Below are 93,196 nucleotides of genomic sequence, written 5' to 3' on the forward strand. Positions count from 1 at the left end.
CCCGTCCGGCGTCGGCGCGCCGGCGCCGCCGCCCGGCGGGGCCGGAGGGCGGTCCCGCCCGGCGCGGGGGCGGGACACCGTGCCCGGCGCCGAGGCGAAGCGCGTGTCGAGCGTGTCGTCCGTGCGCGTCGGGCCCGGGCCCGTGTCCGGCGCGGAGTCGTCGTAGAGCCTGCTCCACCAGTCGTCCTCGGCGGTCGGCCTGCCCGGCCTCTCCCCCTGCTCGCTCATGCCCTTATTGTCCACCGCAAGAGGCGGGTGAAACCGGGCCATCCAGGGATTCCCACCCGTGAAGGTGGTCCGCCGGGCGGCCCAACCCCCCACGGGAAGGCCGCCCGGCGGACCGTCGCGGTCGGCGCACGGCGTATGCGCCGACCACGAGCTGGGTGACGGAGTTGCCCTTGGCGTCCGTCGGTTCGGTTTTCGTCCACGAGGCGTCGCTCGGTGGCCGCCTCGGTCCACGTGTCGCCGCTGTCGTACGAGTACGACAGCTTCGCGCCGGTCGGTTCACCGGGCTCGTAGCCCGCGTGACCCGTGGCGCTCAGAGCGGTGCGCAGGTCGTCGCTCGCCGCGACCGTCTTGAGGCCGTCCTCCGGGAGGCGGTACCCCGGGAAGAGCAGCGGGATTCCTTGCGAGTACGCGCTCTCGTCCAGGCGGGAGCGGAACTTCCAGGTCGTCAGCAGCTGGGTCGAGCGCTTCCGGACCGCGGCGGGCTGCCCGATCTTCGCTTGGTTGAGCGACAGTTCGTACAGCGCGTCGTCCGACGGGACCTCGAAGACCCCGAACGGAAAACCAGTCTGCCCTATCTCTTCCCCGTCGCGCATCAGTCGCAGGTTGCCGATGTGACCGAACGAGCCCGCCACGGCGGCGTGTTCGCTGTCCCCCACAGCGCGGGGGATGATGGGCGCGGCGGGTTTGCGCCGTGGCCGTTTTCCGCCACGGAGGCGAGGAAGTGCACGTCCGGGGAGGGGCATCGTGCTGGGAGCGATAGGGCTCGACGAGAGACAGGAGACGGCCTACCGCGCGCTCGTCGCGCTCGGAGCGGCGGAGATCACCGATCTCGCACACCGTCTCGCACTGCCGGAGACGGAGACGGAGCGCACGCTGCGGCGGCTGGAGCAGCAGGGCCTCGCGGCCCAGTCCTCCGCTCGCACCGGGCGCTGGGTGGCGGCTCCGCCGGGCGTCGCGCTCGGAGCGCTCCTGACCCAGCAACGGCACGAGCTGGAGCAGGCGGAGCTGGCGGCGGCGCTGCTGGCGGAGGAGTACCGCGCGGAGTCGCAAGAGCCCGCCGTGCACGACCTGGTGGAGGTGGTGACGGGCGCGAGGGCTGTCACGCACCGTTTCGTCCAGTTGCAGCTGGGCGCGGCCGAGGAGGTCTGCGCGCTGGTCACGGGACGGCCGGTCGCGGTCAGCGGCATGGACAACGAGGCGGAGGAGAAGGCGGCGACGCGCGGGGTGGCGTACCGGGTGGTCGTCGAACGCGAGGTGCTGACGATGCCGGACGGCATCACGGAGCTGACCGCCGCCCTCGGCCGCGACGAGCGGGTCCGGGTGGTGGACCGGGTGCCGACCGAGCTCGTGGTCGCGGACCGTTCGCTCGCGATGGTGCCGCTGACCGGGCGCGGCGCGGAGCCGGCGGCGCTGGTCGTCCACGCCAGCGGCCTGCTGGAGTCGCTGACGGGCCTGTTCGAGGCGGTGTGGCGCGACGCGGTGCCGCTGCGGCTGGGCTCCGGGGACTGTTCGGTGACCGAGACCGCCGCCGGGGGACCGGATGCCACGGATCTGGAGATCCTGTCGCTGCTGCTTGCCGGGATGACGGACGCGAGCGTGGCCAAGCAGCTCGACGTGGGGCTGCGGACGGTGCAGCGCCGGGTCAAGGGCCTGATGGAACTCACCGGCGTCACCACCCGCCTGCAGCTCGGATGGCATGCCTATGCGAAGGGGTGGGTGGCTCGCGACCTGCGGGGACGCCCCTGATCCTGCACTGTGGTCGCATGGGCATGTGGCAGCTGCTGATGGTCGGCGGTGTGATGCTGCTGGGTCTTCTGGGCGTGCTGCTGCCGGGAGTGCCCGGGCGGTGGCTGGTGTGGGCCGCGGTCCTGTGGTGGGCGATGCACGAGGCGTCGGGCCCCGCGTGGGCGCTGCTGGTGGGCGCGACCGTGGTCCTGCTGATCAACCAGGTCGTCGTCTGGCTGCTGCCGCCGCGCAGGCTGAAGGGGGCGGCCATCACCCGCCGGGCGGCCCTCTACGCGGGTGTGGGGGCCCTGGTGGGCTTCGTGGTGGTGCCCGTCGTCGGGGCGGTGCCGGGGTTCATCGGCGGGATCTACGTCTGCGAGCGCCGGCGCCTGGGCGGCCACGGCCAGGCGAAGGCGTCGACGCGGTCGGCGATGCGCGCGGCCGGCACCAGCATGCTGGTGGAGCTGTTCGGCTGCCTGCTGGTCGTGGGCGCGTGGGTGGCCGTCGTGCTGGGCGGCTGACGCCGGTGCCGTGCCCCCGGGGGCTTGCCCGGAGCACGGCACCGGTGGGGACTCAGCGCAGGTTGCCGCGCTTGGCGGCCATGGCCGCCTTGCCCTGAGCGCCCTTCAGTTTCCAGTCGCGCAGCATCTCGGCCCGCAGCCGTGCGTCCGTCTTCGCCACGATGCGCCGGTTCTCGCGGAGCAGCTTGCGGTAACTGTCGAGCCTGCGCTCCGGCAGCGTGCCGTTCTCGATCGCGGCGAGCACCGCGCAGCCCGGCTCCGCGCCGTGGGCGCAGTCGTGGAACCGGCACTGCTCCGCCAGCTCCTCGATCTCGGAGAAGACCTGCCCGACCCCGGTCTCCGCGTCCCACAGCCCTACCCCGCGTACGCCCGGGGTGTCGATGAGGACTCCCCCGCCCGGCAGGACGAGGAGGTTGCGGGTCGTCGTGGTGTGCCGGCCCTTGCCGTCGACGTCACGTGTGGCCCGCACGTCCATGACGTCCTCGCCGAGCAGGGCGTTGGCGAGCGTGGACTTGCCGGCTCCGGAGACGCCCAGCAGCACGCTGGTGCCGCCGGAGACGATCGCGCGGAACACGTCGACGCCTTCCCCGGTGGTGGAGCTGACGGGCAGCACCTGCACTCCCGGCGCCGTGGTCTCGACGTCCTGCACGAGGTAGGACAGCGTGGTGACGTCGGGCACCAGGTCGGCCTTGGTGAGGACGACGAGGGGCTGCGCACCGCTCTCCCACGCGAGCGCGAGGAAGCGCTCGATCCGTCCGAGGTCGAGCTCGACGGCGAGCGACACGCAGATGACGGCGTGGTCGACGTTGGCGGCGAGGACCTGTCCCTCGGACCGCTCCGACGACGTGGACCGGACGAGCGCGGTACGGCGCTCCAGCACGTGGCGCGCGTACCGGGGATCGCCGTCCGTGTCGACGGCGACCCAGTCGCCCGTGCACACGACGCGCATCGGATCGCGCGGTGTCACGAACTCGGTGTCGGCCCGGACGGGGCCCACGGGGGTGACCACGTCGCACTGGCCGCGGTCGACGCGTACGACGCGGCCGGGCAGCAGCCCGCGCTCTCCGTACGGAGTGAACTCCCGCGCCCATCCGTCGTCCCAGCCGTAGGCGGCGAGGGGGTGTGCGGATGCGGCGGAGGCAGAAGAGAGATTCAAGGGGAACCCTTCACAAGGGTGGCCCCGGCAGGCGCGCGTCGGCGCCAAGGCGCATGGCGCGCCAGAGGAAGGTGAGGTCAGCCGGAGACCACGGAGGTGGGAGAAATGGTCTTCTGGATGCGGGCAGCGCCCGTCGCCATGACAGCCATCGGTCACACCTCCTGGTCGTACTCGGCTCGGAGCAGCGGCGGAAGGACCGCCGGCGCAGCAACGAACTCACCCTAACGGGAGGGCGGATCGCCGCGCCACGCATTTTCCGCGCCGGGCGGCCGGTGCCCGGACGGGGCCGTTCGGGGTGCCGGGGGTTCGCCGCGCCTCGGCGATCAGCGTGGCCCGGCGCGCCGGGGCCCCGCGGCCGACGGTCGCTCTCAGCCGCCGTCCGGTGGCCTGCGGGTGCGGGTCCACTCCGTCAGCTGGTCCGCCGTCCATGTGTTGATCACCCGCTCCGGCGGCACGCCGCACTCCTCGGCGCGGGAGCAGCCGATGATCTGCCAGTCCAGCTGGCCGGGTGCGTGGGCGTCGGTGTCGATCGCGAACACGGCCCCGGCGTCGAGGGCGCGGCGTAGCAGCCGCAGGGGCGGATCGCGTCGTTCCGGGCGGCTGTTGATCTCGACGGCGGTGCCGTGCTCGGCGCAGGCGGCGAAGACGCGGTCGGCGTCGAACTGCGACTCGGGCCGCGTGCCGCGCCCGCCGGTGACGAGGCGTCCGGTGCAGTGGCCGAGCACGTCGGTGAGGGGGTTCTCGATCGCGCGGAGCATGCGGCGGGTCATGGCCGGGGCGTCCATGCGGAGTTTGGAGTGTACGGAGGCGACGACGAGGTGGAGGCGGTCGAGGAGTTCGGGATCCTGGTCGAGCGTGCCGTCGGGGAGGATGTCGCATTCGATGCCGGTGAGCAGCCGGAAGGGTTTCCACTGCTCGTTGAGGCGCTCGATCAGGTCGAGTTGGGCGAGCAGCCGTTCGGCGCTCAGTCCGCGCGCGACCTTGAGGGTCGGCGAGTGGTCGGTGAGGACGGCCCATTCGTGGCCGAGTTCCGCCGCTGCGCGGCCCATCTCCTCGATGGGGCTGCCGCCGTCGGACCAGTCGGAGTGCAAATGGCAGTCGCCGCGCAGTGCGGCGCGCAGCCCGGCGCCGCCGTCGGCGAGCGGCGCGGCCGCCTCCTCCTCCAGGCGGCGCAGGTAGGCGGGGGTCCCGCCCGTCAGCGCCTCCTCGACGACCTGGGCCGTCTTCGGCCCGACACCCTTGATCCCGACCAGCGTCCCGGCCGCCGCCCGCCGGGCGATCTCGTCGCGGTCGAGCTCCGCGAGGGCCGCGGCGGCGGTGCGGAAGGCCCGTACGCGGTAGGTCTCGGCGCGCGTGCGCTCCAGCAGATAGGCGACTCGGTCCAGCGCTTCGACCGGTTCCATGGCACCTCCCAGGTCCCCTGCCCAGTGAACCCCGGCGCCCCGGAACAGTCCAACGGTGAACGATGAAGGCGTGAACTCACTTGCTCCTTTCAATCAACGATTCAAAGATCGATTCACCTTAAATTTTCTTGATCAACGACCGGGAACGTCTTTCTTCGGCCGTTTCAGTCCGCTACTGAACCGCTGCTCAGTGCGGCAACGGTGGTCACAACCTGCCCATGACGGGTCACAAAGGGTGACCGGTTCCGGTCGTGGCGCAAGCGATCTCGCCGGAGGTGAGCAAGACTCCGCTCCGGCTTCCCCGTCCGATTTCCGGAACCGCCAACCGATTTCCGAAACCACCACTCCAGGGAGTGTTCGACATGCGGTACATCGCCAAGAGTCTCGTGCTCGCCACCACGGCGCTCGGGATCGCCGTCGCGCCCGGCACGGGCAGCGCCGGCGCGGCGCAGACCGGCGCGCAGAGCCTGTACGCGCCCTCCGCGCTGGTGCTCACCGTGACCGCCGGCGACGACGCCCTGAACGGCAGCGTGCTGCGCGCGGTCACCCTCACCTGCACGCCCAGGGCAGGCGGCACCCACCCGGCCGCCGGCAAGGCCTGCGCCGAACTGCGCGCCGAAGGAGCCCGGTTCGAGTCGGTCGTCGCCGCGGACAGCGGCGTCATGTGCACGAAGCAGTGGGACCCGGTGACGGTCACCGCGGACGGCGTGTGGAACGGCAGGCGGATCGCCTTCACGCACACCTTCGCCAACAGCTGCTTCAAGGAAGGAGCCGACGGCGTCGTCTTCGGCTTCTGAGCCCGTACGACGGCGGGGCGGCCACGGCGCGTGCGCGCCGTGGCCGCCCCCTCGTTCACCGCTGTCCGCCGGTCGTGCGGTGCCTCCTGCCCAGCAGTTCTGCGAGCCCCCGGCGGGTCGCCGCCACGACCACCCTGTCCTCGGGGCGCAGCACATAGCCGGGGTGCAGGTCCCAGACGAGTCCCGCGGCGCCGTCCTCGCCCGAGCGGCGGGCGGTGGCCAGATCGGCGCGCCGGTCGCCGGGAGCCGTGGCGTCCAGCGCGATCACGCGCCAGCGGCCCGGCCGGAACGCCTCGGCCACCGTCATCCCTTCGAGCCGCGACTGGCCGGCGACCTCCAGGGCGGCGAACAGCAGCACCTTGCGCTCGACCGGGATCGCCCCGAGGATCTGACGCCCCATCATCGCTCCGGCGAAGGCCGGGGCGGCCAGGGTGGAGACGCTGCGGCTGCGGGTGAGCGCGCCCGGGTGGGCCGAGCGCAGGCTGCGGTAGACGGCGCCGGCGAACTCGTCGTCGTAGATCCGCAGGGCGACCCGCAGATCGGGTCTGGCGGAGCGTGCGTACAGGGCGGCTTCGAGGTTCGTCGTGTCGACGCTGGTGAGGGCGAGCAGGGCGTGCGCCCGATGGATCTTCGCAGCCTCCAGCACGCCCTCCTGGGTCACGTCGCCCAGCACGGTCGGCACCCGCAGGCGCCGCACCAGCGGGATGCCGCGCGCCTCGGGATCCTCCTCGACGCAGACCACGGGGATGCCGAGCTCTCTGAGCTGCATCAGCACCCTGCTGCCGATCTTCCCGAGGCCGAGCAGCACCACATGTCCCGACAGCCCGCGCGGCGGGCGGCGCAGTGCGGAGGCGGTACGGAACGTGCCGAGGGCCTCGAGCGCCGCCGCGACCGTGAGCGGGAGGAGCAGCAGTCCGGCGAAGCCGGTGAGGAGTTGGAGGACCTGGCGGTCGGGGTCCGCTCCGTGGGCGGGGTCGCCCATGCCGAACAGGTCGAGCAGGATGAGGTACATCGCATGCAGCGGATGGTCGCCGGTGGTGAGCCACGTGGCGACGCCGAGGCCGACGACGGCCGCGCCGAGCCCGGCGAGGGACCAGCGCAGCCGCCGCGAGAAGAGTTGTCCCAGTGGTGCGCCCCGGCCCGAGAAGGGCCCGGGTGCGCGGCCGGGCGCGGTGTGCGAGATGGCCTCCAGGACGACGGTGCCGCGCCCCGTGGCCTCCGCGACGCTCCGGTCGTCGGGGAGCAGCCGCGGACCGTCCTGGCCGCTGCGGTCCGAACCCTCCTCGCCCGCCGGGTCGTTGGTGGTCGACGACAGCAGCGCGAGGGTGCACAGCCCGGGGTCGGCGACCTCGCCCCGGGCGGGCGGCGTGCGTTCGACGGCCCGCAGCAGCAGGCCGTCGGCCCGTACCACCTTGCTCGTCCCGGCGATCGCGGTCGCGGCCAGCGCCGGTGCGGCGGTGTCCGCGTCCGACAGGACGGTCGTGGAGGCGTCCAGCTTCTCGGGGTCGATCCCCGGGTCGGCCAACGCGGCGGCCTGGTCGAGGAGTTGTTCGAGGTGCTGGCCGAGTTTGCGGTTGTAGAGGCGGATCACCAGCCGCAGACGCGGGTTGAGGCGGCGGGCGGCGAGCGCGGCCCGGATGTTGGTCTCGTCGTCGTCGTGGACGAGCGCGAGGGCCGCGGCGTCGCCCACCCCGGCCTCCAGCAGCACGTCCTCGTCCAGCTGCGGGGTCTCCAGGACCCGTGGTAGGTCGGGCGGCGGGGTGTCGCCGGGCGCGACGGGCGGGGCGACCGCGCGGGTCATGGCGGCCGACACCCGCCCGAACAGCGCGGAGGCCCTCGCCCTGCCCGGCGACGACGGTTCGGAACCTCTCGGCGCTCCCGCCGCGGGCACGACGAGTGTGACCCGTTCCCGGTAGACCTCGCGCAGTTCGGCGGCGAGCCGGTGCGCCAGCGTGTCGTCGCCACACACGATCATGTGGCCCGGCGTGACGGGCAGTTGCGTCTGCTGCGGGAAGGTGGAGGTCACACCCCATAGAGTGCCGTGCGCGTCCGGGCGGTTGCGCCGGGGGGCGGGTCAGCGGGTCTCCAGCGCCTTCGCCACCGCCGCGAAGTAGTCCGCGTGGGCGCGTGCGCTGCAGGGGAGTTCGGGGTTCCACGGCACGACGCGGGAGCGTGCCGTGGCGGCCCACCGGCCGCCGGGCCCGGCCAGGCGGTGCATCGGCACGGCATTGGCGCGCACGTCCACCAGGACGACGTCGGGCTCCAGTCGCTCCACCGCCGTCCAGTCGGTGGTGGACCAGCTGACGCCGGGACCGGGGCCGGGCTCGGCCATGCGCACCCCGTGACCGGTCAGGGCCCGCAGGTCGGGCCACGCGGTGGGCCGGGCCAGGTGCACGGTGTCGTCGCCGGCGGGTGACAGGGCGAGGACGCGGACCTCGGGCGCCCGGGCCGCCGCGGCGCTCAACCGTGTTCGCGCGCCGGTCAGTCCGGCCGCCGCCGTCGCGTCCTCGCCGGCGCCGAGCGAGGCGGCCAGTGCTTCGAACCGCTCCCGCGTCCCGTCGAGCAGGCGCCCCTGCCCGACGTCCAGGACGACGAGGGGAACGCGCTCCTCGAGGTGCTTGGCCGCGTCGGGGTCGAGCGCGTAGACGTGGTCGGAGCCGTACGCCACCGCCACCACCAGGTCCGGAGCGGAGCGCAGGAGGTCGTCGGCTCTCAGTCCGGGGCCCGGGCCGAGGTACTCGGCGGTCCCTGTCGGCAGGGCTCCGGCCTTGGCCGGATCGGCGTCGGCACCGTCGTGGGCGGAGCCGAAGACGCTCGCCGGCCGTAAGCCGTGGTCGTACAGCGTGGCCCCCGCCTGTATGTAGGCGGTGATCCGCTCCGGTGTGCGCGGCGCGGTGGCCAGGCGGCCGCGGTCGTCCAGGAACTGCCATCCGTCGTCGTACGCCATTGCGCCTCCACTCGGTCATCGGCACGTGCGTCGCCGATTCCCTGCCCCGGCGGGGCACTCCGTACGCGCCGGGCCGCCCTTCAGCGGACGGTCGGCTCGGGGCCGGCCGCCCGGAAAACGAACACCGCCGTCTCGGCGTCGTCCAACTCGCGGGCGTGCGCCGCGTATGCGCCTCGGCCTCGGGTCCCGGCGGCCGACTCGGCGCTCTCCCCAGCCTCGGCCTCGAAGCGGCAGCCACCGGGCGTCCGATTCGTTCAAGACCGCAGTGTCCCCGCCGCCCTACGGTGACGACATGACTCCACGACTCGACGCCATCGGCCTCGTCGTCTCCGACATGGCCGCCTCCCTCGCCTTCTACCGCCGCCTCGGCCTCACCGTCCCCGCCGACGCGGACCTTGCCCCGCACGTGGAGGCGAGCCTGCCCAGCGGGCTGCGGGTGCTGTGGGACACCGAGGAGACCGTCCGCTCCTTCGATCACGGCTGGACCCGCCCGTCCGGTGGCGATCGCATCGGGCTCTGTTTCCGGTGCGACAGCCCGGCCGAGGTCGACGCCGTCTACGACGAGCTGGTGTCCGCCGGCCACCGGGGCCACCTCGAGCCGTGGGACGCGGTGTGGGGGCAGCGTTACGCGGTGGTGCTCGACCCGGACGGCATGGGCGTCTCCCTCTTCGCCGACGCCGCGTAGGAGCTGAGGGTGGTCCCGGCCAGGGCCCGCATCTCCCGGGCCAGGCCCTCTCTTTCGGATCAGGCCGGATCAGTGAGCAGGTTCCGGGGCGTGCGATCGCAAGGCGGAGGAGGGAGACATGGCGGAGCCATGGCGACCGACGACAACGCGGCGAGCGTGCGTGCCGGGGCACGCGAGCCCGGCAAGATCCGAAAGAGAGGGCCCAGGTGCGCCTGGTCGGCGCAGTCCGCCGCAAGCGCCGCATCTCGGGGAGCACCGGATGCACCGGGCCGTCGTGCCCGTGCACGGTCCTGGTCCAGACGACGGCGCCGTCCAGGCGTGAGGGCCGTTCCCGGTACATACGACCGAGGACAGGACGGGTCCGGCGGTCAGGCGTGGCCGTCCTGTCCGTCGTCGCGGGTGTGGTCCCTGCCGTTGTCGCGGCCGCTGTCCCTGCCGGTGTGCAGGCGGGACTTCACGTCGTCCGGCGGAAGGAACCTCGACCAGCGCTCGGGGAACTCGGACGGCATGTCGCCGCCGTCCTCGTCCCCGTCCTCGTCGTCCGCGTACGCATGGGCCGCCCTCGCCCGCGCGAGCAGCTCGGCCGCCTCCGCGGCGCGGGCGCGCTCGTTGGCGGCGCGGGCCGCGGCCGTGGCGACCGAGGGCCAGACGCGATCGATGGCGGCGTTGACGGCGGCGCCGACGAGGACGGCGAAGGCGGAGACACCTATCCACAGCAGAAAGGCGATGGGCGCCGCGAGCGAGCCGTAGATCGTGGGGCCCTCGACGGTGCTGGTCAGGTAGATACGGAGCAGGAAGCTGCCGAGCACCCACATCCCGAGCGCCACGAGCGCTCCCGGCACGTCCTCCACCCAGGGCGACCGCACGGGCACGGACACGTGGTACAGGGTAGTGAGGAACGCGATCGACAGAAGGATCACCACCGGCCAGTAGAGGATCTCCACCACTTCGGTGCCCCACGGCATCAGCTCCACCACCCGGTCCGGGCCGACGACGGCGAGAGGCAGCACCACCGCGCCGATCAGCAGGGCGATGATGTAGAGCAGGAACGCCAGGAGCCTCGTCGCGACGATGCCCCGGTGCCCGTCCAGCCCGTACATGACGGTGATGGTGTCGATGAAGACGTTGACCGCGCGGGACCCCGACCAGAGGGCGATGGCGAAACCGATGGAGATGAGGTCGGGCCTGCCGCCGTGCGTGACGTCCTCCAGCAGGGGTTTGGCGATGTCGTTGACGCCCCGGTCGGAGAGCACGGTGCCGACGGCGGTGAGGATGTTCTCCTCGATCGAGGCGACGGTGGTGGTGTTGGTCCAGTTGTCGATGTAGCCGAGCAGGCCCAGAAGGCCGAGCATCAGCGGTGGTACCGACAGCAGCGTGAAGAACGCCGCCTCGGCGGCCAGGCCCAGGATCCGGTACTCGATGCAGGAATTGACGGTGTCCTTCAGCAGCAGCCATGCCATCTTTCGCTTGGAGACGTTGCGGTAGAGGACTCGGGCTCGGTGGAGCCGCCCATGGGGCCGCTCGGGTGTTTCATTTGCTGCCTGCACCTCCTTACCGTATCGGCATGGCAGACAGCACCCACACAGTGACCAACCAGGCTCCGCCCCTGGTGGGGTACGACGTCTACAGCGCCGACCGTGCTCTCACGGAAGCGGTCGACCGGCATGTGGCCCCCGAGCTCCGGGACGAGGTGCGCGAGGAGCTGTCCGCACTCGGGCAGACGGCGGGCTCGGCACAGGCACAGGAATGGGGGACCCAGGCCAACGAGAACCCGCCGAAGCTGCGCACCCACGACCGGTACGGGAACCGGATCGACGAGGTCGAGTTCCATCCGGCCTGGCACCGGCTGCTCGGGCACGCCGTCTCGGCGGGCCTGGTCAACGCCTGGAACCGGCCGGCCGGGCACGTGCGCCGGGCCGCCGGATTCCTGGTGTGGACCCAGGCCGAGGCGGGGAACGGCTGCCCCCTGTCGATGACGCACGCCTCGGTGCCCGCCCTGCGGACGGATCCGGCGCTCGCCGCGGTGTGGGAGCCGCGGCTGACGTCGACGGTGTACGAGGAGGGTCTGCGCCCGGCGGCCGAGAAGGCGGGTTCGCTGTTCGGGATGGGCATGACCGAGAAGCAGGGCGGCAGCGACGTGCGCGCGAACACGACGCGCGCCGAGCCGCTGGCCGCCGACGGCGAGTACGTGCTGACCGGTCACAAGTGGTTCTGCTCCGCGCCGATGAGCGACGGTTTCCTGGTCCTGGCGCAGGCGGCTGGGGGCACCTCCGGGGGAGGGCTGACCTGCTTCCTGGTGCCCCGGGTGCTGGAGGACGGGACGCGCAACGTCTTCAGGATCCAGCGGCTCAAGGACAAGCTCGGCAACCGGTCCAACGCGTCCAGCGAGGTGGAGTTCGACGGGACGTGGGGCAGGCGGGTCGGCGACGAGGGCCGCGGGGTGCGCACCATCATCGAGATGGTGGCCGCGACCCGGCTCGACTGCGTCCTCGGCTCTGCCGCCCTGATGCGGCAGGCAGTGGCGCAGGCCGTGCACCACGCGACGTACCGCAGCGCCTTCGGCGGGCTGCTCGTCGACAAGCCGCTGATGCGCAACGTGCTGGCCGATCTGGCGCTCGAGTCGGAGGCGGCGACGACGCTGGGACTGCGGCTGGCCGCGGCGTACGACGCGGACACCGAGGAGGAGCGGGCGTTCCTGCGGCTCGCGGTGCCCGCGGCCAAGTACTGGGTGACCAAGCGGTGCACTCCGGTCGCGGCCGAGGCCCTGGAGTGCCTGGGCGGCAACGGCTACGTGGAGGAGTCGGGCATGCCCCGGCTGCTGCGCGAGTCGCCGCTCAACTCGATCTGGGAGGGCTCGGGCAACGTCCAGGCCCTGGACGTGCTGCGCGCGTTGCAGAGGGAGCCGCAGGCGCTGAACGCCTTCCTGAAGGAGGTCGGCACGGCACGGGGCGCGGACCACCGGCTGGACGCGGCGATCAAGGATCTGCTGACGGAGCTCGCCGACCTGGACGGCATCGAGGCGCGGGCGCGGCGGCTCGTCGAGCGCATGGCGCTGGTGCTGCAGGGATCGCTGCTGGTGCGCTGGGCGCCCCCGGAGGTGGCCGACGCGTTCTGCGCCTCGCGGCTGGGCGGTGACTGGGGGGCGGCGTTCGGGACGCTGCCGCACTCGCTGGACCTGGCCTCGGTGGTGGAGCGGGCGCGCGCCTCGGTGTGACGTCGAACGGGCGCGGGCCGTGGTGCGACGGCCCGCGCCCGTGACGTTTGTCGGGTGGTGCTGCGCCGACACGGCACCACCCGCACCGGCGGACCGGTGTTGCGTCACCTTCGTACATGCGCACGCCCGTTCGCGACGGTTGCAAAGGGTTGCATCCTTGTGTGGCATATGGCGGCGCACTGTGCCCGAAGCGAGGCAGGATGGCCGGGCACGCCCCCGCCACCCCCCGTTCCGGACGCTGGCGTCATCGAGGAGGACCCAGTGCACAACACATCGCTCGACCTGGCGAGGCTCTCGGCCATGGACACCGCCGAGGCCCTCCGGCTGCTGAAGGGCGTACGGGACGCGGCGCTCTCCGGGCGCCGGCCGCAGGTGGGCCCGCGCACGGACATCGACGAGTCGTGGCAGCGGATGCTGCGCGGCGGGGTGGACCCGGACAGGGACCGCAGGGCCGGGTTGCTGCCGCTGGAGGAGATCGAACGCCGCAGGCTGTCCTCGCCGCTGCTGGAGGTGCTGCCGGTGCTCCGCGAGGGTCTCGTGTCCATCGCGGAGGCGGCGCAGCACATCATGGTCGTCGCGGACGCGGAGGGCCGGCTGCTGTGGCGGGAGGGCAGCGCGCCCGTGCTGCGCAAGGGCGACGGGCACGGCTTCGTCCTGGGCGCGGACTGGTCCGAGGGTCTGGTCGGCACGAACGGCGTCGGCACCGCCCTCGTGACCCGCCGCCCCCTCCAGGTGCATTCGGCCGAGCACTTCGTCGCCACCCACCACACCTGGACCTGCGCGGGGGCCCCGGTCACCGATCCGCGCGACGGGAAACTGATCGGCGTCGTCGACATCAGCGGACCGCTGTCCACGATGCATCCGGCAACGCTCGCCCTCGTAACCTCGGTCACCAAGCTCGCCGAGGCCGAGTTGCGCAACCGCCACCACGAGGCGCTGGACCGCCTGCGCAGTGCGGCGGCGCCGCTGCTGGGCCGGATCGGCGGCCGGGCGCTGGCGGTGGACGGCAACGGCTGGCCCGCCGCGGTGATCGGAATGGCTCCGCCGGGCAGGCTGGCGCTGCCGAAGGCGGTGCGCGCCGGGCGGCTATGGCTGCCGTCGCTGGGGATGTGTTCGGTGGAACCGCTGCCCAGCGGCTGGCTGGTGCGGGTGGACGAGAACGACGCCGGGCCGGTGGCTCCGGGCCGGGTGGTGCTGGATCTGAGCAGGCCCCGGCGGCCCTCGGTACGAGTGTCGGGCGGCTCCGGAAGCTGGACGTACGAGCTCAGTCCCCGCCATGCCGAGCTGCTTTACCTGCTGGCGCTGCACCGGGACGGGCGCAGCGCGGCGCAGCTGGCGGAGGACCTCTTCGGGGACCGGACGCGGACGGTGACGGTGCGGGCGGAGATGTCGCGACTGCGGCGCCATCTCGCCCAGGTGCTGGCGCACCGCCCGTACCGGTTCACCGAGGAACTGGAGGTGGAGGTGGTGGCGCCGGACCGGCCCGGCGACCTGCTGCCGCACTCGACGGCTCCTGCGGTCCGGCGGGCCCGGGCGGCCTGACCGGCGCTTGGCCGGAACCCGCCGTCGTGATTGTCTGGCGCGCATGAGCATCACTGTGACCACCTGGTCCCTGGAGCAGACGTCGCCCGCCGACCAGCGGCCGGCGTCGGTGCCCGACGCAGACATACGGATCGTCCGGGCCGAGGTCCCCTCGCCCGAGTTCAGCCGTTTCCTCTACACGGCCGTCGGCGGGGACATCCACTGGACGGACCGCCTGGGCATGACCTACGCCGACTGGCAGGAATGGCTGGAGCGTCCGGGCGTCGAGACGTGGGTGGCGTACGACAAGGGGACGCCGGCCGGCTACGTCGAGCTCCAGGCCCAGGACGAGGGCGCGGTGGAGATCGTCTACTTCGGACTGGTCCCGGCCTTCCGGGGCCGGCGGATCGGCGGGCACCTGTTGTCGTACGGCGTCGCCCGGGCCTGGGACCTGGCCGACCGCTGGCCGGGGCTCGCGCAGACCAAGCGGGTGTGGCTGCACACCTGCTCCAAGGACGGCCCGCACGCGATGGACAACTATCTGCGCCGCGGCTTCACGGTCTTCGACACCAAGGTCGAGGAGGAGGAAGGGGACCCGGCGGCGCCCCCCGGCCCATGGCCCGGCGCGGGCATCTGAGAGGGCCCTGCTCTCCTGACCGTCCCCAAGCGGAGCCGACCGGGACCCGGCGCCGAGCGCGGTGCGCCCGGGTGCCGGCTCGGGGTCCGAGCGCCCCACGCGCCCGGACCGGCCCTGGGCAAACCGTCGGCCGCAGGTCCGCCGGCAACGGCTCCCCGGCCATCGGCCCGGAAGCCGCCGCGCAGTGACCCATGACACACTGTCTCGCGATGCGGGACAGTGTTGTCCACATTTTGGATAGCGGTGGACTGAGTCCAAAGTCCCATGACACGCTTCCGTCATGTCTAGCACTGGAATTGCCTTGGTGAGTCGGCGGCACGTCGACCTCGGCCGCATGTCCAGCGCCATCTGTCCGGCCTGCTGACAGCCCAGCACAGCCGCGCTTTCCCCCTGCTTGACCCCGCCCTGCGCACTGTCGCGCCCTCGCCGCGAGTGTGCAGCTCAGAGCCGCCCTCCTGCAGTCTCGAAGGACATACCGCCATGGCCGCCACCCCTGAAAAGCCCGTCTCCGCCACGTCTCGACGCAAAACCGGACGCCACCGCGGCGAGGGCCAGTGGGCCATGGGCCACCACACGCCGCTCAACGGCAACGAGCAGACCAAGAAGGACGACGACGGTCTCAATGTGCGGACACGCATTGAGACGATCTACGCCCACCGCGGCTTCGACTCCATCGACGGCGCCGACCTGCGCGGACGTATGCGCTGGTGGGGCCTGTACACCCAGCGCAAGCCCGGGATCGACGGCGGCAAGACGGCGATCCTGGAGCCGGAGGAGCTGGACGACGAGTTCTTCATGCTGCGGGTGCGCATCGACGGTGGCCGGCTGACCACCGAGCAGCTGCGCGTCATCGGCGAGATCTCGCAGGAGTTCGCGCGCGGCACCGCCGACCTCACCGACCGGCAGAACGTCCAGTACCACTGGATCCGCATCGAGGACGTCCCCGAGATCTGGCGCCGCCTCGAGGCCGTCGGCCTGTCGACGACCGAGGCGTGCGGCGACACCCCGCGGACGATCCTCGGTTCCCCGGTGGCCGGCATCGCCGAGGACGAGATCGTCGACGGCAGCCCGGCCATCGACGAGATCCACCGCCGGTTCATCGGCAACAAGGACTTCTCCAACCTGCCGCGCAAGTTCAAGACCGCGATCTCCGGCTCCCCGCTGCTGGACGTGGCGCACGAGATCAACGACGTCGCCTTCGTCGGAGTGAACCACCCCGAGCACGGTCCGGGCTTCGACCTGTGGGTGGGCGGCGGCCTGTCCACCAACCCGAAGCTGGGTGTGCGCCTCGGTGCCTGGGTTCCCCTGGACGAGGTCCCTGACGCCTGGGAAGGCGTCATCTCGATCTTCCGGGACTACGGCTACCGCCGCCTGCGCAACCGCGCCCGCCTGAAGTTCCTCGTCGCCGACTGGGGTGCCGAGAAGTTCCGTCAGGTGCTCGAGGACGAGTACCTGAAGCGCAAGCTGGTCGACGGCCCCGCTCCCGAGCAGCCGGTCGAGCACTGGCGCGACCACGTCGGCGTCCACCGACAGCAGGACGGCCGGTTCTACGTCGGCTTCGCCCCGCGGGTGGGCCGCGTCGACGGCACCACCCTCACCAAGATCGCCGATCTGGCGGCGGCGCACGGCTCCGGCCGGCTGCGCACCACCGTCGAGCAGAAGATGATCGTGCTCGACGTCGCCGAGGACCAGGTCGACTCGCTGGTCTCCGGCCTCGAAGCACTGGACCTCCAGGTCAAGCCGTCGCCGTTCCGGCGGGGCACCATGGCCTGCACCGGCATCGAGTTCTGCAAGCTGGCGATCGTCGAGACGAAGGGCCGCGGCTCCGCGCTCATCGACGAACTGGAGCGGCGCCTGCCCGAGTTCGACGAGCCCCTCACGATCAACATCAACGGCTGCCCCAACGCCTGCGCGCGTATCCAGGTCGCGGACATCGGTCTCAAGGGCCAGCTGGTCCTCGACGACGAGGGCAACCAGGTCGAGGGCTACCAGGTGCACCTGGGCGGCGCGCTGGGTCTGGAGCCCGCCTTCGGCCGCAAGGTGCGCGGCCTGAAGGTCACCTCCGCCGAGCTTCCCGACTACGTGGAGCGGGTCCTCAAGCGCTTCGAGGCGGAGCGCGAGGACGGCGAGCGCTTCGCCACGTGGGCGGCGCGCGCGAGCGAGGAGGCGTTGTCGTGAGCGAGCGCGCCGCCCCCTTCTACTGCCCCTACTGCGGGGACGAGGACCTTCGGCCGAGTGAAGCCGTCGAAGGCAGCCACGGCGCCTGGGAATGCGCGGCGTGCAATCGGGCCTTCCAGCTGAAGTTCCTCGGGCTTCTGTCCCGCGGACTTCAGCTCAACGACGGTGGAGGGGAAACGATATGACGACGATTCAGTCCGATCAGGACCTCAAGTCGCTGGCCGAGCAGGCGGGCCGCGACCTGGAGGACGCCTCGGCGCTCGACATCCTGAAGTGGGCCGCCGACACCTTCGGCAAGCGCTTCTGCGTCACCTCCTCCATGGAGGACGCGGTCGTCGCCCACCTCGCCTCGCGCGTCTTCCCCGGTGTGGACGTCGTCTTCCTCGACACCGGCTACCACTTCGAGGAGACGATCGGCACGCGGGACGCCGTGGACGCCGTGATGGACGTCAACGTCATCACGCTCACCCCGCGCCGGACCGTGGCCGAGCAGGACGCCGAGTACGGCCCGAGGCTGCACGACCGCGACCCCGACCTGTGCTGCGCCCTGCGCAAGGTCAAGCCTCTCGAAGAGGGCCTGACCGATTACGCCGCATGGGCCACCGGCCTGCGCCGCGACGAGTCCCCGACCCGGGCGAACACCCCGGTCGTCGGGTGGGACGAGAAGCGGCAGAAGGTCAAGATCTCGCCGATCGCCCGCTGGACCCAGGACGACGTGGACGCCTACGTCGCCGAGCACGGAGTCCTGACGAACCCCCTGCTCATGGACGGATACACGTCCGTCGGCTGCGCACCCTGCACCCGCCGGGTGCTGGAGGGCGAGGACGCGCGCGCCGGCCGCTGGGCCGGGCGGGGCAAGACGGAATGCGGGCTGCACGGCTGATGACGAACACTCAGAAGGACCAGGAGAACGACGTGACCGGAGCCACCATCTGGCTCACGGGTCTGCCGAGCGCCGGCAAGACCACCATCGCGTACGAGCTCGCGGGCAGGCTGCGCGAGGAAGGTCACCGGGTCGAGCTGCTCGACGGCGACGAGATCCGCGAGTTCCTCTCGGCGGGCCTCGGCTTCAGCCGCGAGGACCGGCACACCAACGTGCAGCGGATCGGCTTCGTCGCCGAACTGCTCGCGTCCAACGGTGTGAAGGTGCTGGTCCCGGTCATCGCCCCGTACGCCGACAGCCGCGAGTCCGTGCGCAAGCGCCACCAGCAGGAGGGCACCGCGTACGTCGAGGTTCATGTGGCCACTCCGGTGGAGGTGTGCTCGGTGCGTGACGTGAAGGGGCTGTACGCCAGGCAGGCGGCCGGCGAGATCAGCGGGCTGACGGGGGTCGACGACCCGTACGAGGAGCCCGAGTCGCCCGATCTGCGGATCGAGTCCCAGAACCAGACCGTGCAGGAGTCCGCCGCGGCGGTCCACGCGCTGCTGACCGAAAGGGGTCTCCTGTGACCACGAGTGTCAACGTCGTGAGCGAGGCTGCAGACAATTCCGGGGGCGCCAGCCCGTACGCCCTCTCCCACCTGGACGCGCTCGAGTCCGAGGCGGTGCACATCTTCCGCGAGGTGGCGGGCGAGTTCGAGCGGCCGGTGATCCTGTTCTCCGGCGGCAAGGACTCCATCGTCATGCTGCACCTCGCGCTGAAGGCCTTCCGGCCCGCCGCGATCCCCTTCACGCTGCTGCACGTGGACACCGGGCACAACTTCCCGGAGGTCATCGAGTACCGCGACCGCACGGTCGAGGAGCACGGCCTGCGCCTCCATGTCGCGTCCGTGCAGGAGTACATCGACGCGGGCAAGCTGCGCGAGCGCCCCGACGGCACGCGCAACCCGCTGCAGACCGTTCCGCTGACCGAGGCCATCCAGCAGCACCGCTTCGACGCGGTGTTCGGCGGCGGCCGCCGCGACGAGGAGAAGGCCCGCGCCAAGGAGCGGGTGTTCAGCCTCCGCGACGAGTTCTCGCAGTGGGACCCGCGCCGGCAGCGCCCCGAGCTGTGGCAGCTCTACAACGGCCGCCACGCCCCGGGCGAGCACGTCCGCGTCTTCCCGCTCTCCAACTGGACCGAGCTGGACGTGTGGCAGTACATCCAGCGCGAGGGGATCGAGCTGCCGGAGATCTACTTCGCCCACGAGCGCGAGGTGTTCAAGCGTGCCGGCATGTGGCTGACAGCGGGCGAGTGGGGCGGCCCGAAGGAGTCGGAGAGGGTCGAGAAGCGGCTCATCCGCTACCGCACCGTCGGCGACATGTCCTGCACCGGTGCCGTCGACTCCGACGCCACCACGCTGGACGCCGTGATCGCCGAGATCGCCGCCTCCCGCCTCACCGAGCGGGGCGCGACCCGCGCCGACGACAAGCTGTCCGAGGCCGCGATGGAAGACCGCAAGCGCGAAGGGTACTTCTAGACATGACCAGCACCACCGAGCAGCTGGCCGAGCAGCTTTCGGCCACCACCCTGCTGCGCTTCGCCACCGCCGGGTCCGTCGACGACGGCAAGTCCACGCTGGTGGGCCGGCTGCTGCACGACTCCAAGTCAGTCCTCGCCGACCAGCTGGAGGCCGTCGAGCACGCCTCCCGCAACCGCGGCCAGGAGGCGCCGGACCTCGCACTGCTCACCGACGGTCTGCGGGCCGAGCGCGAGCAGGGCATCACGATCGACGTGGCGTACCGCTACTTCGCCACCGCGCGCCGCCGGTTCATCCTCGCCGACACGCCGGGCCACGTGCAGTACACGCGCAACATGGTGACCGGCGCGTCCACGGCCGAACTCACGGTGATCCTGGTCGACGCCCGCAACGGAGTCGTCGAGCAGACCCGCCGCCACGCCGCCATCGCCGCGCTGCTGCGCGTTCCGCACGTGGTCCTCGCCGTCAACAAGATGGACCTCGTCGACTACGCGGAGTCCGTGTTCGCCGCGATCGCCGAGGAGTTCACGGCGTACGCGACCGAGCTGGGCGTCCCGGAGGTCACCGCGATCCCGATCTCGGCGCTGACCGGGGACAACGTCGTGGACCCGTCCGCGAACATGGACTGGTACGGCGGCCCGACCGTGCTGGAGCACCTGGAGACGGTGCCGGTCAGCCACGACCTGAGCCACTGCCACGCCCGGCTGCCCGTGCAGTACGTGATCCGGCCGCAGACCGCCGAGCACCCGGACTACCGGGGCTACGCGGGCCAGATCGCGGCCGGCACCTTCCGGGTCGGCGAGGAGGTCACCGTGCTGCCCTCGGGCCGTACCTCGCGCGTCTCCGGCATCGACCTGCTGGGCAAGCCGGTCGACGTGGCCTGGACGACCCAGTCGGTGACCCTCCTGCTGGAGGACGACATCGACGTCTCGCGCGGCGACCTGATCGTGCCGAGCAAGGACGCGCCCCCGACCACCCAGGACGTCGAGGCGACCGTCTGCCACGTCGCCGACCAGTCGCTGACCGTCGGCCACCGTGTGCTGCTCAAGCACGGCACCCGCACCGTCAAGGCGATCGTCAAGGACATCCCGTCCCGGCTGACGCTCGACGACCTCTCCCTGCACCCGCACCCGGGTCAGCTGGTCGCCAACGACATCGGGCGCGTCAAGATCCGTACGGCCGAGCCGCTGCCGCTCGACTCGTACGCGGACTCCCGCCGCACCGGCGCGTTCATCCTGATCGACCCGGCCGACGGCACCACGCTCACCGCGGGCATGGTCGGCGAGTCGTTCGCCTCGCCGGAGCCCGTCCGGGACACGGCAGACGACGACGGCTGGGACTTCTGACATGACCGACGCCTTCGGGACCTTCGCCAAGGAGGGCGGCCGCGTCGGCAGCGGCGCCCTCGGCGCGGGCACGGGCGGGGTGGCGCGATGTGTGCGATGACGTACGCGCACCGCTCGCGCGCCCGCACCGCCCGCACCCAGCACCGACGAAGACCGCCGACGACCCGGCCGCGTCCCACCTGAACCGACGCGCCGACCGGGCCAACGAGAGGACAGCCTCCCGTGCCAGCCACCCGCACCACAGCCCGCCGCAGCCTCGCCGCCGCGGCCGCCCTGCCGCTCCTCGCCATCGCCCTCACCGCCTGCGGCTACGGCTCCCAGGCCAAGGACGACAAGGTCGCTCCCGCCGCCAAGGGAGAGAAGATCGACGGTCTGGACACCGTCAAGGTCGGGTACTTCCCGAACCTGACGCACGCGACCGCCCTGGTCGGCGACCAGGAGGGCATCATCCAGAAGGAGCTCGGCGGCACGCAGCTGTCGACGACGACCTTCAACGCGGGTCCGTCCGAGATCGAGGCGCTCAACGCCGGCTCCATCGACATCGGCTTCATCGGCCCCTCGCCCGCGGTCAACGGCTTCGTGAAGTCCCAGGGCAGGAGCCTGCGGATCGTCGGCGGCTCGGCCTCCGGCGGCGTCAAGCTGGTCGTGAACCCGAAGAAGATCAAGACCCTGGACGACGTCAAGGGCAAGAGGATCGCCACCCCGCAGCACGGCAACACCCAGGACGTGGCGTTCCTCAACTGGATCTCCGAGAAGGGCTGGAAGGTCGATCCGGAGAGCGGAAAGGGCGATGTCTCCGTGGTCCGCACGGAGAACAAGGTCACGCCGAACGCCTATCTGTCCGGCTCCATCGACGGCGCGTGGGTGCCGGAGCCGACCGCGTCGAAGCTGGTCAGCGACGGGGCGAAGGTGCTGCTCGACGAGTCGACGCTGTGGCCCGACAAGGAGTTCGTCATCACGAACGTGATCGTGTCGCAGAAGTTTCTCGCGAAGCACCCGGACGTCGTCGAGGCCGTCCTGCGCGGCACGGTGAAGACCAACGAGTGGATCAACGCCAACCCGGACAAGGCGAAGGCCTCCGCCAACGCCAAGCTCCAGGAGCTCACCGGCAAGGCGCTGCCGCCGAAGGTGATCGACCCCGCGTGGCCGTCGATCCGGTTCACCGACGACCCGCTGGCCGCGACGCTCGACGCGCAGGCCGGCCACGCGGTGAAGGCCGGTCTGCTGGAGCAGCCCGACCTCGCCGGCATCTACGACCTGCGGCCGCTGAACAAGGTCCTTCAGGCCGAGGGCAAGCCCGCGGTCGCCGACGCCGGGCTCGGCGTCAAGTAACCACCGCAACCAGCCGAGTTCCCAGGAGGTGACGACCATGGCCACTGCCATCGCCAAGGCCGACAACCGCGTGCGCACCGAGTACGCGGCCCGGATCGGGCATGTCTCCAAGTCCTTCGCCGGACCAGCCGGCACCCAGCTCGTCCTGGACGACATCACGCTCGATGTCGCTCCCGGCGAGTTCGTCACCCTCCTGGGTGCCTCGGGCTGCGGCAAGTCGACGCTGCTCAACCTGGTAGCGGGGCTCGACCGGCCGACGGCGGGGTCCATCGAGACCCCCGGCGGCCGGCCCGCCCTGATGTTCCAGGAGCATGCGCTGTTCCCGTGGCTGAGCGCGGGCAAGAACATCGAACTGGCGCTGCGCCTGCGCGGCGTGCCGAAGCCGCGGCGCCGCCCGGAGGCGGAGCGGTTGCTGGAGCTGGTGCGGCTCGGCGGCGCGTACGGCAAGCGGGTGCACGAACTGTCGGGCGGTATGCGGCAGCGGGTCGCGATGGCCCGCGCGCTGGCTCAGGACAGCCAGCTGCTGCTGATGGACGAGCCGTTCGCGGCGCTGGACGCCATCACGCGCGACGTACTGCACGACGAGCTGACCCGCATCTGGCGGGAGACGAACGTGTCGGTGCTGTTCGTGACGCACAACGTCCGCGAGGCGGTGCGGCTCGCGCAGCGCGTGGTGCTGCTGTCCTCGCGGCCGGGGCGTATCGCCCGTGAGTGGACCGTGGACATCGATCAGCCGCGACGCATCGAGGACTCCGCGGTGGCGGAGCTGTCCGTCGAGATCACCGAAGAACTGCGTGGGGAGATCCGCCGACATGGCCAGCACTGACACGACCGCGAAGGCCACGGTCAAGAACGACGACCTCGCGGGGCTGGAGGCCGGTCTCGACGCGCTGGACGCGGTGCAGGTCAGCCGTACGCCGGTGCGGGAGGTGCTGCTGCGGAAGGTGTTGCCGCCGCTGACCGCCGTCGCCCTGGTGCTCGTGGTGTGGCAGCTGCTGGTCTGGGCGGAGGTCACGGAGGCCTACAAGCTGCCCGCACCGTCCGCGGTCTGGGACAGCGTGTCCGAGATGTGGCTGCAGGGCACGCTGCTCGAGGTCGTCTGGACCAGCGTGTCCCGCGGTCTGCTGGGCTTCCTGATGGCACTGGCGATCGGAACGCCGCTCGGCCTGCTGGTCGCCCGGGTGAAGTTCGTCCGCGCCGCGATCGGGCCGATCCTGTCCGGGCTGCAGTCGCTGCCGTCGGTGGCCTGGGTGCCGCCCGCCGTGATCTGGCTGGGTCTGAACGACTCGATGATGTTCGCCGTGATCCTGCTGGGCGCGGTCCCCTCGATCGCCAACGGCCTGGTGTCGGGCGTGGACCAGGTGCCGCCGCTGTTCCTGCGGGCGGGCCGCACGCTCGGCGCGACCGGGCTGAAGGGCACCTGGCACATCGTGATGCCGGCGGCGCTGCCCGGTTACGTGGCGGGCCTGAAGCAGGGCTGGGCGTTCTCGTGGCGGTCGCTGATGGCCGCGGAGATCATCGCGTCCTCCCCCGATCTGGGCCTGGGCCTCGGTCAGTTGCTGGAGAACGGGCGCAACAACGCCGACATGGCCGGCGTGTTCCTCGCCATCCTCCTGATCCTGATCGTCGGTATCGCGATCGACCTGCTCATCTTCAGTCCGCTGGAGCGGTGGGTGCTGCGCAGCCGCGGTCTCCTCGTCAGGAGCTGAGTCCACGATGCACAGCCCCGCCCTCCCGTCGCCCGCCCCCAGCCTTGCGAGGCCGTCCGGGGGTCCCCCCCTCGCGCCCGTCCTTTTGGTGATCGCCCACGGCAGCCGCGACCCGCGCCACGCCGCGACGGTGCACTCCCTCGTCCGGCGCGTGCGATCGACGCGGCCGGGGCTGCGCGTCGAGGTCGGCTTCCTGGACTTCAATCTGCCGTCGGTGACGGGCGTGCTGGAGCGCCTGGCCGCCGAGGACGCCCGTGAGGTGGTGGCGCTGCCGCTGCTGCTGACGCGTGCCTTCCACGCGAAGGCCGACATCCCCACCGTCCTGCGCGAGGCTCCCGCGTCGCTGCGCATACGGCAGGCCGAGGTGCTCGGTCCCTCGCCGCTGCTGCTGTCCGCCGTCCACCGGCGGCTGTACGAGGCGGGGCTCGGCCCTGCCGACAAGAGCTCGACCGGCCTGGTGCTGGCGTCGGCGGGCTCCACGGACCCGGAGGCGATCGCAGTGATCGACCAGACAGCGCGGGAGCTGCGGCACACCGGTTGGTGCGCCGTGCGACCTGCGTTCGCCTCCGCTGTATCTGCCGGCGGCTTCCCCCGTACCGAGGACGCCGTGCGCGAGCTGCGCGCCCTCGGCGTGCGCCGGGTGGCTGTCGCGCCGTACGTGATCGCCCCCGGGCGTCTGCCGGACCGCATCGCGAAGGGCGCGCGGGACGCGGACGTGCTGGCCGATGTGCTGGGCCCCGGGCCGGAGCTGGCCCGTCTGCTGCTGACCCGATACGACGAGGCGCGGGCGCAGCAGCGGGCACTGGCGTTCACCGCGTAGCGGTCACGCGGTGACGGGCGCGGTCCAGCGGGGGTCGCGGCCCGTCGCCGCCAGGGCCCGTTCGAACGCCGTCGCCGACATGTCGGCCGGGACGGGATCGGCGAATCCGCCGTACTGCCGGTAGACCTCGGCGTGGGCTTCGACGACACCAAGGACGAATGCGCCCGCCGCCTGGGAGACGCGGTACTCCTGCCCGGTGGCGCGGGCGAGATCCCAGCCGTGCACGGCCAGTTCCTTGGTGATCAGCGAGGCGATCTCGCCGGCCGGCATGCTCGTGAAGCCGAGGTCCACCTCGCCCTGCCACACCGCCGGGTCCGACCATGCGGCGAGGGCGCGGTCCAGCTGCTCGGCGTATGTCAGAGGCCAGTCGGCGTCCGCCGTGAAGTCGCGGCGGGTGAGCTCGTCGGGCAACTGCTTACGCAGGGCGCGGTGTTCGAGCCCGTGGGACGTGTAGAGCACGAGGTGGCCGACGAGCGTCCTGACGTCCCAGTCGGTGCACGGCGTCGGCCCGGTGAGCCCGCTCGCGCCGGCGCCCCGGGCGACACGTGCGGCCTCGGCGGCGCATTCCGACAGGTACGGGTACACGGTGTCCTTGTCCATGCCCGCATCCTGCGCCGCGCCCGGTGGTCGGGTCTTGAACAAACGCGACAGCGCCGCGGTCAGTCGAAGACGAGGCTGCCGGTACGGGCGCGCTTGAGTTCGAAGAGGCCGGGGTGGCCCGCGAGCACCCGGAAGCTGTCGAAGAGCGCGACGGCCTCCTCACCCCGCGGAATCGAGTTGAGGACCGGGCCGAACCAGACGGTGCCGTCGATGTGCAGAGTGGGCGTGCCCACGTACCCGCCGGCGGCGGGGTCCTTGCCGGTGTCGTGGCCGGCGCGCACCTCGTCGTCGTACGACGGGTCGTGCGCGGCCTCGGCCAGTGCGGCGGGCAGGCCCAGCTCGGCCAGGGACTCGGCGACGACCGCGTCGAAGTCCTCGTTCCGGTCCCGGTGGATCCGGGTGCCGAGTGCGGTGTAGAGGTCGCGCAGCACGCCGTCCCCGTGCTGCCGGGCGGCGGCCGCGAGGACGCGTGACGGGCCGACGGAGCGGTCCACGAGATCGCGGTACCCGTCGGGCAGTTCGTTGCCGATGTTGTGCAGGTACAGGCTCATCAGACGGAAGCGGAGGTCGAGAGCGCGCTCTCGCTCGACCTCGAGGATCCAACGGGAGGTGATCCAGGCGAAGGGGCAGACCGGATCGAAGTAGAAGTCCACGACGGTCTTCTCGGAGCCGGTCGGGCGGCCGGTGTGCTGCGCGGTGTCCATGCCGTCGACACTAGCCAGGGAATGGCACTCCCCTACGGGCCATTCACCATCTGTTCCCGTGGGCCATTCCGGCGGGGGGCCGCGGCTCACTGCGCCCCGAGGGTCGACGGGGGTCCGGTCTCCGCGAAGCGTGTGCCCTGGTGGAAGTAGAGCAGCCAGTCGCCGCCGGTCAGCCGCCAGATCGAGCTGCGGTGGGCGCGATGGCCGCCCGACTCGGTGTCGAAGGTCAGGTGCACGACGCCGGCCGCGAGCTGCACACCTCTCATGCGGGAGGTGGTGATCGGCCGGGGCAAGGGCGCGTCCCGTGCCCGCAGCGCGGACAGGATCGACTCGCGGTCCCAGAGCCGGCCCGAGGTGCCGAACTCCTCGTAGTCGGGGTGGAGGAGCCGCGCGAGCAGGTCGGGGCTGGACCGCACCACCGGGTCGAGCAGCCGGAACTCCGCCTCCATCGCGGCGTTCACGGCATCGGTCGCGGGTTCAGTCACGGGTCATCTCCACCAGCTTGACGACGGTGTTCCAGTTGCGGCTGGTCGCTACGACGCCCTTGAACAGGCTCGGTCTGCCCAGCACTTCGGCGAGTTTGGAGCGGCCGAGGCCCTCCGGCGTGTACAGGTACATCGCCCGGTCGCCGAGCCGGAACTCCTCCGGCAGAAGGGCCGCGGCGTCGACGGACGCCAGCCGCTCGGGCGGGAGCCGCTCGGAGAGGAAGGTCACGTGCAGCTGCCTGCCCTGGAGCGTGTGAGCGGGGAAGGGGCAGGCGTCGGCGACCGCGCGCAGGTACGCACCGCCGCGCACCAGCGTGTCGACCCGGAAGCCGAAGGTCTGCTCGACGGCTTCCTCGATCCCGGCGGCGAGCGTCCGCTCGTCGCCCGCCGCGCTGCTGAAGACCGCGTTGCCGCTCTGCAGGTAGGTGGCGATGTCGCGGTGCCCCAACTCGCCGAGCAGCGCCCGGAGTTCGGGCATGGGGACCTTCTTCTTGCCGCCCACGTTGATTCCGCGCAGCAGGGCCGCATACCTCTTCGTCATGGCCAAACGATAAGGCGGCCGCCGCGCCCCGTGGGGGAGGGCACGGGGGCCGCCGGCTCGGCGGCACACGCGCCGCAGGGGTGCCGCCGGGCTGCGGCGGAAAGCCGGCCCGGACGACACCCCCAGGGGCCCTCCTCCGCGTCAGGTGCGAGCGGAGGAAGCGCCCTCGGTCACTCGACGACCTTCAGCAGCTTGTTCGGCGTGCCGGAGGACGGGTTGGTGATCTTGTCGGGCGTGGCACCGTCGGTGAGCGCCTTGGCGACGTCCGCCGGGGTGGCGTCCTGGTGTCCGGCGAGGTAGACCGCGGCGGCGCCGACGACGTGCGGGGTCGCCATCGACGTGCCGGAGATGGTCTTGGTGCCCTCGTCGCTGTCGTTCCAGGCGGACGTGATGTCCGAGCCCGGCGCGTAGATGTCCACGATCTCGCCGAAGTTGGAGAAGTCCGACTGGGCGTCCTCCTTCGTGGACGAGGCGACCGTGATGGCCTCCTGGACGCGGGCCGGGGAGCCCTGGCCCGCGTCGCTGGACTCGTTGCCCGCCGCGACGCCGAAGGTGACACCGGCGGTGATCGCCTTGCGGACGGCCTCGTCCAGTGCCTCGTCGGCGCCGCCGCCGAGGCTCATGTTGGCGACGGAGGGACCCTGGTGGTTCTGGGTGACCCAGTCGATGCCGGCGACGACCTGCTCCGTGGTGCCGGAGCCGTTGTCGTCGAGGACGCGGACGGCGACGATCTTCGCCTTCTTGGCGACACCGTGCGCGGCACCGGCTATGGTCCCGGCGACGTGCGTGCCGTGTCCGTTGCCGTCGTCGGCGCTGTCGTCGTTGTCGACGGCGTCGAAGCCGTGCGTGGCGCGGCCCTCGAAGTCCTTGTGCGAGATGCGGACTCCGGTGTCGATCACGTACGCGGTGACGCCTTCGCCGGCGGTGTCCGGGTAGGTGTACTTGCTGTCACCGGCGGTGTCGGCCTGGTCGACGCGGTCCAGGCCCCAGGACGGCGGGTTCTGCTGGTCCGCGTTGATCGTGAACTTCTTGTTCTGCACGACCTTGGCGACGGCCGGGTCGGCGGCGAGGCGCTTGGCCTCGGTCTCCGAAAGGCCGCTGGCCGAGAAGCCGTTGATGGCGGAGCTGTAGTTGCGCTTCAGCGTGCCGCCGTACTCCTTGGCCAGCTCCTTCTTGTCGGCCTTCTGGTCGAGCATCACGATGTAGCTGCCCGCGACGGCGCCTTCGGCGTTCGCGCCGTAGATCTTGCCCTCGGCGGGCGCCGCGGCGCCGGCGAAGGACGTGCCGAGAAGCGTGACTCCGGCTGCTGCCGCGACGGCCGTGATGGCCGCGGTGAGCTTCATCCGGTGGGATCGCTTGTGAGTTGCCATGAAGAGGGGTCTCCTCGTCATCATTTGTGGGGGGATTGGCCCGCGGCCGTAAAAAATCCGGGGGCTGGTTCGAAACCCTGACCGATTGACGCGCGCAGATCAAGACCTTCATGTACCTGTGACTTACTCAACAAGGTTTCGTAATAAGAAATCGGCCAGGGCCTCCCAAGTCGGACCCCTGCCTCAATCCCCGGTAGATGTAAGGGACTTCGATGCTCCATGTCGGGGATGTGCCCCCTTCTGAAGGAGGAGGGTTTTGCCGGTCGCCCTCGTCGGCCGGCAGGACGAGACGACCTGATTGCGCCCTTAGCTTCGAAGCGGACACGGCGGCGGACTGCACCGCCGGCGGCGAACGACGCACAAGGGGGCGTAAGGGTCATGGGGAGAGCTGGAGGCGGACCGCGCGGGATCGCCGCGCGGGCCGGCGGCTGGAGTGCTCGGCACCGCTGGGCCGCCGTGGGAATCTGGGTGCTGTTCGTCCTGCTGGCCATGGTCGCGGGGTCGGCCACCGGCCGGACCGAACTCAAGGACAGTGAGCAGCTGTCGGGCGAGACGACGCAGGCGGCGCGCATCTCCGAGGAGGCCGGCATCGCCGAGCCCGCGGGCGAGACCGTGCTCGTCCAGTCGCGGAACGGATCGGTCAAGGCGACGGACCCGGCCTTCCGCGCCGCCGTTGACGACGTGATGAAGTCGGTCGACGGCACCCGTGAAGTCACCGCCGTGACCTCGCCGTACGACACCGGAAGCGTCTCGAAGGACGGGCGCAGCGCGCTCGTCCAGTTCGACGTGCGCGGCGACCCCGACACCGCGAGCGAGCGGATCGACCCCGTCCTCGACGCCGTCGCCGGCGTGCAGGAACGCCACCAGGAGCTGCGGATCGAGGAGATCGGCGGCGCCAGTACGAACAAGACGTTCGACGAAGCGTTCGGCGACGACTTCCAGCGGGCCGAGTTCTCCGCGGTGCCGGTCGCGCTCGGCATCCTGCTCATCGCCTTCGGCGCCCTGGTCGCGGCACTTGTGCCGGTGCTGCTGGCCATCACGGCGATCATGGCGACGATGGGCCTGATGGGCGTCGTGAGCCAGGTGATGCCGATGAGCGACACGGCGAACTCCGTGATGCTGCTGGTCGGTCTCGCGGTCGGCGTCGACTACTGCCTGTTCTACCTGCGGCGCGAACGCGAGGAGCGGGCTGCGGGCCGTGACGGCCGCACCGCGATCCTGATCGCGGCGGCGACCAGCGGCCGTGCCGTGGTGGTCTCGGGCGTGACCGTGTGCGTCGCGATGGCCGGCATGCTCTTCACCGGGATCGGCGAGTTCGAGTCGATGGGCCTGGCGTCGCTGATCGTGGTGGCGGTCGCGATGGTGGGGTCCGTGACCGTGCTGCCCGCGCTGCTGTCCCTGCTCGGCGAGCGGGTGGAGAAGGGCCGCGTGCCGTTCCTGCGCCGCCTGAAGCGGGACGCGAGGGGAGACGGCGGCAGCCGGGTGTGGACGGCGGTGCTCGGCGGGGTGCTCCGCCGCCCGCTGGTCTCGTTCCTGGTCGCGGCGGGTGCGCTGGTCGCGGTCGCGCTGCCCGCGGTCGGGATGAAGACGCAGAACTTCACCCTGGACCAGGAGTTCGGCGACTCCGTGCCGATCGTGGCGACGTACGAGCGGATCAACGAGGCCTTCCCCGGCGGGGCGGACCCGGCGGAGGTCGTCGTCAAGGCCGACGACATCGATTCCGCACCGGTGCGGCGCGCGATCGCCGACTTCCGGGCGCAGGCGGTGAGTTCGGGCGCGTCCCAGGGCCCGGTCGAGGTCGTCACGCACAAGGAGCAGAACATCGCGTTCGTCTACGTCCCCCTGGTGGGCGGCTCCGACCAGGACCGGGCCGAGAAGAGCCTGGAACTGCTGCGCGACACGGTGCGTCCCGCCACCCTGGGCGAGGTCGACGGGCTCGAGGCTCCCATCAGCGGTCAGGTCGCGGGCTCGAAGGACTTCAACGACCAGCTGACGGGCGCGGTGGCGCCGGTGTTCGGGTTCGTGGTGGTGTTCGCCTTCGTGCTGATGCTGCTGTCGTTCCGGTCGCTGACGATCGCGGTCACCTCGATCGTCCTCAACCTGCTGTCGGTGGGCGCGGCGTACGGCATCCTGACGGCCGTGTTCCAGCACGGCTGGGGCGCCTCACTGGTCGGAGCGGAGGGCGTGGGCGCGATCATCGCGTGGCTGCCGCTGTTCCTGTTCGTGATCCTGTTCGGGCTGTCGATGGACTACCACGTGTTCGTCGTCTCCCGTATCCGCGAGGCGAAGCTCCAGGGCCGGGGGACGCGTGAGGCGATCACGCACGGCGTGGTGACGACGGCGGGCGTGGTGACGAGCGCGGCGGTCATCATGGTGGCGGTGTTCGCGATCTTCGGAACGCTGTCGATGCAGTCGATGAAGCAGATGGGTGTGGGCCTCGCGGCGGCGGTGCTGATCGACGCGACGATCATCCGCGGCGTGCTGCTGCCGGCCGTGATGGCGCTGCTGGGCGACCGCAACTGGTACTTCCCGAAGTGGCTCCACTGGCTCCCGGACCTCACCCACGACGAGCCCGCCGCCATCGACTCGCCCGCACCGGGAAGGCGCGAGCCGGAACGGGTGGGCGCGTAGCGGGACGAGGAGTTCCCCGCTCTCCCCTGTCTTCCGCGTGCCGGGCTGCCGTTCGGCAGCCCGGCACGCTGCTGGGAGAGGGCCCCTTCTCAGCCCACCAGCTCCGCCTCGATCAGGTCCGCCGCCCTTCGCGTGCCGCCTTCCTGCGCCATCTCCTCCCGGATCCGCGCCAGGCGCTCCCCCACCTCCGGGTCGGACACCAGTGACAGCACCGCCTCCCGCAGGTCGTGCGCCGTCGCCTCCTCCGTCGAAAGGCGGCGCGCCACCCCCAGCCCGACCAGCATGTCCGCGTTGCCGAACTGGTCCACCGCCTGCGGGACCGCGACCATCGGCGTCCCGGTGGCCAGGCCCTCCTGGCTGCCGCCCGCGCCCGCGTGGGTGACGAACGCGTCCGCCTGACGCAGCACGGACAGCTGCGGCACCCAGCTGTGGACCTCCACGTTCGACGGCAGCTCGCCGAGCTCCGCCACGTCGACGTACCGGCCGATCTGCAGCACCAGGTGCCAGCCGGGCAGGTCTCCGAAGGCCTTGACGCATGCGCGGTAGAAGGCCGGCTGCTTGGTGAACGTCGAGCCCAGCGACACCAGCACCACCTTCTCCGCGTCCGCCGGCCGCTGCCACTCCCCCTGGTCCCGGCGGTCCCCCTGGCACGCGCCGACGAAGGAGTACACGGCCTCGTCGACCCGGTCGGCGTTCGGCTGGAGGGAACGCGGGATCAGGACGACACTGCGGCGCGGCCGGCCGACGAACCGGTCCGGATGCGTCGTGATCCCGTTCTCCGCGAGCCACGCCTCGAAGTGCGCGTAGTACGCCTTGCCGCGCTCCGACGCCCGCAGCTGTGCGGTCATGGGCTCGGCGACCTCCTCCTCGTACCCCTCCCAGGCGACCAGGTTGGGCGAGAGGGAGACCGCGGGGACGCCCCATCGGTGGGCGAGCACGATCGCCGGGTACGAGGTGATGTCGTGGATGACGAGATCGGGCTCGTCACCGCCGAACGCCTCCGCGAGCTGCGGCAGCGCCTGGATCGCGTCGTTCAGGAACGGCTCGATGTTGTCGATGAGTTCGGTGCCCCAGGCCTCGGGCTCCTCCTGCGTCGGCAGCGTCGACGTGTAGACGACGGGCTCGGCACCGGTGGCCGCGACCTTGTCCGCGAAGGAGGCGGGGATCGCGTAACTGACGCGGTGTCCCCGGGCCACGAGCTCCCGGATCACTTCGAGGCTCGGGTTCACGTGCCCGGGGGCCGCGATGGAGAACATGGCGATATGGGCACGGTCTGGTGTCGTCATGGCCCCACCGTAACGAGACGAGACGTCTCGTGCAACCTGGTGCGGACACCCGGGCTCACAGGTGCCGCACCAGCACCTCGTCCGCCTCGCCGGGAGCCATGGGCGCCCGGCACGTGGCGCCGGACCGGCGCCGCCGGCGGGGGCCCGGCACCGTGTCAGCGCTGATACCGGGCCAGCACCAGATTGCCGTCCTCGACCAGCCGTTCGCGCAGCTCGTCGGCGTCGATCGCTCCGCTGTAGTACTCCTGGTACGCCGGGGTCGCGACCTTGTCCTTCCACTCCGGATACCCGCGCACCGACTGCGCCGGGGCCGACCGGAGATGCCGGGCCAGCTCGGCTCCCGTGGCCCAGCCGTCCTCGTCCGTGTGCAGGGCCGGGTCGTCGAGCGCCTCGGTCCCCGTCGGCAGCATCCAGTCGCCCTGGGCCAGCCGCACCATGTTCCGCGGCTGGAGCATGAAGTCGATGAACCGCGCCGCCTCCTTCTTGTACGGGCTGTCCTCGGCGACCGACAAGGTCTGCGGGCTCACGCCCTGCGCCGGCCCGCCTGGCCCGGCGGGCGCGGGAAGCACCGTCCACTCGAATCCCTCGGGTGCCTGCTGGACGATCTGCTGCCGGTAGGAGAACCCGAGCGGAACCATGGCGTACTTGCCGCCGAAGAGGCCGGGCAGGGTGTCCGAACCGCCCGTGCCGAGCGTGCTGCGCGAGGCGCTCCTGTCGACGTTGACCTGGTCGTGGACGGTCCGCGGGACCACCGCGTCCCCCTCGGTGAACCGGACGGTGACCTTGCCGTCGTCCCCGCGGTGGAACAGCTGCCCGCCCGCGGACAGGCCGAGGTTGAGCGTCACGGACACCGGCTCCTTGAGCGGCCAGGCTATGCCGTACTTCCCCTCCCCCATGTGCTCGGTCAGGTCCTTCGTCACCTGCCGGAACTCCTCCCAGCTCCACGGTCGGCCGGCCGTGGGGACGCGGACGCCGGATGCGTCCAGGAGCTTCTTGTTGGCGATGAGGACGCGGGGCTCCTGGAGGAACGGCACGCCGTAGACGCCGTCGCCGAAGGTGGTCGTCCGCCAGCTCTGCCGCGGGATGTCGGCCTTGAGGCGCTCGGGCAGCAGATCGGTCAGGTCGGCGAGGTAGCCGCCGTACGCGAAGTCCGCGAGGTCGTCGGAGGCGTCGTGGATGATGTCCGGCGCCTCGCCGCCCTCGAACGAGGTGAGCAACTGGTCGTGCACGCTGTCCCAGCTGCCCTGGACGTACTCGACCTGGATGTCGGGGTGGACCTCGTTCCACTCCTTCACCAGTTCCTTGTTGGCGTCGACGGACTCCTTCTGCCACGCCAGGGACTGGAAACGGAGCCTGATCTTTCCGTCGGCGCGGTCTTTGTCCCCGCCGCAGCCGGTGAGCAGCAGGGCGAGGGCGGTGACGGCCGCGGGCAACAGTCGTGCACGCATCAGTTCTTCACCGCCCCGGCCAGCATGCCGCCTGTGATCCGCTTCTGAATGATCGCGAAGATGACGAGCGAGGGGAGCGTCGCGAGGAACGCGGCCGCCGCGAGCGGCCCGAGGTCGGCGGCACCCTCCGCGCCGAGGAAGTGTGTGAGGACGACCGGCAAGGTCTGCTTCTCCGGGGTCTTGAGCAGGACGAGCGCGAAGAAGAACTCGTTCCACGCGGTGATGAACGCGAAGAGCGCGGTGGCGACGATCCCGGGCGCGAGCAGCGGGGCGGTCACCGAGACCAGCGTCCGCAGCCGGCCGGCGCCGTCCACGGCCGCGGCCTCCTCCAACTCGGCCGGCACGGCCCGCACATAGCCGACGAGCATCCACAGCGCGAACGGCAGCGACCAGACGACATAGACCGTGATCAGTCCGAAGAGGGTGTTGATCAGATGCAGGTTCTTCAGGATCAGGAACAGCGGGATGATCACCAGGACGAACGGGAATGCCTGGCTGACCACGACCCATCCGGTGGCCGCGGTGGTCAGCCTGCCGCGGTGGCGGGCCATCACGTACGCCATGGGGGTCGCGATGACGACGGCGGTCAGGGCGGCGGCGACGGCCGCGAGCAGACTGTTGCCCGCCGCCTGGAGCAGCGGCTGTTCGTCGAAGGCCTGGCGGAAGTTGTCGAGGGTCGGCTGCTCGGGAATCCAGGTGGGGTGCAGGGAGCCCAGTTCCCGCGCCGGCTTGAACGCGGTGGAGACCAGCCACAGGAACGGGAAGGCGAGGAAGACCAGATAGCAGACCAGTGCGACGTACTGCCCGGCACGTCCGGCCCTGCCGGCACGCAGCGCGCTCATTTCTCGTCGCCTCCCTTGAGCCGTCCCACGAGGTAGCAGGCGAGCATCACCGAGATGACGGCGACCATGACGCAGCCCATGGCGGCCGCATAGCCGAACTGGCCGTAGCGGAAGGCCTCTTCGTAGGCGAAGAGCATGGGCAGCCGGGTCCGTCCGCCCGGTCCTCCGTTGGTCAGCACGTACACCAGGGCGAATGCGTTGAAGTTCCAGATGAGGTTGAGCGCCGTGATGGCGAGCGCGACAGGTCGTAAGGCGGGCCAGGTGACGGTGCGGAATCGGCGCCAGGCGCCCGCTCCGTCCAGGGCGGCCGCCTCGTGGAGCTCGTGCGGGGTGTTCTGCAGCCCGGCGAGCAGCGCCACCGTGGTCTGCGGCATGCCTGCCCACACGCCGACGACGATCACGGCGGGCAGCGCGGTGGCGAGGCCGGTCAGCCAGTCGCGTCCGTCGCCGAGGCCCAGGTCGCGGATGGTCTCGTTGAGGATGCCGGCGTCGGGGTTGTAGGCAAGCCGCCACATGATGCCGACGACGACCTCGGGCATGGCCCAGGGGACGATCGCGAGCGCGCGGGCGAGCCAGCGAAGGCGCAGCCGCTGGTCGAGCAGCAGGGCGAGACCGAGGGCGAGGAGGAACTGCGGGACGGTCACGCCGACCGCCCACAGCAGACCGATGCGGAACGACTCCCAGAACAGGGTGTCGCGCAACAGGTCCCGGAAGTTGAGTGTCCCGATCCACTGGGTGGGCTCGGTGCGGCCCGCCTGGGAGTCGGTGAGGGCCAGCGCGATGCCGTAGAGCAGCGGGCCGACGCTCAGTACGAGGATGGGGATCAGCGCGGGCAGGACGAGGAACCAGGCGCCTAAGACCGGTTTCCTCCCGGACCGCGCCGTTGCGGTCGCCGATGTCACGTATTCGACTCCTTCGGGCGGCCCGGCCCTGACCGGGTCCTGATCCGCCGCCCCGGCGGCCCCGTCATCGTGCTGACGGGTCGTCGGTTCGTCAAGGCAACCTGCACGGATGCGAGACTTTGCCCGATACACGACAGGGCACTGTGCTGGGAGAGACCGATGGACGAGACACGGGCACGCGACGTACTGGCGGCGGCCGGTCTTGTGGCCGCCGCCCGTGACGCCGCTCTGCTGGCGCTCGGCGAGAACGCGGTCTTCGCGGCGGGCGACATCGTGGTCAAGGTCGGCCGGGACGCCGAGCTTCTGCCGCGTGCCGAGCGGGAACTGGCGGTGGCGGCCTGGCTGACCGACGCGGGAGTCCCCGCGGTGCGCGCCGCGGAGCCGGAGGCCCGGCTCGTCGACGGCCACCCGGTGACGCTCTGGCACCGGCTGCCCGATGCCGTGCGCCCGGCGGAACCGGTCGATCTGGCACACCTGCTGGTCCGCGTCCATGCGCTCGGTTCTCCTTCCTTCGCGCTGCCCCGCCGCGATCTGCTGGGCGGGGTCGAACGGTGGCTGCGGCTGGCCGGCGACGCGATCGACGCCGCCGACGCCGCGTATCTGCGCGAGCGCCGTGACGGCTTCGCCGAAGCGGCGGCCTCGCTGACGCCGCATCTGCCGCCCGGCCCCATCCACGGCGACGCGCTGCCCCGCAACGTCCATGTGGGCCCGGACGGCCCGGTGCTGGTCGACCTGGAGACGGTCTCCTCCGACCTGCGCGAGCACGACCTCGTGGTCATGGCGCTGTCCCGCGACCGCTACGGCCTCGACCCGGCCGCCTACGACGCGTTCACAGCCGCCTACGGCTGGGACGTGCGCGAGTGGGACGGCTGCGCAGTCCTGCGCGGTACGCGCGAGACGGCGAGCTGTGCGTGGGTGGCCCAGCACGCCCCGACGAACCCCAAGGCGCTCGCCGAGTTCCGCCGCCGGGTGGCCTCACTGCGCGACAACGACCTCGAGGTGCGCTGGTACCCCTTCTGACCCGGGCGATCGCCGCCACGGGGTGCCGTGCTCCCCAAGCACATGAACGCCTTCGACGCGGGGCCGGCTGCCACCCGGACCGTCTTTGGCACAGCGGTGGCATCCGTCGCCTCCCGCCGGGCAGGCCCCGCGCTCAGGCCCCCGCCACCGGGGCGAGCGCGCGCAGCGGCCAGGAGGCGTCGACCACCGCCTCCGGGCTGCCCTTGCGGCGCAGGAAGCTCTGGAAGTCGGCCGCCCACTGCGCGTACCAGCTCACCTGGCGCTCGTGCAGCAGGCCGGGGTCGAGGCGCGCCACCGACGGATGACGCTCGGCTATCGCCCGGGCGACGAGGACCGCGGCGAGCGCGTCCGCGTCCGCCCGGTGGGCACGGTCGAGGACGACGCCGTACTCGGTGCAGACCGCCTCGAGGTTGCGCTTGCCCTTGCGGTAGCGGTCGACGGCGCGGTCGATCGTGTACGGGTCGATGACCGGGCCTATAGGGCGCCCGTCGAGCCGCTCGGTCAACGAGGCGAGCCCGTGCCGGCGCAACTCGGCCGAGAGCAGCGTCAGGTCGAAGGCCGCGTTGTACGCGACGACCGGGACACCCCGCAGCCAGTACCCCGTGAGCACCTGGGCGACCTCTTCGGCCACCTCGCCGGCCGGCCTGCCCTCCGCCGCCGCGCGCTCGTTGCTGATGCCGTGGATCGCCGAGGCCTGCTCCGGGATCCGTATCCCCGGGTCGGCCATCCAGCCGCGGCGCAGCACCGGCTCCCCCGCGTGCAGTTCGACGACGGCGGCCGTCACGATGCGGGCGTCGAGCGGATCGGTGCCGGTGGTCTCCAGATCGAAGCCGGCCAGTGGCCCCCCGTGCCAGGACATGATGCCCCCTCCTCCATGGTGCGATGGTGCTTCCCCCGTTGGATCCTCACCTTCCCACGCAGCACTGACAACGAGGCGGGGAGCGTGATCGGGCAGGGTCAGGACACGGGTCGCGAGTCGGTCCACACCGACTCGAACTCCTCGCGGTAGGTCTGGAAGAGTCCGCTCTCGCCGTCCTGCCCGGAGCGGACCACCGAGCGCCTGTCGCCCCGCAGGACGAGCACGGGGGCCTCCATGCCGCGGGCGCGGCGCAGGTAGGACTGGACGACGGCGAGGCCGTCGGGGCCGTCGCCGTCCACGAGGTAGGCGGTGAAGCGGGGGGTCTCGTCGAAGACCTGGATCTCGAAGGCGCCCGGGTCCCGCAGCCGGGAGCGGACCCGGCGCATGTGGAGGATGTTCATCTCCACGGTGCGGCTCAACTCGCCCTTTTTGATGCCGAGTTCCCGTTCGCGCCGCTTGACTGCGCTGCTCGCCGGGTTGAGGAAGAGGAGCCGGACCCGGCAACCGGACTCGGCCAGCCTCACGAGGCGGCGGCCGGAGAAGTTCTGTACGAGAAGGTTCAGGCCTATGCCGATCGCGTCGAGGCGACGTGCCCCGCCGAAGAGATCCTCGGCCGGCAGCTGGCGCTGGAGCCTGACCCGGTCGGGGTGGACGGAGACGACGTCCGCGTACCGGTCGCCGACCAGATCCTCGACGGCGTCGACGGGGAGGCGGTCGGCGGAGGGGACCCCGGCGCCGCTGCCGAGTATCTCCAGCAGGCGTGCGGAGGCGCGCTCGGCCTGGGCGAGGACGGCCTCGTTGAGCGCCCGGTTGCGGGAGACGACGTTGCGCGCCACCTCCAGCTCGTCCAGCGCCAGTTCGACGTCGCGCCGGTCGTCGAAGTACGGCTCGAAGCAGGGCCAGTGCTGCACCATCAGCTCGCGCAGCTGCGGCAGGGTGAGGAAGGACAGGACGTTGTCGTCCGCCGGGTCCAGCAGGTAGCCCTTGCGGCGCGAGACCTCCCGCACGGCGACCGCCCGCTGCACCCACTCGTGGCCCGCGGGCCCGGCCGCCGCGACGACCCAGTCCTCGCCGTGCACAGGGTCGTAGATGGGCCGCAACACGGCGGCGACCACCGCTCGCAGCCGCTGTTCGACCAGATTCAGCCAGATGTAGGCGCGGCCTGCCCGCTGGGCGCGCGTGCGCACCTCGCTCCAGGCCTCCGCGCCCCAGTCCAGCTCCGCCCCGATCTCCATGGGCCGCGCGACCGAAACCGCTCCCGGCGGGACCTCGGCAGAGTCTCCCCCCTCGCGACCCGCGTCACCTGGGGGCAGCTCCAGCCCTCCCGAGCTCACCCGCGCACCGCCCTTTGCTTTCCTGGAACGCCGTCTTCAACGATCAAGGAAGCCTACTCCGGGAGCGGGAGGCGGTGCAGCAGGATGAGCCGGTTGTTTCTCAACTCCCGTGACGGTGGTGGCCGTTCTGGTCGGCGAGATCGGCCGGAGTGAGCGGATTCATAGACGTCACGTCCCGTGGGGCGAGCTGGAAGCCCTGCCAGTGGACGGGCATGGGCTGCTGGTCCTCGTCCCGGGCTATGTGGTGGAACCCGATGTTGACCCAGGCGATCGGATTGGCAAGGTTCTCACCATTGACCCATTTGTCCACGCTCGGGGGCGCGTTCGTCCCGCAGTCGAGGACGTTGTCGCTCGCGAACTGCTCGCAGGTCCTGTTCTGGGTGAAGTAGACGTCGTGCTTGGTGAAGGGGCGGCCCTCGTGCCTGCTGGACGGGCCGGGCACAATCTCGTACGAGCGGGCGTGGCCGTCCCTGTTCTTGCCCCGTGCGCTGACCACGCGCCACCAGCGCATGGTGCGGACGTCTCCGGCGAGCTCCTTGGTCACGGGGGTCCGGGTCGTCTTCACCGTCGGACTGCCGTCGCCCGTGGGGGCGGTGACCTTCGAGTCGTACTGCTCCACCCGGTTCGTGTTGCCGCCGTCCAGGCCGAAGTCGAGACGCCAGAACACATTGTGGGCGTGGCTGGTGGCGTAGTCACGGGCGCCCTTGCCGATGGGCCAGCCGCGGCCGTCGGCGGCGTTGTAGTCGTCGGGCGCCAGGCTGCCCGTCGCGCCGACGTTGGCGGAGACGGTGCCGTCGGAGGAGAACCGCCACTCGGTGATGTACTCGTACCAGGCGACCTTGTTGACCGTGTAGACCAGCAGGTCCTTGCCCTGGGCCTGCCAGACCTTCGTGCCCTCGTCGTCGGCGAGCCGGTATGCGTGGCCGCGGGAACGGGTGGTGGTGCACAGGCCGTCGACCGTCCCCGTCTCCGGCACCCTGACCTTGGTGACCGTGCCGCCGGGGCACTCGCCGGGCGCCAGGTTCTGCAGGCCCCAGCCGAACCCGGCGCCGGTGAGGTCGTCGTACTCCGCGTTGCCGTCGTCGTACGGCACGTGTATCTGGGCGAGCTTGGCGCTGTTCAGCACCCGTATGGGACGCCGTTCGCCCTTGGGCTGATAGGTGATCTTGTCGAGGATCAGGCCGTGGCCGGTGTCGTAGCGCCAGCACATCCGCCAGGTCGTGCCGCCGTCGAGCTTCTGCTCGATGCGGTAGGCGACGCTGCAGTCGGACTGCGGCGGCCTGGGGGCGGCCTGGGCGCCGCCCGCCGCGGCGGGAGCGGCGGAGGCCGGGCCGGTGGCGACGCCGGCGCTGCCGAGCAGCGCGGCCGCCGCCAGCAGCGCGCCGCGCCTGCGGACGCGCGAAAGACTGTTCACGTGCATCTGGACGTACTCCCTCACCGGGACGTGCGGACAGGAGGAACGGGTGGCACAGGTTGTGCGGGAAGGTGCGCCGCCGGAACGGGGCGGCAGCTGCTCAGCCGACGCGCGCGACGGTCCGGGCGCTCAGGTCGACGATCAGATTCCGGATCTCGATCCAGGGACCGTTCACGACCTTGGTGACGAGGCGGACGCAGCGGTGCTCGCCGCAGCGGGCGAGCTCGTCGGGCACGTCCTTCTCGCGGTAGGTGCGGTAGACGTCGCCGTTGAACCAGAGCTGATCGGGTGAGGTCAGGGACCGGCCGGTCGCGTGCCGGTAGTCGGCCTTCAGGTCCGAGCCGAGCGGGTCGGCCAGGATGAGCGCGACGGCCTCGCGCAACTCGTCCGGGTGAGGCGACGGCTGGACGCCCCGCTGGACGCCCGTGCGCTCGACCTTGCCGGTGTCGAGGTTGACGGTCGAGGTCACGAGCTCGTCGGCCCGGTAGTCGTAGAAGCTGACCTCGGCACGGCGCACGGCCGCGTCCGGAGCGGAGGGCGGCGGTTCCGCGAGATTGGTCGCGAGGTGCTGAGGACCACGGCCCCCCGCCGCGTTCTCGCCGTCCGACCGGGCTGCCGGTGTCAGCGCGATCTGTTCCGCGCGGCTCAGCTCGGCCGGCGTCAGCGGGTCACTGCCGACCCCGCGCTCCCCCTCGCGCGGCACGGCGACGGCAGGAGGCCGTGACCCGGCGGCCGAGCCGCTCCCGGCCTCACCGCCCTCCTCCGCGCCCGCCCGGCCCGCCGCGACCGGGCCCCGGGCCTGGCCGCCCGTCCCGTTCGTGTCGTCGGCGCCCGCAGTGCCCGGCAGGGTGATGCCCACCATCAGGGCCGTACCCGTCACCGCGATGGCGGTCCCCGCCAAGAGCTTCCCCAGGTGACGGCGCACCAATTGGCGCACTTGTCCCCCCTTTCCCCCAGGTTCCCCATTGGTCACCCGGTAGGACGGTTCGAAGTCCTAGGAGGTTGCTCCACTTTGGGGGAGGATCTTCGCCAAGTAGTCCCCCACACCCGGATCAGAAATGGAAGAGTCGAATCTATGCAGGTCTGGCCGGGACAGGCGTACCCACTCGGCGCCACGTACGACGGCGCCGGCACCAATTTCGCGGTGCACTCCGAAGCCGCGCGGCGCATCGAGCTGTGTCTGCTGCACGACGACGGCTCGGAGACCGCGGTCGAGCTGCGCGAGACCGACGCGTTCGTGCGGCACGCGTACCTGCCGGGGGTGATGCCCGGGCAGCGCTACGGCTTCCGGGTCCACGGCCCGTACGAGCCCGCCCGCGGGCAGCGGTGCAATTCCGCGAAGCTGCTGCTCGACCCGTACGCGCGGGCGATCAGCGGGTCCATCGACTGGAACGAGTCGGTCTACGGCTACCACTTCGGCAGACCGGACTCCCGCAACGACCTCGACTCGGCGCCGCACACGATGTCGTCCGTCGTGGTCAATCCGTACTTCGACTGGGGCGACGACCGCCCGCCGCGCACGGACTACCACCGCACCGTGATCTACGAGGCCCATGTGAAGGGCCTCACCATGCTCCATCCCGAGCTGCCCCCGGAGCTGCGCGGCACGTACGCGGGCCTCGCGCATCCGGCCGTCATCTCGCACCTCACGGAACTGGGTGTGACAGCGCTGGAATTGATGCCCGTGCACCAGTTCGTGAACGACCACCGGCTGGTGGACGCGGGGCTGAACAACTACTGGGGCTACAACACCATCGGCTTCTTCGCCCCCCACAACTCCTACGCCTCCTGGGGCGACCGCGGCGAGCAGGTGCTGGAGTTCAAGCAGGCCGTGCGCGCGCTGCACCAGGCCGGCATCGAGGTCATCCTGGACGTGGTCTACAACCACACCGCGGAGGGCAACCACCTGGGCCCGACGCTGTCCTTCCGCGGTCTGGACAACGCCTCGTACTACCGGCTGATGGAAGACCGCCGGTACTACATGGACACCACCGGCACCGGGAACAGCCTGCTGATGCGCAGTCCCCACGTACTGCAGCTGATCATGGACTCGCTGCGGTACTGGGTGACGGAGATGCACGTCGACGGTTTCCGCTTCGACCTCGCGGCGACGCTCGCACGCCAGTTCCACGAGGTCGACCGGCTCTCCTCGTTCTTCGACCTGGTGCAGCAGGACCCGGTGGTCAGCCAGGTGAAGCTGATCGCGGAGCCCTGGGACGTCGGCGAGGGCGGCTACCAGGTGGGCAATTTCCCGCCCCTGTGGACCGAGTGGAACGGAAAGTACCGTGACTGCGTGCGGGACCTGTGGCGCGGCGAGCCGCGTACGCTGGCCGAGTTCGCGTCCCGGCTGACCGGCTCGTCGGACCTCTACCAGGACGACGGCCGCCGGCCGCTGGCCTCGATCAACTTCACCACCTGCCACGACGGCTTCACCCTGCACGACCTCGTCTCCTACAACGGCAAGCACAACGAGGCCAACGGCGAGAACAACCGCGACGGGGAGAGCCACAACCGGTCCTGGAACTGCGGGGCCGAGGGCGAGACGGACGACCCCGGCGTGCTGGAGCTGCGCGAGCGGCAGATGCGCAACTTCATCGCGACGCTGATGCTCTCCCAGGGCGTGCCGATGCTCAGCCACGGCGACGAGTTCGCCCGCACCCAGGGCGGCAACAACAACGCCTACTGCCAGGACAACGAGATCTCCTGGGTGCACTGGCCCGATCCGGGCGAGGACGAGGAGAGCTCGCTGCTGACCTTCACCAAGACGATGGTGTGGCTGCGGCGCGACCACCCCGTCTTCCGGCGGCGCCGCTTCTTCCACGGCCGTCCGGTGGAGGGCACCCACGACGAGCTGACGGACATCGCCTGGTTCACGCCGAAGGGGGAGGAGATGGTCCAGCGCGACTGGCAGGCCGCGCACGCCAAGGCGCTGTCCGTGTTCCTGAACGGTCACGCCATCTCCGAGCCGGGTCCGCGCGGCGAGCGGATCTCCGACGACTCCTTCCTCCTGATGTTCAACGCGAGCGCGGACGAGCTGGAGTTCCTCGTCCCGGTCAACCACGGCGAGGAGTGGCAGGTCGTCGTGGACACCGCACGGCGCGAGGGCGTTCCGCCCGGCAAGGGGCCGATGGTGGCAGCGGGCGACGTGCTGCCGCTGGTGGGCCGCAGCCTGACCGTGCTGCGCAGGCCCGCGTAGCCGCCGGCGGGGGCGCCCGCGGAAGTTCCCGGCCGGGCGGATGATCACTCGATCGACCGAACGGCCGGGACCGGCGGCACAGAAGCGTTCAGGGCGGGTACGTATGTTCGCATGACACCCACGGCCACCTACCGGCTCCAGCTGCAGCCGGACTTCCCGTTCGCGGCCGCCGAGGCGGCGGTTCCGTATCTCGCCGACCTCGGCGTCTCCCACCTGCACCTGTCGCCGGTTCTGGAGGCGGTGCCCGGGTCCACGCATGGGTACGACGTCGTCGACCACGGCCGTGTCCGCGCGGAGCTCGGCGGCGAGGAGGGGCTGCGCCGCCTGTCCCACACGGCCCGCGAGCACGGCCTGGGCCTGGTCGTCGACATCGTGCCGAACCACATGGCCGCCGTCCCGCGCTACAACCGCGCGCTGTGGGAGGTGCTGCGCGAGGGCCCGCGATCGCCGTTCGCCCGCTGGTTCGACATCGACTGGGCCGCCGGGGACGGCAAGGTGCTGCTCCCGGTGCTGCCCGGGCGCATCGGCGGCGAGCTGGCGCAGCTGCGGGTCGAAGGGGAGGTGCTGCACCACGGGGAGCAGCGGTTCCCGTTGCGCGCGTCGACCGCGCACCTGCCGCTGCCCGAGCTGCTGGACGCCCAGTGGTACCGCCTCGCGTGGTGGCGCCTTGCCCGTACCGAACTCAACTACCGGCGGTTCTTCACCGTCTCGGACCTCATCGGGGTGCGGGTGGAGGACCCCGAGGTCTTCGACGCGACCCACGCCAAGATCCTGGAGCTGGTGCGGGACGGCGTCGTCGACGGGCTGCGGGTGGACCATCCGGACGGGGTGGCCGACCCGGAGGGTTATCTGCGCAGGCTCGACGAGGCGACCGGCGGTTGGGGGCCCCTCCCACGGCCGCCGGGCCGTAGGGGGAGCTGGATCGTCGTGGAGAAGATCCTCACCGGCGACGAGCGGCTTCCGGCCGGCTGGCCCGTCGCGGGCACGACGGGGTACGACGCGCTGCGCCGGATCGACGGCCTGTTCACCGACCCGGCGGGCGTGCGCCAACTGGTCGGCGTCTACCGCGACTTCACCGACGTGGACGACAGCCTCGGCGGACGGTGGGAGGCAACGGCGCGGCGCGCGGCCTACGAGGTGGTGACGCACGAGCTGGCAGCCGAGACCGCGACGCTCGTCCGGCTCGCCGAGCGGATCTGCGCCGAGGACACGCGGCTGCGCGACCACGCCCCGTGGGCGCTGCGTGCGGCCGTACGTGAGCTGCTGGTCCGCGTGCCCGTCTACCGGCCCTACCGGGTCGATGCCGAGTCCGCGCTCCCCGAGGACGCGGCGCGGGCGGCACGCGACACGTTCGCCGTGCCCGAGGAGGCGGCCGCGGTGGACGTGGTGCGGGACCTTGCACTGGGCCGGCTCGGTGACGGGCCGGACCACGTCCGGTTCCGGGCGCGCTTCGCCCAGACGGCCTCGGCGCTGCGGGCCAAGTCGGTGGAGGACACCGCGTTCTACCGGTACGCGCCGCTGATCTCGGCCAACGAGGTGGGCGGCGACCCCGGGAACCCCGCGGTGGAGCCCGCGGCCTTCCATGCCTTCTGCGCCCGCCTGGCCCGCGACTGGGCGGGCACGGGCACGGTGCTGACCACGCACGACACCAAGCGCAGCGCGGACGTGCGGGCGCGCATCGCGGTGCTGTCCGAGTGCCCGGAGCGGTGGGCGCGGTTCCTGGAGCGGATCACCGAGGAGGCCGAGAGCCCGTCCGGGGGCGGCGGCGCCCCCGACGCGCAGCTGGCGTGGGTGGCGTGGCAGACGGCCGTCGGGTTCGGAATCCCCGACGCGGACCGGCTGGAGGCGGCACTGCTCAAGGCGGTGCGCGAGGCGGGGGTGCACACGAGCTGGACGGAGTCGGACCCGGCGTACGAGAAGGCGGTGTCGGCGTTCGTGGGCAGCGGACCGGCCGGTTCGCCGCAGCACTCGGTGGCCCGCTTCGTCCGGCAGCTCGCGCCGTACGTGCGGGCGAACGTGCTGGGGGCGGCGCTGCTGCATCTGACGATGCCGGGTGTGCCCGACGTGTACCAGGGCTCGGAGCGGGAGTTCCTGGCCCTGGTCGACCCGGACAACCGGGCCCCGGCCCGTTTCGGCCCTCCGTTGTCCGAGCCGCTGACCGTCGGCGCGGGGGCCGGCTCGGCGACGGGCCCGGAGGGTCGTCTGAGTGCGGAGAAGGAGGCCCTGACGGCCACGGTGCTCAGACTCCGCCGGGCGCGCCCGGACCTGTTCGGCGCCCGCGCCGCGTACGAGGCGCTGGCCGCCTCCGGCCCGGCAGCCGGGCACTGCGTCGCGTTCCGCCGGGGCGAGGAGGTGGTCACGGCCGTCACGCGGCTCTCGATGCGGCTGGAGGGCGAGGGCGGCTGGCGGGGCACGGCTCTGACGCTTCCGCCGGGCCGGTGGACCGATCTGCTGGGCGGGGAGCGCGAGTTCACCGGTGAGGTGCCGGTGCCGGTGGCCGACCTGTTCGCGGCGCGTCCTGTGGCGCTGCTCAGCCGCGCGGACGGACCAGCAGCGTCTTGGGAGACCGGGTGATCAGGCCACTGGCGACCGGCCGGAATCCGTCGGCCCAGCGCATCCTCGGCATCGCCTCGCTCAGCGCGCGCAGGCCGTACTCGGCCTCCATCGCCGCGAGCTCCACGGCCGGGCACCCGCCCAGACCGAAGGTGAGCTGGCCGGGATCGCCCCGGAGCATGTCGAACCGGTCGGGCTCCCGGAACCGCTCCGGGTCCCGACCCGCCGAGCCGATCAGGCAGGCGACGGCCGCGCCCGCCGGCAGCGTGCCTCCGCTGAGCGTGACCTCGGCGGCCGTCCTGCGGATCAGCACCAGCACGGGCGGATCGCGTCGCAGCGACTCGGTCCACGCCCGTGCGATGAGCCGCGGTTCGGCCCGCAGCGCGGCCAGCCGGTCGGACTGGTCGAGCACATTGGCGAAGAACGAGGCGAGGGCCTTCTCCCGCACCGAGACCTGGGAGACGCAGCCCCCGGCGAGCAGCGCCCGGCCGGCCGTCCTGCCCCGTACCCCGACGGCCCCGGACGGCAGCCACCGGCAGAACTCCTCCACCAGGTCGATCTGCTCACGACCCGCGAGCCGCCGGGCGAGGACGTACGCGGTGCGCTGGACGATCTCGCGCAGCGCGTGCGGGACGGGCGCGAGGTGCCCGGCGCACCCCGCGTCACCGGGCCGGTGGCCGTGGGTGAAGCGGAGATCGGTCAGAGCGGTGGCGACGTCGCGGTAACGGCTGAGCAGCCAGGCGCCGACGGACGCGTCGTAGGTGAGGGGATGCTCCTCACGCAGCCGGCGGTAGCCCTCGTACAGTTCGTGCTCGTTCCCCATGGGCAGGCCGGGCAGCAGCGCGCCGGCCCGGCGCCCCGTCCCGGCGGGCAGCGCGGAGGCGGTGGGCGGTGAGGGCTCGGGCGTGGGGCGTATGTCCGCGTGCATGGTGTGCGCTCCCCTGTCACGGCCGCGGGTCTGGTGCCCCGCTGCTCCCTTCAGGTGACCACCGGGCCACCGTCACCGCAGTCGGCGCAGGGCCGTACGGGTGACGTGGCGATGGGTACGCCATTCGGGTGGAGGGCGGGCCACAGCGGGGCCGAAGCCGCGGCCGCCCGACGGAGGAGGCGCTCCCACGGCTTCGACGTGACCGTGAAGACCATGCCGCTGACCGCGACGGCGAACGGGTCGCCGCTCAGCGGGCGGTGAGGCGGAAGCTCATGCTGCCGAAGCCCACCATGTCGCCGTCCTGGACGACGATCGCGCCGGTCACCCTGCGGCCGTTGACCGTGGTGCCGTTGGTCGAGCCGAGGTCGCGCAGGACCCACAAAGTGCCCTGGTGGCTCAGTTCGGCGTGCAGCCGCGAGACCGTGTCGTGGCTCAGCCGCAGTCCGTTGACCGGGTCCCGGCCGATGCGCAGGGGGTACGGACCCGGCTCGGGCAGCAGCAGCGGCGGCAGCTTCTCCGCCTGCCAGGCCCTGCGCAGCCGGACGGAGAACGCCGAGACCCGGCCGACCGCGCTGTAGATCCGGCGGGCCCACCTGTTCTCGTGGACGAGGTCGGCGGTGAGGGCGTCCAGCTCCTCCGAACGGCGGGCGGCCAGGACCAGTTCCATCCGGTGCACGAACGTCTCGTGCGACAGCCTGCCCTGGGCCGCGCCCTCTCTGAGCACATCGAGGACACGCTCGCGCTCGGCGTCCGACAGCCGTGCGGGATACGTGGGGGACTCGTAGGAGGACGTCACAAAGCAGATTGTCGGGCCGAAGGGCCCGGGGTGTCCAGAAGAGCAGGTCTTCTGCTGTTCGGCGCGACCCCTCTGACCTGCACGGAAGGTGGCGTTCCGGCCACGGTGCGGCCCAACTGGCCTGCGGAAGCGGCGTATTGGGCCGCACCCGGGCAGCCGGAAAAGGCTGGACCCGAGCGCGCCGGCCGGTCTAGGGTGCCCACCGACGCCCGTGACGACGGAAGGAGGCGAGTGCCGTGCACCTCACACGATTCCCGCGCTCCCGCCCCGTCCGCCCGGCGTTCAGTGTCTGACCGGGAGCGCCTCACCTACCTCGCATCCCGGAGGACTTCCTCATGACCGATCTGGTCATCCGCGCGCTCGACGCGAGCGACGCCCGTCTTTTCGACACCCTGCCCGACCCTCTCGGCGCGGCCGAGGGCCATGCCCGCACCGTCCACCGGCCCGACTGGAAGCGGATCGCCCTGCGCGACGGCAAGGTCGTGGCCCGAGGCGCCTGGTGGGGCGGCCCGGGTGACGAAACGCCCGTCAACATCAATTGGTTCGACGTCGCCGCCGGCGAGGAGGAGGCGGGCGCCGAACTGCTGCGCACCGCCCCCTTCCAGGTCGAGCTGGAGCTCAACCTGCCCGCCGGCTGGCGGGACGACCCGGTCGCGCGGCCGGCCGCCGAGGCCCGGGTCCGCGCCGCGAAGGCGGCCGGGTACGAGGTGCTCGTCGAGCGGTTCATGTACCGCTGGACACCCGCGCACGGTCTGCCCGAGCGGCCGGGCCGCCTCACGTTCCGGCCGGAGCCGGACGACTCCGTGTTCTTCGAGGCGCTCAAGCGCATCCACTCCGTGACGCTGGACGCGCACGCGCTCCGGGCGATCGCCGAGGGCGGTCTCGACCAGGCGGCACAGGAGGAGCTGGACTTCTTCCACTGGTGCCCCTCGCCGCGGGAGTGGTGGCAGCTCGCCCACACACCCGAGGGCGAGCTCGCCGGCATTCACATCCCGGCGCACAATCCGGGCGGCCCCTGCATCGGCTTCATCGGCGTCGTCCCCGAGCAGCGCGGCCGCGGCTACGCGTACGACCTGCTCGCGGAGTGCACGCACTTCCTCGCCGAGCGAGGCGCCGAGTTCATCGCGGGCGCCACCGACCAGGGGAACTTCCCGATGGCGGCGCACTTCGCCAAGGCGGGCCACCCGGTGGTCAAGGAGCGGATCAACTTCGTTCCCCCGACGGGGAGCTGACCGTGCGCGGGGGTGGCCGAAGCCGGGGCTCCGGACACCCCCGCATCACCGCCCGCCGCGGCGCTTCTGCTCGGCGATCACGTCCCGGTACCAGGCGTACGACGCCTTGGGCGTGCGGCGGAGGGTCTCGTAGTCGACGTGGACGAGCCCGAAGCGCTGTGAGGCTCCCTCGGCCCACTCGATGTTGTCGGTGAGCGACCAGGTGAAGTAGCCGCGGACGTCGACGCCGGACGCCATCGCCTCGTGCAGGGACCGCAGATGGGCGTCGAGGAAGGCGATACGGCGCCGGTCGTCGATGCCGCCGTAGGAGCAGCCGTTCTCGGTGACGACGACGGGAGGCAGCCCGTCGCCGTAGCGGTCCTTCAGCGAGACCAGCAGCTCGCGCAGTCCGTCGGGGACGACGGGCCAGCCGAAGTCGGTGCGCTCGTCGGCGACGATCTCCCGCAGTCCGAACGGGAGTTGCGCGGGCATGCCGACGCCCGCGAAGCCGTCGAGGGCGTCCGGGGCGGGCGCGCCGACGAGCATCGGGTGGTAGTAGTTCACGCCGTAGAAGTCCAGCGGCTGCGCGATCACGGTGAGGTCGTCGGCGACAGGGCCGGACATGAGCTCGGCGAAGCCGTCGGGGTAGGCGCCGGTGAGCAGCGGATCGGCGAACAGCCGGTTGGTGACCGTGTCGTAGAGCTCGGCGGCGAACCGGTCCTCGTCGCTGTCGCCGGCCGTCCACACGGGCGAGTGGGAGACGGCGAGGCCGATGTCCGTGGCACCCGCCGCTCGCAGCGCCTGGACGGCGAGGCCGTGGGCGAGCAACTGATGGTGGGCGGCGGGCAGGGCGTCGAAGAGGAGCTGCCGGCCGGGGGCGTGCTCGCCGAGTGCGTAACCGAGCAGGGTGACCTCGGCAGGTTCGTTGACGGTCATCCACAGGGGTACGCGGTCGGTGAGGCGTGCCGCGACGGCCGCGGCGTACTCGGCGAACCGTTCGGCGGTGTCGCGGCGCAGCCAGCCGCCCGCCTCGTCGAGCGGAAGCGGCGTGTCCCAGTGGTAGAGCGTCGGTGCGGGGGTGATGCCGTGGGCGCGCAGCTCGTCGACGAGCCGGTCGTAGAAGTCGAGTCCGCGGGCGTTGACCGGGCCGCTGCCGCCGGGGACGACGCGGGGCCAGGAGACCGAGAAGCGGAACACATCGGCGCCGAGGCCGGCGAGCAGGGCGACGTCCTCGGAGAAGCGGTCGTAAAAGCCCGTGCCGCGGGCGGCGTCGGCGCCGTCCTTGATCCGTCCGGCGGCCGCGAAGGCGTCCCAGCCGGAGGGTCCCTTGCCGTCGGCGTCGGCGGCTCCCTCGGTCTGGAAGGCGGACGCGGCGGCTCCCCACAGGAAGCCGGGCGGGAACGCGGGCAGCGGCTCCGTCGGTATCGGCATGGCCCGTGACCTTAATGGCCCAAGCACCCCGCCTGAAGACCCTCGTCTTGTCAGGATGGACGGGACATACGGGATCGACGGGACCGGCATCGACGACGAGGGGATTCGCCAGTGCTGTTGTTCGAGGTGTGGGCGCCGCGGGCCGAGGAGCGGGTCACGCTGTGGCTGGAGGGCGCCGAGCGCCCGATGGAGCGCGACCAGGGCCGGGCGGGCTGGTGGATCGCGGAGGCCGAGGCGGGCGACGGCGCCCGGTACGGCTTCGCGCTGGACGGGGGTCCGCTGCGGCCGGACCCGCGCTCGCGCCGTCAGCCGGACGGCCCGGAGGCCCCGAGCGCGGTCGTCGACCACGACGCGTACGTATGGCGGCACGAGTGGACCGGCCGGGGCCTGCGGGGCGCGGTCCTCTACGAGCTGCACATCGGCACCTTCACCCGCGAGGGCACCCTCGACGCGGCGGCGGCCCGCCTCGGTGAACTGGCCGATCTGGGCATCACGCATGTCGAGCTGATGCCGCTGTGCCCGTTCCCCGGCGTGCACGGCTGGGGCTACGACGGGGTGGACCTCTGGGCGGTGCACGAGCCGTACGGCGGCCCCGAGGCGCTGAAGCGCTTTGTCGACACGGCGCACGGGCTGGGACTGGGTGTGGTGCTGGACGTCGTGCACAACCACCTCGGCCCGTCCGGCAACCATCTGCCCGCCTTCGGCCCGTACTTCACCGACACCCACCACACTCCCTGGGGCTCGGCGGTCAACCTGGACGCCCCCGGGTCGGACGAGGTGCGCGCCTTCCTGCTGGGCAGCGCGCTGGCCTGGCTCCGGGACTACCGGATCGACGGGCTGCGGCTCGACGCGGTGCACGCGCTGGCCGACACCCGGGCCCTGACCTTCCTGGAGGAGCTGTCGGCCGCCGTCGACACCCTGGCCGCCGACCTCGGCCGGCCGCTGTTCCTGATCGCCGAGTCCGACCGGTGCGACCCGCGCACCACGACGCCCCGCGCCGAGGGCGGCCTGGGGCTGCACGCCCAGTGGAACGACGACTTCCACCACGCTCTGCACGCCGCGCTGACCGGCGAGTCCCAGGGCTACTACGCCGACTTCGCGCGCGCCCCGATGGCCGCGCTCGCCAAGACGCTGAACCACGTCTTCTTCCACGACGGCACGTTCTCGACCTTCCGCGGCCGCACCCACGGCCGGCCCGTCGACGTGAACACCACGCCCGGATACCGCTTCCTCGGATACGCGCAGACCCATGACCAGATCGGCAACAGGGCGCTCGGCGACCGGCTCTCGGCCACTCTCACGCCGGGTCTGCTGGCGTGCGCGGCGGCCCTGGTGCTGACCTCCCCGTTCACGCCGATGCTCTTCATGGGCGAGGAGTGGGGCGCGAGCACCCCCTGGACGTACTTCACCGACCACACCGACCCCGAGCTGGCCGAGGCCGTACGGGCGGGCCGGCGCCGGGAGTTCGCGGAACACGGCTGGGCGGAGGAGGACGTGCCGGACCCGCAGTCACCGGCCACCCGGGAGCGCTCGTGCCTGGACCGCTCCGAGCGCGAACGCGAGCCGCACGCGGCCCTGCTCGCCTGGCACCGGGAGCTGATCGCCCTGCGCCGTACGCTGCCGGATCTGACCGACCCGGACCTGGCGTCGGTGAAGGTGGCGTACGACGAGCAGGGGCGCTGGCTGGCGTACCGGCGCGGCGATCTGCGGATCGCGGTGAACCTCGGCGCGGACACCGCCGCGATCGCGCTGGGCGGCGGCGGGCGGGTCGTCGCGGCCTGGGGCAAGGCGGAGGCCCCTGGCAGTGACGGGGTGCTGCGCCTGGCGCCGGAGAGCAGTGTGGTGCTCGCCGCGTCCTAGTCCCTGTCCACGACCCCGCCCGATGCCCGAAGCCCGATCCCGAAGCCCGGGCGGGCTACTCGACGATCGCCATCTCGCGCGAGGTGTTGTTGAAGCGGCGGACCCCGTCCTCGGTGACCGTGACGATGTCCTCGATGCGGACGCCGAACCGGCCGGGGAGGTAGATCCCGGGCTCGACGGAGAAGCACATGCCGGGGACGAGCGGCTGGTCCTCGCCCTCGATCATGTACGGCGGTTCGTGGGTGGTGACGCCGATGCCGTGGCCGGTGCGGTGGACGAACAGGTCCCCGTACCCGGCCGCCTCGATGATCTCGCGGGCGGCCCGGTCGACCTCCTGGCAGGCGACGCCTGGCCGGACGGCGTCGACTCCGGCCTGCTGCGCCTCGCGCACGACGTCGTGGACGTGCTGTTCGGCGGGGCTCGGCTCGCCGACGTGGACAGTGCGGGTGGTGTCGGAGCCGTAGCCGTGCTTGAGGCCGCCGAAGTCGAGCACGACCATGTCGCCGTGGACGATCGTGCGGTCGCCCGCCTCGTGGTGCGGGTTGGCTCCGTTGGGGCCCGAGCCGACGACGGTGAAGTCGACCTGCGAGTGCCCGAACCGCAGCAGCAGCGCGGCCAGATCGGCGGCCACGTCGGTCTCCTCGCGGCCCGCGAACGGCACCTTGAGGATCTCGGCGTACGCCTCGTCGGCGGCGGCGCCCGCCGCCTCGATGCGCGCGAGTTCACGCGCGTCCTTCACCGCGCGGAGCATGGGCAGCGCCTCCGTCAGAGAGACGTACGAGGTGCCGGGCAGTTCCCGCTGGAGGCCGAGCAGGTGCATGGCCCACGTGTTGTCGCTGACGGCGAAGCGGCCGGACACGTCCAGGAGCGGGGCGACGGCGGCGTACGGGTCCTTGCCGTCGGTCCAGTCGCGCACGGTCAGCGCGGACGCGCCGGGCGCCGCCTCGGCGTCGGGCGCCTCCAGGGTGGGGACGACCAGGACCGGGTCCTGGCCGGCGGTGAGGACGAGGACGGTGAGCCGCTCGGTGCCCACGGGCCGGTAGCCGGTCAGGTGGACGAGATCCGGTCCGGGCGCGACCAGCACCCCGTCGAGCCCGGCGTCGGCCGCGGACTCGGCGGCGCGGGTCATCCGCGCGCGGTAGTCGGCGGCGGTGAACGGGGTCGGCGTGCTGGTCATGGGGCCTCCTGCCCGGCCTGCGGTCGTCTCCTCGGACCGTCCTGCCCGCCATCCTCCGTCGGCACACCGGCGGGCGCGAGTGCGCCCGGGGCCGGTCCCAGGGCGGGTCAGCCGTCGTCGCCGGTCCGTCCGCCCTCCTCGGCGACCAGCCGCTCCAGCAGCGCGTGGAACTCCTCGCCGACCGTGATCCGCAGCCCTTCCCCGTCCTCGTCGCGGTCGCTGAGCTGGGTCAGGGTGCCCGCCCGCCACCAGTAGACGTAGGGGCTGATGGCGCCGGGGGTGTCCTCGTAGCCGGTGGCCGCGAAGGACGCCATGGCGTTCAGCGCGGCGATCATGCCGGTGTCGTGGATGGCGTGGAAGGCGAGCTGGTGGCGGAACGGCATCGCCACGAGCGCCCCGTCGGCCGTCAGCTCCTCGCCGGTGACCTGCCGTACGACGGACTCCAGCGCGAGCACCCGGCTCGCGGTGTAGAAGGAGTCCCCGAGCACCACCTCGAAGCGCATGCCCTCGTCGTCCGCGACGGTCTCGTGGGCCTCGACGGGCAGGCCGCGGAGGTTGTAGAGCGCCTGGTCGCGCAGGTAGGGCAGGTCGCCGAGCGGTTCGAGGGCCTCGTCGGTGAGCATCATGACGCTCTCGGGGAGGTCGAGGGCGAGGATCTCGAAGAGGCCGGGAGCGAGGGGGCGGGCGTAGCCGAAGTTCTTCGGGTCGAGACCGTCGGCGCCGACGACGCGAGGGTAGAGCTGGGCGCGGATCTGCTCCCTGGGCAGGGTCTCCAGGGCGGACGGCGCCTCCATGGTGCGCAGGACCATGCCGACGTGCTGGTGGACCAGTTCGGGCCAGGCGCGCGGTCCGCGTTCGTCGTTGTGGCAGACGGCGGCGAGGTTGCCGAGGCCGAACTGGCGGCCCGCGCTGTCCGACACCATGTCCGCGTAGACGGTCACCTCGAGGCCCCGCTCGGCGAAGGCCTCGCGCACGAGGCCGCGGAACCGCGTGCCTTCACCCGCGGAGAGGAAGGCGAACTCGGGGTCCCGGGGCGCATCGCGTCCGTCGCGCTTCGGCCCTCGCCGGAACAGCCCCACGCCGACCGCCCTTCGTGCTCGTCACTCGCCACGTGTCCTTGTTCGAGCCTACAGATCACCGGTGAACGGCGGAGCGGGCAGGTCCAGGAACCGACGGGTCCGGGGCGTGCCTCAGCTCACCGCGACCACCAGGTCGGCCCGCTCGCGTCCCCGGCCGATCAGCCGGGCGTTCACCTCGTCCGACTCGCGGACCCATCGCTCGGCGTGCAGCCGTTCCTTGCCGAAGCGCACATGCCGGTCGACGAGCCGGCGCACGCGGGTCGGCTCGTCGAGTTCCAGGAACCAGATCTCGTCGATCAGGGGGCGGACGCGGGCCCAGTGCCCTTCGTCGTGGAGGAGGTAGTTGCCCTCGGTGACGACGAGGGGGATGTCGGGCCCGACCGGGATGCTGCCCGCGACCGGCTCCTCGATCCCGCGGTCGAAGGCGGGCGCGTAGACGGTGGTGTCCGGTTCCGGCGCCCGCAGACGAGCGAGCAGCGCGGCGTATCCGGCGGCGTCGAAGGTGTCGGGTGCGCCCTTGCGGTGGGCGAGGCCGAGGCGCTCCAGTTGGCTCTGCGCCAGGTGGAAGCCGTCCATGGGGACGAGCACGGCGAGACCGTCCAGGGCGGCGACGAGACGGCCGGCGAGGGTGGACTTGCCGGCGCCGGGCGCTCCGGCAAGGCCCAGGATGCGGCGCCGCCCGGGGGCGGCGAGAGCACGGGCGCGGTCCAGCAGGTGGGGCGGGAGGCTCATGGCGGCATTGTCGCACTGTCGTCATACGTATAACCTCTGCTGCATGTCCTTCATCGCCCTGGTCTCCCTCGTCGTCCGCGACTACGACGAGGCCATCGCTTTCTACCGTGACGCTCTGGGCTTCGACCTGGTCGAGGACACGGACCGCGGGGACTCCTCGCGGTGGGTGGTGGTCCGCCCGTCCGGCGCCCCGGCCGGTACGGGCCTGCTGCTCGCCCGGGCCAAGAACGCCGGCGAGCGCGCGAGCGTGGGCGCGCAGACGGGCGGCCGGGTCGGCTTCTTCCTCCACACCGACGACTTCGCCCGCGACCACGCCCGGATGACGGCGGCGGGGGTGCGCTTCCTGGAGGAGCCGCGGTACGAGCCCTATGGCACGGTCGCGGTCTTCGAGGACCTCTACGGCAACAAGTGGGACCTGCTGGAGCCCCAGTAGGCTCCGGCCACATGACCGATCCTGCCCTCGAATTGCTCCGCGAACGACCGGACCTGGCCGAACTGGCCGCGTTTCCCTTCGACTTCGACATCGGTCGCGCCTATCACGTCGAGGACGTGCACCTGGCGTCCGGTGCGTCCCTGGAGCCGGTCGCCGGTGACGACACCGGCGGCACGTACTTCGTCTGCGCGGACGGCGCCGTCCTGTACGCCTCGTCCGAGGGCGACGCGGTCCTGGTCGGCGGCAGTGTCACCGAGGCCCTGGAGATCCTGATCGGGCTTCCCTCGTACTGCGAGGGCATCGCGCCCGGTCTCGACGAGGCAGCGCTGCTCGCCGAGGTCGGCGCGGCGGACGAGGAGGCCCGTGAGTCGTTCGCCCCCGAACTGGACACGCAGCGGGCCGCGTTGCTCAACGGCCTCGGGCTGCCGGCCCGCTCCCTCGTCGAGCTGAACGCCATGATGCACGCGGCCGCCCGGCGCACCGAGCCGGACCACCTGCTGCTCAACTCCGCCGAGCTGTGCGCCTACCGGCTGCTGGACGAGGACGCGCGCGAGCCGCTGCGCGAGGTCGTCCTCGCTCCCGGCCGCGCGGCACTGGAGCGGATGCGGTCCGGCGGGCCCGCGTCCTGGACGGAGGCGGGAGCGGATCCGGTACTGCGGGCCGGGGTGCTGCGCGCGGCGCAGTACGACCGCCGCGCGGACGACCTTCCCCTGCTGCGCTTCCTGCTGGAGCGTGAGGACGCCGAGCGGACGGAGTGGTTCGAGGAGCGGCGCCTCGCCGCCGTGCTGGTGGCCCTGCACGGGCGGGCCGAGGACGTCCCCCTCGTCCGGTCGGCGCCCGGTGGGTGCGCGTCCGACGACCCGGCCGGCGTCGTCGCGTGGGCGCGCGAGGAGGACGCGAAGCGGTACGGCCCGGATCCCGCGACCGAGAGCGAGTTCACCTGGATCGGCCTGGCCCGCCGCCAGGGCCGCATCGAGCACGCGCGGGTGGCGCTGATACGCATGCTGGACGACACCGGGCCGGACGGCGAGCGGCTGCGTGCCCTCAGCCGGGCTCTGGAGGACCTCGGGGATTACGGGCAGGCGGCCCGCGCGCAGTTCCACCTCGCCTCGCTCCAGGACACGAGCTGGGACCGTGCCGCGGAGACCTACGCCCTGGCCCGCGTCGAGCGCCTGAAGGGGGATCTCGCCGCGGCGCGCAAGGCGCTGGGCCGGGCCCGGGTCGCCGTCGGCCTGGGCGACGGCCCCGCACCCGACGAGACGGTCTCGGAGTGGCACCGCCGGGGGCTGGGCCGGCAGATCACGGAGCAGCATCTCGAACTCGTCCTCGCCGCGGTCGAGGCGGGAGACCACACCCTCGCACGGGAGACGATGGCCCACGCCAAGCTCCTGCTGAAGACGATCGCCGGGCGCTTCCGCAGCTCCCTGAGCGAGCTGTCGACCCGGGCGAAGTGGGCGGTCGCGGCCCTGCCCAGAACCTAGGGACGCCCGGCGGATCCTGGCCGGACGGCCCCTACAGCGGAAGCGCGCAGACCGCCGCGGGGAACGCGAACGCCTCGCCCGTCGACCGCAGTTCGCCCGTGCGCGCGTTCACGTGGAAGACGGTGACGGTGCCGGAGCGCTGGTTCGCCGCGAACAGCAGGCCGCCCGAGGGCGACAGCGCGATCTGGCGCGGGAAGTCGCCGCCGACCGGCACCGTGTCCAGCAGCCGCAGCCGGGAGCCGCGGGCCTCGACGGCATAGCGGGTCAGCGTGTCGGGGCCGCGGTTGGCGTGGTAGGCGTACGCGCCGTCGGGGGTGACCACGAGCTGGGCGGGGTAGCTGGTGCCCGGGCCGGTGCCGGTCGACTGCGGCTCGCCGGGCCGCAGCGTGCCGCTCGCCGGGTCGTAGGCACAGACCACCACCGTGTTGTCCAGCTCGTTCGCGAGGTACGCGTACCAGCCGGACGGATGGAACGTCAGATGGCGCGGACCGGCTCCCGGGCGCACGGCCGCGCGGGACACCTCGGTGAGCGTCCCCGCCCTGGTGTCGAGGCGGTAGGTGTACACGGTGTCGTTGCCGAGGTCGACGGCGAGGACGTGGCCGCGGTCGGGCGTGGTGATGATCTGGTGCGCGTGCGGCGACGGGCCCGTGTGCCGGACGAGGTCCGTGCGCTCGCCGAGCGCCCCGGAGTCGTCGATGGGGTGGACGGCGACGCTGCCGGACCCGAAATTGGCGCTGAGCAGCCAGCGCCCGGAGGGGTGCACGGACAGATGGGCGGGCGCGGCCCCGCCGGTGGACCGGCTGCCCAGCACCCGGTGATCGCCGTCGTCCGCCAGACGCACGGCGGTCACGGCACCGTCCTCGCGCTCGTCGACGGCGTACAGCGTGCGGCCGGAGGGGTGCACGGCCAGGTACGAGGGGTCCGCGACACCCTCGATGACGCCCGCCCCGGTGATGCGTCCCGTCGTCTCGTCGTACGCGGCGACGCCGATCCCCGTCCCGCCCCCGTCGACGGAGGTGTACGTCCCCAGGTACAGCGGCCGGATCCGCCGTGCACGGGACGTGGGTGTGACCGCCGCCTGCGACCGCGCCCGTGGTCCGGGGCCCTGGGCCGCCCCGCACGCGGGCACCACGGCCGCGGCGGCGACGCCCGAAAGACCTTGGAGGAAACGACGCCGGCTTGTCGCTCTCAGGTTGCCCATGCTCGCAGCCTAACCACGAGCGGCGTCCGGAACAGGGTCGGTCACTGCGCGTTCCCGCTCCTCGGCGACCGGACCCTCGGCACGGGCGCCGGTGAAGGCCAGGTCCGGCCGGGCACAAGGTCGAGATCCACCGGGCGCAGGGCGGTGATCACGGTGCAAATCGGCCTTCTGGCCGCGCGGCTGGGGTGGTACGCCCAGGTCACGGTACGGTGCGGCTCATGAAGCGGATCGCGATAGGTGTGTGTGCGCTGGCTCTCGTTGGCGGCGCGGTGGCGGTGACGGCCGGGGCTGCGGAGGAGGACACGTCGGTGACGGTGGATACCGAGCCGGTGAAGACGCGCGCGGACTACATTGCCTTGTGGGAGGAAGCCTTGGCCAGGTCAGGCAAGGAGTTGCCGGCTGGGGTGGAGTCGATGAGCACGCAGGAAATCTTCGATGCTTGGGCGTTGGAGGCGGCGAAGTACGGCGAGCACGACTGAGCTGTCATGCACACGACAAGAGCCCTCGAGCTGGATGCTCGAGGGCCCTTCGGCTGTACGGGAAAGGCTAGCTGAGGGTGTTCGCGGTGTTGATGGTGTTCGCGGACTTCGAGTCGTACTCGCTGGAGAACACGTCGTCGTCGATGCGGACGCCGGTGTTGGGGTCATCCTCGTAGTGCGAGAAGTTGGCGATGATCTGCGGGTTGGTGGTGGACTTGCCCCGGATCCACGGGCCGCCGGAGGAGCCCTTGCCCTGGTCGCAGTCCATCTCCTTGCGGTCGTCGATGAACGGGTCGTAGGGGCCGGCGTCGACGGTGTTGCCGTAGCAGTAGTACATCCGCTCGCCGATCATGTCGGTGCGGTTGTATCCCTCACCGGGGTAGCCCGCGGCGTATACGTCGTCGTACTCCTCGACGTTGTCGGCGAAGTAGTAGCCGAGAGCTCCAACGTTGTCCTGCAGCTTGCCGTGGGTGGGGTGGGGGTTGAGGACGAGGGCTGCGTAGTCAGCGTCGAAGGAGTCGCCGTTGTTCATCCAGTCGTCGTTGACGATCTTGTACTTGACACTCCAGGCGCCGAAGGGGGCGCTCCCGTCACGGTAGCCGGGGATGAAGTACATGTCGTTCATGAAGCCGGCCGATCCGCTTCCGTCGCCGAGGTGCGCGCAGTGGCCGGCGGTCCAGAGGGTGTTGCGGTTGCTGGAGACGATCACCGATGCGCTGCACTTGGATTCGGTGGTGGCGCCGGGCTTCTTGAAGAACAGCTTGCCGACGATGGAGTAGGACGGGCCGGTGGTGTAGGGGACTTCCTGCGCGACGGCGACTTCGGCGGCGGCCATCTGTGCAGTCGTGGTGGTGGTGGTGGTGCTGGTCTCGGGCTTGGCCGCGTTGGCGGAGGCGAAGATCTTTTTGCTGCCGGTGCGTGTGGCGTCGGGGCTGGTGGTGTGCTTGCCGCGGTTGGTGGGGGTGTATTCCTTGGCGTTCTTCAGGCGTTCGGGGGTCCAGTACTCGCGTATCTCGCGGTCGGTGCTGGTTTCCTTGGAGACGGTGACGCCGGTGGGTTCCTTCGCCTGGTTCTTCGGTGTGGCTCGTGCGGTGAGGGGGGTGAGGGCGAGGGCCGCGGTGGTGGCGACGAGGAGTGCTGTGCGGTGGATGCGCATGGGCTCGTGTTCCTTCCGATGTTGATCTTGAGCCCGCATCCAAACACGATGATGATCAAATAAGTTGGAGGAACCTTGAGCATCCGGCGAAGAACTGTGCGACAACCACCGCGAGTTCACTGTCACTGGCCGGCAACCCGGCGCACACGCTGACACAGCCTTCTCTTCCGGGCTCCCGGGTGTGAGGAGTTGAGGTACAGGAAATCCCCGGGTACTTGCCTCGAGACCGCCCGGGTGCCGGCGCAATATGCCCGGCGGAAGCACACGAGGCGCCGCCGGAAGGGCGGGAGGCCGGGCCCGGAGCACGAGACCCGGGGGAGATGGATCCCCCGAGGTCCCCGTGGCCTTCGCTTGACCACCACCTTCAACGACGTCGTGCGCCCGCCCGTCACGGCTACGGCTACGGCTGCGTGTTCTGCGCGTCGGAGACCGCGCGCTGGGTGCGGAAGTTCTCCCGGTAGGCGTCGTACACCGAGGCGGTGGGGTGCCCGAGGTCCGTGGAGTCGTCCCACTTCAAGAGCGCCTCGTCGTTACCGACAAGGGCCGACTTGGTGTAGGTGTGGCTGCCGGTGAAGACGATCTTCTGGTTCTTCAAGCCCTTGTAGGTGCCCTCGACGAGCAGGTACTTGGTGTGGGTGGCGGTGTGCGTACCGCCGGCCGCGTCGTCCAGCTTGTGCAGGGCGACGCCGCCGTACCGGGTGGGCGTGTTGAGTATCTGCTCGACCGTAGTCCCCGACGCGTCGAGGTCGCGGTACACGATGTCCACGTAGCAGCCCGCGTCGTCCAGCTCCCACAGCTTCTGCGCGACCTCCGGACGGGTGATCCCGTGCATCGCGACGCGGATCACCGTGCGCCCGTCGGTGGTGCCGTAGCCGGGGTCGTTGCCGTGGCAGGCCGGCTTCCCGTCAACCGGGTTGTCCACCGTGCTGAGGATGTTGACGATGACGTCCGTGGTCGCCCGGGGGAAGAAATAGGCCTTGGCCCGGCCTGCCTGGGTGTCCATCAGCACGTCGGAGACCTGCTTGGACGGGTCCGCCTGCGCCTCGACCTGACGCCCGAAGTAGGCGGCGTAGGCACCGTACAGGACCGGGTTGTCGGCCACCGTCAAGGCGTCGTTCCAGGACTTCTGCCGGTCCCAGGTGGTCATGTTCGCGGAGGACTGCACGACCACGTTGTCCACCGGCACGGTGGCGGTGGCGCTGCCCGTGGTGCGGGAGAACAGGTAGAACTTGTTGTGGTTGACGCTGGGCCAGCCGTCCGCCGGGTTCGGGTCCTTCGCCAGGCACGCCTGCTTGTCGGCGCACAGCCTCACCCAGGAGTTGCCCGAGCCGGCCGGCTTGTTCGCGAGCCCGGCGGCGAGCAGGTCGTACATCGGACCGCCCTCCCAGTGCCGGCGGGTCGCACTGTCCAGGATCACTTGGACGTTCACCCCGCGCAGGTGCGCCGCGTTGAGCCGCTCCACCACCACTTTGGAGCCGAACACGTACGTGGAGATCTTGATGTCGGACCCTGGCACCGCGCCGTCGATGAGGCGGGCGAGGTGGTTGGGTATCGCGTCCCTCCGTGCGGGGTCGGGGCTGGTGGGGTCGTTGAACAGGGCATCGGTCGTCACCGCTGGAGCGGACGTGCCGCCGTCCGCGAGCGCGGGCACCGGCGCCGTGGCGCCGAGGAGGGCGAGGGCGGCTGCTGTCGTGGTCGCCGTCCGGGCGAGATTGATCTTCGTCACGAACGGTGACCCTATTCACGCCCGGTTCAGCGGCCGCAACCGACCCCTGAGAACCGTCCCGGTGGTGTACGAGGCGCCGGGGACGGCAGATGTGTACGCCTACGGTCCCTCGTGTCGGCCAAACAGTAGAAATCCAGGTTCGACGTCCGGCCCCGCAACCCCACCATCCCGCGTACGGTCAACGCCGTGTGAACACCCACCGGTCCTGGCGACGGACCGGTGAATGCCGTCCGAACACTCATGGCAGCCGTCGCAGCTCCCGCTGACGCGCTCGTAATTTTGGCGCACATCGGTATCCGGACAGCACGGGAGTCGGCGGTGAACGGTTTTCCCTGGGAGTCGACGATCGCCATCCTCGGTCTGGCCATTCCGGTGGCGGCCGCGGCGTGGGAGTTCGCGCTCGTGGGCCGCAAGCGGCTCGGCTACCGGATCCAGATGGACACCACCGCGCCGGACGCGGCCGAGGCCCCGCACGCCGGGGTGCTGCGGCAGATGCAGCGGGACGACGCCTCGCTGCGCGATCCCTCGTTCGCGCTGCTGCGCATCGAGAACAGCGGCTGGACCCTGATCGACTCCGACGACTACGTCTCGCAGGGCTCCGCCGAGGTCGGCATAGAGGTCCGCTTCCCGGGCCGTCAGGTCGTCGGCATGGTCGTGACCGAGATGAGCCACGACTACCTGCGCCGGTCCTTCGTGAACACGCCACGCGACGGTGTCCCCGCAGAGGCGGCCCCCGGCCTCGAGGTGATCGACGGCCGCATCACCCTCCCGAAGGTGGCCCTCAACCGCGGCAACCACTACAAGGTCCTCGCGGTCCTGGAACGCGAACAGGAGTTCACCGCCCCGGAGTTCCCCGACCCCGTGATCGTCGCCGGCATCAAGGGCGGGGTGCACGGCGGGTCGATCAAGAAGACCGCGAGCCACGTCCTCGCCTCGAAGCCCGTCATGACGTTCATCGCCATGCTGGTCCTCGTGGCGGCCGCCCAGTCCCTGACCACGTTCACCAGGGACGAGGTCCGGGCCGCCCCGCTGGACTGCGCCAAGGGGACGCTGGTCCTCTCCGGCTCCACCGCGTTCGCCCCCGTCGTGCGTGAGGCCGCGAAGCAGTACGAGAAGACGTGTCCGGACGCCCGCATCCCCCTCACCGAGAACTCCTTCAAGGGCAGCGTCGCCGGACTCGACTCGCTCGCCGCGGCCGGCAGGCGCGCGAAGCAGCAGGGCAGTGCCGGGCTCCCCGACCGGCTGGCGTTCACCGACGGGGTCAAGAGCGTCCGCCGCCCGCAACTGCTGCCGAGACCCGTCGCGTTGTCCCTGTTCACCCTGGTGGTCAACAAGGACGCCGGGGTCCAGGACCTCTCCCTGAAGCAGGTCAGGGAGATCTACACGGGCCGCGTCACCAACTGGCGGCAGGTCGGCGGCAACGATCTCCCCGTCCAGCTCGTCAGCCGCAACCCCGGCTCCGGCACCCGCTCCACGCTCGTCCAGCAGGTCCTCGGCGGCAAGGAGCTGATGGAGGTCACGGAAGGTGACTGCGTGGCCCTGGACGGGAGCAGACCGGGCCGCTGCGAGGTCGGTGACACCGGCACCCTCCTGGACGCCGTGGCCGCGACCCCCGGCGCGCTCGGCCACAGCGAGGTCGGCGCCACGCTCACCCGCGACGACCTCCAGCGGGTGCGGATCGACGGCTACGCGGCCACGCTGGAAGGCGCCGACGACGGCGCGTATCCGTACTGGCAGACCGAGTACGCCTACACCTACGGGGAGCCGCCCGCCGACTCGATCGCCGCCGGCTTCCTGCGCTACCTGGCGAACGAGGTCGGCAAGGACATCCTCCGCGCCCAGGGCCACCGTCCCTGCGCCGAACTGGCGAAGCCGCTGCTCTGCCGCCCCACCTGAGACCCTGACGCGGGCGCTGACGGGCGGGGAAACGGGTCAGTGCGGCGGCAGGTCCAGCTCGGCCCGGACGGTCTTCCCCACGGGCACCCGGTCGAGGACCGCCCACCGGTCGGCCAGGCTCTCCACCAGCAGCAGCCCCCGCCCTCCGTCCGCGACGGCATCCGGCGCGGCCAGTCGGCCCGGAACGGGCGGCCGCCGCTCACCCCGTGTGTCCGAGACCTCGATACGCAGGGTGCCGGGCAACCGGGTGAGCCTCAGTTCGAAGTCCCGGCCCGGCACGCGCCCGTGTGTCACGGCGTTCGCGGCCAGTTCGGCGACGATCAGCGCGGTGGTGTCGGACGCGCCGCTGCCGTGCGGGAAACCCCACGCGTGCAGTTGATGGACAGCCAGGTGACGGGCGAGGCGTGCGCCGAGCGCGGTGGAGCTGAAGCGCTGGGCGAACGAACGTACGCTGCCCTGCAGTTGCGGGCTCATGGGTGGTCGCATATGCCCACCGTGGTGGACTGTGGCCGCATTGTCCCAGATCAGCAACCCGTACGCTGAGTCAGCGTACGGGTACCCGCGGTGGACAGTACGGGTAACCGACCGTGACCATGGGCGCGTTGCGGGGTTGCTCAGCACAGGTACGCGCGGGGAGGTGGCCGTAGATGACGGCGGAGACGACAGGCGGCGGTTCGGGCGGGGAGCCGGAGGTCTCGGACAGCCTGAAGTCCTTCGGGGAGGTGGTCAAGGCCTTCCGGAAGCGGGCGCGCCTGACGCAGGAGGAGTTCGCGCCACGGGTGCGGTACTCGCTGCCGACGGTCGCCTCGATCGAACAGGGCAGGCGGTTTCCCCCGGCGGACTTCGTCGACCGGGCGGAGGAGGTACTGGACGCGTTCGGCACGATCAGGGGCGCGGCACGGCATCTGTCGCGGCGGCCGGGTCTGGCGAGCTGGTTCCGGCAGTGGGCGAGCCTGGAGGCGGAGGCGGTGAGCCTCTACACGTACGAGTGCCGGTTGATTCCGGGGCTGTTACAGACGGAGGCGTATGCGCGGACGCTGTTCGCCGAGCGCCTTCCGCCGTTGGGGGACGAGCAGATCGAGGCGCGGCTGGCCGCACGGACGGACCGCCAGCGGCTGCTGCGGGAGCGGCCGAACACGGCGTACGGCTTCATCCTGGAGGAGCATCTGCTTCTGCGGCGCGCGGGCGGTAGGCAGGTCACGCTGGAGCTCGTCGACCACATCCTGGACCTCGCCGAACTGCGCAACATCGAGATCCAGATCATGCCGCTGGTGCGGGAGAGCCACGCCGGGATGGACGGCCCCATGCGGCTGCTGGAGACCCCGGACAACCGCTGGCTCGGCTACTGCGAAGGGCAGGAGAGCGGCCAGTTCATCTCTGACCCGAAAGTGGTCAGCATGCTCCAGATGCGGTATGCCAGGATGCGGTCACAGGCTCTTACCCTGGAGGACTCCCTGAGCCTGTTGCGGCAGATGCGAGGAGCGGTATGAGCACCCCAGAACTGGCCTGGTTCAAGAGCAGCTACAGCGGCAGCTCCGGCGACTCCTGCGTCGAAGTCGCCCTCTCCTGGCACAAGTCCAGCTACAGCGGCAGCTCCGGCGACGACTGCGTCGAGGTCGCCGCCTGCCCCGACACCGTCCACGTCCGCGACTCCAAGGACACCGAGGGCCCCCACCTCGCCCTCTCCCCGGCCTCCTGGACGGCCTTCGTCCCGTTCGCCGCCGCCCGCGCCTAGTGCCCGGGCGCGGCACGCGTTCAGACGCCGGGCACGGTCCGGGGCGGCGCCGACGCCGGTATCGGCGCGCTTCGCCGAGGAGTTGGGGAATCCCTCCAGGTGCACGGTGAGCGAGCCACCACAGCGGCCGCCCGATCCGCCGTGGTGGGAGGGCTGGACCGACTACCGTCCGGCGCCGGGTATGTGCACCAGCCGAGCGCCGGCTCGGAAAAGTTCACCGGGACTGCGGATCCAGCCAGGGCCTGCGCCCCGGTCCGGTCGGGTGCGTGCCCGTGACGCCCATGACCACCGAGTAGAGGCTGGTCTCCGCGGCGATGAAGAGACGGTTGCGCTTGGCGCCGCCCCAGGTGATGTTGGCCACCGTCTCGGGGACGTCGAGCCGCCCGATCAGAGTGCCGTCGGGGTCGTAGCAGTGCACTCCGTCGTCCATCGCGGCCGCCCAGAGTCGGCCGGCGTCGTCGAAGCGGAGGTTGTCGAAGCGGGCTGCCGCACGGTCCCCGGCTTCGGCGAAGATCTCGCCGTCCGACAGCGAGCCGTCATCGCGTACGTCGAAAACCCGGATGCAGCCCGCCCGGGTGTCGGAGACGAAGAGTTGCCGCTCGTCGGCGGAGAAGACGAGGCCGTTCGGGGCGCCGAAGCAGTCGGCGACCAGCTGCACTTCGCCAGTGTCGGGATCGATGCGGTAGACGTTGTTGGAGCCGATCTCGCTCTGCGCGCGCCAGCCCTCGTAGTCGCTGGTGATACCGAAGTCCGGGTCGGAGAACCAGATGGAGCCGTCGGACTTCACTGCCGCGTCGTTCGGGCTGTTCAGGCGCTTGCCCTGCCAGCGATCGGCCAGCACCATGAGCGTGCCGTCGTGTTCGGTTCGTGTCACTCGGCGGTTGCCCTGCTCACAGGTGACCAGTCGGCCCTGGCGGTCGAGGGTGTTGCCGTTGGTGTGCCCGGCCGAGCGGCGAAAGACGCTGACGGCGCCGGTCTCCTCGTCCCAACGCAGCATCCGGTCGTTGGGTATGTCGCTCCAGATCACCTGCCGCCAGGCGGGCAGGTAGATCGGTCCCTCGGCCCAGCGGCAGCCGGTGTACAGGACCTCCAGGCCGTCATCGCCGTTCATACAGCGACCTGTACGGAACCGGTCGTCGAGCATCTCGTACAGCGCGGGGCGCTCACTGGTCATGCGGGGCCCTTCCCATCCAGACGATACCGAATCTACTACGGCCTACAGCGCAGAGTGCAAGATGAGATATGGTCCCAGCAAGGCAAATCCGAATGGAGAGTTGTGGATCACATCGATCGTGAACTGCTGGCGCACCTCCAGCAGGACGCCACGCAGTCCTACGCCGCGCTGGGCCAGGCCGTGGGCCTCTCCGCCGGAGCGGCTCACGAACGCGTGCGGAAGCTGCGGGAACGCGGCGCAATCCGGCGCACCACCGTCGAGGTGGACCCGGTGGCGGTGGGCAACGCCGTCCTGGCCTACGTAATGGTCAACTCCGTCTCGTGGATGGGTGATTCGGCGAAGAGCTTCGCCGCGCTCCCCGAGATCCTGGAGGCGCACGTCATCGCCGGCAGTGCATCGGTGCTGGTGAAGGTCAGGACCGCGACCACCGAGCAGTTGCAGGACGTGTTGCGGCGGATCTACGCGATCGACGGAGTCAGCGGTACGCAGGCCACGGTGGTGTTGGAGACCTTCTTCGAGCGGCCGGTCTCACCCCTGATCGCTGGTCAGGAGTGATCTCGCGCGACCCTTTTGCCCCCGTGCCACCACCACCCCGGCGCGCCGGCCCGCTGCGGCGCTCAGGGTCGCCCCCGAACTGCCCGGGCCTGCGAAGTGGGCGGAGCTGTCCGTCGTTTGCGGCTGGTGACAGCGTTCTGTGAACTGAAACGGTCAGGTCGCCCGCGTCACGTCAGCCGGAAGACCGGGCCGCGGGGCGTGAACGGCAGTGACGCGCCCTGCGGGATCAGGAAGGCGTGCTCGCGGCGGATGCGCAGCGTGTCGCACCATCCGTCGGTGATGACCAGGACCGGGGCATTCGCCGGGAAGTCGTCGGCGCGGTGGATCAGGTCGATGCCCGGCTGGAGTACCGTCCCGCCGCGCCCGCGGACCCGTACCCGGCCGGCGATCTCCGCCGGGGGAACGTACCCGGCGTCGTATGCCGCCGCGTCGCAGAAGACGACGCGGGCGGCCGGGACGTCACGGGCCTCGGCGTACGAGGCGATCGCGCCGAGAGCCTTGCCGAGCAGGGCGCTGTTCATCGAGCCGGACGTATCGAGGACGACACCGAAGGTGCAGCGGGGCGTCTCCTCGGACGGGAAGTACCGTCCGGCGCGCGGGATGTCGGGGGTGGACGCCTGTCGGCGGGCCGGGCGCGCATAGGACCGCACGGGCTCGGGCCGAGGCACGTACTCGTCGAACCAGCGGGCCAGTTGCGCGTCCCACGGCACGGGCGGGTGGGCAAGGGCGCGGATCTCCTGGACGAGACCGGCGGGCAGCAGACCGCGCTCGCCGTACTGGTGCAGGTCGAAGCCCTGCACCAGGCCGCGCCGGTAGAAGTCGTCCAGGTCGGCGTAGGGGCGGGCGTCCGGGTGCGGCAGCGGCTCGCCGAGGATGTCGCCGGCGCCCTTGCCGCGCAGGGTCGCCAGTCGGCGACGGCGGCGCAGGTCGGTGGCGATGCGGTCGTATACCTCCTCCACCGACAGGTCCTTGAGGTCGGGGTCGTACAGCAGCCCCTCGGGCATCTCGCCGACACGCATCTGGACCAGCCAGCCGTTGACGACGAAGTCGGCGGCGACGTTGAAGAGCACCGGCTCGCGCGCGCCGCGGCGTTCGCCGTGGCGCAGGGCGGCGTGCAGCATCTCGTGCGCCAGGATGAAGCGCCACTCCTCGTCGGTGAAGGTGCGCAGCGGATTGATGTAGATCTCGCCCGCGACGGAGCTGACGGCGGCGATGGAGATGTCCTGCGTGCGGGCGAGTTCGGCGTCGGCGACGACCGTGAGGCCGGCCGCCAGGCCGCCGAGCAGGGGGTACGAGGAGACGAACCAGTTCAGGGCACGGTCCCAGGGCCGCTGGGGCACGCGCTCGCCGGTGACGCGGTCGCGTCGGCCGCCCGCCACGTCCATGGCGGCGGAGACACTGCGGGTGAGCGCGTGGGCGAAGGCGGTCTCCCAGTCGGGCGGGGCGGTGTTCCACATCTGCCAGGGCACCAGGACCTGGTCGGGGTGGTCGCCCGCGGTGCCGCACCGCTCGTAGGCGGCGGGGATGCCGTCGCGGCGCCAGCGGGCGGCGAGCATCGCCTCGTCGCCGCCCGGATACGTCTCGGGGAGGTGGCCGGGAGGGCGCCCCACCGGGAAGGTGAGCAGGAAGCGGTTGACCACCGTGCAGCGTGCGGCCCGCTCGAAGCGGTCGGGCTGCTCGCGCCGTGTGCCCTTGGCTGCGGGCACGTGCCCGAACCCGAGGTGCAGCAGGCAGTGCGCGAGGGTCCAGGCCCAGTCGTCCGGTTCGGCACGCCGGGTGGGATGGACGTGGACGACGCCGTTGGAGTCCACGGCCGCAAGTCCCCCGGCAGGCGTGGCGGCGCACTTGCCCTGCCGGCAGAACTCGGCCTCGACGGCGGCGAAGGCCGGGTTCCGCTTGACCATGGCGAGCCCGGCGGCGAACGCCTCGGTGGCCGGGTCGGGCTTGCCGCCCTGCTGCCCCGCGGCGGCCCTCTTCATCGCCGGGCCTCCACCAGCCGCGGCATGTCGCGGGCGGCCTCGACGAGGAACCAGGAGGGGAGCACCGGCTGCCCGTCGGTGTCGTCCGCGATGACGGTCTGCGCGACCTCGACGGAGATCTCGGCGAGCTGCACGAGCAGCGACTTGGCCCGGTAGGCGGTCTGCCGCATCGACGGCGACACGTGCTCCTTCTGCCGCGGCAGCTCCTTCACCAGCCGCCCCCGGAACGCCTCGGCCAGGTAGTAGAGCAAATCCCGGTCCTGAAGGCGGTTGGGCCAGGAGGCGTCGCCCTTGAGGATCGCCTCGATGCCGAAGGTGTGGCGCACGATCTTGGCGTAGCCGCAGAAGGAGACGGCGTGTGCGGGGGTGAGGGTGCCGTGGGCGACGACCTTGAGGGTGTCCTCGTCGATGCCCGGACCGAAGGAGTGCAGGGCGTCGGAGAGCATGTGCCAGGAGCGGGGCGTGGAGAACGGCTCCTCGGTCTTGGGCGGCTGCGACCAGAGATGGTCGGGGCGGTCGGTGAGGTAGTCCGTCACCCAGGGGTGGATGCCGTGTTCGCCCGCCCATACCAGCCAGTCCGCCGACGACGCCTGGAGATGCACATGGGTGAGGCGGTTCACCAGGGCCGACGCGATGGGCCGCGCGAGCGCGTTGTCGGTGGCGCGGTTCCCCGCGCCGATGACGATCGAGCCGGCGGGCAGCTCGTACGACCCGATGCGCCGGTCGAGGATCAGCGAGTAGAACGCCTTCTGGACATCGGGGGACGCGGCGTTGAGCTCGTCGAGGAAGAGGCAGTACGGCTCGTCGCGGGCGATGGCCTCGGGCGGGCAGAACACGGACCGCCCGTCACGGATCTGCGGCACCCCGATCAGGTCCTCGGGCGCCAGCTGCGTCCCGAGCAGACTCACGCACTCCAGCCCGAGCGATTCGGCGAACCTCCGCACGAGCGACGACTTCCCGATCCCGGGCGCGCCCCACAGGAAGACGGGCCGCACGGTGGCGAGCCCGAGCAGCAGTTCGGGAACCTGGGCGGGGGTGACGGTGACGGCGGCCTGCACGCGGAAGTGTTCCTTCGGTTCGCGGGGACGGGAACGGGCCCGCCCAGTCTGGGCGGGCCCGGCAGTCGGCGCAGCCGATTTTTCTCCCAGTCAGTGCCGCGACCGGCGATGTCCGCCGGGAAGGGGCACTAGTCCGCGTCCGGCTCCAGTCGCAGCGAGATCGAGTTGATGCAGTACCGCTGGTCCGTGGGCGTCGGGTAGCCCTCGCCCTCGAAGACGTGGCCCAGGTGGGAGCCGCAGCGGGCGCAGCGGACCTCCGTGCGGACCATGCCGTGGGTGCGGTCCTCGATCAGTTCGACCGCGTCCGTGTCCTTGGGGTCGTAGAAGGACGGCCAGCCGCAGTGGGACTCGAACTTCGTGTCCGAGCGGAACAGTTCCGCCCCGCACGCCCGGCAGGAATACGTGCCGACCGTCTTCGTGTCCGTGTACTCACCGACGAACGCGGGCTCGGTCCCGGCCTGGCGCAGGACCGCGTACTCCGCGGGGCTCAGCTCCGCCCGCCACTGCTCGTCCGGCTTCTCGACCTCGTACGACATCAACCGCTCCCTCAGCTCGACAGGCGGGCCAGGATCTCCGGACCGAGGTCCGTCACGTCACCCGCGCCCATCGTGAGAACGAGATCGCCGGGCTTCGCCATTCCCGCGATCACCTCCGGGACGGCCGCCTTGTCGTGGACGGCCGTCACCTCGGCGCCGGCGGTGCGCGCGGCCTCGATGATCAGCTCGCTGGTGATGCCGGGGATCGGGTCCTCACGGGCCGGGTAGATGTCGAGGACCACCGAGGCGTCGGCCAGCGCGAGGGCCTGGCCCATCTCCGTGCCCAGCTCCTGGGTGCGGGAGAACAGGTGGGGCTGGAAGACGACGACCAGGCGCGAGTCGGCGGCCGCCCCGCGCATGGCCTCCAGGTCGGCGGTCATCTCCGTCGGGTGGTGGGCGTAGGAGTCGATGACCTGGACGCCGGCGGCCTCGCCCTTGGGCTGGAGGCGGCGCTTGACGCCGGTGTACTTGCCGAGGGCGGAGGCCAGGTTGTGCGCCGGGATGCCGAGGGCGACGCCGGCGGCGAGCGCGGCCACCGCGTTGTGCGCGTAGTGACGGCCGGGGACGGAGACGGTGAAGGTGAGGAGGCGGCCCTCCAGCAGGACGGTGACCTCGCTGGTCAGACCGCGCGGGGTGACCTTGTGGATGCGGACGTCCGCGTCCTCGGACTCCCCGTAGGTGACGACCTTCAGCGAGGACGCGTCGCGGACGCGGGAGGCCAGCTCGACGGCGCCGGGCTGGTCGGCCGCGACGACCAGCGTGCCGCCGGGAACGACCTTGCCGACGAACGTCTCGAAGGACTCGTAGATCTCGTCCATCGACGCGTAGTTGGCGTGGTGGTCGAGCTCGACGTTGAGGACGATCGCGACCTCGGGGTCGTACTTCTGGAAGCTGCGGTCGCTCTCGTCGGCCTCGGCGACGAAGATCTCGCCCTCGCCGTGCCGGGCGTTGGTGCCCGGGCCCTCGAGGTCGCCGCCGATGGCGTACGAGGGGTCCAGGCCCAGCTCGGTCAGGGCCACGGCCAGCATGGACGTGGTCGTCGTCTTGCCGTGCGTGCCCGCCACGGCGATCGAGCGCAGCCCGGTCATCAGGGAGGCGAGCGCGTCGGAGCGGTGCACGACCGGAACGGACAGCTCGGCGGCGCGCGCGAGCTCCGGGTTGTCGGCGCGGATGGCGCTGGAGACGACGACGCAGCTGGCGTCGGAGGCCAGGTGCTCGGCGGCGTGGCCGATGTGCACGGTCGCGCCCAGCGCCCGCAGGGACTCGGCGGTCGCGGACTCCTTGGCGTCGCTGCCCGCGACCTTCGCGCCGCGCTGGGCGAGAATCTTCGCGATCCCCGACATGCCTGCTCCGCCGATGCCGATGAAGTGCGGGCGCTCCATGGCGCTGGGAACGGCGGGTGCCATGTGTCTGTCTCCCGGGGTGTGCGTACACGTGCAGGGGCCCACCCTATTGCCTGCGGGCGGCACCCCGGTCCGCTACTTGCTGTGCGCGAAGAGCTTGAGCACCGGCACGCCCACCTTGTGCCGGGCACGGGAGGCCCAGTCACGGTGGAAGAACTCCTCCACGTAGTGCGGCTCGGTCAGCACGATCACCTCGTCCGCGCCGGCCTCGTCGACGACGGCCTTCAGCTTGTCCAGCGGGTGGTCCTCGACGACCTGGCCCACGGCCTCGCAGCCCGCGGCGCGCAAAGCGGCCAGGGAGTGTTCGAGGCCGCGCTGGGCCGGGGCCTTGGCCGCCTCGCCCTCCGGCTCCTCGCCCTCCCGGACGGCCTCCTTCAGCTCTCCGAGCGCGACGTCGTCGATGGCGCGCAGGAGCACGTCGGCCTGGTCACCGCGCGGCTGCATCAGCACGATGAAAGAGACGGCCTCGTCCCCGTGCAGGGTGGTGACGAACTCCACGTCCTCCGAGGTCAGGGGCTTCTCGATCATCAATACGCTTGTGAACACGTTCAGGAGCCCTTCTGCGGAAACCATCCTTCCCCCGCGGCAGCACGGGGTCTGCGAGATAAGTGTGCCCCTCGGGAGCTAAGCGGAACGACAAATTCCGCGATTGTCACCGCCGAGCGTGCGCCACCGGCGCGCGACGGCCGCCCTCGCGCCCCCGCCACCACCGGCTGCGCCGACTACGGCTGCCCGCCCGGGGCGCGGCGCAGTTCGGCCCGGTCGGGACGGACCGGAACGGCCCCTACACCTTCCGGTACCGGGTGAAGAGGAAGCCCGCCTCCTCCAGGACCGACGCCAGGGCGAAGCGGGCCGGGTCCGGGAGCGCCGGGCCGCCGGCGATGCGCTGGGCGTCGCCCACCGTCATCGTCGGCGACACCGTCAGGCACAGCTCGTCCAGGACGCCGGCCGCCGCGAACTGGCCCAGCATCCGGGGTCCGCCCTCGGTCAGCAGCCGCACCAGGCCGCGCTCGGCGAGTGCCCGCACGGCCCTCGCGGGCTCGACACCCGGTCCGTCGCCCGCGACGACGACCTCCGCCCCTGCCCTCTCCGCGTCCCTGATCCGGTCCGGGGAAGCGGCGGCGCCGGTCAGGACGAGCGTGGGCACCAGCGGTTCTGTGAACAGCGGCAGGGAGAAGTCGAGACCGAGCGAGGCGCTGACCACGACGATCGCGGGCGCGCGCCCCTGGCCGGCCGCGGCCCTGCGGTCGGCGAAGGCCGCCCGGGCACGGGCGGGCCGGTAGCCCTCGAGCCGTACGGTCTCCGCGCCGACGACGACGGCGTCGGCGAGACCCCGCAGGGTGCCGAAGATCCGCATGTCCGCGTCGGAGGAGATGGGCTGCGAGCGGCCGTCGTGCTGGGCCGCGCCGTCGAGCGAGGAGACCATGTTCGCCCGCAGCCAGGCGCCCTTCCGCTCCTCGCCGGTGGGGTACGCATAGGCGTCGGCCAACTCGTCGAGCGACCACTCCCGGTCTTCCCGGACGTCGGCGGGCGGTGTCTGGTCGGTCACAGGGAACAGGCGTCGCATGCTGTGCAGTCTTACATGGCCCTTACAGTTGGGTACTGTGCCGACCAGCCCGATAACCGAAGCCGCCGCGCCCCTGTCGCTCTGCGCCCGCAAGCCGCACGTCCCCGCCGACCGTCTGGTCGCCGAGATGGTGCCGCCGCCGCGCTTCGACGCGGTGCGCTTCGACACGTACGTCCCCGATCCCCAGCAGCCGAGCCAGGTCGAGGCCGTCAAGGTGCTGAGCGACTTCGCGTCCGGCCTCGGCGGTGCGCACGCCGCGGGCGGCGGCAAGCGGCGCTGGTTCTCCAGGACCCCCAAGAACGCGGCGCCCGCCGCGCCGCGCGGGGTCTATCTCGACGGCGGCTACGGCGTCGGCAAGACCCACCTCCTCGCCTCGCTCTGGCACGCCACCCCCGCCGAACCCGCGCTCAAGGCCTTCGGCACGTTCGTCGAGCTCACGAACCTGGTCGGCGCGCTCGGCTTCCAGCAGACCGTCCGGACCCTCAGCGGACACCGGCTGCTGTGCATCGACGAATTCGAGCTCGACGACCCGGGCGACACCGTCCTCGTCTCCACGCTGCTCGGCAAGCTGGTCGACGCGGGCGTCGCGCTCGCCGCGACCTCGAACACGCTGCCCGGAAAGCTCGGCGAGGGCCGGTTCGCCGCCGCCGACTTCCTGCGTGAGATCCAGGGCCTGTCCGCGCACTTCCGCCCGCTGCGGATCGACGGCGAGGACTACCGTCACCGCGGCCTGCCCGAAGCCCCTCCCCCGTACTCCGACGAGCAGGTCACCAAGGCCGCGTACGCGACCGAGGACGCCTCCCTCGACGACTTCCCGCAGCTGCTGGAGCACCTGGCCAGGGTTCACCCGAGCCGCTACGGCGCGCTGACCGACGGGGTGCGGGCGGTGTGCCTCACCGACGTCCAGCCGGTGCCCGACCAGTCGACCGCGCTGCGGCTCGTCGTCCTCGCCGACCGGCTGTACGACCGGGAGGTCCCGGTGCTCGCCTCGGGCCTGCCGTTCGACAGGCTGTTCAGTGACGAGATGCTGAACGGCGGCTACCGGAAGAAGTACTTCCGGGCGATCTCCCGGCTCACCGCACTGGCGCGGGACGCGAAGGCCTTGGTGGCGCAGTAGGTTGGGGCGGTAAAACCCGATCTGAAGGGAACCATCATGGCCACCACGCGTCAGGCCCACACCGTCTGGGAAGGCAGCCTGCTCGACGGCAAGGGCGTCGTCAGCCTGGACTCCTCCGGCATCGGCGAGTACCCCGTCTCCTGGGCGGCGCGCACCGAGCCGCCCGCCAGCGGCCGGACGAGCCCCGAGGAACTGATCGCGGCCGCCCACTCCAGCTGCTTCTCGATGGCCCTCTCGCACGCCCTCGCCGGCGCGGGCACCCCGCCGGCCCGCCTGGAGACGAAGGCCGACGTCACCTTCCAGCCGGGCGAGGGCATCACCGGCATCCACCTGACCGTCGTGGGCACGGTCCCCGGCCTGGACCAGGCCGCCTTCGCCAAGGCCGCCGAGGACGCCAAGGCGAACTGCCCGGTGAGCCAGGCGCTGACGGGCACGACCATCACGCTCACCGCCGAGCTGGGCTGAGCAGGAGCACCACGAGGCACAGTGGCCCGCATGGTTACGCGACGACCGTCTGCGTGATACACACATGCGGGTCACATCTCCTGTCCGCCAACAGAGAGTTGCTGCCTCATGACCGCTTCACGACGTCAAGTTCTGGCCGGTGCCGGTGCGGTCGGCGCGGGTATCGCGTTCACCGGTGCGTTCTCCGAACTCTTCGCGGGCACCGCCGCCGCCCGCGGTCACGGCGGGTACGGCCCGCTCGTGCCGGACCCGAACGGCCTGCTCGATCTGCCGAGAGGCTTCCGCTACAAGGTCCTGTCCCGGGAGGGCGACCCGCTGAGCCACGAGCAGGGCCGGGTGCCGAGCAACCACGACGGCATGGCGGCCTTCGCCGGCCGCCGCGGCCGCGTCCACCTCGTCCGCAACCACGAGAACCGGCACAACGCCCGGATCCCCGTGCCGACCGTCAGCGGCCTGACCTACGACCCGATGGGCAAGGGAGGCTGTACGGCGCTGGAGCTGGACGGCCGCAACAACGTCGTGTCGCAGCAGGTCGCCATCGCCGGCACCGCCGTCAACTGCGCGGGCGGACCCACTCCTTGGGGCACCTGGCTCACCTGCGAGGAGACCGAGGACAGGGCCGGCACCAACGGCTACACCAAGGACCACGGCTTCATCTTCGAGGTCGACGGCGCCGACCCCCGCCGCACGGGTGCCGTGCCGCTCACCGCGATGGGCCGCTTCCAGCACGAGGCGATCGCCATCGACCCGTCGAGCGGGATCGTGTACGAGACGGAGGACGCCTTCCAGCGCCCGTTCGGCCTCTTCTACCGCTTTCTGCCCGACAAGCCGATGGGCGGCACCGGTTCGCTGCGGGCGGGCGGTGAGCTTCAGGCGATGCGGGTGCCGGGCGTGCCCGATCTGTCGGGGATCCAGGAGACCGGGGCACGCTTCGACGGGATCGAGTGGGTGCCCGTACCGGACAGCCAGGCGAAGCAGACGCCGATCCGGCTCCAGGACTTCGGCCCCCGGGGCATCACCCACGCCCAGAAGCTGGAGGGGTGCTACTGGGGCGGCAACTCGGTCTACTTCGTGTCCAGCTTCGCGCGCAGCGCGGAGGGGTCGGCGGCAGACCACTACGGACAGGTGTGGAAGTACGAACCCGGACGGCGGCGCCTCACCCTGGTGATCGTCTTCGGCCCGGACACCGACGTCCGACTGCCGGGCGAGTCCCCCGACAACATCTGCCTCGCGCCGAGCGGCGGCCTGATGGTGTGCGAGGACGGCGACGGCGCGCAGCACGTGTACGGGCTCACCCAGCGCGGCGAGGTGTATCCGATGGCACGGAACGCGCAGAACACCGGCACCCCGGAGGAGCCCGAGTGGGGTGAGTTCGCGGGCGTCGCGTTCTCGCCGGACGGCGGCACGATGTACGTGAACTGCTACACGCCGGGCACGACGTTCGCGGTCACCGGCCCCTGGCGCTGACCGGACCCGTCCCGGCGCCCGCGGGCGCGGCACCGCTGCATGCGGCGCCGCCCCGCGGGTGTTCCCGTCCCGGCAGAGGCGACGTCCGCCCGGCGGGCGCTCCGCCCCCGGGCGTTCCGCGTCTCGTGGGCGTTCCGCGTCTCGCGGGCGTCCCCGCGTGCGTTTTCGTCCCGCGGGCATGCCGGTCCCCGTGGGCGCCGCGCTCGCGGCGGCGGGCGTCGCGTCGCACGATCGTGGGAGACGCACGGACGCGGAAGGGGCACGCGGTGGCCAAGGACGACGCGAAAAAGCAGCGCGGGCGGACCGCCGGGACCGACGAGCCGCAACAGCCCGTCGCGCTGAGCGAGCTGCTGCGAATCGCGCCGGGCGACCGTGTCGACCTGTCCCGCCACGACCCGTCCGCCACCCCGGGCGGCCCGCCCGACAAGGCGGCCGGCCTGGCGGCGACCGCCCTGATGGGCCCGCGCCTCGCCGATCTCCAGGAACGGCTGTACGCGGCGGCCACCGCGGGCGACCGCCGCCGCCTGCTGCTGGTGCTCCAGGGCATGGACACCAGCGGCAAGGGCGGCACGCTGAACCATGTCGTGGGCCTGTTCAACCCGGTGGGCTGCCGTATCAAGGCCTTCAAGGCGCCGACGCCGGAGGAGCGCGGCCAGCCCTTCCTGTGGCGTATCAGCCGGGCACTGCCGCACCCCGGCGAGATCGGCATCTTCGACCGCTCGCACTACGAGGACGTGCTGATCGCCCGCGTGCGCGAGCTCGTCCCCCGCGAGCGGCTCACCCGCCGCTACGGGCAGATCAACCGCTTCGAGAACGAGCTCGCCGAGGACGGCGTCACTCTGGTCAAGGCCTTCCTGCACATCGGCTTCGACGAGCAGCGCCGCCGCCTGCTGAAGCGGATCGACAACCCCGCCAAGCACTGGAAGTTCAACCCGGGCGACCTGGAGGAACGGGCCCTGTGGCCCGCCTACCAGGAGGCGTACGAGATCGCCCTGGAACGGTGCTCGACGCAGGCGGCGCCCTGGTTCGTCGTGCCGGCCGACCGCAAGTGGTACCGCAACTGGGCGGTCAGCAGGCTCCTGCTGGAACACCTCGAAGCCATGGACCCGCGGTTCCCTGCGGGCGGCTTCGACGCGGCGAAGTGCCGCGAGTGGCTGCTGGCCGGGACCTGAGCGCGCCCTTGCGGACCGGTGGTCACTCGATGACGAGCTCGACCGGCAGGTTGCCGCGGGTGGCCTTGGAGTACGGGCAGTACGCGTGCGTCTTCTCCAGCAGCTCGCGGCCCGCCTCGCCCTGGAGGTGGTCGGGGAGCTCGACGCGCATGATCACGGAGAGGCCGAAGCCGCCGTCGGTGTCCTTGCCGATGGAGACCTCGGCGGTCACCGAGGCGTCCTTGACGTCGATCTTCTCCTGGCGGCCGATGGCGCCCATCGCGCTGGCGAAGCAGGCGGCGTAGCCCGCGGCGAAGAGCTGCTCGGGGTTGGTGCCCTGCCCGTTGCCGCCGAGGGCCGCGGGGAACGCGAGCGGCAGGTCGATCTGGCCGTCCGAACTGACGGCGCGGCCTTCGCGGCCGTTGGCGGTGGCGACAGCGGTGTAGAGCGCGTCCATGAGTCCATCCCTCTTCGTCCGGTGATGCGGTGGCGGTCCGCCGTGGAGCGGGCCGCCCCACTAATAAAGCACACGATTAAGTTGCGCACAACTCAATGGTCCGCAGCTTGGTACTCTGGGACGCATGGACGGACGCGACGAACGCACCCAGAACACGACACTGCGCGATGTGGCGGACGAGGACTTCCTGCGCCTCGACCACCAGATCTGCTTCTCGCTGCACGCCGCGGCGCGCGCGTTCAACGGCATCTACCGCTCGGCCCTGAAGGACCTGGGCCTCACCTACCCCCAGTACCTGGTGATGCTGGTCCTCTGGGAGCACGGGGAACTGCCCGTCAAGCAGATCGGCGAGCATCTGCGCCTCGACTCGGGCACGCTGTCCCCACTGCTCAAGCGCCTGGAGGCGACGGGGTATGTGGAGCGCCGGCGCGGTGTGGCGGACGAGCGTTCCGTGACGGCACGGCCCACCGCCGAGGGCGAGGCACTGCGCAACCGGGCACTGGGCGTGCCGCGCAGGATCGCGGAGGCCACGGGCCTGTCGCTCGACCGGGTGCGGGCGCTGCGCGCGGAGCTGGACGCGCTGACTGCGACGCTGGACACGGCGGGCAGCGGCGCCGGCGACTGCGCCACCGTCGGGCCGGAGACGGACTGAGGGCGGCGGAGCTCCGGGGGCCGGAAGGCCGCCGGAACTCCGCCGCCCCTGTGCCGGGTGCGGTCAGCCCTGCCGACGGGCGAACCCGTCCTCGCCGCCGTCCTGCGCGTCGCCGGCGCCGTTGCCCGCGCCCGCGTCGTTCGCGTCTCCGGCGTCCTGCGCGCCGCCGCCGTCACCGGCACCCGCGCCCGGGTCACCGGCACCCGCGTCGTTCGCGCCTCCGGCGTCCTGCGCACCGCCGCCGTCACCGGCACCCGCACCCGGGTCACCGGCGCCCGCGCCGTCACCGCCCCCGGCGCCGCCCGCGCCCGAGCCGATCTGCGCGCCGACCGCGGCGAGCGCCGTCGTCACCGGCTGGAAGAACGTCTCGCCGCCCGACGTGCAGTCGCCGCTGCCGCCCGATGTCAGGCCGATCGCGAGTCCTTCGCGGGTGAACATCGCTCCGCCGCTGTCGCCCGGCTCCGCGCAGACGTCGGTCTGGATCAGCCCGGTGACCGTGCCCTCGGGGTAGTTCACGGTCGCGTTCAGCCCCGTGACCTGGCCGTCGTCGAGGCCGGTGGTGCTTCCCATGCGGAACACCTGCTGACCCACCGCCGCGTCGCCCACGCCCACGATGTCCAGCGTCTGGCCGTTCCCGAGGTCGACCGTGCTCGGCGCCTGCGTCGCCGGGTCGTCGTACGTGACCAGCGCGAAGTCGCCGTCGCCGGGGAACGTCGCGGCCTGGACCGTGCCGATGGGAGCGCCGTTGGCGTCCTCGGACCACTGCTCGGCGGCCACACCGCAGTGGCCCGCCGTGAGGAAGCCCGGCGCACCGTCCTGCGTGGTCACGTTGAAGCCGAGGGAACAGCGCGCGCCGCCGCCGAAGACGGCGTCGCCGCCTTCCAGGAAGGTCCTGAACTCGCCCGCCGACTTCTTGATACGGGCCGTGCCGGAGCCCAGCGACCCGACGGCCGACTCCAGCTTGTCCCAGCGTGCGCCGAGAACGGTGCGGTCGGCGGTGACCAGGATCTGGTTGGTCCTCGGGTCGACGGCCCAAGCCGTGCCGGGGATGGTGGCCTGCGCGGCGAGTGTGCTCGCCGCGGCTTTCAGCTCGCCCATGCTGTTCTCGACGCTTCTGGCCACGGCGCCGGTCTCGTTGACCTGGTCCATCGCGTCGTCGTCACCGACGACATTGACGACGAGCTGCTTCTTTCCCGCGTCGTAGTAGGCGCCCGCGTACGCGTCGCCCAGTTCGGGGCCCAGCCGCGACAGCAGGTCCTGGGCGGAAGCGGCGCTCATCGCCCTGGGGGCCGCGTCGGCGCCGGAATCCGACTGCGACGCGTTGGCGTGCGGCAGCAGGACGGCCGCCGCGGCGATGCCCACCGCCCCGGCTCCTGCAAGCACGGCCTTTCGCTTGGGTATTCGCCTGTGACTCAACTCGCTGCCTCCTGCGGGGGGTACGGAATCCGGTTGCCGGAGGGAACCGGGGGACGCGTCCGACCCTTGATACGGAGGAGGCGGGCGTTGTGCTCATCGACGGCCGTCGGTGAAGGGCCCATTCCGCACACCGACGAGGCGTCAGACTCCTTCCGCCGACGGCAGTTCGGTGCCGCAGCGGCTGCAGTACCGTGCGCCGATGTCCTCGGCGGGACGGTCGCAGCCGGGGCAGATCCGGTGGAGCAGGCAGGCGGACTCGCCGCCCTCCGCGGCCCGGCGGGGAGTGCCGGCCTCCGCCGGCCTGATGGAGAGACCGGGCCGCCGCCGGTGCGCCGTCACGTACACGAGCCCGTCCGGCCCGGCGGCGAGGGCGCGCTCGGTGCCGTGGGGCAGCCAGGCCACGCAGCCGGGCCCGAGCCGCTGGGCCTCGTCGCCGACGGTGAGTTCGCCGCTCCCGGCGAGCACACACAGCAGGACGTCCAGGTCGGGCTCGACATGGCGCGCGACGCTGTCGCCGGGCAGGACGCGAATGACGTTGGCGTCCAGCTGGCGTGCGGCCGGATCCAGCCGCCACACGGCGCCGCCCCGGCCTTCCGGCACGGCGAGCAGGTCCTGCATGGTGGCGAGCACACCGGCCGTGAGGGGCGGGGTCATGCCATTCCTCCTGAACGAGATCCGCGCAGCGGACCGTGGAACGAGCCGGACGCATCATTGCACGGTGCAACGGACAGGGCCGAACACTCTGCCGTGAAAGCAACCCTGACGCAGGACCCTTCCCGACGGCCCATCGGGCCGATGATCATATATTTTCCGCCAGTGACCACTTCTGCACGAAGATATGCGGCCACGGCCGCCTTGGGTGCCGTACTTGCCGGATGCGGCAGCGACCCCGATACCTCCCCCGGCGCCGATCCCCACGCCGCCGTGCTCGGGGCGTCTCCCTCCCCCACCGCTTCCGGCCAGGACGCCGCGTCGCCCCAGCCGGGCAACCCCCGCGAACCGGGCGCACTGCAGCGGCCGAAGGCGCCGACCCTCGCCCCCGGGCCGCACGGGCTGACCCCCGTCTTCCGGCGTGCGGCGGCCCCGGCCGCCACGGCCCCCAAGACCGTCGCGCTCACCTTCGACGCGGACATGACAGCCGATCAGGGCCCGCGCGCCGCACGGGGCGAGCGCTTCGACAACCCGGGGCTCATCGCGGCGCTGCGCGCGCTGAAGGTTCCCGCCACCGTCTTCATGACCGGCCGCTGGGCCGAGGAGTACCCCGCGCAGGCGAGGGCCATCGGCACGGACCCGCTCTTCGAGACCGCCAACCACTCCTACAGCCACCATGCCTTCACGCCCGACTGCTACGGGCTCCCGGCCGTCGCCGCCAAGGACATGCGGGCGGACGTGGAACGCGCGTTCACGGCGTTCGCGAAGGCCGGGGTGCGCAACGCGGTGCCGTACTTCCGCTTCCCCGGCGGCTGCTACGACGACGGCGCGCTGCGCGCGATCGCGCCCGCCGAGGTCACCGCGGTGCAGTGGGACGTCGTCAGCGGCGACGCCTTCGCGACCGACGCGGACGCCGTCGCCGAGCAGGTCCTCGCCGGCGTGCGGCCGGGATCGCTCGTGGTCATGCACTGCACGCGCAGCGCGGCGCCGGTCACCGAGGAGGCGGTGCGCCGGATCGTCCCCGAGCTGCGCCGCCGCGGGTACCGCTTCGTGAAGGTCTCGGACCTGATGCGCCCCTCGTAGCGCGTCCGCCCGCCCCGGGTCAGCCGGAGCAGGCCGACTTCTCGGCCTCTCGCCACTCGCAGACGGGGCACAGCGGAGCGCCCTTGACGGACGCGGGGTACTCGGTCGGCTCGCGGCACAGCACGCACTCGGCGAACTCCTCGCCGGGTGCCGCGTCCGCGGCACCTCCGGCGGCGGTGCCGGAGTCGGCCGGGGTCTCGCAGTACGGCTCGTGCTCGTCCATACGTACGACTGTAGTCCGCGGCCGGGGGCGACGCGGGCCCTTGTCCTAGGCCGCCGCGGCTCCCCCGTCCGCACCCCGCAGGGAGCACAGCAGGCAGGTGATCGCGGCCGCAGCGGCCGCGATCAGCGCCGCGGCCAGGAGGGCGGACACCGGCAGGTGGACCGTTCCCGTCCGCGAGCCGGTGACGAGGACGCTCACCGCGTGCTGGGCGGGTGAGCCGGTGGTCACCAGGGCCAGCAGCGCCGCCGTCGCGGTGGCCAGCAGCGACCAGCCGCGCGCGTGCAGCACGGGACGGGTGCACAGCGCGCCCACCGCAGCGCCGACCAGGACGCTCACCGCGCACGCGAGCAGCCCGGCGGCCACGGCGGGCAGCAGGGGGACCACGACCCTGTGGTCGGCGCTCCTCGCGTCGCTGATCAGCGCGACGACCCCGGTCGCCACGGCGCCGATCGCCCCCGCCCAGGCCACGGCGGCGAGCAGGGCCGACAGGTGTACCCGCGGCGGACCCGCGGCGGCGACCGTGACGGCGCGCGCGGCGGGCGGCTCCTGGGTGGCGCAGACACGCACCAGCCAAGCGGTGACCGGCAGGAGCGCGGCGGCCGTCCAGCCGAGCGCGTCGAGCACCGGCCTGCCGCCCTGCACGCCGACGGTCAAGGTGATGCCGTAGAGCAGTACGGGCGGCAGCCAGCGCTGGGAGCGCAGCAGGAGAGCGGCCTGATAGCCGAAGAGAGCGGTCATGGTGTGCCGTGCCCCGTGGTCGTGTGCGTGCGGGTGGCCTCTTCGCCGGACGCGCCGCGACCCGCCACCCCCGAGACACGGCCCGGCTCCTCGTCCGGCCCGGACCGTGCGGGGGCGCCCGCGAGCAGGCCGTCGGGCGCGGCGACGCCGTCGGCCTCGTCGCCGGGACCACCCGGCGTCCCCGCGGCATGGCCCACCTGGTCTCCCGTGGCGGCGGCCGGCGTCGGAGCGGGCGTGTTCGGAGGGTCGAGCCGGCGGATGTGCCACGGCGGCCGGGACGTCAGCAGCGCCCGGAGCAGGGCGTCCGAGTGCGCGGCGGAGACGGAGAACACCGTGGCGCCGTCCTGGCCCGGGGCGCTGTCGGGCGCGCCGGGCAGGTCCCCGGGCGCCGCCGCGCCCGGCGGCCCCACCGCCACGATCCGGGTGCGAGGCCCCGGCGGCCCGTCGGCGGACCGCGGTACGACCGGCGCCAGCCGGCCCTCCCGTACGGCGTGGACGGCATCGACCGCGCCCGCCAGCCGGCGCGGATCGTGGTCGACGAACACGACCGCCGCCCCCGCCACGACAAGCTCGGCGACCGCCCGGTCGAGTTCCTGTCGGGCCGCCGCGTCCAGTCCGGTCCACGCCTCGTCGAGCACCAGCAGCTCCGGCCCGGCGAGGAGCGCCTGGGCGACGGCGACCTTCTGGCTGGTGCCCTTGGACAGCTCACCGAGCGGCGTACGGGCATGGCCCGCGGCGCCGAAGCGCTCCAGCCACTCCGCCGCGGCAGCCGAAGCCGCCCTCCGGCCGAGACCGTGGATCCGTCCGAGGTGGACCAGGTAACCGTGTGCGGTGAACGGCAGCGCGGCCGGGAACCGTTCGGGTACGTACGCCGTGCGCGGCCGGTCCGTGACGCGGCCCTCGGTCGGTGCGTCGATACCGGCGAGCAGCCTGAGCAGTGTCGATTTGCCGCTGCCGTTGGCGCCTTCGACACGGACCAGGGTGCGCGGGGCGAGGTCGAGGTCGACGCCGCGCAGCACCCACGGACCGCCGAGGCCGTAACGTCGGCCGACTCCTTGCAGCCTCAGCTCTGCGCCGCCTTCTGCGGAGTGGCCTCGCTGGGCCTGACGATCACGAACCCCTCGCCCTCCAGCTTCAACTGGACCGCCTCGCCCGAACCTCCGCGGATCATCGATCCGATGGACTGCGAGCGGTGCAGCGAGGTGCTCAGGTGGGCGCTCCAGCCGACGACCGCGTCCGTGTCCACGAACACCGGCTGCTGGTGGGTGACGGGGATCACGATCGGGCTGCCCTCGCAGATGACCGCGAGCTTCCCGTAGCCGGTGAAGACGCTGTTGAAGATGCCGCCGCCCGTCATGCCGGCGCCCTTCACCGTCTTTATCTCGTAGGACAGGGTCGCGTCGAAGCACAGCACGTTGCGGCCGTTGACGGTCAGCGCGTCGCCCTGCTCGATGTCCACGATGAAGCAGTTGGCCGCCTCGTGCGCGAACCACGCCTCGCCCTGGCCGCGCACCGCCATCAACGGCAGGCCCTCACCCGTGACGGCTCGCTTGAGCATGCCGCCGATGCCCTGGCCCTTGCGCTCGAACTGGAGATTGCCGCGGAAGGCGATCATCGAGCCCTGGCGCGCGTGCATCTCCCCGTTGACCGCGTACTTGACCGACTTTGCGTTCTGCAACGTCATGCCCGGCACCGTCGCCTGCTGCGCCATGTTGTCGCCGTTGAAAAGATCGCTCTTCATGGGAGGCATCGTCGCCCGGAGCCACTCGTTCCGCCAACTGCCCCGAAGTCGCCCGGCGTGGCGGCTGGCACACTGATCGGGTGAGCAGCGAGAACACCGGCACCGAGGCCGCCCGGCCCGCGGACAGTCCCTTCCGGCACGAGAACCGCCTGCGCGACGCGGCACCGCAGTTCGTCCTGCCGCTGGTCGTACGGATCGAGAAGGCCGAACCGCCCGCCCGCACCGACGCGCTGGAGACAGCGGCGCGTGCCGTCCTGGAGATCCTCGGCGACGAGCGGTCCGTGGGCGAGGGCGAGTGGGCCCGGGCGATGCGGGACTGGCAGGACGCGCGTATCCGCAAGGTGGTGCGCCGGGCGCGGGGCGCGGAGTGGCGCCGGGCGTGCACGCTGCCGGGCATCTCCGTGACCGGCGAGCGGGCGGAGGTACGGGTCTTCCCGCCCGTCCCGCTCGACGGCTGGCCGAAGGAACTCGCCAAACTGCAGGTGTCCGGCACCGATCTCGACGATCCCGCGCCGCCCGCCGCCCCCGACCTCGACGGTCCGGTGCTGTGGCTGAGCCCGGACCTGGACATGTCGGCCGGCAAGGCGATGGCCCAGGCGGGCCACGGCGCCCAACTCGCCTGGTGGGAGCTCTCCGAGACGGATCGCAAAGCCTGGCGGACGGCCGGCTACCGCCTGTCGGTGCGCGCCGCCGATCCGGCACACTGGCGGGCGCTCACCGACAGCGGACTGCCGGTGGTACGCGACGCGGGGTTCACGGAGATCGCTCCGGGCTCGTGCACGGTGATCGCCGATCATCCGGCGTTGCGCGGCTGAACATCCCGGCCCCCGGATGCGTATCCCCCAGTACCGCCAAGTAGGTTGACCGGCTAGGTTCGACCGGCGGACGGCCGGTGGACTGACCGGCCAGTCAGTAGTGGGGCGGTTTCGGCTGCCGTGTCACGCATCGGCTCTGGAGGCACATTGTTGCGGCGCATCAACGGGACAGCACTCATCATCGCGGCTCTCGTCGTCACGGTCGGCGCGCTGGCGTTTCCCGTCTGGTCCTACGCCGACCGCTCCGGTACGGGACAGGCGAACCTCAACGCCTCGACCGTCGCGACACAGTGGGGCCCGCTCTCGGCGGCCGACCGCGACCTGCTGGTGAAGGTCCGGCTGGCGGGCCTGTGGGAGCTGCCCGCGGGCCAGCAGGCCATCGAGCGGGCGCCCAGCCAGGCGATCAAGGAGGCGGGCGACCACCTCATCGTCGGCCACACCGACCTGGACCGGCGGGCGCGGGACGTGGCGGCGAAGCTGGGCGTCGAACTGCCCAACCAGCCCACGGAGCAGCAGCAGGGCTGGCTGCGGGAACTGTCCGCGGCGACCGGGCAGGAGTACGAGCGCAAGTTCGCCAACCTGCTGCGCAACGCGCACGGCAAGGTCTTCTCAGCGATCGCGCAGGTCCGGCACACGACCCGCAACGCGCTGATACGCCAGCTCGCCAGCGACGCCAACCAGACGGTGCTCGACCACATCACCATGCTGGAGGCGACCGGAATGGTCGACTTCGACGCGATCGCGAACGAGGCGGCGGGCAACGCGACGGCGAGCCCGAGCGGTCCGCCCGCGCCGGACGGGAACCTGCCTCCGGCACCGGCGCCCGCGCAGCCGACCGGCGACGTGACCGTCACGTCACAGCCGTCGCCCGGGGCGCCGGGCACGGTGAACACGAACCGTCCCGAGGTGCCGCCGGCCGGGTAGGCGCCCCCGGCGGAACCTCAGATGAAGCTCTGAACGTCCCCCTCTGCGGATTCATCCGTGCCTGACGGGGCCATGACCTCTGCACATCACATGTCGGGCAGGGTCTTGTCGGGCAGCGGAGGGGGACATCATGGAACTCGGCATCGGAATCGGCTGGCGGCCGGAGATCGCGGAGACGGTGGAGCGCCTGCCCGGCGTCGACTGGGTCGAGGTCGTCGCGGAGAACGTCTGCCCCGGGCACCTGCCGGCCTCGCTGACCCGGCTGCGGGAGCGAGGCACGCGCATCGTCCCGCACGGCGTCTCGCTCGGCCTCGGGGGCGCCGACCGGCCGTCGGCGCGCCGCCTCGCCGACCTGGCGGAGCGGGCCGAGGCCCTGGACGCGCCGCTGGTGACGGAGCACATCGCGTTCGTACGGGCCGGTGGCCCGCTCACCGCGTCCCCGGTGCTGGAGGCGGGCCATCTGCTGCCGGTGCCGCGCACGTGGGACGCGCTGTCCGTGCTGTGCGAAAACGTGCGCATCGCGCAGGACTCGCTGCCGGTGCCGCTGGCGCTCGAGAACATCGCGGCGCTGATCGCGTGGCCGGACGAGGAGCTCACGGAGGGCCAGTTCCTGGCGGAGCTGGTCGAGCGGACGGGCGTCCGGCTCCTGATCGACGTCGCGAACCTGCACACGAACCGTGTGAACCGGGGCGAGGACCCCTCAGCGGCACTGGACGCGCTTCCGGTGGAGGCGATCGCGTACGTGCATGTGGCGGGCGGCGTCGAACGGGACGGCGTGTGGCACGACACCCACGCGCACCCGGTGACGCAGCCCGTCCTGGACGTGCTCGCGGACCTCCGCGCGAGGGTGTGCCCGCCGGGGGTGCTGCTGGAACGCGACGACGACTTCCCTCCGCCGAACGCCCTGTCGTCCGAGCTGTCCAGGATCCGCGAGACGCTCCGCATGACGCCCGGGCCCGCCGCGCCCGAGCGGACCGAGCCCGAGCGGACCGAGCCCGGGGACGGCGGCGCCGCCCGGGACGGCGACGCGCGCGAAGGCGTCAGCGTCTCGCCGCACAACGGCGGCGCCGTGCGGGAGCGGGTGGCGATCGCGCAGGCCGCCTTGATGTCCGCCCTGGTCGCGGGGACGCCCGCGCCCGAGGGGTTCGACCCGCGCCGGCTGCGCGTGCAGAGCAGGGCGCTCCTGGCCAAGCGGGCCGACGTCGTCGGCAAGGTCGCGCCCGAACTGCCCGGGATCCTCGGTGACGCCTACCGCACCGCGTTCCTCTCGTACGCCAGGAACCGCCCCATGCACGCCGGTTACCGGCGCGACGCGCTCGACTTCGTCGGGCACCTCCTCGCCACCGGCCGCCCCGAGGACGCCGCCGTCCGGCGACGGCTCACCCTCTGGTGGCAGGAGCGCGCCGCGCCCGAGCCCCCGCGGCGGGCCGTACGGTTCGCCCGCGCCGCGCGCGCCGCTCTCGCCGGAATCGGAAGGTGAGCCCCATGCCCCTCCTCGCCCTCGCCCTCTACCTCGCCGTCGGACTCTCCTCCGCGCTGCTGATCGTCAAGGTCTCCGCCGCCCTCCGCAGCGCCTCGCACGGCGACGCACGCATCCACGACCCCTACGAGGCCGCTTTCCTCGCGGGCGGCCCGGCCCGCGTCGCCGACGCGGCGCTCGCCGCGCTGCACACGGACGGCCGGGTCGTCGTCGGTGGTCCCGGCGTGGTCACGACGGTGCGCCAGGTCGCGCACGACCCGGTGGAGCGCGAGGTGTTCCGGGCACTGGCGACCGCTCCCAGCGGGGCGCTCCACGTCGTGCGGCAGGACGTCATGCGCAGCCCCGCCGTGCAGGAGATCGGCCACGCCCTCGCCGCCCGCGGGCTCATGACGCCTCCCCGGCAGCACAGCGGCCTCTCCACCTGGGGACTGACCCAGGGCATCCTCTGCCTCATCGGTCTGCCCCTCTCGGTCTTCGCGACCGTCGTGCAGTTCATGGACTCGGGCCACAAGCCGGTCGGTCTGCCGTTCGTCCTGACCGCGCTGCCCGCCCTGATCCCGGGCATGGTGATCGGCTTCAGCCAGGCCAACCGTGCGGGCCGTCGCGTCGCCCCCGAGGGCCGCCGCGCCCTGCGCTCCTACAGTGCCGCGCACGCCCACGCCGCCCCGGGAGTCGTCGCGTTCGTCGCCCTCCGCGGGGTGGGGGCGCTCCCCGACCCGCATCTGCGGGCCCAGTTGACCGGCGCCGCCCGGCTCGGCCGCGGCTCGCGCTCCACGGTGTCGCACGCCCCGTACGCCGGGCACGACTCCGCAGCCTGCTCAGAGCCCGTATGGTGCGCGAGTTCGGGCTCCGGCTCGGGCTGCGGGGCCGGCAGCGGCGGCTCGGGCGGTTCGGGCTGCGGCGGCTCGTCCGGCTCCAGCTGCGGAAGTTCCTCAGGTTCCAGCTGCGGAAGTTCGTCCGGTTCCAGCTGCGGATCGTCCAGCAGCTCCTGACAGGCGTCACCGGCGCGTCCATATGGCGAACAGCCTGTGGCGCGACGCCCACTCCTCGCGTAGAACTCGCCCATGCTCTGGCTCATCCTCGTCCTCCTGGCCTGGGCCGTCGCGGCCGTCAGCTGTCTGCGGCTGTGCCTGGCCGCGGCCGACGCGCCCCACCACCTGGACGAGGGAGCCGAGGAGGCCCGCGGCGAGGCCGGCGCCGATGTGTGCGGCGCGTACGAGCTCACGCTCCCCGAGGCCGCGTTCCTGGCCGGCGGCCCGCAGCGGGTCACCGAGCTGACGCTCGTGTCGATGCACCGCGGGCGCCGGCTGCTGCTGGCGCACACGGGCTGGGCGACGGTCGTGGATCCCGACGGCGAGAACGACCTGGAGCGTTCGGTCATCGGCGCGATAGGTCCTTCGGGCCAGGCCCGCACGGCGGCGGTACGGGCGGCCGTGTCCGCCGCCGATGCCGTACGCGTCCTCGCCGACCGGCTCGTCCGCGCCGGGCTCGCCGTCCCCGACAACGCCAGGATTCCCGTGGTCTCCGCGATCCGCGCCGTCCGCGCGGCGAGCGTCCTGACCGTGGTACTGGCTGCCGGGGCCGTGCTGACGCTCTCTCAGGGGCAACAGCCCGGTCCGGTCGTGGCGTGGTTCGCGCCGCCGCTCGTCATGACGCTGGGCTGTCTGGCTATAGCGCGTTTCGAGGTGCACGACTACCTCGGCTGGGCCTCGCCCGCCGGCAACCGGCTGCTCGACTCCCTCACCGACCGGGCCGCCGGACACGCCGCGTCCGGCGCAGGTGAACGTGCTCAGCTCACCATGGTCGCCGTTCACGGGGTCTGCGCACTCGACGATCCGCAGCTGCGGGCCGCGTTCGCGAACGGCCGGACAGCCGACCGGATCCGCTGATTCCGGCCATCGGGGGCCGACACGCGACACACATCGGTGCTTTACAACGTCAACCGCCCCACAAAGGATCCTTTCGTCCCGCGGCCGTCGGGCCGCCGCACGTGCACGAAGGGAACGCGATGAGAACAGTTGCGAAGTTCGGAGCCGTGGCGGGCCTCGGTTCCTTGGTCCTCACGACACTCACCGCCCCTCCGGCCGGCGCCGTCCATCCCACCGGCGGCGCCTCTCCCGCGTCCGCCGAGGCCCACGGGACCGCGGTGGCCGCCGAGCGCGCCGCGGCCGCCGGCATCGTCTTCGGCGCCTGCCCGAAGGAGGAGGGCCTGGCCGAGCCGGTCACCTGCGGCACGGTCGAGGTGCCGCTGGACTACGCGGATCCGTCGGGCCGTCAGATCACGTTGACCGTGAGCCGGGTACGGGCGAGCGGCCCGTCGGCCGAGCGGCAGGGCGCGCTCGTCTACAACCCCGGGGGCCCCGGCGCGTCCAGCATGTCCTTCCCCATGGCGGCCGAGCTGCCCGAGTGGAAGAACATCGCACGGGCATACGACATCGTGGGTTACGCGCCCCGGGGCGTGGAACGCTCCGCGCCGTTGTCCTGCCAGGACCCGGCGGACTTCGTACGGGCGCCGACCCAGGCGCCGACGCATCCCTCCCTCGCGTACAAGCAGGAGCGCATCGCGCAGGCGAAGGCATACGCGCGGGGCTGCGCGCGCAAGGCCGGTGCTGCGCTGCGCCATTACACGTCGCTCAACAACGCGCGCGACCTCGAAGTGCTGCGCGCGGCGCTCGGCGAGAAGAAGCTGACGTTCATGGGCGCGTCGTACGGCACGTACTTCGGCGCGCTGTACGCCACCCTGTTCCCGCGCCAGGTGCGCCGCATGGTGTTCGACTCGGCGGTCAACCCCGACCCGAGCAGGATCTGGTACCGCAACAACCTCGGTCAGTCGCTGGCCTTCGAGAGCCGCTGGGCCGACTTCCGTGCCTGGGTGGCCAAGCACGACGCCACGTACAAGCTGGGAGCCACTGCGCAGGAGGTCGCCCGCAGTCACGAACGGGTGCGGGCCGCGCTGGCGGCGAAGCCGGCGGGCGGCAAGGTCGGCCCGGGGCAGCTCCACGCGGCGCTGCTGAGCGTGGCCTATCACGACGACTACTGGCCGCTGCGCGCGAAGGCGCTGTCGGCGTACCTGAAGGGCGACCCGGAGCCGCTGATCGCCCAGGCCGCCCCGCAGCAGGGCACAGAGAAGGCGGCGGAGAACGCCAACGCCGTCTACACGGCGGTGGAGTGCAACGACGCCCCGTGGCCCGAGGACTGGCAGACGTGGAACCGCGACAACACCCGGCTCGCACGGATCGCGCCGTTCGAGACGTGGGACAACGCGTGGATGAACCTGCCGTGCGCGTTCTGGCAGGCGCCCCGGCAACAACCGGTGGACGTGGGCACGGCGCGGGGCGCGCTGCCCACGACGCTGATCCTGGCGGCGGAGCGGGACGCGGCGACGCCCTACGAAGGGGCGCTGGAGCTGCAGCGGCGGCTGCGCGGCTCGGTGCTGATCACGGAGGAGGACGCGGGCACGCACGGCATCGGCGGCGGGAACAACGCGTGCGTCAACGCGTACCTGGAGGACTACCTGCTGCACGGGAAGACGCCGGTGCGGCGCGCATCGTGCGCGCCGCACCCGGAGCCGGACCCGGTGTCGCTGGACCGGCACGCGGAGCAGCGGAAGCTGCCGCACGCCGTCTGATCTTCCGGGTCAGGGGTGCAGCCGGATCCGTGGCTGACCTGGGCAGGGGCCGTTGACGGTCCCTGCCGGTGGTCGGTTTCCACGGGCCCGGCCGAGGTGACCGGGTCGTGGACGACCTCGGGCAGGGGCCGTTGACGGTCCCTGCCGGTGGTCGGTTTCCACGGGCCCGGCCGAGGTGACCGGGTCGTGGACGACCTCGGGCAGGGGCCGTTGACGGTCCCTGCCGGTGGTCGGTTTCCACGGGCCCGGCCGAGGTGACCGGGTCGTGGACGACCTCGGGCAGGGGCCGTTGACGGTCCCTGCCGGTGGTCGGTTTCCACGGGCCCGGCCGAGGTGACCGGGCCCGTGAGCCCGGTCGCGGACGGCTGGGTTTCCGCGTACAACGCGGGGAAACCTCGCCGTCGGGATTCTGCGGGACTACGCGAGCCCCGCCACCAGATCCGCCACGCTCTTGCGGCGGCCCGTGTAGAAGGGGACCTCCTCGCGCACGTGCATACGGGCCTCGGACGCGCGCAGGTGGCGCATCAGGTCCACGATCCGGTACAGCTCGTCCGCCTCGAAGGCCAGGATCCACTCGTAGTCGCCGAGCGAGAACGACGCGACCGTGTTGGCGCGCACGTCCGGGTAGCCACGGGCCATCTTGCCGTGGTCGGCGAGCATCCGGCGGCGGTCCTCGTCGGGGAGCAGGTACCAGTCGTAGGAGCGCACGAAGGGGTACACCGAGACGTAGTTGCGGGGCGTCTCGTCGGCCAGGAAGGCCGGGATGTGCGACTTGTTGAACTCGGCGGGGCGGTGCAGCGCCATGTTCGACCAGACGGGCTCGAGTGCGCGGCCGAGACGGGTGCGCCGGAAGCGGTTGTACGCGTCCTGGAGCTCGTCCGCGGTCTCCGCGTGCCACCAGATCATCACGTCGGCGTCGGCACGCAGCCCGGACACGTCGTAGGTCCCGCGCACGGTGACGTCCTTGGCGGCGAGCTGGTCGAACAGCTCCTGGACCTCGTCGGCGTAGCCGGAGCGGTCCTCGGGCAGCGCATCTCGAAGCCTGAAGACGGACCACAGCGTGTACCGGATGACCTCGTTGAGGTCCTTGGCCTTCTTGCCTGCGTTCGGGATCTTTTCGGGCGCACTCATACGGCTATTGTCCCGCGTCCCGATCAGTGCCCCGCGCCAGGGTCGGCGTGGCGAGAATCTCGTCCGCCGCGCGCTGTCCGCTGCCGATGCAGGCGGGGATGCCGACCCCGTCGTAGACCGCTCCGCAGACCCGCAGGCCGGGCAGCTTGGCGATGGCGTCGCGGATGCGGGCGACCCGGGCGAGATGCCCGACGGCGTACTGGGGCAGACCGCCGGTCCAGCGGGTGACCTCGGACGCCACGGGCGCGGCCGTGAGGCCGATCGCCTCGGCGAGGTCGGTCAGGGACACGCCGACCAGCTCGGAGTCCTCGCGTTCCAGTGCCTGCTCCTCCCCGTAACGGCCGACGGAGGTGCGCAGGACGAACAGGTCGCCCGCCCTCTCGGCCACCCAGCTCCACTTGTTGGAGGAGAACGTGGACGCCTTGATCGCCCGGCCGTCCACGGGCGGGACGAGGAAGCCGCTGCCGGGCGGCGGCGAGCCGAGGTCGGCGCGCCGGAAGGCGAGGGTGACCAGGGCCATGGAGGCGTACTCGACGCGGCCGAGTTCGGCCGCCGCGGCCGGGGACTCGGCGGCCAGCAGCGCGGACGCGGACCAGGCCGGGGTGGCGAGGACGACGGCGTCGGCGGTCAGCGGCTCGCGGTCGGTGCGGATCCGCCAGCC

Annotated in this window: 87 protein-coding genes and 2 pseudogenes; 43 read left to right on the plus strand and 46 right to left on the minus strand. The window is 71.9% G+C overall.

Annotated elements, in window-relative coordinates:
- Both HW130_RS23835 and HW130_RS23840 read right to left on the minus strand, forming a co-directional pair.
- Positions 1-228 (minus strand): annotated as a pseudogene (locus tag HW130_RS23835) (hypothetical protein); the annotation flags it as partial.
- Positions 225-884, minus strand: coding sequence for a hypothetical protein (locus HW130_RS23840; protein WP_177151724.1), 660 nt, complete (start codon positions 882-884; stop codon positions 225-227). The pseudogene HW130_RS23835 and the gene HW130_RS23840, both read right to left, overlap by 4 nt.
- An 88-nt stretch (positions 885-972) precedes the next feature.
- On the opposite strand from HW130_RS23840, the gene HW130_RS23845 reads away from it, so the two are divergent.
- The gene (locus tag HW130_RS23845; RefSeq protein ID WP_177151725.1) at positions 973-1,974 is read left to right on the plus strand and encodes a LuxR family transcriptional regulator; all 1,002 of its coding nucleotides are present in this window, start codon (positions 973-975) and stop codon (positions 1,972-1,974) included.
- A 17-nt stretch (positions 1,975-1,991) separates the two neighbouring features.
- Complete coding sequence (locus HW130_RS23850) at positions 1,992-2,474, plus strand: DUF456 domain-containing protein (protein ID WP_177151726.1); 483 nt, start codon at positions 1,992-1,994, stop codon at positions 2,472-2,474.
- 52 nt (positions 2,475-2,526) lie between these two features.
- Here HW130_RS23850 and rsgA read toward each other — a convergent pair whose 3' ends face one another.
- Entirely contained in the window at positions 2,527-3,630 is a 1,104-nt protein-coding gene (rsgA, locus tag HW130_RS23855) for a ribosome small subunit-dependent GTPase A (RefSeq protein WP_177151727.1), read from the minus strand.
- A 368-nt stretch (positions 3,631-3,998) separates the two neighbouring features.
- Positions 3,999-5,033 (minus strand): PHP domain-containing protein, encoded by a 1,035-nt coding sequence (locus HW130_RS23860; protein ID WP_177151728.1) that lies wholly within the window; start codon positions 5,031-5,033, stop codon positions 3,999-4,001.
- Between the two features lie 362 nt (positions 5,034-5,395).
- On the opposite strand from HW130_RS23860, the gene HW130_RS23865 reads away from it, so the two are divergent.
- Positions 5,396-5,830 (plus strand): subtilase-type protease inhibitor, encoded by a 435-nt coding sequence (locus HW130_RS23865; RefSeq protein WP_177151729.1) that lies wholly within the window; start codon positions 5,396-5,398, stop codon positions 5,828-5,830.
- Positions 5,831-5,885: 55 nt separating this feature from the next.
- Here HW130_RS23865 and HW130_RS23870 read toward each other — a convergent pair whose 3' ends face one another.
- Positions 5,886-7,805, minus strand: coding sequence for an NAD(P)-binding protein (locus HW130_RS23870; protein WP_177151806.1), 1,920 nt, complete (start codon positions 7,803-7,805; stop codon positions 5,886-5,888).
- 99 nt (positions 7,806-7,904) lie between these two features.
- Complete coding sequence (locus HW130_RS23875; RefSeq protein WP_177151730.1) at positions 7,905-8,777, minus strand: ABC transporter substrate-binding protein; 873 nt, start codon at positions 8,775-8,777, stop codon at positions 7,905-7,907.
- A gap of 292 nt (positions 8,778-9,069) precedes the next feature.
- Between HW130_RS23875 and HW130_RS23880 the strand changes: the two genes are divergently transcribed.
- Positions 9,070-9,462, plus strand: a complete 393-nt coding sequence (locus tag HW130_RS23880; RefSeq protein WP_177151731.1) for a VOC family protein — start codon at positions 9,070-9,072, stop codon at positions 9,460-9,462.
- Between the two features lie 368 nt (positions 9,463-9,830).
- Here the strand turns inward: HW130_RS23880 and HW130_RS23885 are convergent, their stop codons facing one another.
- Positions 9,831-11,009, minus strand: coding sequence for a YihY/virulence factor BrkB family protein (locus HW130_RS23885; RefSeq protein WP_177151732.1), 1,179 nt, complete (start codon positions 11,007-11,009; stop codon positions 9,831-9,833).
- Between the two features lie 17 nt (positions 11,010-11,026).
- Between HW130_RS23885 and HW130_RS23890 the strand changes: the two genes are divergently transcribed.
- From HW130_RS23890 to HW130_RS23950, 14 genes are all read left to right on the plus strand, one after another.
- The gene (locus tag HW130_RS23890; protein WP_177151733.1) at positions 11,027-12,676 is read left to right on the plus strand and encodes an acyl-CoA dehydrogenase family protein; all 1,650 of its coding nucleotides are present in this window, start codon (positions 11,027-11,029) and stop codon (positions 12,674-12,676) included.
- Positions 12,677-12,976: 300 nt separating this feature from the next.
- The gene (locus HW130_RS23895) at positions 12,977-14,218 is read left to right on the plus strand and encodes a helix-turn-helix domain-containing protein (protein WP_256356296.1); all 1,242 of its coding nucleotides are present in this window, start codon (positions 12,977-12,979) and stop codon (positions 14,216-14,218) included.
- 43 nt (positions 14,219-14,261) lie between these two features.
- Positions 14,262-14,834 (plus strand): GNAT family N-acetyltransferase, encoded by a 573-nt coding sequence (locus HW130_RS23900; RefSeq protein ID WP_177151735.1) that lies wholly within the window; start codon positions 14,262-14,264, stop codon positions 14,832-14,834.
- A 280-nt stretch (positions 14,835-15,114) separates the two neighbouring features.
- Positions 15,115-15,198 (plus strand): putative leader peptide, encoded by an 84-nt coding sequence (locus HW130_RS37040; RefSeq protein ID WP_310650533.1) that lies wholly within the window; start codon positions 15,115-15,117, stop codon positions 15,196-15,198.
- Between the two features lie 116 nt (positions 15,199-15,314).
- Positions 15,315-17,012, plus strand: a complete 1,698-nt coding sequence (locus HW130_RS23905; RefSeq protein WP_177151736.1) for a nitrite/sulfite reductase — start codon at positions 15,315-15,317, stop codon at positions 17,010-17,012.
- Positions 17,009-17,197 (plus strand): hypothetical protein, encoded by a 189-nt coding sequence (locus tag HW130_RS23910; protein WP_177151737.1) that lies wholly within the window; start codon positions 17,009-17,011, stop codon positions 17,195-17,197. The genes HW130_RS23905 and HW130_RS23910 overlap by 4 nt, the downstream gene beginning before the upstream one ends.
- A complete protein-coding gene (locus HW130_RS23915; RefSeq protein ID WP_177151738.1) occupies positions 17,194-17,895 on the plus strand; it encodes a phosphoadenylyl-sulfate reductase in 702 nt (233 codons plus the stop codon). The genes HW130_RS23910 and HW130_RS23915 overlap by 4 nt, the downstream gene beginning before the upstream one ends.
- Positions 17,895-18,461, plus strand: coding sequence for an adenylyl-sulfate kinase (gene cysC / locus HW130_RS23920; RefSeq protein WP_177151739.1), 567 nt, complete (start codon positions 17,895-17,897; stop codon positions 18,459-18,461). Before HW130_RS23915 ends, cysC begins: the two co-directional genes overlap by 1 nt.
- A 17-nt stretch (positions 18,462-18,478) precedes the next feature.
- Positions 18,479-19,411, plus strand: a complete 933-nt coding sequence (gene cysD, locus HW130_RS23925; RefSeq protein WP_375256578.1) for a sulfate adenylyltransferase subunit CysD — start codon at positions 18,479-18,481, stop codon at positions 19,409-19,411.
- 2 nt (positions 19,412-19,413) lie between these two features.
- Positions 19,414-20,757, plus strand: coding sequence for a sulfate adenylyltransferase subunit 1 (locus HW130_RS23930; protein WP_177151741.1), 1,344 nt, complete (start codon positions 19,414-19,416; stop codon positions 20,755-20,757).
- Between the two features lie 222 nt (positions 20,758-20,979).
- Positions 20,980-22,089, plus strand: coding sequence for an aliphatic sulfonate ABC transporter substrate-binding protein (locus HW130_RS23935; protein WP_177151742.1), 1,110 nt, complete (start codon positions 20,980-20,982; stop codon positions 22,087-22,089).
- A gap of 37 nt (positions 22,090-22,126) precedes the next feature.
- Complete coding sequence (locus HW130_RS23940; protein ID WP_177151743.1) at positions 22,127-22,915, plus strand: ABC transporter ATP-binding protein; 789 nt, start codon at positions 22,127-22,129, stop codon at positions 22,913-22,915.
- On the plus strand, positions 22,902-23,798 hold the full coding sequence (locus HW130_RS23945; RefSeq protein WP_177151744.1) for an ABC transporter permease: 897 nt from the start codon (positions 22,902-22,904) through the stop codon (positions 23,796-23,798). Before HW130_RS23940 ends, HW130_RS23945 begins: the two co-directional genes overlap by 14 nt.
- Before the next feature lie 85 nt (positions 23,799-23,883).
- Complete coding sequence (locus HW130_RS23950) at positions 23,884-24,618, plus strand: sirohydrochlorin chelatase (protein ID WP_256356298.1); 735 nt, start codon at positions 23,884-23,886, stop codon at positions 24,616-24,618.
- Positions 24,619-24,621: 3 nt separating this feature from the next.
- Here the strand turns inward: HW130_RS23950 and HW130_RS23955 are convergent, their stop codons facing one another.
- The 5 genes from HW130_RS23955 to HW130_RS23975 all read right to left on the minus strand — a co-directional run bounded on the left by HW130_RS23955 (position 24,622) and on the right by HW130_RS23975 (position 28,318).
- Positions 24,622-25,218 (minus strand): TIGR03086 family metal-binding protein, encoded by a 597-nt coding sequence (locus HW130_RS23955; protein ID WP_177151746.1) that lies wholly within the window; start codon positions 25,216-25,218, stop codon positions 24,622-24,624.
- 59 nt (positions 25,219-25,277) lie between these two features.
- Complete coding sequence (locus HW130_RS23960; protein ID WP_177151747.1) at positions 25,278-25,922, minus strand: DsbA family protein; 645 nt, start codon at positions 25,920-25,922, stop codon at positions 25,278-25,280.
- 86 nt (positions 25,923-26,008) lie between these two features.
- Positions 26,009-26,371 carry a nuclear transport factor 2 family protein gene (locus tag HW130_RS23965; protein ID WP_218183919.1) on the minus strand — a complete coding sequence of 121 codons (363 nt, stop codon included), beginning with the start codon at positions 26,369-26,371 and terminating at the stop codon, positions 26,009-26,011.
- A 28-nt stretch (positions 26,372-26,399) separates the two neighbouring features.
- Positions 26,400-26,948, minus strand: a complete 549-nt coding sequence (locus HW130_RS23970) for a DUF1697 domain-containing protein (protein WP_177151749.1) — start codon at positions 26,946-26,948, stop codon at positions 26,400-26,402.
- A gap of 170 nt (positions 26,949-27,118) precedes the next feature.
- Complete coding sequence (locus HW130_RS23975) at positions 27,119-28,318, minus strand: S8 family peptidase (RefSeq protein ID WP_177151750.1); 1,200 nt, start codon at positions 28,316-28,318, stop codon at positions 27,119-27,121.
- Between the two features lie 378 nt (positions 28,319-28,696).
- Here HW130_RS23975 and HW130_RS23980 point away from each other — a divergent pair, with 378 nt between their 5' ends.
- On the plus strand, positions 28,697-30,949 hold the full coding sequence (locus HW130_RS23980; protein WP_177151751.1) for an MMPL family transporter: 2,253 nt from the start codon (positions 28,697-28,699) through the stop codon (positions 30,947-30,949).
- A gap of 89 nt (positions 30,950-31,038) precedes the next feature.
- Here the strand turns inward: HW130_RS23980 and mgt are convergent.
- The 4 genes and pseudogenes from mgt to HW130_RS24000 all read right to left on the minus strand — a co-directional run bounded on the left by mgt (position 31,039) and on the right by HW130_RS24000 (position 35,427).
- Positions 31,039-32,294, minus strand: a pseudogene (gene mgt, locus HW130_RS23985) (macrolide-inactivating glycosyltransferase).
- Between the two features lie 96 nt (positions 32,295-32,390).
- Positions 32,391-33,683, minus strand: a complete 1,293-nt coding sequence (locus HW130_RS23990; RefSeq protein ID WP_177151753.1) for an ABC transporter substrate-binding protein — start codon at positions 33,681-33,683, stop codon at positions 32,391-32,393.
- Positions 33,683-34,525, minus strand: a complete 843-nt coding sequence (locus tag HW130_RS23995; RefSeq protein WP_177151754.1) for a carbohydrate ABC transporter permease — start codon at positions 34,523-34,525, stop codon at positions 33,683-33,685. Before HW130_RS23995 ends, HW130_RS23990 begins: the two co-directional genes overlap by 1 nt.
- Entirely contained in the window at positions 34,522-35,427 is a 906-nt protein-coding gene (locus tag HW130_RS24000; RefSeq protein WP_177151755.1) for a carbohydrate ABC transporter permease, read from the minus strand. Before HW130_RS24000 ends, HW130_RS23995 begins: the two co-directional genes overlap by 4 nt.
- A gap of 159 nt (positions 35,428-35,586) precedes the next feature.
- Between HW130_RS24000 and HW130_RS24005 the strand changes: the two genes are divergently transcribed.
- On the plus strand, positions 35,587-36,447 hold the full coding sequence (locus tag HW130_RS24005) for a phosphotransferase enzyme family protein (RefSeq protein WP_177151756.1): 861 nt from the start codon (positions 35,587-35,589) through the stop codon (positions 36,445-36,447).
- Positions 36,448-36,580: 133 nt separating this feature from the next.
- On the opposite strand, the gene HW130_RS24010 is transcribed toward HW130_RS24005, so the two are convergent.
- The 4 genes from HW130_RS24010 to HW130_RS24025 all read right to left on the minus strand — a co-directional run bounded on the left by HW130_RS24010 (position 36,581) and on the right by HW130_RS24025 (position 40,991).
- Positions 36,581-37,306: a 3'-5' exonuclease gene (locus tag HW130_RS24010; RefSeq protein WP_177151757.1), complete on the minus strand. Its 726-nt coding sequence runs from the start codon at positions 37,304-37,306 to the stop codon at positions 36,581-36,583.
- A gap of 98 nt (positions 37,307-37,404) precedes the next feature.
- On the minus strand, positions 37,405-38,640 hold the full coding sequence (locus HW130_RS24015) for an SAV2148 family HEPN domain-containing protein (RefSeq protein ID WP_177151758.1): 1,236 nt from the start codon (positions 38,638-38,640) through the stop codon (positions 37,405-37,407).
- A 100-nt stretch (positions 38,641-38,740) separates the two neighbouring features.
- Positions 38,741-40,060 (minus strand): copper amine oxidase, encoded by a 1,320-nt coding sequence (locus HW130_RS24020; RefSeq protein ID WP_177151759.1) that lies wholly within the window; start codon positions 40,058-40,060, stop codon positions 38,741-38,743.
- A 94-nt stretch (positions 40,061-40,154) separates the two neighbouring features.
- Positions 40,155-40,991: a Tat pathway signal sequence domain protein gene (locus HW130_RS24025; protein ID WP_177151760.1), complete on the minus strand. Its 837-nt coding sequence runs from the start codon at positions 40,989-40,991 to the stop codon at positions 40,155-40,157.
- A 138-nt stretch (positions 40,992-41,129) separates the two neighbouring features.
- Between HW130_RS24025 and glgX the strand changes: the two genes are divergently transcribed.
- Positions 41,130-43,250, plus strand: coding sequence for a glycogen debranching protein GlgX (gene glgX, locus HW130_RS24030; RefSeq protein ID WP_177151761.1), 2,121 nt, complete (start codon positions 41,130-41,132; stop codon positions 43,248-43,250).
- A gap of 111 nt (positions 43,251-43,361) precedes the next feature.
- Positions 43,362-45,824 carry a malto-oligosyltrehalose synthase gene (treY, locus tag HW130_RS24035; protein WP_177151762.1) on the plus strand — a complete coding sequence of 821 codons (2,463 nt, stop codon included), beginning with the start codon at positions 43,362-43,364 and terminating at the stop codon, positions 45,822-45,824.
- On the opposite strand, the gene HW130_RS24040 is transcribed toward treY, so the two are convergent.
- Both HW130_RS24040 and HW130_RS24045 read right to left on the minus strand, forming a co-directional pair.
- On the minus strand, positions 45,781-46,731 hold the full coding sequence (locus HW130_RS24040; RefSeq protein ID WP_177151763.1) for a cytochrome P450: 951 nt from the start codon (positions 46,729-46,731) through the stop codon (positions 45,781-45,783). The genes treY and HW130_RS24040 overlap by 44 nt on opposite strands.
- Before the next feature lie 247 nt (positions 46,732-46,978).
- Positions 46,979-47,527 (minus strand): DUF1707 and FHA domain-containing protein, encoded by a 549-nt coding sequence (locus HW130_RS24045; protein WP_177151764.1) that lies wholly within the window; start codon positions 47,525-47,527, stop codon positions 46,979-46,981.
- A 335-nt stretch (positions 47,528-47,862) separates the two neighbouring features.
- Here HW130_RS24045 and HW130_RS24050 point away from each other — a divergent pair, with 335 nt between their 5' ends.
- Positions 47,863-48,759 (plus strand): GNAT family N-acetyltransferase, encoded by an 897-nt coding sequence (locus HW130_RS24050; RefSeq protein WP_177151765.1) that lies wholly within the window; start codon positions 47,863-47,865, stop codon positions 48,757-48,759.
- 45 nt (positions 48,760-48,804) lie between these two features.
- Here the strand turns inward: HW130_RS24050 and HW130_RS24055 are convergent, their stop codons facing one another.
- Positions 48,805-50,169, minus strand: a complete 1,365-nt coding sequence (locus HW130_RS24055) for a GH1 family beta-glucosidase (protein WP_177151766.1) — start codon at positions 50,167-50,169, stop codon at positions 48,805-48,807.
- Positions 50,170-50,283: 114 nt separating this feature from the next.
- Between HW130_RS24055 and treZ the strand changes: the two genes are divergently transcribed.
- Positions 50,284-52,029 carry a malto-oligosyltrehalose trehalohydrolase gene (treZ, locus tag HW130_RS24060; RefSeq protein ID WP_177151807.1) on the plus strand — a complete coding sequence of 582 codons (1,746 nt, stop codon included), beginning with the start codon at positions 50,284-50,286 and terminating at the stop codon, positions 52,027-52,029.
- 55 nt (positions 52,030-52,084) lie between these two features.
- Here the strand turns inward: treZ and HW130_RS24065 are convergent, their stop codons facing one another.
- From HW130_RS24065 to HW130_RS24075, 3 genes are all read right to left on the minus strand, one after another.
- The gene (locus HW130_RS24065) at positions 52,085-53,206 is read right to left on the minus strand and encodes a Xaa-Pro peptidase family protein (protein WP_177151767.1); all 1,122 of its coding nucleotides are present in this window, start codon (positions 53,204-53,206) and stop codon (positions 52,085-52,087) included.
- A gap of 107 nt (positions 53,207-53,313) precedes the next feature.
- On the minus strand, positions 53,314-54,285 hold the full coding sequence (locus HW130_RS24070) for a hypothetical protein (RefSeq protein WP_177151768.1): 972 nt from the start codon (positions 54,283-54,285) through the stop codon (positions 53,314-53,316).
- Between the two features lie 111 nt (positions 54,286-54,396).
- Positions 54,397-55,017: a nucleoside/nucleotide kinase family protein gene (locus HW130_RS24075; protein ID WP_177151769.1), complete on the minus strand. Its 621-nt coding sequence runs from the start codon at positions 55,015-55,017 to the stop codon at positions 54,397-54,399.
- 43 nt (positions 55,018-55,060) lie between these two features.
- On the opposite strand from HW130_RS24075, the gene HW130_RS24080 reads away from it, so the two are divergent.
- Positions 55,061-55,450 (plus strand): VOC family protein, encoded by a 390-nt coding sequence (locus tag HW130_RS24080; protein ID WP_177151770.1) that lies wholly within the window; start codon positions 55,061-55,063, stop codon positions 55,448-55,450.
- An 11-nt stretch (positions 55,451-55,461) separates the two neighbouring features.
- Positions 55,462-56,931 (plus strand): hypothetical protein, encoded by a 1,470-nt coding sequence (locus HW130_RS24085; protein ID WP_256356292.1) that lies wholly within the window; start codon positions 55,462-55,464, stop codon positions 56,929-56,931.
- Between the two features lie 31 nt (positions 56,932-56,962).
- Here the strand turns inward: HW130_RS24085 and HW130_RS24090 are convergent, their stop codons facing one another.
- Positions 56,963-58,132, minus strand: coding sequence for a lactonase family protein (locus HW130_RS24090; RefSeq protein WP_177151771.1), 1,170 nt, complete (start codon positions 58,130-58,132; stop codon positions 56,963-56,965).
- Positions 58,133-58,350: 218 nt separating this feature from the next.
- Here HW130_RS24090 and HW130_RS24095 point away from each other — a divergent pair, with 218 nt between their 5' ends.
- The gene (locus HW130_RS24095) at positions 58,351-58,611 is read left to right on the plus strand and encodes a hypothetical protein (RefSeq protein WP_177151772.1); all 261 of its coding nucleotides are present in this window, start codon (positions 58,351-58,353) and stop codon (positions 58,609-58,611) included.
- Between the two features lie 67 nt (positions 58,612-58,678).
- Here HW130_RS24095 and HW130_RS24100 read toward each other — a convergent pair whose 3' ends face one another.
- Both HW130_RS24100 and HW130_RS24105 read right to left on the minus strand, forming a co-directional pair.
- On the minus strand, positions 58,679-59,767 hold the full coding sequence (locus tag HW130_RS24100; RefSeq protein ID WP_177151773.1) for a serine protease: 1,089 nt from the start codon (positions 59,765-59,767) through the stop codon (positions 58,679-58,681).
- A gap of 400 nt (positions 59,768-60,167) precedes the next feature.
- Positions 60,168-61,493 (minus strand): phospholipase D-like domain-containing protein, encoded by a 1,326-nt coding sequence (locus tag HW130_RS24105; protein WP_177151774.1) that lies wholly within the window; start codon positions 61,491-61,493, stop codon positions 60,168-60,170.
- A gap of 318 nt (positions 61,494-61,811) precedes the next feature.
- On the opposite strand from HW130_RS24105, the gene HW130_RS24110 reads away from it, so the two are divergent.
- Positions 61,812-63,389 carry a substrate-binding domain-containing protein gene (locus HW130_RS24110; RefSeq protein ID WP_309140549.1) on the plus strand — a complete coding sequence of 526 codons (1,578 nt, stop codon included), beginning with the start codon at positions 61,812-61,814 and terminating at the stop codon, positions 63,387-63,389.
- Between the two features lie 36 nt (positions 63,390-63,425).
- Here the strand turns inward: HW130_RS24110 and HW130_RS24115 are convergent, their stop codons facing one another.
- The gene (locus HW130_RS24115; protein ID WP_177151776.1) at positions 63,426-63,875 is read right to left on the minus strand and encodes an ATP-binding protein; all 450 of its coding nucleotides are present in this window, start codon (positions 63,873-63,875) and stop codon (positions 63,426-63,428) included.
- A 161-nt stretch (positions 63,876-64,036) separates the two neighbouring features.
- On the opposite strand from HW130_RS24115, the gene HW130_RS24120 reads away from it, so the two are divergent.
- Both HW130_RS24120 and HW130_RS24125 read left to right on the plus strand, forming a co-directional pair.
- Positions 64,037-64,879, plus strand: a complete 843-nt coding sequence (locus HW130_RS24120) for a helix-turn-helix transcriptional regulator (RefSeq protein WP_177151777.1) — start codon at positions 64,037-64,039, stop codon at positions 64,877-64,879.
- Complete coding sequence (locus HW130_RS24125) at positions 64,876-65,124, plus strand: DUF397 domain-containing protein (protein WP_177151778.1); 249 nt, start codon at positions 64,876-64,878, stop codon at positions 65,122-65,124. The genes HW130_RS24120 and HW130_RS24125 overlap by 4 nt, the downstream gene beginning before the upstream one ends.
- A gap of 214 nt (positions 65,125-65,338) precedes the next feature.
- On the opposite strand, the gene HW130_RS24130 is transcribed toward HW130_RS24125, so the two are convergent.
- On the minus strand, positions 65,339-66,298 hold the full coding sequence (locus HW130_RS24130) for an SMP-30/gluconolactonase/LRE family protein (protein WP_177151779.1): 960 nt from the start codon (positions 66,296-66,298) through the stop codon (positions 65,339-65,341).
- A 102-nt stretch (positions 66,299-66,400) separates the two neighbouring features.
- Here HW130_RS24130 and HW130_RS24135 point away from each other — a divergent pair, with 102 nt between their 5' ends.
- Positions 66,401-66,853, plus strand: coding sequence for an Lrp/AsnC family transcriptional regulator (locus HW130_RS24135; RefSeq protein ID WP_177151780.1), 453 nt, complete (start codon positions 66,401-66,403; stop codon positions 66,851-66,853).
- A 167-nt stretch (positions 66,854-67,020) separates the two neighbouring features.
- Here the strand turns inward: HW130_RS24135 and HW130_RS24140 are convergent, their stop codons facing one another.
- The 6 genes from HW130_RS24140 to HW130_RS24165 form a co-directional block, all read right to left on the minus strand.
- Complete coding sequence (locus tag HW130_RS24140; protein WP_177151781.1) at positions 67,021-68,832, minus strand: hypothetical protein; 1,812 nt, start codon at positions 68,830-68,832, stop codon at positions 67,021-67,023.
- Complete coding sequence (locus HW130_RS24145) at positions 68,829-69,890, minus strand: ATP-binding protein (RefSeq protein WP_177151782.1); 1,062 nt, start codon at positions 69,888-69,890, stop codon at positions 68,829-68,831. Before HW130_RS24145 ends, HW130_RS24140 begins: the two co-directional genes overlap by 4 nt.
- 128 nt (positions 69,891-70,018) lie before the next feature.
- Positions 70,019-70,426, minus strand: coding sequence for a peptide-methionine (R)-S-oxide reductase MsrB (msrB, locus tag HW130_RS24150; RefSeq protein WP_177151783.1), 408 nt, complete (start codon positions 70,424-70,426; stop codon positions 70,019-70,021).
- Positions 70,427-70,437: 11 nt separating this feature from the next.
- Positions 70,438-71,832, minus strand: a complete 1,395-nt coding sequence (murC, locus tag HW130_RS24155; protein WP_177151784.1) for a UDP-N-acetylmuramate--L-alanine ligase — start codon at positions 71,830-71,832, stop codon at positions 70,438-70,440.
- 72 nt (positions 71,833-71,904) lie between these two features.
- Positions 71,905-72,375, minus strand: a complete 471-nt coding sequence (locus HW130_RS24160) for an indole-3-glycerol phosphate synthase (RefSeq protein WP_177151785.1) — start codon at positions 72,373-72,375, stop codon at positions 71,905-71,907.
- 238 nt (positions 72,376-72,613) lie between these two features.
- Positions 72,614-73,396: a pyrimidine reductase family protein gene (locus tag HW130_RS24165; RefSeq protein ID WP_177151786.1), complete on the minus strand. Its 783-nt coding sequence runs from the start codon at positions 73,394-73,396 to the stop codon at positions 72,614-72,616.
- Here HW130_RS24165 and zapE point away from each other — a divergent pair.
- The 4 genes from zapE to HW130_RS24185 all read left to right on the plus strand — a co-directional run bounded on the left by zapE (position 73,395) and on the right by HW130_RS24185 (position 77,617).
- On the plus strand, positions 73,395-74,513 hold the full coding sequence (gene zapE / locus HW130_RS24170) for a cell division protein ZapE (protein ID WP_177151787.1): 1,119 nt from the start codon (positions 73,395-73,397) through the stop codon (positions 74,511-74,513). The genes HW130_RS24165 and zapE overlap by 2 nt on opposite strands.
- Positions 74,514-74,549: 36 nt before the next feature.
- Complete coding sequence (locus HW130_RS24175) at positions 74,550-74,978, plus strand: OsmC family peroxiredoxin (RefSeq protein WP_177151788.1); 429 nt, start codon at positions 74,550-74,552, stop codon at positions 74,976-74,978.
- Between the two features lie 108 nt (positions 74,979-75,086).
- Positions 75,087-76,445, plus strand: a complete 1,359-nt coding sequence (locus tag HW130_RS24180) for an alkaline phosphatase PhoX (RefSeq protein WP_177151789.1) — start codon at positions 75,087-75,089, stop codon at positions 76,443-76,445.
- A gap of 266 nt (positions 76,446-76,711) precedes the next feature.
- Positions 76,712-77,617, plus strand: a complete 906-nt coding sequence (locus tag HW130_RS24185) for a PPK2 family polyphosphate kinase (RefSeq protein ID WP_177151790.1) — start codon at positions 76,712-76,714, stop codon at positions 77,615-77,617.
- A gap of 22 nt (positions 77,618-77,639) precedes the next feature.
- Here the strand turns inward: HW130_RS24185 and HW130_RS24190 are convergent, their stop codons facing one another.
- Positions 77,640-78,053, minus strand: a complete 414-nt coding sequence (locus HW130_RS24190) for an organic hydroperoxide resistance protein (RefSeq protein ID WP_177151791.1) — start codon at positions 78,051-78,053, stop codon at positions 77,640-77,642.
- A gap of 124 nt (positions 78,054-78,177) precedes the next feature.
- Here HW130_RS24190 and HW130_RS24195 point away from each other — a divergent pair, with 124 nt between their 5' ends.
- Positions 78,178-78,705, plus strand: a complete 528-nt coding sequence (locus tag HW130_RS24195; protein WP_177151792.1) for a MarR family winged helix-turn-helix transcriptional regulator — start codon at positions 78,178-78,180, stop codon at positions 78,703-78,705.
- A gap of 63 nt (positions 78,706-78,768) precedes the next feature.
- Here the strand turns inward: HW130_RS24195 and HW130_RS24200 are convergent, their stop codons facing one another.
- Together HW130_RS24200 and HW130_RS24205 are read right to left on the minus strand one after the other, a co-directional pair.
- Positions 78,769-80,121, minus strand: a complete 1,353-nt coding sequence (locus tag HW130_RS24200) for a S1 family peptidase (RefSeq protein ID WP_177151793.1) — start codon at positions 80,119-80,121, stop codon at positions 78,769-78,771.
- A 141-nt stretch (positions 80,122-80,262) separates the two neighbouring features.
- Positions 80,263-80,775, minus strand: a complete 513-nt coding sequence (locus tag HW130_RS24205; RefSeq protein WP_177151794.1) for a cupin domain-containing protein — start codon at positions 80,773-80,775, stop codon at positions 80,263-80,265.
- A gap of 141 nt (positions 80,776-80,916) precedes the next feature.
- Between HW130_RS24205 and HW130_RS24210 the strand changes: the two genes are divergently transcribed.
- Positions 80,917-81,855 (plus strand): polysaccharide deacetylase family protein, encoded by a 939-nt coding sequence (locus tag HW130_RS24210; protein WP_375256579.1) that lies wholly within the window; start codon positions 80,917-80,919, stop codon positions 81,853-81,855.
- A 19-nt stretch (positions 81,856-81,874) separates the two neighbouring features.
- Here HW130_RS24210 and HW130_RS24215 read toward each other — a convergent pair whose 3' ends face one another.
- Genes HW130_RS24215 through HW130_RS24230 form a run of 4 tightly spaced genes read right to left on the minus strand, consistent with a single transcriptional unit; the run spans position 81,875 to position 84,557 of the window.
- Positions 81,875-82,078 (minus strand): hypothetical protein, encoded by a 204-nt coding sequence (locus HW130_RS24215; protein ID WP_177151795.1) that lies wholly within the window; start codon positions 82,076-82,078, stop codon positions 81,875-81,877.
- Between the two features lie 45 nt (positions 82,079-82,123).
- Complete coding sequence (locus HW130_RS24220; RefSeq protein ID WP_177151796.1) at positions 82,124-82,816, minus strand: ABC transporter; 693 nt, start codon at positions 82,814-82,816, stop codon at positions 82,124-82,126.
- Positions 82,813-83,835 (minus strand): ATP-binding cassette domain-containing protein, encoded by a 1,023-nt coding sequence (locus HW130_RS24225; protein WP_375256580.1) that lies wholly within the window; start codon positions 83,833-83,835, stop codon positions 82,813-82,815. The genes HW130_RS24220 and HW130_RS24225 overlap by 4 nt, the downstream gene beginning before the upstream one ends.
- Positions 83,836-83,879: 44 nt before the next feature.
- Positions 83,880-84,557: an AIM24 family protein gene (locus HW130_RS24230; RefSeq protein WP_177151797.1), complete on the minus strand. Its 678-nt coding sequence runs from the start codon at positions 84,555-84,557 to the stop codon at positions 83,880-83,882.
- A gap of 80 nt (positions 84,558-84,637) precedes the next feature.
- Between HW130_RS24230 and HW130_RS24235 the strand changes: the two genes are divergently transcribed.
- The 6 genes from HW130_RS24235 to HW130_RS24260 all read left to right on the plus strand — a co-directional run bounded on the left by HW130_RS24235 (position 84,638) and on the right by HW130_RS24260 (position 91,404).
- Complete coding sequence (locus HW130_RS24235; protein WP_177151798.1) at positions 84,638-85,372, plus strand: peptidyl-tRNA hydrolase; 735 nt, start codon at positions 84,638-84,640, stop codon at positions 85,370-85,372.
- Between the two features lie 150 nt (positions 85,373-85,522).
- Positions 85,523-86,296: a DUF4142 domain-containing protein gene (locus HW130_RS24240; protein ID WP_177151799.1), complete on the plus strand. Its 774-nt coding sequence runs from the start codon at positions 85,523-85,525 to the stop codon at positions 86,294-86,296.
- Positions 86,297-86,426: 130 nt separating this feature from the next.
- Positions 86,427-87,776 carry a DUF692 domain-containing protein gene (locus tag HW130_RS24245; protein ID WP_177151800.1) on the plus strand — a complete coding sequence of 450 codons (1,350 nt, stop codon included), beginning with the start codon at positions 86,427-86,429 and terminating at the stop codon, positions 87,774-87,776.
- A 5-nt stretch (positions 87,777-87,781) separates the two neighbouring features.
- The gene (locus tag HW130_RS24250) at positions 87,782-88,768 is read left to right on the plus strand and encodes a TIGR04222 domain-containing membrane protein (RefSeq protein ID WP_177151801.1); all 987 of its coding nucleotides are present in this window, start codon (positions 87,782-87,784) and stop codon (positions 88,766-88,768) included.
- A gap of 72 nt (positions 88,769-88,840) precedes the next feature.
- Entirely contained in the window at positions 88,841-89,665 is an 825-nt protein-coding gene (locus HW130_RS24255; RefSeq protein ID WP_177151802.1) for a TIGR04222 domain-containing membrane protein, read from the plus strand.
- Positions 89,666-89,784: 119 nt separating this feature from the next.
- On the plus strand, positions 89,785-91,404 hold the full coding sequence (locus HW130_RS24260) for an alpha/beta hydrolase (protein ID WP_177151803.1): 1,620 nt from the start codon (positions 89,785-89,787) through the stop codon (positions 91,402-91,404).
- A 417-nt stretch (positions 91,405-91,821) separates the two neighbouring features.
- Here the strand turns inward: HW130_RS24260 and hemQ are convergent, their stop codons facing one another.
- Entirely contained in the window at positions 91,822-92,535 is a 714-nt protein-coding gene (gene hemQ / locus HW130_RS24265) for a hydrogen peroxide-dependent heme synthase (RefSeq protein WP_177151804.1), read from the minus strand.
- Between the two features lie 4 nt (positions 92,536-92,539).
- A partial coding sequence (locus tag HW130_RS24270) for an NAD(P)/FAD-dependent oxidoreductase (protein ID WP_177151805.1) occupies positions 92,540-93,196 on the minus strand: 657 nt, incomplete at its 5' end.

The sequence above is a fragment of the Streptomyces sp. PKU-EA00015 genome, from assembly GCF_013387495.1.
GTDB lineage: Bacteria > Actinomycetota > Actinomycetes > Streptomycetales > Streptomycetaceae > Streptomyces.

Coding starts and splice junctions, on each gene's coding strand:
- HW130_RS24210 (WP_375256579.1), top strand. CDS start 80,917: ATGATCATATATTTTCCGCCAGTGACCACTTCTGCACGAAGATATGCG.
- HW130_RS23990 (WP_177151753.1), bottom strand. CDS start 33,683: ATGCGTGCACGACTGTTGCCCGCGGCCGTCACCGCCCTCGCCCTGCTG.
- HW130_RS23980 (WP_177151751.1), top strand. CDS start 28,697: ATGGGGAGAGCTGGAGGCGGACCGCGCGGGATCGCCGCGCGGGCCGGC.
- HW130_RS23880 (WP_177151731.1), top strand. CDS start 9,070: ATGACTCCACGACTCGACGCCATCGGCCTCGTCGTCTCCGACATGGCC.
- HW130_RS23940 (WP_177151743.1), top strand. CDS start 22,127: ATGGCCACTGCCATCGCCAAGGCCGACAACCGCGTGCGCACCGAGTAC.
- HW130_RS23945 (WP_177151744.1), top strand. CDS start 22,902: ATGGCCAGCACTGACACGACCGCGAAGGCCACGGTCAAGAACGACGAC.
- HW130_RS23960 (WP_177151747.1), bottom strand. CDS start 25,922: ATGGACACCGCGCAGCACACCGGCCGCCCGACCGGCTCCGAGAAGACC.
- HW130_RS24050 (WP_177151765.1), top strand. CDS start 47,863: ATGACCGATCTGGTCATCCGCGCGCTCGACGCGAGCGACGCCCGTCTT.
- HW130_RS23875 (WP_177151730.1), bottom strand. CDS start 8,777: ATGGCGTACGACGACGGATGGCAGTTCCTGGACGACCGCGGCCGCCTG.
- HW130_RS23970 (WP_177151749.1), bottom strand. CDS start 26,948: ATGACGAAGAGGTATGCGGCCCTGCTGCGCGGAATCAACGTGGGCGGC.
- HW130_RS23930 (WP_177151741.1), top strand. CDS start 19,414: ATGACCAGCACCACCGAGCAGCTGGCCGAGCAGCTTTCGGCCACCACC.
- HW130_RS24010 (WP_177151757.1), bottom strand. CDS start 37,306: ATGTCCTGGCACGGGGGGCCACTGGCCGGCTTCGATCTGGAGACCACC.
- HW130_RS23905 (WP_177151736.1), top strand. CDS start 15,315: ATGGCCGCCACCCCTGAAAAGCCCGTCTCCGCCACGTCTCGACGCAAA.
- HW130_RS24090 (WP_177151771.1), bottom strand. CDS start 58,132: ATGGGCAACCTGAGAGCGACAAGCCGGCGTCGTTTCCTCCAAGGTCTT.
- HW130_RS24245 (WP_177151800.1), top strand. CDS start 86,427: ATGGAACTCGGCATCGGAATCGGCTGGCGGCCGGAGATCGCGGAGACG.
- treY (WP_177151762.1), top strand. CDS start 43,362: ATGACACCCACGGCCACCTACCGGCTCCAGCTGCAGCCGGACTTCCCG.
- HW130_RS23850 (WP_177151726.1), top strand. CDS start 1,992: ATGGGCATGTGGCAGCTGCTGATGGTCGGCGGTGTGATGCTGCTGGGT.
- HW130_RS23865 (WP_177151729.1), top strand. CDS start 5,396: ATGCGGTACATCGCCAAGAGTCTCGTGCTCGCCACCACGGCGCTCGGG.
- hemQ (WP_177151804.1), bottom strand. CDS start 92,535: ATGAGTGCGCCCGAAAAGATCCCGAACGCAGGCAAGAAGGCCAAGGAC.
- HW130_RS24100 (WP_177151773.1), bottom strand. CDS start 59,767: ATGCGCATCCACCGCACAGCACTCCTCGTCGCCACCACCGCGGCCCTC.
- HW130_RS23890 (WP_177151733.1), top strand. CDS start 11,027: ATGGCAGACAGCACCCACACAGTGACCAACCAGGCTCCGCCCCTGGTG.
- HW130_RS23975 (WP_177151750.1), bottom strand. CDS start 28,318: ATGGCAACTCACAAGCGATCCCACCGGATGAAGCTCACCGCGGCCATC.
- HW130_RS24215 (WP_177151795.1), bottom strand. CDS start 82,078: ATGGACGAGCACGAGCCGTACTGCGAGACCCCGGCCGACTCCGGCACC.
- HW130_RS24250 (WP_177151801.1), top strand. CDS start 87,782: ATGCCCCTCCTCGCCCTCGCCCTCTACCTCGCCGTCGGACTCTCCTCC.
- HW130_RS24205 (WP_177151794.1), bottom strand. CDS start 80,775: ATGACCCCGCCCCTCACGGCCGGTGTGCTCGCCACCATGCAGGACCTG.
- HW130_RS24040 (WP_177151763.1), bottom strand. CDS start 46,731: ATGCACGCGGACATACGCCCCACGCCCGAGCCCTCACCGCCCACCGCC.
- HW130_RS24075 (WP_177151769.1), bottom strand. CDS start 55,017: ATGAGCCTCCCGCCCCACCTGCTGGACCGCGCCCGTGCTCTCGCCGCC.
- HW130_RS23955 (WP_177151746.1), bottom strand. CDS start 25,218: ATGGACAAGGACACCGTGTACCCGTACCTGTCGGAATGCGCCGCCGAG.
- HW130_RS24120 (WP_177151777.1), top strand. CDS start 64,037: ATGACGGCGGAGACGACAGGCGGCGGTTCGGGCGGGGAGCCGGAGGTC.
- HW130_RS24230 (WP_177151797.1), bottom strand. CDS start 84,557: ATGAAGAGCGATCTTTTCAACGGCGACAACATGGCGCAGCAGGCGACG.
- HW130_RS24175 (WP_177151788.1), top strand. CDS start 74,550: ATGGCCACCACGCGTCAGGCCCACACCGTCTGGGAAGGCAGCCTGCTC.
- HW130_RS24255 (WP_177151802.1), top strand. CDS start 88,841: ATGCTCTGGCTCATCCTCGTCCTCCTGGCCTGGGCCGTCGCGGCCGTC.
- msrB (WP_177151783.1), bottom strand. CDS start 70,426: ATGTCGTACGAGGTCGAGAAGCCGGACGAGCAGTGGCGGGCGGAGCTG.
- HW130_RS24180 (WP_177151789.1), top strand. CDS start 75,087: ATGACCGCTTCACGACGTCAAGTTCTGGCCGGTGCCGGTGCGGTCGGC.
- cysC (WP_177151739.1), top strand. CDS start 17,895: ATGACGAACACTCAGAAGGACCAGGAGAACGACGTGACCGGAGCCACC.
- HW130_RS24190 (WP_177151791.1), bottom strand. CDS start 78,053: ATGGACGCGCTCTACACCGCTGTCGCCACCGCCAACGGCCGCGAAGGC.
- HW130_RS24005 (WP_177151756.1), top strand. CDS start 35,587: ATGGACGAGACACGGGCACGCGACGTACTGGCGGCGGCCGGTCTTGTG.
- HW130_RS23895 (WP_256356296.1), top strand. CDS start 12,977: ATGGACACCGCCGAGGCCCTCCGGCTGCTGAAGGGCGTACGGGACGCG.
- HW130_RS24020 (WP_177151759.1), bottom strand. CDS start 40,060: ATGCACGTGAACAGTCTTTCGCGCGTCCGCAGGCGCGGCGCGCTGCTG.
- HW130_RS24260 (WP_177151803.1), top strand. CDS start 89,785: ATGAGAACAGTTGCGAAGTTCGGAGCCGTGGCGGGCCTCGGTTCCTTG.
- HW130_RS24115 (WP_177151776.1), bottom strand. CDS start 63,875: ATGCGACCACCCATGAGCCCGCAACTGCAGGGCAGCGTACGTTCGTTC.
- glgX (WP_177151761.1), top strand. CDS start 41,130: ATGCAGGTCTGGCCGGGACAGGCGTACCCACTCGGCGCCACGTACGAC.
- HW130_RS23915 (WP_177151738.1), top strand. CDS start 17,194: ATGACGACGATTCAGTCCGATCAGGACCTCAAGTCGCTGGCCGAGCAG.
- HW130_RS24080 (WP_177151770.1), top strand. CDS start 55,061: ATGTCCTTCATCGCCCTGGTCTCCCTCGTCGTCCGCGACTACGACGAG.
- HW130_RS23860 (WP_177151728.1), bottom strand. CDS start 5,033: ATGGAACCGGTCGAAGCGCTGGACCGAGTCGCCTATCTGCTGGAGCGC.
- HW130_RS23965 (WP_218183919.1), bottom strand. CDS start 26,371: ATGGAGGCGGAGTTCCGGCTGCTCGACCCGGTGGTGCGGTCCAGCCCC.
- HW130_RS23995 (WP_177151754.1), bottom strand. CDS start 34,525: ATGAGCGCGCTGCGTGCCGGCAGGGCCGGACGTGCCGGGCAGTACGTC.
- HW130_RS37040 (WP_310650533.1), top strand. CDS start 15,115: ATGTCTAGCACTGGAATTGCCTTGGTGAGTCGGCGGCACGTCGACCTC.
- HW130_RS23870 (WP_177151806.1), bottom strand. CDS start 7,805: ATGATCGTGTGTGGCGACGACACGCTGGCGCACCGGCTCGCCGCCGAA.
- HW130_RS24095 (WP_177151772.1), top strand. CDS start 58,351: ATGAAGCGGATCGCGATAGGTGTGTGTGCGCTGGCTCTCGTTGGCGGC.
- zapE (WP_177151787.1), top strand. CDS start 73,395: ATGCTGTGCAGTCTTACATGGCCCTTACAGTTGGGTACTGTGCCGACC.
- HW130_RS24130 (WP_177151779.1), bottom strand. CDS start 66,298: ATGACCAGTGAGCGCCCCGCGCTGTACGAGATGCTCGACGACCGGTTC.
- murC (WP_177151784.1), bottom strand. CDS start 71,832: ATGGCACCCGCCGTTCCCAGCGCCATGGAGCGCCCGCACTTCATCGGC.
- HW130_RS24065 (WP_177151767.1), bottom strand. CDS start 53,206: ATGACCAGCACGCCGACCCCGTTCACCGCCGCCGACTACCGCGCGCGG.
- HW130_RS24165 (WP_177151786.1), bottom strand. CDS start 73,396: ATGCGACGCCTGTTCCCTGTGACCGACCAGACACCGCCCGCCGACGTC.
- HW130_RS24140 (WP_177151781.1), bottom strand. CDS start 68,832: ATGAAGAGGGCCGCCGCGGGGCAGCAGGGCGGCAAGCCCGACCCGGCC.
- HW130_RS24220 (WP_177151796.1), bottom strand. CDS start 82,816: ATGACCGCTCTCTTCGGCTATCAGGCCGCTCTCCTGCTGCGCTCCCAG.
- HW130_RS24195 (WP_177151792.1), top strand. CDS start 78,178: ATGGACGGACGCGACGAACGCACCCAGAACACGACACTGCGCGATGTG.
- HW130_RS24055 (WP_177151766.1), bottom strand. CDS start 50,169: ATGCCGATACCGACGGAGCCGCTGCCCGCGTTCCCGCCCGGCTTCCTG.
- HW130_RS24085 (WP_256356292.1), top strand. CDS start 55,462: ATGACCGATCCTGCCCTCGAATTGCTCCGCGAACGACCGGACCTGGCC.
- HW130_RS23900 (WP_177151735.1), top strand. CDS start 14,262: ATGAGCATCACTGTGACCACCTGGTCCCTGGAGCAGACGTCGCCCGCC.
- HW130_RS24125 (WP_177151778.1), top strand. CDS start 64,876: ATGAGCACCCCAGAACTGGCCTGGTTCAAGAGCAGCTACAGCGGCAGC.